This window comes from Nocardia ninae NBRC 108245, assembly GCF_007990755.1.
Classification (GTDB): Bacteria; Actinomycetota; Actinomycetes; order Mycobacteriales; family Mycobacteriaceae; genus Nocardia; species Nocardia ninae.
In genome coordinates, this window is sequence record NZ_BJXA01000019.1 from 1 (window position 1) to 115,343 (window position 115,343).

General features: G+C 66.6%; 70 protein-coding genes and 3 pseudogenes. 32 read left to right on the plus strand and 41 right to left on the minus strand.

Annotated features, from left to right (window positions below; genetic code table 11):
- The 4 genes from NN4_RS16185 to NN4_RS16200 all read right to left on the minus strand — a co-directional run.
- Window positions 1–514: beta-ketoacyl synthase N-terminal-like domain-containing protein (locus tag NN4_RS16185; RefSeq protein WP_222595081.1), on the minus strand; the 514-nt coding region annotated here is incomplete at its 3' end.
- A complete protein-coding gene (locus tag NN4_RS16190) occupies window positions 511–1,716 on the minus strand; it encodes a beta-ketoacyl-[acyl-carrier-protein] synthase family protein (protein ID WP_147131495.1) in 1,206 nt (401 codons plus the stop codon). The genes NN4_RS16190 and NN4_RS16185, both read right to left, overlap by 4 nt.
- Window positions 1,713–1,997, minus strand: a complete 285-nt coding sequence (locus NN4_RS16195; protein ID WP_147131498.1) for an acyl carrier protein — start codon at window positions 1,995–1,997, stop codon at window positions 1,713–1,715. The genes NN4_RS16190 and NN4_RS16195 overlap by 4 nt, the downstream gene beginning before the upstream one ends.
- Before the next feature lie 63 nt (window positions 1,998–2,060).
- Entirely contained in the window at window positions 2,061–2,831 is a 771-nt protein-coding gene (locus NN4_RS16200) for a 3-oxoacyl-ACP reductase family protein (protein ID WP_147131500.1), read from the minus strand.
- A gap of 224 nt (window positions 2,832–3,055) precedes the next feature.
- Between NN4_RS16200 and NN4_RS16205 the strand changes: the two genes are divergently transcribed.
- Complete coding sequence (locus NN4_RS16205) at window positions 3,056–3,652, plus strand: TetR/AcrR family transcriptional regulator (protein WP_147131503.1); 597 nt, start codon at window positions 3,056–3,058, stop codon at window positions 3,650–3,652.
- 50 nt (window positions 3,653–3,702) lie between these two features.
- Here the strand turns inward: NN4_RS16205 and NN4_RS16210 are convergent, their stop codons facing one another.
- Both NN4_RS16210 and NN4_RS16215 read right to left on the minus strand, forming a co-directional pair.
- Window positions 3,703–4,479, minus strand: coding sequence for a thioesterase II family protein (locus NN4_RS16210; RefSeq protein ID WP_147131507.1), 777 nt, complete (start codon window positions 4,477–4,479; stop codon window positions 3,703–3,705).
- A gap of 42 nt (window positions 4,480–4,521) precedes the next feature.
- Entirely contained in the window at window positions 4,522–5,823 is a 1,302-nt protein-coding gene (locus NN4_RS16215) for an FAD-dependent oxidoreductase (RefSeq protein WP_147131510.1), read from the minus strand.
- 244 nt (window positions 5,824–6,067) lie between these two features.
- On the opposite strand from NN4_RS16215, the gene NN4_RS16220 reads away from it, so the two are divergent.
- Window positions 6,068–7,645, plus strand: a complete 1,578-nt coding sequence (locus tag NN4_RS16220) for an aspartate aminotransferase family protein (RefSeq protein ID WP_222595082.1) — start codon at window positions 6,068–6,070, stop codon at window positions 7,643–7,645.
- 36 nt (window positions 7,646–7,681) lie between these two features.
- Window positions 7,682–9,070 carry an FAD-binding oxidoreductase gene (locus tag NN4_RS16225; RefSeq protein WP_222595083.1) on the plus strand — a complete coding sequence of 463 codons (1,389 nt, stop codon included), beginning with the start codon at window positions 7,682–7,684 and terminating at the stop codon, window positions 9,068–9,070.
- Between the two features lie 77 nt (window positions 9,071–9,147).
- On the opposite strand, the gene NN4_RS16230 is transcribed toward NN4_RS16225, so the two are convergent.
- Window positions 9,148–10,560: an MFS transporter gene (locus NN4_RS16230; RefSeq protein WP_147131514.1), complete on the minus strand. Its 1,413-nt coding sequence runs from the start codon at window positions 10,558–10,560 to the stop codon at window positions 9,148–9,150.
- Between the two features lie 89 nt (window positions 10,561–10,649).
- Between NN4_RS16230 and NN4_RS16235 the strand changes: the two genes are divergently transcribed.
- From NN4_RS16235 to NN4_RS16245, 3 genes are read left to right on the plus strand one after another with little or no spacing between them, the layout of a single operon-like run.
- Window positions 10,650–11,216 carry a TetR/AcrR family transcriptional regulator gene (locus NN4_RS16235; RefSeq protein ID WP_147131517.1) on the plus strand — a complete coding sequence of 189 codons (567 nt, stop codon included), beginning with the start codon at window positions 10,650–10,652 and terminating at the stop codon, window positions 11,214–11,216.
- Window positions 11,213–12,220, plus strand: a complete 1,008-nt coding sequence (locus NN4_RS16240) for an ABC transporter ATP-binding protein (protein ID WP_147131520.1) — start codon at window positions 11,213–11,215, stop codon at window positions 12,218–12,220. Before NN4_RS16235 ends, NN4_RS16240 begins: the two co-directional genes overlap by 4 nt.
- Window positions 12,217–13,110: an ABC transporter permease subunit gene (locus tag NN4_RS16245; RefSeq protein ID WP_222595084.1), complete on the plus strand. Its 894-nt coding sequence runs from the start codon at window positions 12,217–12,219 to the stop codon at window positions 13,108–13,110. Before NN4_RS16240 ends, NN4_RS16245 begins: the two co-directional genes overlap by 4 nt.
- 63 nt (window positions 13,111–13,173) lie before the next feature.
- Here NN4_RS16245 and NN4_RS16250 read toward each other — a convergent pair whose 3' ends face one another.
- The 9 genes and pseudogenes from NN4_RS16250 to NN4_RS16285 form a co-directional block, all read right to left on the minus strand.
- The gene (locus tag NN4_RS16250) at window positions 13,174–14,328 is read right to left on the minus strand and encodes an acyl-CoA dehydrogenase family protein (RefSeq protein ID WP_246180907.1); all 1,155 of its coding nucleotides are present in this window, start codon (window positions 14,326–14,328) and stop codon (window positions 13,174–13,176) included.
- A gap of 41 nt (window positions 14,329–14,369) precedes the next feature.
- The gene (locus NN4_RS16255) at window positions 14,370–14,582 is read right to left on the minus strand and encodes an acyl-CoA carboxylase subunit epsilon (RefSeq protein ID WP_147131526.1); all 213 of its coding nucleotides are present in this window, start codon (window positions 14,580–14,582) and stop codon (window positions 14,370–14,372) included.
- Window positions 14,579–16,159, minus strand: a complete 1,581-nt coding sequence (locus NN4_RS16260) for an acyl-CoA carboxylase subunit beta (protein ID WP_147131528.1) — start codon at window positions 16,157–16,159, stop codon at window positions 14,579–14,581. Before NN4_RS16260 ends, NN4_RS16255 begins: the two co-directional genes overlap by 4 nt.
- A 7-nt stretch (window positions 16,160–16,166) precedes the next feature.
- On the minus strand, window positions 16,167–22,418 hold the full coding sequence (locus NN4_RS16265) for a type I polyketide synthase (RefSeq protein WP_147131531.1): 6,252 nt from the start codon (window positions 22,416–22,418) through the stop codon (window positions 16,167–16,169).
- A 44-nt stretch (window positions 22,419–22,462) separates the two neighbouring features.
- Window positions 22,463–31,495, minus strand: a pseudogene (locus NN4_RS16270) (SDR family NAD(P)-dependent oxidoreductase); the annotation flags it as partial.
- A 33-nt stretch (window positions 31,496–31,528) separates the two neighbouring features.
- Window positions 31,529–35,305, minus strand: a complete 3,777-nt coding sequence (locus tag NN4_RS16275) for a type I polyketide synthase (protein WP_443093877.1) — start codon at window positions 35,303–35,305, stop codon at window positions 31,529–31,531.
- 138 nt (window positions 35,306–35,443) lie between these two features.
- A pseudogene (locus NN4_RS47140) lies at window positions 35,444–37,031 on the minus strand (type I polyketide synthase); the annotation flags it as partial.
- Between the two features lie 67 nt (window positions 37,032–37,098).
- Window positions 37,099–45,423: a type I polyketide synthase gene (locus NN4_RS16280; RefSeq protein WP_186818465.1), complete on the minus strand. Its 8,325-nt coding sequence runs from the start codon at window positions 45,421–45,423 to the stop codon at window positions 37,099–37,101.
- Between the two features lie 419 nt (window positions 45,424–45,842).
- Window positions 45,843–46,559: a TetR/AcrR family transcriptional regulator gene (locus NN4_RS16285; protein WP_147131539.1), complete on the minus strand. Its 717-nt coding sequence runs from the start codon at window positions 46,557–46,559 to the stop codon at window positions 45,843–45,845.
- A 100-nt stretch (window positions 46,560–46,659) separates the two neighbouring features.
- On the opposite strand from NN4_RS16285, the gene NN4_RS16290 reads away from it, so the two are divergent.
- Window positions 46,660–47,436, plus strand: coding sequence for a siderophore-interacting protein (locus tag NN4_RS16290; protein WP_147131542.1), 777 nt, complete (start codon window positions 46,660–46,662; stop codon window positions 47,434–47,436).
- Window positions 47,437–47,444: 8 nt separating this feature from the next.
- Here the strand turns inward: NN4_RS16290 and NN4_RS16295 are convergent, their stop codons facing one another.
- Both NN4_RS16295 and NN4_RS16300 read right to left on the minus strand, forming a co-directional pair.
- On the minus strand, window positions 47,445–49,613 hold the full coding sequence (locus NN4_RS16295; RefSeq protein ID WP_186818466.1) for an ATP-binding protein: 2,169 nt from the start codon (window positions 49,611–49,613) through the stop codon (window positions 47,445–47,447).
- A gap of 1,204 nt (window positions 49,614–50,817) precedes the next feature.
- Window positions 50,818–51,627, minus strand: coding sequence for an acyl-CoA thioesterase (locus NN4_RS16300; RefSeq protein ID WP_186818467.1), 810 nt, complete (start codon window positions 51,625–51,627; stop codon window positions 50,818–50,820).
- A 279-nt stretch (window positions 51,628–51,906) separates the two neighbouring features.
- Here NN4_RS16300 and NN4_RS16305 point away from each other — a divergent pair, with 279 nt between their 5' ends.
- The 7 genes from NN4_RS16305 to NN4_RS16335 all read left to right on the plus strand — a co-directional run bounded on the left by NN4_RS16305 (window position 51,907) and on the right by NN4_RS16335 (window position 66,883).
- On the plus strand, window positions 51,907–52,671 hold the full coding sequence (locus tag NN4_RS16305) for an SDR family oxidoreductase (RefSeq protein WP_147131550.1): 765 nt from the start codon (window positions 51,907–51,909) through the stop codon (window positions 52,669–52,671).
- Between the two features lie 45 nt (window positions 52,672–52,716).
- A complete protein-coding gene (asnB, locus tag NN4_RS16310; RefSeq protein WP_147131553.1) occupies window positions 52,717–54,576 on the plus strand; it encodes an asparagine synthase (glutamine-hydrolyzing) in 1,860 nt (619 codons plus the stop codon).
- A 99-nt stretch (window positions 54,577–54,675) separates the two neighbouring features.
- A complete protein-coding gene (locus NN4_RS16315) occupies window positions 54,676–56,172 on the plus strand; it encodes an acyltransferase domain-containing protein (RefSeq protein ID WP_147131556.1) in 1,497 nt (498 codons plus the stop codon).
- On the plus strand, window positions 56,165–62,026 hold the full coding sequence (locus tag NN4_RS16320; RefSeq protein ID WP_147131561.1) for an SDR family oxidoreductase: 5,862 nt from the start codon (window positions 56,165–56,167) through the stop codon (window positions 62,024–62,026). Before NN4_RS16315 ends, NN4_RS16320 begins: the two co-directional genes overlap by 8 nt.
- On the plus strand, window positions 62,019–63,365 hold the full coding sequence (locus NN4_RS16325; protein ID WP_186818468.1) for a cytochrome P450: 1,347 nt from the start codon (window positions 62,019–62,021) through the stop codon (window positions 63,363–63,365). Before NN4_RS16320 ends, NN4_RS16325 begins: the two co-directional genes overlap by 8 nt.
- Entirely contained in the window at window positions 63,362–65,638 is a 2,277-nt protein-coding gene (locus NN4_RS16330) for a KR domain-containing protein (RefSeq protein WP_147131568.1), read from the plus strand. The genes NN4_RS16325 and NN4_RS16330 overlap by 4 nt, the downstream gene beginning before the upstream one ends.
- Before the next feature lie 15 nt (window positions 65,639–65,653).
- A complete protein-coding gene (locus NN4_RS16335; RefSeq protein WP_147131571.1) occupies window positions 65,654–66,883 on the plus strand; it encodes a cytochrome P450 in 1,230 nt (409 codons plus the stop codon).
- Here the strand turns inward: NN4_RS16335 and NN4_RS16340 are convergent.
- Window positions 66,834–67,778 carry an oxygenase MpaB family protein gene (locus NN4_RS16340; protein ID WP_147131574.1) on the minus strand — a complete coding sequence of 315 codons (945 nt, stop codon included), beginning with the start codon at window positions 67,776–67,778 and terminating at the stop codon, window positions 66,834–66,836. The genes NN4_RS16335 and NN4_RS16340 overlap by 50 nt on opposite strands.
- A gap of 264 nt (window positions 67,779–68,042) precedes the next feature.
- On the opposite strand from NN4_RS16340, the gene NN4_RS16345 reads away from it, so the two are divergent.
- Complete coding sequence (locus NN4_RS16345) at window positions 68,043–68,432, plus strand: DUF2834 domain-containing protein (RefSeq protein ID WP_147131578.1); 390 nt, start codon at window positions 68,043–68,045, stop codon at window positions 68,430–68,432.
- Here the strand turns inward: NN4_RS16345 and NN4_RS16350 are convergent.
- The 4 genes and pseudogenes from NN4_RS16350 to NN4_RS16365 form a co-directional block, all read right to left on the minus strand.
- Entirely contained in the window at window positions 68,429–69,436 is a 1,008-nt protein-coding gene (locus NN4_RS16350) for an endonuclease/exonuclease/phosphatase family protein (RefSeq protein ID WP_186818469.1), read from the minus strand. The two genes, NN4_RS16345 and NN4_RS16350, sit on opposite strands and share 4 nt — an antisense overlap.
- Before the next feature lie 400 nt (window positions 69,437–69,836).
- The gene (locus NN4_RS16355) at window positions 69,837–70,676 is read right to left on the minus strand and encodes a hypothetical protein (protein ID WP_147131581.1); all 840 of its coding nucleotides are present in this window, start codon (window positions 70,674–70,676) and stop codon (window positions 69,837–69,839) included.
- A gap of 215 nt (window positions 70,677–70,891) precedes the next feature.
- Window positions 70,892–71,617: a hypothetical protein gene (locus NN4_RS16360; RefSeq protein WP_222595086.1), complete on the minus strand. Its 726-nt coding sequence runs from the start codon at window positions 71,615–71,617 to the stop codon at window positions 70,892–70,894.
- A gap of 348 nt (window positions 71,618–71,965) precedes the next feature.
- Window positions 71,966–72,331, minus strand: a pseudogene (locus NN4_RS16365) (transposase); the annotation flags it as partial.
- Between the two features lie 223 nt (window positions 72,332–72,554).
- On the opposite strand from NN4_RS16365, the gene NN4_RS16370 reads away from it, so the two are divergent.
- From NN4_RS16370 to NN4_RS16380, 3 genes are all read left to right on the plus strand, one after another.
- A complete protein-coding gene (locus NN4_RS16370; RefSeq protein WP_147131590.1) occupies window positions 72,555–73,298 on the plus strand; it encodes a class I SAM-dependent methyltransferase in 744 nt (247 codons plus the stop codon).
- Window positions 73,299–73,681: 383 nt separating this feature from the next.
- Window positions 73,682–74,233, plus strand: coding sequence for a cupin domain-containing protein (locus NN4_RS16375; RefSeq protein WP_147131593.1), 552 nt, complete (start codon window positions 73,682–73,684; stop codon window positions 74,231–74,233).
- A 13-nt stretch (window positions 74,234–74,246) separates the two neighbouring features.
- Window positions 74,247–75,413, plus strand: coding sequence for an amidohydrolase family protein (locus tag NN4_RS16380; RefSeq protein ID WP_186818470.1), 1,167 nt, complete (start codon window positions 74,247–74,249; stop codon window positions 75,411–75,413).
- 369 nt (window positions 75,414–75,782) lie between these two features.
- Here NN4_RS16380 and NN4_RS16385 read toward each other — a convergent pair whose 3' ends face one another.
- Window positions 75,783–76,460, minus strand: coding sequence for a TetR/AcrR family transcriptional regulator C-terminal domain-containing protein (locus NN4_RS16385; protein ID WP_147131600.1), 678 nt, complete (start codon window positions 76,458–76,460; stop codon window positions 75,783–75,785).
- Between the two features lie 98 nt (window positions 76,461–76,558).
- On the opposite strand from NN4_RS16385, the gene NN4_RS16390 reads away from it, so the two are divergent.
- Window positions 76,559–77,965: a flavin monoamine oxidase family protein gene (locus NN4_RS16390; RefSeq protein ID WP_147131603.1), complete on the plus strand. Its 1,407-nt coding sequence runs from the start codon at window positions 76,559–76,561 to the stop codon at window positions 77,963–77,965.
- A gap of 16 nt (window positions 77,966–77,981) precedes the next feature.
- Here NN4_RS16390 and NN4_RS45005 read toward each other — a convergent pair whose 3' ends face one another.
- The gene (locus NN4_RS45005) at window positions 77,982–78,131 is read right to left on the minus strand and encodes a hypothetical protein (RefSeq protein ID WP_186818471.1); all 150 of its coding nucleotides are present in this window, start codon (window positions 78,129–78,131) and stop codon (window positions 77,982–77,984) included.
- Between NN4_RS45005 and NN4_RS47175 the strand changes: the two genes are divergently transcribed.
- Window positions 78,130–79,113 carry a hypothetical protein gene (locus tag NN4_RS47175; RefSeq protein WP_246180908.1) on the plus strand — a complete coding sequence of 328 codons (984 nt, stop codon included), beginning with the start codon at window positions 78,130–78,132 and terminating at the stop codon, window positions 79,111–79,113. The two genes, NN4_RS45005 and NN4_RS47175, sit on opposite strands and share 2 nt — an antisense overlap.
- Here the strand turns inward: NN4_RS47175 and NN4_RS16400 are convergent.
- Complete coding sequence (locus NN4_RS16400) at window positions 79,073–79,441, minus strand: DUF6463 family protein (RefSeq protein ID WP_186818472.1); 369 nt, start codon at window positions 79,439–79,441, stop codon at window positions 79,073–79,075. The two genes, NN4_RS47175 and NN4_RS16400, sit on opposite strands and share 41 nt — an antisense overlap.
- A gap of 30 nt (window positions 79,442–79,471) precedes the next feature.
- Between NN4_RS16400 and NN4_RS16405 the strand changes: the two genes are divergently transcribed.
- The 3 genes from NN4_RS16405 (at window position 79,472) to NN4_RS16420 (ending at window position 82,643) form a co-directional block, all read left to right on the plus strand.
- Window positions 79,472–80,071, plus strand: coding sequence for a TetR/AcrR family transcriptional regulator (locus NN4_RS16405; RefSeq protein WP_147131606.1), 600 nt, complete (start codon window positions 79,472–79,474; stop codon window positions 80,069–80,071).
- Window positions 80,072–80,734: 663 nt separating this feature from the next.
- Complete coding sequence (locus NN4_RS45010) at window positions 80,735–80,899, plus strand: hypothetical protein (RefSeq protein WP_186818473.1); 165 nt, start codon at window positions 80,735–80,737, stop codon at window positions 80,897–80,899.
- 598 nt (window positions 80,900–81,497) lie between these two features.
- Window positions 81,498–82,643, plus strand: a complete 1,146-nt coding sequence (locus NN4_RS16420) for a pentapeptide repeat-containing protein (protein WP_147131612.1) — start codon at window positions 81,498–81,500, stop codon at window positions 82,641–82,643.
- A 298-nt stretch (window positions 82,644–82,941) separates the two neighbouring features.
- Here the strand turns inward: NN4_RS16420 and NN4_RS16425 are convergent, their stop codons facing one another.
- The gene (locus NN4_RS16425; protein WP_246180909.1) at window positions 82,942–83,232 is read right to left on the minus strand and encodes an Lsr2 family DNA-binding protein; all 291 of its coding nucleotides are present in this window, start codon (window positions 83,230–83,232) and stop codon (window positions 82,942–82,944) included.
- Between the two features lie 143 nt (window positions 83,233–83,375).
- Here NN4_RS16425 and NN4_RS16430 point away from each other — a divergent pair, with 143 nt between their 5' ends.
- Entirely contained in the window at window positions 83,376–85,496 is a 2,121-nt protein-coding gene (locus NN4_RS16430) for a TerD family protein (RefSeq protein WP_147131615.1), read from the plus strand.
- A gap of 864 nt (window positions 85,497–86,360) precedes the next feature.
- Here NN4_RS16430 and NN4_RS16435 read toward each other — a convergent pair.
- The 4 genes from NN4_RS16435 to NN4_RS16450 all read right to left on the minus strand — a co-directional run bounded on the left by NN4_RS16435 (window position 86,361) and on the right by NN4_RS16450 (window position 88,219).
- Window positions 86,361–86,765 carry a hypothetical protein gene (locus NN4_RS16435; protein WP_147131617.1) on the minus strand — a complete coding sequence of 135 codons (405 nt, stop codon included), beginning with the start codon at window positions 86,763–86,765 and terminating at the stop codon, window positions 86,361–86,363.
- A 220-nt stretch (window positions 86,766–86,985) separates the two neighbouring features.
- Window positions 86,986–87,432 carry a hypothetical protein gene (locus NN4_RS16440; protein WP_147131621.1) on the minus strand — a complete coding sequence of 149 codons (447 nt, stop codon included), beginning with the start codon at window positions 87,430–87,432 and terminating at the stop codon, window positions 86,986–86,988.
- Between the two features lie 44 nt (window positions 87,433–87,476).
- Window positions 87,477–87,758: a hypothetical protein gene (locus NN4_RS16445; RefSeq protein WP_147131624.1), complete on the minus strand. Its 282-nt coding sequence runs from the start codon at window positions 87,756–87,758 to the stop codon at window positions 87,477–87,479.
- Between the two features lie 125 nt (window positions 87,759–87,883).
- Entirely contained in the window at window positions 87,884–88,219 is a 336-nt protein-coding gene (locus NN4_RS16450) for a hypothetical protein (protein ID WP_147131627.1), read from the minus strand.
- A 1,019-nt stretch (window positions 88,220–89,238) separates the two neighbouring features.
- Here NN4_RS16450 and NN4_RS16455 point away from each other — a divergent pair.
- Entirely contained in the window at window positions 89,239–89,484 is a 246-nt protein-coding gene (locus NN4_RS16455) for a GreA/GreB family elongation factor (protein WP_147131630.1), read from the plus strand.
- Window positions 89,485–89,693: 209 nt separating this feature from the next.
- On the plus strand, window positions 89,694–90,071 hold the full coding sequence (locus NN4_RS16460) for a hypothetical protein (RefSeq protein WP_147131634.1): 378 nt from the start codon (window positions 89,694–89,696) through the stop codon (window positions 90,069–90,071).
- 213 nt (window positions 90,072–90,284) lie between these two features.
- Here NN4_RS16460 and NN4_RS16465 read toward each other — a convergent pair whose 3' ends face one another.
- Window positions 90,285–91,481 (minus strand): hypothetical protein, encoded by a 1,197-nt coding sequence (locus NN4_RS16465; protein ID WP_147131637.1) that lies wholly within the window; start codon window positions 91,479–91,481, stop codon window positions 90,285–90,287.
- Between the two features lie 761 nt (window positions 91,482–92,242).
- Complete coding sequence (locus tag NN4_RS46925) at window positions 92,243–92,464, minus strand: phospholipase D-like domain-containing protein (protein ID WP_371865662.1); 222 nt, start codon at window positions 92,462–92,464, stop codon at window positions 92,243–92,245.
- On the opposite strand from NN4_RS46925, the gene NN4_RS46140 reads away from it, so the two are divergent.
- Entirely contained in the window at window positions 92,399–93,004 is a 606-nt protein-coding gene (locus tag NN4_RS46140; protein ID WP_246180910.1) for a hypothetical protein, read from the plus strand. The genes NN4_RS46925 and NN4_RS46140 overlap by 66 nt on opposite strands.
- A 23-nt stretch (window positions 93,005–93,027) precedes the next feature.
- Here the strand turns inward: NN4_RS46140 and NN4_RS16475 are convergent, their stop codons facing one another.
- From NN4_RS16475 to NN4_RS16485, 3 genes are all read right to left on the minus strand, one after another.
- Window positions 93,028–94,848: a hypothetical protein gene (locus tag NN4_RS16475; protein WP_147131640.1), complete on the minus strand. Its 1,821-nt coding sequence runs from the start codon at window positions 94,846–94,848 to the stop codon at window positions 93,028–93,030.
- A 3-nt stretch (window positions 94,849–94,851) separates the two neighbouring features.
- The gene (locus NN4_RS16480) at window positions 94,852–98,346 is read right to left on the minus strand and encodes a helicase-related protein (RefSeq protein WP_147131643.1); all 3,495 of its coding nucleotides are present in this window, start codon (window positions 98,344–98,346) and stop codon (window positions 94,852–94,854) included.
- Between the two features lie 154 nt (window positions 98,347–98,500).
- Entirely contained in the window at window positions 98,501–100,879 is a 2,379-nt protein-coding gene (locus tag NN4_RS16485; protein ID WP_147131646.1) for a DISARM anti-phage system protein DrmE domain-containing protein, read from the minus strand.
- 506 nt (window positions 100,880–101,385) lie between these two features.
- Here NN4_RS16485 and mobF point away from each other — a divergent pair.
- Window positions 101,386–106,152 (plus strand): MobF family relaxase, encoded by a 4,767-nt coding sequence (gene mobF / locus NN4_RS16490; protein WP_246180911.1) that lies wholly within the window; start codon window positions 101,386–101,388, stop codon window positions 106,150–106,152.
- On the opposite strand, the gene NN4_RS16495 is transcribed toward mobF, so the two are convergent.
- Genes NN4_RS16495 through NN4_RS16510 form a run of 4 tightly spaced genes read right to left on the minus strand, consistent with a single transcriptional unit; the run spans window position 106,091 to window position 109,433 of the window.
- Window positions 106,091–106,399 carry a hypothetical protein gene (locus tag NN4_RS16495; protein WP_147131649.1) on the minus strand — a complete coding sequence of 103 codons (309 nt, stop codon included), beginning with the start codon at window positions 106,397–106,399 and terminating at the stop codon, window positions 106,091–106,093. The two genes, mobF and NN4_RS16495, sit on opposite strands and share 62 nt — an antisense overlap.
- Before the next feature lie 47 nt (window positions 106,400–106,446).
- A complete protein-coding gene (locus tag NN4_RS16500; RefSeq protein ID WP_147131651.1) occupies window positions 106,447–106,887 on the minus strand; it encodes an NUDIX hydrolase in 441 nt (146 codons plus the stop codon).
- Window positions 106,888–106,893: 6 nt separating this feature from the next.
- Window positions 106,894–108,147, minus strand: a complete 1,254-nt coding sequence (locus NN4_RS16505) for a DegT/DnrJ/EryC1/StrS family aminotransferase (protein ID WP_147131654.1) — start codon at window positions 108,145–108,147, stop codon at window positions 106,894–106,896.
- Entirely contained in the window at window positions 108,144–109,433 is a 1,290-nt protein-coding gene (locus NN4_RS16510; protein ID WP_308633326.1) for a Gfo/Idh/MocA family protein, read from the minus strand. The genes NN4_RS16505 and NN4_RS16510 overlap by 4 nt, the downstream gene beginning before the upstream one ends.
- Between NN4_RS16510 and NN4_RS16515 the strand changes: the two genes are divergently transcribed.
- Both NN4_RS16515 and NN4_RS16520 read left to right on the plus strand, forming a co-directional pair.
- Window positions 109,416–110,726, plus strand: coding sequence for an NsdA family TPR-like regulatory protein (locus NN4_RS16515; protein WP_246180913.1), 1,311 nt, complete (start codon window positions 109,416–109,418; stop codon window positions 110,724–110,726). The genes NN4_RS16510 and NN4_RS16515 overlap by 18 nt on opposite strands.
- Window positions 110,723–111,616, plus strand: a complete 894-nt coding sequence (locus NN4_RS16520) for a phosphotransferase enzyme family protein (protein ID WP_246180914.1) — start codon at window positions 110,723–110,725, stop codon at window positions 111,614–111,616. The genes NN4_RS16515 and NN4_RS16520 overlap by 4 nt, the downstream gene beginning before the upstream one ends.
- Before the next feature lie 103 nt (window positions 111,617–111,719).
- On the opposite strand, the gene NN4_RS16525 is transcribed toward NN4_RS16520, so the two are convergent.
- Entirely contained in the window at window positions 111,720–112,610 is an 891-nt protein-coding gene (locus NN4_RS16525) for a glycosyltransferase family 2 protein (protein ID WP_147131660.1), read from the minus strand.
- A 540-nt stretch (window positions 112,611–113,150) separates the two neighbouring features.
- Between NN4_RS16525 and NN4_RS16530 the strand changes: the two genes are divergently transcribed.
- Entirely contained in the window at window positions 113,151–113,687 is a 537-nt protein-coding gene (locus NN4_RS16530; RefSeq protein ID WP_147131663.1) for a hypothetical protein, read from the plus strand.
- Window positions 113,688–114,372: 685 nt separating this feature from the next.
- Window positions 114,373–114,951 (plus strand): hypothetical protein, encoded by a 579-nt coding sequence (locus tag NN4_RS16535; protein ID WP_147131665.1) that lies wholly within the window; start codon window positions 114,373–114,375, stop codon window positions 114,949–114,951.
- The last annotated feature ends 392 nt before the right edge of the window (window positions 114,952–115,343 follow it).

Consider the following 115,343-nt stretch of genomic DNA (forward strand, 5'->3'; position numbering starts at 1 on the left):
CGCAGAGGACGGTCCGCGCGTGGCCGCCGCGCTGCAGGCGGCGCGCGTAGTTGAGCGCCGACAGCATGCCCGCGTCGCTGCCGCAGACCGTGGTATTCGGCCCTTTCAGCTGATACCAGATGGCGCACTGCCCGGCGTGGAAGTTCATCAGGCCCGCAGGGATCTTGCCGGGGTCCACCTGGTACGGCTTCGCGTAACTCCACGTGTCGCCCGCGAAGTCGACGACCGCCTGCATGTTGTCGCTGACGCTGAGCACCAGGCCGATCTCCGGGTCCGAGAACGGTCCGTCCGGACCGAGTCCGAGCCTGCCGAGCAATTGCCCGACCACGGCCACGGCCAGCCCGGTGGCACGCTCCATCGACTGGGTCTTCTTGCGTCCCAGCGCTTCTCGGATGTCGAAGTCGGGCACCAAGCGCGGACCGCTCGCCGGTTCGCCGAGTGCCGCCCTGATGTGGGCATTGGTATCGCGGCCCAGCGGCGAGTGCGCGGCCCAGGCGGTGATGAGGGTTCTCATCGCGGCCTCCCCATGATGAGAACGGAATTGTTGCCGCCGAAGGCGAGCGCGTTGTTCTGGGCGATGCGCAGATCCGCGGTGCGCGCCGTGTTGGGGACGCAATCGATGTCGATCTCCGGGTCCGGCTCGGTGTGATTGATCGTCGGCGGGATGAAGCCGGTCGACAGCGCCAGCGCGCAAGCCGCCGCGGCCAGTGCGCTGGCGGCGCCCATCGCGTGCCCGAGCATCGATTTGATCGAGACCGTCGGTGGCGGCGCGGCGCCGAAAACCTGGCGAATGGCTGCCACCTCGGTGAGATCGTTCGCCTTGGTTCCCGTACCGTGCGCGGAGATGAAGTCCACCTGGTCCGGGGTGATGCCCGCCTGGGCATGGGCCCTGGTCATGCACCGGGCGACACTGTCGCGTTCGGGCGCCACCGGATGACTTGCGTCGCAGGACAATCCGTAGCCGAGGAGCTCGGCGTAGATGTGCGCGCCACGGGCCACCGCCGCCTCGAGGGTCTCCAGCACCAGGATCGCGCCGCCCTCGCCGGTGAGGATGCCCTTGCGGTTCCGGTCGAACGGCCGGCACAGCTCGGGCGCTATCGTGCCGAGCCGATAGAAACCGGCGAAGGTGTTGCGGCCGAGCGCATCCGCGCCGCCGCACAGCGCCAGGTCCGCCTCGCCCGCGGCGACGGCTTCGAATCCGTAACCGATGGCATAGTTGCCCGCCGCGCAGGCGGTAGGGATGGTCACCGCCTCGGTGCGCGTGCAACCCAGCTCCCTGGCGATATCCACCGACATCCGGCTGGACCGGTGCCGGCGGGCGGCCCCGGGGTCGATGGCCACGGTGCCGGTGGCGTACTGGTGCTCGACCTGGACCTCCACCTCCCGGCTCTCGCCGTTGGTGGTGCCGACGGCGATGATCGACCGCAGCAGGCGAGCCTCGGCCACCGGCATTCCGGCGTCCGCCAAGGCCATTCGGGCACAACCGACGGCGAACCGGGAGGCCCGGCCGAGGTCCGCCGGATCGAGCTCGCGAATCCATTGTCCGGCTGGATAATCCAGCACTTCACAGGCGTTGGTGTGCTCGAAACCCTCGGTCGAGAAGGCGGTGATCGGATGCGCGCCGGATCGACCGGCCCGCAGGGCTGCGGCGAACTCCGCCGCGCCGACACCGATGCTGCTGGCGATGCCGAGCCCGGTGACCACCACCCGTCTCACCGGGCACCGTTCCCGCCGCCCGCCTCCGCCAGCGCCTCCAGCACGAGCGCGTAGGTACTGGCGAGGGTCACCATCTCGGGCAGGCGCTCCGGGCTGATGATGATGCCGAACCGGCGTTCCAGCGCGGCCAGGATCTGGATGCCCTGCAACGAATCCGCGTCGTAGTCCTCGCGGAAGTCGCCGTTCCAGGAAATCTCCGCGGCGTCGAGTTCCAGGACTCCGGCGACGATATCGACCATCGCATCGCGGATATCGGCATCGATCTCGGTACTCTGCGTCATTGTCGTGCTCCTCTGTGTCCGCGCGGTCTCAGCGCAGGTCGAGTGGGAAAAACGTGCCGCCGCTCACCATTCGGGTCTGCCCAGACCCAATTGGGCCCCCGCGCCGCCGTCGACGGAGATGGTGGCGCCGGTGGTGTACGCGGCGTCGGGGCCTGCCAGATGGACGACCATGCCCGCGATGTCCTCGACGCGGGCGAACCCGCGCAGCGGAACCTGTTTCTTGATGCCTTTGGTCCCCTTGTCAACCAGCTCTGCTACCAGATCGGTCGGTGTGAAACCCGGCAGCACCGCGTTGACTCGGATACCGAATCGGGCGAATTCGATGGCGGCACAGCGGGTGAACGCGTTGATCGCGCCCTTGGACGCGGCGTAGTTGGCCTGGCCGACCCAGCCGCGCTCGCTCATCACCGAGGAGATGTTGACGATCGCGCCCTCCCCCTGGCGCATGAAGTGCTGCTGCACCGACTTGGTGCCGTTGAAGACGCCGCCGAAGTTCACCGCCATCACCGACTGCCAGTCGTCGGCGGTCATGTGGAAGATGAGTTTGTCGTTCGCGATGCCCGCGTTGTTGACCAGGATGTGCAGGCCGCCGAGTTCGGCGATCGCCCGCTGCGTGATCGCCTGCGCGGCTTCGGGATCGGAGACGTCGCCGGCCACGGCGATGGCGCGCCTGCCCCCGGACTCGAGCTCGGCGATCAGCTCTTTCGCCGCCGCGTCGCTGGTGCGATAGTTCACCGCCACATCGGCGCCCTCGGCGGCCAGCGCCAGGCAGATCGCGCGGCCGATACCGCGCGCGCCACCGGTGACCAGTGCGACCTTGCCGTCCAGTTTCATCGCGCACGCACCCTGGCGATCCGCTGTTGCCACCGGGCGAACAGCGCGAAAAACGCTGCCGCACCGGCCTGCTGGGCAATTCGAGCGTTCACGCCGCCCCCCTATATAACAATGGGCTATTATTATGTAACACTGTTCTACAACATTCGCCGTCTAACCGTCAACCAGAGGCGAACGGTTACTCTGACAAGTCCAGACGCCCCCGACCGAGGAGCCACACTGCTATGGCCGACCGCGCCCGCACCCCGAGCAAGGACGTCGAGCGTGCGCTCATCGAGGCCGCCGAGGTGGTGCTGATCCGCGACGGTCTGGCCGGCGTCACCGTGCGCGCGGTCGCCGCCGAGGCCAGCGTGGCGCCGATGGGCGTCTACAACCGATTCAGCGGAAAGGACGGCCTGGAATGCGAACTGCTCATCCGCGGCTTCCAGAGCCTGCGAGCCGAAGTCCGCGCGCCCGCCGATGCCGAACCGCTCACCAGGCTGCGCGAGTCGGCCATCGGATACCGCCGCTTCGCCATCGAGCACCCGCAGCACTACCAGATGATGTTCCACCACCCCTCGGCCGGTAAGCACTTCGCCAACAAGGCCGTTCAGGAAAGCGCCAGCGGCACGTTCGACGAACTGGTCGCCCATATCGGCTACGCCATCGCCCGCGGCGCGATCACCGAGGGCGACGCGGTGGAACGCGCCCAGCAGTTCTGGTCGGCACTGCACGGCGCCGTGTCGCTCGAACTCAACGGCGCCATTCGCACCCCCGACCCGGCGGCCACCTACGCCCAGCTGGTCGAGCTGCTCATCCACGGCCTGCGCAACGGCGGCTGACCGACGCGCCGTGCCCCCGCCCCGGCTTCGAGCGGGGGTTCGGCATGCGGTCACGGCAGAAACGCTGCGCTGCGGGCGATTTCGTGCCGCGGCTGGTCGCCGACCTTGTCCGCGATCAGGTCCGCCAGCTCGAGCGTTTTCGCGGAGTTGTAGAAGTGCCCGCCCTCGAAGACCCGCAGGTCGAATTCGGACGTCGTGTGCGCCGCCCAGGCGCGCGCTTCCGCCACGCTCACCTCGGGGTCGTCCCTGCCGATCAAGGCGGTGATCGGACTGGCGATGCTGCTGCCGGGACGCGGCCGATAGGTCTCGATGGCCTTGTAGTCGCCACGGAGTACCGGAAGTGCTGAACGCAGGATCTCTTCGTCGTCCAGCACCCGACCGGCGGTGCCGTTCAGTTTCCGGATCTCGTCGATGATGTCGCGGTCCCGGCCGAGATGGACAGTGCCACGCCGGAACGTCGACGGTGCGCGTCGCGCCGACGCGAACAACCGCGTGGCCTCGAAGTTTCCGGCTTGCGCGACCTCGTAGGCCACCACGGCGCCCATGCTGTGCCCGAACAGCGCCAAAGGCTTGTCGCGCAAGGATTCCATGACCGGTCCGAGCAAGTCGGCGAGCCGGTGGATCGAGTCGACCACCGGCTCGTTGCGGCGGTTCTGCCTGCCCGGATACTGGATCGCCACCACCTCGACGCGCGGGCTGAGGGCCTTGGCCAGCGTGAAGAACGAGCTCGCCGCCCCGCCCGCATGCGGAAAACACACCAATCGGACCGGCGCCTGCGGCATCGGCATGAATCGGACAGTCCATTGATCAATATCTGTCAGTGTCATAGCTCTTCCTTCTCGCGGCGGATGGCAGCCCGGGAGTGGGCACTACGTGGGCTGCAGATGGGCGAGCAGCGCGGGATCCATGAGCGCCGGCAGCGGGTCGACCAGGCCGAACACCCGCAGGCAGGCGATCGCGACCTCGGCGTTCTCGTGCGCGGCGTCCTGCAGGTGCCCGACGTGCTCGATGATCTGCATCAGCTCGGCGGGCCGCTCGCCGGGCACCCCGGGCAGGCTCAGATCGCTGGTGATCGCCATTTCCCAGACCCCGTCGACGACCTCGGCGGCCAACTCGGCGAAGAACGCCGCCGCGTCCGGTCGCCCGGCGCCGAGGTGCCTGCGCAACACCCGCGCGCCCATCGCGGCGACCGACATCCCATGCCCGTACACCGGATTGAAGCTGCACACGGCGTCGCCGAGCACCAGAAGTCCGGCGGGGAAGTCCGTCATCCGCTGGTAATGCCTGCGCAGGTTCGCCGGATACCGGTACCGCATCGGGCCGGAGATGGGTTCGGATACCTCGAGCACCTCGTACATGTCCGGTGCGGCGAACTTCTTGCAGAACTCGCGGAAGCCGTCGAAATCGGTGGGCGGGGCGCCGCCGAGCACGCCGTAGGCGGTGGCGATGACCCGCCCGCCGTCGACGCGCTGCAGGCTGCCCCCGGTCGGATTATCCGGCCCGGCAACGGTATTGATCACGATGTCGTCGCCGAGCGCGTCCTCGGGAGTACGGCAGTAGAAGGTCACGTAACCGACGTCGATGCGGTGCTTCTCCTCCGCCACCCGCGGATACCCCAGCTCGGCCAGCCAGGCGGGCGTGCGCGAACCGCGGCCGGTCGTGTCGAGCACCACGTCCGCGGCCAGTTCCTGTTCGACGCCGTCGCGCAGCACCCGGACACCGGTCACCTCGCGCTGATCAGCGCCCGTGGTCAGGCGCAGGATATTCGTGCCGGTCCACAGTTCGACCTGCGGTAACGCGCGCACTCTTTCCCGGATACGGAATTCGCGGAACGGCCGCGAACTGGCGACCACCGGTAACCCGGAATCACCCTTGGCGAATGGGCGTCCGCCGAATATCCACCGCACATTCCGGGACAGATCGCCGCGCGGCGCGCCGGCCGCGACGAGTTCGTCCATGATCCCGGGGAACAGCTCCTCGACGGCCTGCTGACCGCCCGCGAGCAGGTCGTGCGCGTGTTCGCCCTGTGGCACCCCGCGGCGCGGTTCGGCGGTCTCGGACAGCATGTCTCGATCCACCACCGTTACCCGGTCATAGTGTTCGGCGGCGACCCTGGCGGCACACAGGCCCCCGATCCCGGCGCCGAGTACCACCGCGTGCGCACTATTCATCGCGAATAACTCCTTGTGGAAATTCCGGGATCATTTCTGCTAAAACCAAATTAGCTCCCACTACCCAACGGGCCGCCCATTCACCGATAACCAGTCGGCAACCCGACCGTGCGAAATGGCGATTACCGGGCGATGACCGATTATTGACCAGCCTGATTACCGGCCGTCGTTACCGTCAGGAATTCATAGGGTAATTTCCGGCGCGCGCGATATTGCGGCCGCCGGCCGTACTGGAGGAGATGGCATGGATTCCGTTGTCGACGGCCTGGAACTCGCAGAACCTCAGATGCGTGAGGTCCTGTCGATGGCCAAGCTCGATGTCGAGTACGTTCGGGCCGAGGGAAACAGCCTCTACCACCTCGACGCACAGCAGGAGGAAGTCCGGGTCGTCGACTTCGTCGGTGGCTACGCCTCGCTGCTGCTCGGGCACAGCAACCCGGAGATCATCGCGCACGCCAAGGCGACCCTGGACGCGCAGACCCCCGTGTACGTGCCGATCGCCATCCACTCCGCGGCCAACCGGGTAGCGCACCAGCTCAACGCGATCATCCACCGCGAAACCGGCAGCACCGAGCCCTATTTCGCGATCTTCGCCAGTACCGGCGCCGAGGCAATCGAGTCCTCGCTCAAGCATGCCGAGTTCGTCCGCACCGCCCGGATCTCGGCGCTGACCGACGAGATCGGCTCGCACGTCGAGCAGGTGCGTGCGGCCATCAAGAACGGCGACGCGTCGGTGGCCGAGGCCGCCTACGCGCGGCTCGGCCTCAGCGGGACCGGGATCGAGGGTTTCGAGGAGGTCGCCGCCGAGGTGCAGCGCCGCAACGCCGAGACCAGCGCGACCCCGCCGCGTTTCCTCGCGGTCGAGGGCGCGTTCCACGGCAAGCTGGTCGGCAGCGTGCAGCTCACCCACAACGCGAGCTTCCGCGGCCCGTTCGAGGCGATGGCCGCGCGCGCCGACTTCGTCCCCTTCAACGATCCGGCGGCGGTGGCCGAGGTGGCCGCGCGCGGCCGGGCCCAGCTGCTCGACCTCGTGCTGACCGACGGCGTGGCCGCCCTCGTCGAGCGCGACTTCCCGACCTACTGCGCGTTCGTGCTCGAGCCCATTCAGGGTGAGGGCGGCATCAAGCCGGTGACGGCCGAGTTCGCCGCCGCGGTCCGGCAGGCCTGCGACACGCTGGACTGCCCGCTGATCCTCGATGAGATCCAGTGCGGCATGGGACGTTCCGGCAAGTTCTTCGCCAGCTCGCTGGTCGGGCTGCACGGCGACTACTACGTCTTGGCGAAGAGTCTCGGCGGCGGTATCGCCAAGAACTCGGTGATGCTGGTGCGCGGCGCGCACTATCGCAAGGAGTTCGAGCTGATCCACAGCTCCACCTTCGCCAAGGACGGGTTCTCCAGCGCCATCGCGCTGAAGGTGCTGGAACTGCTCGAGGCCGAGGACGGTAAGGCCTACCGGCTCGCCGAGGAGCGCGGCGGCGCGCTGCGGGACATGCTGAACCGGGTCGCCGCGGACAACCCGGACACGGTCAAAGAGGTCAGGGGCAAGGGGCTGATGCTCGGCCTCGAATTCCAGGACCTGACCGGTTCGAGCGCACCGATGATCTCGGGCTTCGCGCACGCGGGCGTGATCGGTTACGTCATCGCCGGATACCTGCTGCGCGGGCACCGAGTTCGGGTGCTGCCCACCGGTAGCGCACCGCACACGCTGCGGTTCACCCCGTCGATCCAGCTCTCCGACGCCGACATCGACCAACTGGAGACCGCGTTGCGCGATATCTGCGAGGTGCTGCGCACCGAGGACGAGCAGCGGCTCTTCGGCTGACGAGTATTCGTACCCAACGAGGAAAGGCTCGCTGACGTGAGTGATCTGGACTGGATCGAGCGGTTCGACGCCGAGGTCCGACCGCACCTGGAGGGGCCGGTCCACCGGCCGGGAGAAGAGGGCTTCGACGCCGAACGCGCGGTGTTCAATGTCGCGGCCGACCATCGGCCCGCGCTCGTGGTCGGGGTGACCGGCTCCGCCGATATCGCCGCCGTAGTGCGGTTCGCGGGCACCCACGGCATACCGCTGGCGGTGCTCGCCACCGGACATACCGCGTCGGTCCCCGCCGACGGCGGCATCCTGATCAACACCAGCCGGATGCAAGAGCTGCACATCGACCAGGAGCAGCGCACCTCCCGGGTCGAGGCCGGGGTGCGCTGGGGTTGCGTGATCAACGCTGCCGCGCAGTACGGCCTCGCGCCGCTCAATGGTTCCTCGCCGACGGTCGGCGTGGTCGGTTACACGCTCGGCGGCGGCGCCGGGCCGCTGGGCCGGGCCTTCGGCTTCGCCGCCGATCGGGTCCGCGAGCTCGAGGTGGTGACCGCGGATGGTTCGATCCGCCGGGTCACCCCGGACGACGATCCGGAGCTGTACTGGGGACTGCTCGGCGGTAAGAGCAATTTCGGTGTGGTCACCTCGCTGGAATTCGAACTGGTCGAGGTATCCCGGCTCTACGGCGGCGGCATCTTCTTCCCCGGCGCGCACGCCGCCGACGTGCTGCACGCCTACCGGCAGTGGGTGGCCGATATCCCGGACGAGATGTCGTCTTCGGTTGGGCTGCTGCGGATTCCGCCGGATCCGGCGATGCCGGAGCCGCTGCGCGGTCAGTTCGTCGTGCACTTGCGGGTCGCTTACCTCGGCTCGGCCGAGGAGGGCGCGCGGCTGCTCACCCCGCTGCGGGCGAGCGCGCCGCCGATCTTCGACATGGTCATGGAGATGCCCTACACCCAGGTGCACACGATCCACCAGGACCCGACCGATCCGCTGTATCTGCTGGACCGCGGAACGTACCTGCGAGAGCTGGACGAGGCCGCCGTCGACGCGATGGTGGAACTGGCCGGACCGGCGAGCAACAGCCCGCTGTTGCTGCTGGAACTCCGGCACCTCGGTGGCGCGTTGACCCGGCGGCTCGGCCCGCCGAACGCCGTCGGCAATCGGGAGTGGCCTTTCGTGCTGTCCGGCGTCGGGGTCGGTACCCCGGCGGGCACGGCGGCGATCGAGGAGAACCTGGAGCTGCTGCTGAAGCGGATGGCTCCGTGGAGTCCGGGGCGCAGTTTCCTGAACTTCCTCGGTCATCTGGACATCGGGCCGGACAGCGTCCGCGGGGCCTACGACGAGGGCGACTACGAGCGGCTCGTCGCGCTCAAGACCATTCATGACCCGAAGAACATCTTCCGGGTCAATCACAATATCCCGCCAAAGTAGTCGGGAAGTTCCCGCCGACGATGTCGGGAACGCGCGATGGGCCTGTCCCCCAAGGGAACAGGCCCATCGGCGTCGGATCAGTGCGGGTTGCGGCCCTTCGGCAGGAACAGGGCGAGCACGAAACCGACGGCCACCACGACAGCGCCGACCGCGACCGCGGGCACCAGGCCGGCCACGAACGAGGCGTAACCGCCGAAGCCGGCGAACACCGAAGCCAGCACGGCGACACCGAAGGCGACGCCGAACTCGCGGACGGTGTTATAGGAACCGGAGGCGATCCCCTGATCTCCCTCGGGCACGCTGGCCAGCGCCATCATGCTCATCGGCGAGAACGTCAAGCCGGTGCCCAAGCCGGCGAGGACGAACGGAATGACCATGGCCGAGTACGCGATATCCGCCTTGTTGGTCAGCGCGATCCAGCCGAGCCCGATCGCGAGCAGCGCCATGCCGGTCACGATCAGGATGCGCGAGCCGAACTTGCTCACCAGGAATCCGGACAGCGGCGCGACCACCATCGGCGCCGCCGTCCACGGCAGCGTCCGCAGCCCCGCGTCCAGCGGGCTGAGTCCCTGCACGATCTGGAAGAACTGGGCCAGCAGGAACACCGCGCCGAACGCGCCGAAGGAGAACACGAACGCGACGATGTTCACCACCGTGAAACCGCGCGATCGGAACAGCCGCAGCGGCAGCATCGGCGCCTCGGCCCGGCTCTCGGCCAGCACGAAGGCGATCAGCAGCAGCACGCCGAGGGCGAGCGAGACGAACACCGTGGTCTGGGTCCAGCCGTGGTCCGAACCGTGGATGATGCCCCAGATCAGGGCGAACACCGCGGCGGTCGCGAGTACCAGGCCGAGCGGGTCCAATTTGGCCGCGCCGCCGCGTGATTCGCGCAGCACGTACGCGGCCAGCGGCAGCGCGAGCAGGCCGACGGGCACGTTCAGCCAGAAGATCCAGGTCCAGTCCAGACCGTTCGCGACGGCGCCGCCGACGACGGGGCCGACCGCGATGCCGAGACCGCTCAGCCCGCCCCAGATGCCTACTGCGGCATCACGTTGCCTGGCCGGGATGGCGTCACTGAGCAGGGTCAGCGAGAGCGGCATCACGGCCGCTCCCGCCACGCCCTGTAGCGCTCTCGCGGTGATCAGCATCCACGGCTCGGTGGCCAGGCCGCAGGCGGCCGAGGCCACGGTGAAGACCGCGATGCCGAGCAGGAAGAGGCGCTTTCGGCCGAACCGGTCGCCCAGCGAGGACGCGGTGAGCAGCAGTGCGGCGAAGGGCAGGGTGTAGGCGTTGACGAACCATTGCAGGTCGCCGAGCGAGGCGTTCAGCTCGGTCTTGATCACCGGCAGGGCCGTCGTGACGACCAGATTGTCCAACGTGACCATGAACAGCGGGATGCTGACCGCGGCGAGGACGGCGGCGAGCGGGCGATGTCCGGTTTCGGGCGTGTCAGTTCGCGTCGTATTCGTGGGGGTTTCCAGCGCAGCCATGAAGCAACTTTCGTAGTTGTGATCCGCTGATAACTAAGTAAAGTAGCTATCGACTGATAACATGTCAACGGAGTCGATCAGGAGGCTCGATGACCAAACGGCTGACCGCCGCCGAGCGCACCGAACAGCTGGTGACCGCCGCCATCGGCGCGTTCTCGATCGCGGGCTACGCGGGCACGACGACCGACGACGTCGCGCGGCTGGCCAGCGTCTCGCAGCCCTATGTGATCCGGCTCTTCGGCTCCAAACAACGGCTTTTCATCGCGGGGGTGGAGCGGGCGGCGGACCGGGTCGAGCAGATCTTCCGCGACGCCGGTACCGAACTGAGCGATCTCGCGCCCGCCTACGACCGGATGATGCTGGCCGAGCGGGAACTGATGGCCATGCTGCTGCACGGCTTCGCGGCCAGTTCCGATCCGGAGATCGGCGCGGTGGTCCGGGACCGCTACGGCCGGATCTATCGACTAATCAGAGACCTCACCAACTCGTCACCGGCGGAGGTCCGCGCCTTCCTCGCCAACGGCATGCTGCTCACCGTCATGTCCTCGCTGCGCATCGTCGGCCCGAACCCGGTGCCCGCCGAACCCTGGATGACCGAACTCATCGACTCGATTCCCAATTTCACCAATGACTACGAGGCGCTGGAGGGGAAATGACGCTCGCGACCATCGCCGGCGACCGGCTGCCGAACGCAGGCCTCACCGGCCCGTTCGCGGCCCGTACCAACGGATTACGCAAGGTGTATCGCGGCACGGTCGCGGTGGACCAGGTGGACCTGCGGGTGCCGGAGGGCTCGGTGCTCGGCATGCTCGGGCCGAACGGGTCCGGTAAGACGACCACCCTGCGCATGCTGCTCGGACTGGGCAGGCCGACCTCGGGCGAGGTGGAACTGCTCGGGCACCGGATGCCCGAGGCCGCGTCCGCCGCGCTGCCCGAGGTCGGCGCGCTCATCGAGGGACCGGGCTTTCACCCGTTCCTGTCCGGGCGGGAGAACCTGCGCAGGCTGGGCGCCGCCGAACCGGGACTGACCACCGCGGAGATCCCGAGCGCGGTGACGGCCGCGCTGGCGCGGGTCGGCCTCGGTCAGGCCGCCGATCGGCGCTACCGCGGCTATTCACTCGGGATGAAGCAGCGACTCGGGCTCGCGGCCGCGCTGCTGGCGCCCCGGCGGCTGGTGATCCTCGACGAACCGACCAACGGCCTCGATCCGGCGGGCATCAGGGAGGTCCGCAAGATCATCGCGGAGCTGCACGCCGAGGGCGTGACGGTGGTGGTGTCCTCGCATCTGCTCGCCGAGGTGGAGGCCACCTGCACCCACGTCGCGGTGCTGCACAACGGCACCCTGGTGGCGCAGGGCGAGATGGGTGAGTTGCTGGAGGCGGGCGGCCCCTCGCTCATCGTCTCCACCACGGACGGCACGAAAGCCGTTGCGCTGCTGCGGGAGCACCGGATACCGAGCCTGCTCGTGCCGGAGGGTGTCCGAGTCGACCTGAGCGCGACCGACGCGCCCGCGGTGCTGCGCATCCTGGTCCGCGGTGAGGTGTCGATCTACGAGGCCACGCGCGCCCGCACCGGGCTCGACGCGATGTTCGCCAGGTTGACCGAGGGTGCGGAACCGACGGACCTGTGGTCCGCGATGGACGAGGGGCGATCGGCATGATCAACGCAGCGGCGATACAGAGCAGGAACGAGATGACGGCCGCGACCACGGCCGCAACGACCAGGGGCTCGGTGGCGTTCACCAGGCTGCTGCGCGCGGAGCTGCGCTGGATCTTCCGCAGGCCGCGCAACCTCATGATGCTCGGCGTGCTGCCGTTCATTCCGATCGCCGTCGGGATCAGCCTGTTGTTCGCCGAACCGTCCACGAGCCCGCACGCGGGGCCGGGTTCCGGTCTGCTGCCCGCCGCTGTCGGCAACGCGTTCGCACTCCCGATCGCCGTGATCGTCATCGCGCTGACCACCGGTATGCCGCTCACCGCCGCGATGGCGGGCGCGGACGCGCTGGCGGGCGAGGCGGCGCACGGCACGCTGCGCGGCTGGCTGCTCGCGCCGGTGAGCCGGGGCAGGCTGCTCGCGGTCAAAACGGCCGGCGTCGCCGCCGTCGTGCTGGCCGCGACACTGCCGATGGCGCTGTCCGGCTTCGCCGCCGGTCTGGTGATGAACGGTACGCACGCGACATACAGCCTGTCCGGCAGCAGTGTCACCTTCTGGGCCGCGCTCGGCAAGATCATGATCGCCGTCGTCTGGGTGACGTTGCAGCTGCTCGCGGTCGGGGCGGTGGCACTGGCGATCTCGGCGTGCACCGACCACCCGCTGATCGTGGTCATCGCGGTCCTCGGCGGCACCGCGCTGTCCACCCTGCTGACCATGCTGTCCCCGCTGGACTGGTTGCATCCGTTCCTGCTCACCGAGTCCTGGAACGCGATCGGTGATGTGCTACGGGATCCGATGCCGACCGACGCACTGGTGCAGAGCGTGCTGTGCGCGCTCTGCTACATCGGTGTCGGACTGTCGCTGGCCTATCTGCGGCTCAGGACGAAGGACAGCTGAGAAAACGTCGAACGTGCCGCCATCGGGGTGCGGCACGTTCGGCGCATAACAGGCAGGGAGTGCTCAAGACCGGCGCGACACCGGCACCACGTAGCGACTGAAGACCAGATCCCGCAGTACATCGTCGCCGCCTTCCACGATCGATACGTAGCGCATATCCCGCAGCAGCTTGCCGATCGGCGACTCGTGGGTGTAGCCGAGACCGCCGAACATCTCGGAGCCGACGCTCGCGATGTCCCAGCCCGCCTGGCCGCAGAACATCTTCGCGGTGACCGCGGACTTCAATGTGCCGATCCTGGCGAAGGTTTCGGCCGGATCCGGTCCGTTCATGATGGCGTCGTACTGCCCGGCCGCCGCGTGCAGATGACTCTTCATCACGTCGATCTGCATCTCCATCTGGCCGAGCTTGGCGGCGAACACCGGCGCGGCGAGCAACGTCGAATCCCGGAACGGCTTGGTCTTGGCGTAATCCATGCACAGGTCCCGGATCCGCCGCGCGATACCGAGTCCGGTGGTCGCGATGAGGATGCGGCTCGCGTTGAGGCCGACCTCCAGCAGGCGCAACCCGGAACCGCGCAGCTGGTTCGCCGCGGGCACCCGGCAGTTGTCCAGGCTGATCTGATAAGTGCCCGACGCGCGCAGGCCGAGCATGTCCCAGCGCTTCACCACCCGCACGCCGGGGGTGTCGGCCGGGACAAGCACGGCGGAGTAGTCGCTGGGGTCATCGGCCGAGCGCGCGATGACGACGAGGAAATCCGCGAAGCCGGAGTTGGTGGAGAAGTACTTCTCCCCCGTCAACACGAGCTCGTCACCGGAACGCGAGACCATGGTCTCGATCTTGGCGAGCTCGCTGCCCGCGTTGCGCTCGCTGCCGAGGGTGGCGCAGAAGCTGCCCTGCTTTGCCATCGGCGCGAGGTGGCGGTCCTTGAGTTCGTCCGAGCCGTACAGGGACACGATGCTGGTGCCGAGCACCGAGATGAACAAGGTGAAGGCCGCGCCCGCGTCGCCGTAGGCGAGTTCGTTCGTGATAGCCACGCTGTCGGTGAGACTCAGTCCGGCGCCGCCGTATTCGGTGGGCAGCCACCAGTTGGCGAGCCCGGTGTCGGCGAACTTCTCGTATATCGGCAGCGGCGCCTCGGCAAGGGAATCGAGGTATTCCCGCTTGCCTTCCAGTTCCGTGCCGACGAATTCGCGCACAGTTTCCAGTGTTTCCGGCATCATGACCACCCTTCCTCGGTTCTGCGTTAACGGTGTGAGACTCAGTGCTGCGCCTGCCAGGACGGCGGTTGCCGAGCAGACCAGGAACCCGCGGCGGGCGCGTCGCCCTCGGCCCGCCACCACGACGGTGCGGGATCCGAATTCCCCTCAGGGACAGTCGAAGTCTGTAGCGCGACGAGGATGACGGTCAGCGCCGCGATTTCCGCGTCGTCCGGACATCCTCGTTCGATACGGAGCACGGTGTGCTGCGTCATTGCGGCGGATTTCCATGTTTGCGGCTCGGCAGCGGCGCGTGTTTGGTGCGCAGCATCGCGAGCGCCCTGATGAGCACGATCCTGGTATCCGACGGATCGATCACGTCGTCCACCAGCCCGCGCTCGGCCGCGTAGTACGGATGCATCAGCTCGGATTTGTACTCCTTGACCAGCCGCGCCCTGGTGGCATCCGGATTGTCCGAGGCCGCGATCTGCCTGCGGAAGATGACGTTCGCCGCGCCCTCCGCGCCCATCACGGCGATTTCGTTGGTCGGCCAGGCCAGCGAGAGATCGGTGCCGATGGACCGGGAGTCCATGACGATGTAGGCGCCGCCATAAGCCTTGCGCAGCACCAGCGAAACCCTGGGCACGGTGGCATTGCAGTAGGCGTAGAGCAGTTTCGCGCCGTGCCGGATGATCCCGCCGTGCTCCTGGTCCACGCCGGGCAGGAAGCCGGGCACGTCGACCAAGGTGACGATGGGGATGTTGAACGCGTCGCAGAACTGGACGAACCGCGCCGCCTTCTCGCTGGCATGGATGTCCAGCGCGCCGACCATCGCGTTGGGCTGGTTGCCGACCACGCCGACGACCTGCCCGGCCAATCTGGTCAGCGCGCAGACGATGTTCGGCGCCCAGGCCGTATGCACCTCGAAGAACTCGCCGTCGTCGACGATCTGCTCGATGACGTGCCGAATGTCGTATGGCACCCGGGAATCCGCGGGCACCAGGTCGATGAGCTCCTCGGTGCGCCGATCCGGCGGATCAGCGACGGGAGCGCTCGGTGGCAGCTCGCGGTTGTTGGCGGGCAGCAGCGAGAGCAGATAGCGCACGTCCTCGAGACAGCTCTGTTCGTCGTCGTAGACGAACGTCGCCACCCCCGAGTTGGCGCCGTGCACGTCGCTGCCGCCGAGGCCGTCCTGGCTGATCTGCTCGCCGGTAACCGCCTGCACCACATCGGGTCCGGTGATGAACATCTGCGAGATGCCGCGCACCATGAACACGAAATCGGTGAGCGCAGGCGAGTAGGCGGCACCGCCCGCGCACGGCCCGAGCATCACGCTGATCTGTGGAATGACCCCGGACGCTTGGGTATTGCGCCGGAAGATGCCGCCGTAGCCGGCCAGCGCCGTGACGCCCTCCTGAATCCGCGCGCCCGCACCGTCATTGAGCGAGACCAGCGGTGCGCCCGCCTGGATCGCGAGATCCATCACCTTGTGGATCTTGGCGGCGTGCGCCTCGCCGAGCGCGCCGCCGAAGATCCGGAAGTCGTGCGCGTAGACGAACACCGGGCGGCCGTAGACCGTGCCCCAGCCGGTGATCACACCGTCGGAGAAGGGTCTGCGATCCTCCAGCCCGAAACCGGTGGCCCGATGCCTGCGTAGCGGCTCGATCTCCTGGAACGAACCCGCGTCCAGCAGCAGCTCGACGCGTTCGTGGGCGGTGAGCTTGCCCTTGGCGTGCTGGCGCTCGGTGGCCTTCGGATCGGGCCCCTGGCGGGCCTGGGCCCGGTATTCGTGCAATTCCGCGAGTCGGTCGGCCGCGCCGGTGCCGTGCGGGGTGTCGTCGAGGATGGTCACAGTGTCATCAGCTCCTGACTCCGTCGGTGCGCCCCGTCGGCGTCCCGGAAACCTGTGGGCCGTCGGTGACGCGCGGGAAATAGCCCGCCTGGACGAAGAAATCGACGTACTTCTCGAACAGGTCCTTCGTCACCGACGGGCACTCGATACCGGTGCCCGCGAGGGCGGACTCCGTTTCGCTGGTATCGAACAGCCGATCGGAATCGTCTTCGCCCGAGGCGATTACCGCGAAAGCGCCGAAGAGGGGCAGCATGGCGTTCTCCCGATCCTGCTTGATCAGTTCGCCCCACTCCGCCCACGGCAGTTCCGCGAAGGTGTAGCCGATCGAGCGCAGATAGTCGACGCAATCGGCGAAGCTCAGATCGTCCTGGTTGTACAGGTGGAAGTTCCGGTTGGCCGCGTCCGCCTTGGTGGACAGCGCGACGATGGCGGCGCTGACGTAGTCGACCGGCACGAAATGCAGGTGCCCGCCGAGCCGCTCGGGCACCGCGCCGGCCTGCAACAGGCCCTTGAGGCTGAGCCAGACGAAGTCGCTGGTCTGGCAGGCGCCGTTGCGTTGGTCGCCGGAGACCACGTCGACCCGGTACACCGAGACCGGCACGCCGCGATCTCTGGCCAATCCGATGATCTGTTCGGCCGCCCATTTGCTCTGCACGTAGCCGGTCGGCAAGATCTCCCCCGGCCCGGTCGCGTCGTCGGCGCGCTGCGGCCGGTCCCCCGCCGCTTCGGCGGAGAACACACCGGTGGTCGAGACGTAGTGGACGGGGACGGTGCGATGCCTGGCCGCCAGGCGCAGCACCTCGGCGGTACCGATCACGTTGGCCTGCTTGAGTTCCCGGTACGGGTAGAGCCAGTTGACGGTGGCGCCCGCGTGGTAGACGACGTCGACGGTCCGCGCCAGCTCATCGAACTCTGCTTCGGTGAGGCCGAATCCGGGCCGCGCGAGATCGCCGACCACGATCGTCAGTCGCTCGGGGTCCACCTCGTCCCACACCTGATACCAGCGCAGGCTCTCGCGCAGCCGGATCCGCGCGGCGGCCTCGTCCTCGGCTCGCACCAGGCAGTACACCTGAGCGTCGCCGGCGCGCAGGATGTCGCGCAGCAGGAAGGCGCCGACGAATCCCGTTGCGCCGGTGAGCAACACAGCATTCGGCGCAACGGCGACCCGGCTGACGGTCGCCGCGGCGCGGATGTCCTCGTCCAGGACGATCTCGGCGGCGAAGTCCACGACCTCCCGCGACTCGGCGTCGGTCAGCTTCGCCAGCAACGCGGTGCGCAGGAAGTCGGCGAGTTCGTTCGGGGTCGGCCGGTCGAAAACGACCGTGCCCGGCAGTCGGCAGCCCGTGCCGGTGCTGAGCCGGTTGCGCAGTTCGATGGAGGTCAGCGAGTCGAACCCGAGGTCGGTGAACGGCTGATCCGCGCCGATGCCGGAGCCATCGGCATGCCCGAGCACGGCCGCGACTTCGGTGCGCACCAGGTCGAGGACGAGCCGATGGCCGTCGCGCTGGTCCAGTCCGGTCAGGCGGGCGGTCAGCGAGTCGAGACCGCTGTCGGTATTGCCTGCCACCCGCCGGGTCGGCAGCCGCAGCAGTCGGCGCATCAGGACCGGGGCCTGGCTGGGGCGGGCCCGCAGCAGCGCGAGGTCGAACGGGGTGGCGACGAGTTCGGTGCGGCCGAGGCCGAGCGCGGTGTCGAGCAGCGCGGTGCCCTGGCCGGGTTCGATCGGCCGGAAGCCGCCCCTGGCGATGCGGTCGAGGTCGGCTTGGTCGAGATGGCCGGTGATGCCGCCGTCTTGGCGCCACAGACCCCAGGCGACCGAGGTCGCGGGCAACCCGGCCGCCACGCGGTAGCAGGCCAGTCCGTCGAGGAACGCGTTGGCCGCGGCGTAGTTCGACTGGCCGGGGCCGCCGAAAACGGCTGCGGTGGAGGAGAACAGGACGAACGCGGTGAGGTCGTGGTCCTTGGTGAGGTCGTGCAGTTGCCAGGCGGCATCGACCTTGGGCCGCAGCACGGAGTCGAGCCGGTCGGGGGTGAGATCGGTGAGCAGGCCGTCGTCGATGACACCCGCGGTGTGGATCACCCCGGTCAGCGGATGGTCGGCGGGGATGTCGGCCAACAGCGCGGCCAGTGCGGCACGGTCGGCGACATCGCAGGCGGCGATGGTCGCCTGCGCACCGAGTTCGCGGAGCTCGGCGCGGAGCTGCTCGGCACCGGGTGCGGCCGGGCCGCGCCTGCTGGTGAGCACGAGCCGGGTGACGCCGTGGGTGGCGGCGAGGTGGCGGGCGAACAGCGCGCCGAGCGAACCGGTGCCGCCGGTGATGAGAACAGTTCCGGTGGTACTCCAACGGTATTCGTCGAGCTCCGGCGGCACGCTCAATCGGCTGAGCCGGGGCACGAGCACGGCCGCGCCGCGGATCGCCGCCTGGGCTTCGCCGGAGACCACGATGGCGGCGAGGAGTTCCTCGGTCGGTTCGGCCGCGTCCAGATCGATGAGGACGATCCGGTCGGGGGCTTCGGACTGGGCGGACCGCAGCAGACCCCAGACCGCGGCGGCGCCGGGATCGGTGACCGCTTCGTCGCGACATTGCAGCGCGCCCCTGGTGGTCACCACGAGCCGGGCGGTGCGGTCCTCGTCGGCCAGCCACTCGCGCACCATTTGCAGGGCCCGCCGGCTGAGGTCGTGGGCCGCCTGCGCCGGATCCGCGTCCGCGGGTGCGAACAGGTCGACGCGCACGGCGTCCCCGTCGGGGCCCCAGCGCAGCACCGGTGGGCGGGTCGCGGGCTGGATCGGTGTCCAGTCCACCTTGAACAGGGCCTCGGTGGCCACGGTCGGGCGGTCCGGGTGCGGCCTGCGGACCACTGCATCGATGTCGAGGACAGGCTGTCCGGTGCGATCCTCGGCGCGCACCGAGAGGGCGGCACCGTCGGTCAACCGAACGCGCAGCGCGGTGGCGCCGGTGGCGTACAGCCGGAGCCCGTGCCATTCGGCGACATACTCCCCCGCGTCCAGTACGGGGCGCAGCGCGGCGTCGAGCAGGGCGGGATGCAGTGCGAGACGGGCGGTTTCGCTCTGCTCGGGCAACGTCGCCTCGGTCAGCAGGGTGTCACCGTCGTGCCAGAGCCCGGCCTCGATCTCCGCGGCGCCGGACGGGGGCCAGTCGGCGTCGCCGCCGGATCGGCCGTCGAGGCCGGTGAAGCTGAGCAGGCCGGTGGCGTGTTCGGTCCAGTCGGTGTCGATCTCGTCGACGCGGCTGGCGATGGTGATGGTCCTGCGGTTGGCCGCGTCCGGCGCGCCGACGTGCACCTGGAGTTGCCGTCCGCCCGCCTCGGTCAGCTGTAGCGGGATCGGCGTGTACAGGTGATCGATGGCGGTGCAACCGAGTTCGTCACCCGCCCGGATGGCGATCTCCACGAGTGCCGAGGTGCCGTCGGTGAGCCACGGGTGGCTGTATCGGGCGAGGTGCCCGGTGAACAGCATCGCCTCACTGCCCGCGATGGACAGCGCGGCACCGAGCAGTGGATGGTCGGCCTGGTCGAGGCCGAGTCCGGCGGCGTCGCTCGGCCGCGCCTGCCGGCCGAGCCAGAACCGCTTGCGCTGGAAGGGATAGGTGGGCAGCTCGACGTGGGCGGCGCCGGGCAGGATGGCGGACCAGTCGAGCGCGATGCCCCTGGTGTGCAGGCCCGCGACGGCGGTCGCGACCGTGTCGGTCTCGGATCTGTTCGCGCGCAGCATGTTCAGGAGGGCGCCGAAGTCACGTTCGACGCAGTCGGCGACGAGTGCGGTCAGCACGCCGTCCGGACCGAGTTCGAGGTAGTCGGTGACGCCCTCGTTTTCGAGGGTTCGCACGCCGTCGAGGAACCGCACGGCCTCACGGATGTGCCTGGCCCAATAGTCCGGCGAACGCAACTGCTCCTCGGTGGCCAAGGCGCCGGTCACGTTCGACACGATCGGGATTTCGGGTGCGCTGAACTTCACCGTGGCGGCTACGGCCTTGAACTCGGCGAGCACCTCGTCCATATGCGGCGAGTGGAACGCGTGGCTGACCGTGAGGCGCTTGGTCTTGCGGCCCTTGGCTTTCCAATCGGCGGCGAAACGCTCGACGGCGTGTTCGTCGCCCGAGATCACCACGGCCTGTGGGCCGTTGATGCCGGCGATCGCCACGTCCGAAGGCAGCGAACCCTGAATCTCGTCTTCGCCGGCCTGGATCGCGACCATCGCGCCACCCTCCCGAGCCGACTGCATCAACCGGCCACGAGCCGCCACCAGACGGCACGCATCCTCGAGGCCCAACACCCCGGACAGATGCGCCGCGGTCACCTCACCGATCGAATGACCCAACAGATAATCCGGTGTCACACCCCACGATTCGAGCAACCGGAACAACGCCGTCTCAACCGCGAACAACCCCGCCTGCGCATACGCCGTCTGATCCAGCAATGCCGAATCCGCCGAACCCTCCGGCGCGAACAACACCCCCTTCAACGAAAGTTCGAGCTCACCATCGAAATGCGCACACACCGCATCCAAAGCAGCAGCAAACACCGGCGAGCAACCATAAAGCTCACGACCCATACCCAGGCGTTGGGCACCCTGACCGGTCAACAAAACCGCCAACCGGCCGCGGGCACGGTTGCTCGCCGGTGCACCCTCCTCGGCCAGGTGCTGCAGACCGCTGACGAAGTCGGCGCGCTCTGTACCGACGACCACCGCACTGTGCTCCAGCACAGCGCGGCCGGTGGCGAGCGAGAGTGCCACGTCGGCCGGTGCGAACTCGGCCGCGTCCCCCGCGTAGTCCAACAGCTGATTCGCCTTGGCCCGCAGGCCGTCCGCGGTCTTCGCGGACAGCACCCACGGCACCGAGGGCAGCGCGACGCCCGCACTGGTTTCCACTACCGCTTCGGGCGCCTGCTCGAGGATGACGTGCGCGTTGGTGCCGCTGATCCCGAAGCCGGACACCCCGGCCCGGCGCGGCCGGTCGGCCACCGGCCAGTCCTGCGGCTGGGTCAGCAGTTCGACGGCGCCGGTGGACCAGTCGATATGCGGCGACGGCTCGTCCACGTGCAACGTGCGCGGCAGTCGGCCGTGCCGCATCGCCTGGACCATCTTGATCACGCCGCCGACACCGGCGGCCGGTCCGCTGTGCCCGATGTTGGACTTCATCGAGCCGAGCCACAGTGGCTGTTCCCGCTCCTGCCCGTAGGTGGCGAGCAGCGCGCCCGCCTCGATCGGATCGCCGAGCCTGGTGCCGGTGCCGTGCGCCTCGACCACATCCACGTCGGACGGTCGCAGTCCGGAGTCGGCGAGCGCATCCCGGATCACCCGCTCCTGCGCGGGACCGTTCGGCGCGGTCAGCCCGTTCGACGCACCGTCCTGGTTGACCGCGCTGCCGCGCACCACGGCCAGCACCCGGTGCCCGTTGCGGCGCGCGTCGGAAAGCCGTTCCAGCAGCACCATTCCGGCGCCCTCGGACCAGGATGTCCCGTCCGCGGCGGCGGCGAACGACTTGCAGCGGCCGTCCGCGGCGAGGCCGCCCTGTTTGGCGAAGTCGACGAGACCGCCCGCGTCGCCGTTGATGATCGCGCCGCCGGCCAGGGCGAGCGTGGACTCGCCGGAACGCAGTGAGCGCAGCGCGAGGTGCATCGCCACCAGCGAGGACGAGCACGCGGTGTCCAGCGAGATCGCGGGCCCCTCCAGGCCGAAGGTGTAGGCGATGCGTCCGGACGCGATGCTGCCGAGCTTGCTGGTCATCAGATAGCCTTCGAGCTCCTCCGGCGCGGCCAGCCCGAGGTAGCTCTCCTCCAGCACGCCGACGAAGACGCCGGTCTTGCTGCCGCGCAACGAGTTCGCGTCGATCCCGGCGTGCTCGAACAGTTCCCAGGAGATCTCCAGCAGCACCCGGTGCTGCGGGTCCATCGCCACCGCCTCGCGCGGGGAGATGCCGAAGAAGGCGGCGTCGAACTCGGTGGCGTCGGCGAGGAAGCCGCCCTCGGTGATCGCACACTTCTTGCGCAGCCGCTCGATGTCCCAGCCGCGATCGCCGGGCGGTTCGGCGATGGCGTCGATTCCGTCGTCCACCAGCCGCCACAGCTGCTCCGGGTTGGCGGCCCCGCCGGGATAGCGGCAGGCCATGCCGACAATGGCGACGGGTTCGGTCTCACTCGCCTCCAGTTCGGCGAGGCGCGCCCGGGTCTCCCGCAGGTCCGCCGTCACCCACTTGAGGTATTCGACCAGCTTCTCTTCGTTGGACTCGTTGGACATCGGATCGATATCTCCTTAGCAATGACCGGGCCGCGCGCTGTGGTTCAGCTGGCGGAGCGGCCGAGTTCGGTGTCGATCAGGTGGAAGATCTCGTCCACCGAGGCCGATTGGATCTCCGTGGCCGCGTCGGCGTGCTCGCTGTCGCGCTCGGGCCGGCCCACCCTGGCGAGCAGGGTGCGCAGCCTGCGCTGGACCGCGGCCTGGCCGTCGCCCTCGTTCGCCACCGTGGCCAGCAGCGCGTCGATCCGGTCGAGCTCGACCAGCACTCGGCCGAAGCCGCTCTGGTTGGCCGGATTCGCCAGTGCGAGTATGTGTTCGGTGAGCGCGCCGGGGGTCGGGTGGTCGAAGACCAGGGTGGTGGCCAAGGTCAGCCCGGTCCCGGCGTTCAGCCGGTTGCGCAGCTCGACCGCGGCCATGGAGTCGAAGCCGAGCTCCTGGAACTCGCGGTGGTCGCCGATGGCCGCCGGATCCGGGTGGCCGAGCACCGTCGCGACTTCGGCGCGCACCAGGTCGAGAACCAGCCGGCGCGCTGCCGCCTCGCTCAGCCCGGTGAGCCGCTGGGCCAGCGGTTCGGCCGCGGCCACCGAGGTGTGTGCCGTCCGGCGCGTCGTCCGGGTCGGCCGAGCGTCCGACGCGGTGTCGTCGCCGAGCCGGAAGCGGTCGGCCGGAATGTCCAGGTAGGTCAGGGAATCGACGGTGAGGACCGGCTCGCCCTGCTCGTCGGTCAGCGCCAGCCCGATGGTGTCCGCGTCGATTTCGGCGATCCGGCTGTGTACCGAGGTCGCGCCGGCGGCGTGCAGTCTTACCCCGCGCCAGACCGCAGGCACCCGAATGGTCTGCTCGCCCACCGTGATCGGCCGCGCGGCGAGCGCGAGGTCGAGCAGTGCGGGATGCAACCGGTAGCGGGCCGCGTCGGCGTGCAGCTCCTCGGCCAGCCGTGCGGTTCCGGGTGTGCCGTCGATCCGTTCGACCGCGACCTCGTGGTTGCTGAGCCTGCCGTCGGCGCATTCCAGCCAGGCGGTGTCGCCGTCCGGTCGCACGTGGACGGTCAGTGCCCGTTCGCCCGCCGGGTCCGGTTCGCCGATCCGGATCTGGAACCGCAGCACGCCCGCGTCGGGCAGCAGCAGCGGTGCCCGCATGGTGAGCTGTGCCAGTGTGGTGCAACCGAGTTCGTCGCCCGCACGGACGGCCAGTTCGACGAGGACGGTGCTGGACAGCACGGTGGTGCCGTGGATGATGTGCTCGGCGAGCCACGGGTGTTCGGCGAGCGAGATTCGGCCGCTGCACACCACCTCGTCGCGACCGGCGAGGGCGACCGCGGTGGACAGTATCGGGTGGTCGAGCCCTGACCCGGCGGTGTCGGCCGCCCGGCCGGTGTTCTCCAGCCAGTAGCGCCGGCGCTGGAATGCGTAGCGCGGCAGCTCGACTCGGGTGGCGCCGGGCAGTACCGCGGTCCAGTCCACGGCCCAGCCCCTGGCGTGCAGGGCACCGAGGGCGAGGGCGACGGTCTCGTTCTCCGGTTTGACCCCGCGGAGCATGGACGTCAGCAGGCCTGGGCTGTTGTCGGGCAGGCAGTCGGTGATCAAGGCGATCAGCACCGGGTCGGGGCCGAGTTCGATGTAATCGGTGACGCCTTCGGCGGCGAGGGTACGCACGCCGTCGAGGAAGCGCACCGCCGCCCGAATGTGCCGGGACCAGTAGGCGGGCGAACGCAGTTCGTCCTCGGTCGCCAGCGTCCCGGTGACATTCGAGACGATCGGGATGCGCGGGGCGTGGAAGTGCATCGTCTCGGCGACCGCCGCGAACTCGGCGAGCACGTCGTCCATGTGCGGCGAATGGAAAGCGTGGCTGACCGAGAGCCGTTTCGTCTTGCGGCCCTTGCCTTTCCACGCGGCGGCGACCCGCTCGACCGCGTCCTCGTCACCTGAGATCACCACGGCCCGCGGGCCGTTGATGCCCGCGATGGCCACGCCGGCGTGCAGCGAATCCCGGATCTCATCCTCGCCGGCCTGGATCGCGATCATCGCGCCACCTTCGCGGGCGGACTGCATCAAGCGGCCACGGGCCGCGACGAGACGGCAGGCGTCCGCCAGATCCAGTACCCCGGACAGATGCGCCGCGGTCACCTCGCCGATCGAATGACCGAGCAGGTAATCCGGTGTGATACCCCAGGATTCGAGCAACCGGAACAACGCGGTCTCGACCGCGAACAACGCCGCCTGCGCGTACGCCGTCTGATCCAGCAGTGCCGAGTCCGCCGAACCTTCCGGCGCGAACAGCACCTCCTGCAGCGGCTGCTCGAGCTCCTTGTCCAGCTGCACGCACACCGCGTTCAACGCGGCCGCGAAGACCGCGGACGAGCCATACAGCTCACGCCCCATACCGAGGCGCTGGGCACCCTGGCCGGTCAGGACCACGGCGAGCCTGCCCGCGCGGCCGTCCCGCTCGGTGCCGGTGACGGTGGCGAGCCGGGCGATCAGCTCGTCCCGGTCGGCGCCGACGACAACCGCGCTGTGCGGCAGCACGGTCCGGCCGGTCGCCAGCGACCACGCCACATCCGCGGGCGTGAGCTCGGGCCGTTCGGCCAGGTACGAGCCGAGCTGCTGAGCCTGCTCCTGAAGCCCCGCAGCGGTTTTGGCGGACAGCACCCAGGGAACCACCTGCTCGGACAGACCGGTCGCGGCGACCGTCGGCTCGGCGGGCGCCTGCTCGAGGATGACGTGGGCGTTGGTGCCGCTGATCCCGAAGCCGGACACGCCGGCCCGGCGCGGCGCACCGGTCTCCGGCCAGTCCTTCGGCTCGGTCAGCAGCTCGACCGCGCCGGACTCCCAATCCACATGCGGCGACGGCGTATCCACGTGCAAGGTGCGCGGCAGTTTGCCCCGGCGCATCGCCTCGACCATCTTGATCACGCCCGCGACCCCGGCGGCCAGCTGAGTATGTCCGATATTGGATTTGAGCGAGCCGAGCAGCAGCGGCCGATCCCGGTCCTGGCCGTAGGTGGCGAGCAGCGCGCCCGCCTCGATCGGATCGCCGAGCTGGGTGCCGGTGCCATGCGCCTCGACGGCATCCACCTCGGCGGGTTTCAGCCCCGCGTCGGCGAGTGCCCGGCGGATGACCCGCTCCTGGGATGGGCCGTTCGGCGCGGTCAGCCCGTTGGACGCGCCATCGGAGTTCACCGCTGAGCCGCGCAGCAAGGCGAGCACCTGGTGACCGTTGCGCCGAGCATCGGAGAGCCGCTCCAGCAACAGCATGCCGACACCCTCGGACCAGGCCGTGCCGTCGGCGGCCTCCGAGAAGGCCTTGACCCGGCCGTCCGGGGCGAGCACCCGCTGCCGAGAGAACCCGACGAAGGACAGCGGGGTGGCCAATACCGTTGCGCCACCGGCGAAGGCGAGATCGCATTCCCCCTGCCGCAACGCGTTCGCGGCGAGGTGCATGGTCACCAGGGACGACGAGCACGCGGTGTCGAGTGCGACCGTCGGTCCCTCGAAGCCGAAGGTGTAGGCGAGGCGGCCGGCCGCGACGCTGGTGGACACGCCCGTGGTGAGGTAGCCCTCGATGCCGTCCGGCGTGGTCGGCACCATGCCTGGTCCGTAACCGAGGTACATCAGGCCGGTGTAGATGCCGGTCCGGCTGCCGCGCAGGGTGGCGGGCAGGATGCCCGCGTGTTCCATTGCCTCCCAGGTGGTTTCCAGCAGCAGCCGCTGCTGCGGGTCGGCGGCGAGCGCCTCGCGCGGCGCCATGCCGAAGAAGTCCGGGTCGAATCCGGCGACGTCGTCGAGGAAACCGCCGTGCCGGACGTAGGACTTACCCGCCCTGTCCGGATCGGGGTCGAACAGCCCGTCCAGCGCCCAGCCGCGGTCGGTGGGGAATTCGGAGATCGCGTCGACGCCGTCGTCGACCAGTCGCCACAGGTCCTCGGCCGAGTTGACGCCGCCGGGGAATCGGCACGCCATGCCGACGATGGCGATCGGCTCGTCGGCATGGTTGCTTGTCCGAGTATCCGTTCGGGTCGCGCCCGCGGCCGCGCCGAGCCGCTCGCCGAGGTAGCGGGCGAGCACTTCGGCCGAGGGGTAGTCGAAGACCACGGTGCTGGTCAGTCGCAGCCCGGTCGCCGCGCTCAGGCGGTTGCGCAGCTCCACCGCGGTCAGCGAGTCGAAGCCGAGGTCGCCGAAGGCGCGGTCGGCCGCGATCTGAGTGGGGTCGGTGTGGCCGAGCACCGCGGCGACGTGCACGCAGACCAGGTCGAGCAGGGTGCGCCTGCGTTCGTCGGCGGACTGGCCGAGCAGCCGTCGGGCCAGCGGTGAGGTCGCGGTGCTCGTCGCGGCCCTGGCGCGGGTGCGCACCAGACCGCGCAGCAGGGCGGGGACGCCGTCGGGCCGGGACCGCAGCGCGGCACGGTCGAGCCGCACCGGGACGACGGTCGGCAGGCCACCGGCGAGGGCGGCGTCGAAGAGGGCGATGCCCTCGGCGGCGGCGAGCGCCGGAAAGCCTTGGCGCCGAAGGCGTTGCAGCTCGGCGTCGTTGAGCAGGCCACTGAGTCCGGCATCGATGTCCCACAGGCCGAACGCGATCGCGATCGCGGTCCGGCCCTCGGCGCGGCGCTGCTCGGCCAGCGCGTCCAGGAAGACATTGGCGGCGGCGTAGCCCGCCTGGCCCGCGGACAGCAGCAGTCCGCCGGCCGAGGAGATCAGCACGAACGCCGTCAGGTCGAGGTCGCGGGTGAGCTCGTGCAGGTGCCAGGCGGCGTCGGCCTTGGGCGCGAGGACGCGGTCCAGCCGATCTTCGGTCAGTGCGGTGACGAGTCCGTGGTCGGGTACGCCCGCGGCGTGCACTACGGCGGTGAGCGGGTGTTCGTCCGAAATAGATTGCAGCAGTTCGGCGACCGCGGCCCGGTCCGCGACATCGCAGGCGGTGACGGTGATCTCGGCGCCGAGCTCGGTCAATTCGGTGCGCAGCTGTTCGGCGCCGGGTGCGTCGAGGCCGCGCCGTGAGGTCAGTACCAGTCTGCGGGCTCCGTGCGCGGTGACCAGGTGCCTGGCCAGGAGCGCGCCGAGACCGCCGGTGCCGCCGGTGATCAGGGTGGTGCCGGTCCCCCAGTCGGATGTCGCGGCCTCGGTGGGTGCCTCGACCGCGGTCAGCCGGGGAACCAGCAGTGCCCCGTCGCGTACGGCGAGTTCGGGTTCGCCCGCGGCGACCACGGCGGCGACGACGGAGTCCAGGTCGGTGCCGTCCACGTCGGCCAGCACGATCCGGTCGGTGCTCTCGGCCTGGGCGGCCCGCACCAGGCCCCAGGACGGCGACTGGGTGAGGTCGACTTGCTCACCGTCGTTGGTGGCCATGGCGTTTCGGGTCACCACGATCAGGGTCGAATCCGCGAAGCGGTCCCCGGACTGCCAGACTCCGAGCACGGCGAGCACCCTGGCCGCGGTGGCGCGGACCCGCTCGGGCACGGTGCCGTCTGCGGTGGTCCCGCAGTCGAGCACGACGACCTCCGGTGCCGGTTCGGCTTCGGTGCACAGCTCCCACGATTTCCAGGACACGGCCAGGGGCTTGGCGACCGCACGCGGCCGCCAGCCGATGCGGAACAGCGAATCCCCTTGGCTCTCCGCGTGTTCGGCGTCTTCGGTCGGCAGCGGGTGGCCGGTGAGCGCGGCGACGGACAGCACGGGGAGTCCCGTGTCGTCGGCGGCGACCAGGGCGAGGGTATCCGCGGTGGACAGGGTGAGGCGCAGCCGGAGTGCGGTGGCGCCGATGGCGTACGACTCGACCGAGGACCAGTCGGCGGGGACCAGTTCCCGCCGACCGTCGAGGTTCAGTGCCGCGCGCAGGATCGGGTCGAGCAGCGTGGGGTGCACGCCGTATCGGTCGGCGTCGGTCACGCCGTCCGGCAGGGCCACCTCGGCGTAGAGTTCGTCGCCGCGTCGCCAGGCCGCGCGGGCGCCGTCCAATTCGATCGGCTCGGCGTCGCTCGGTGGCCAGTCGGTCAGGTCGACGGGGGCGGCGGAGGCCGAGGCGGTGAGGACGCCCTCGGCGTGCCGGGTCCAGCCCTCGTCGTCGCGACGGGAGCGGATCACGACGGAGCGGCGTCCCGCGGCGTCCGCCTCGCCGAGCCGGATCTGCAGATCGACGACGGCGTCGTCCGGAATCGCCAGTGGCGTCGGGGTTTCCAGCCGGTCCATGGTGCCGCAGCCGACCTCCTCGCCCGCGCGCAGCGCGAGTTCGACGAGGACGGCGGTGCCGTCGGCGAGCCAGGAATGGCCCGCGGCGCTGACGCGGCCGGTGAACAGCAGTTCGCCGGTGCCTGCGACCGGGACGACAGCGCCGAGCAGCGGGTGGTCGGTGGTGCGCAGCCCGAGGCCGCGGGCGTCGGTGGTCCGCGCGGTGCCGCCCAGCCAGTAGCGCTGACGCTGGAAGGCGTAGGTGGGCAGGTCGACTCGGGTGGCGCCGGGCAGGATCGCGGACCAGTCCACGGCCTTGCCCCTGGCGTACAGGGAGCCGAGAACCTGTGCCATGGTGTCGGATTCGGACCTGCCCGCACGCAGCGCGGGCAGTGCCAACCCGGGCTCGCGGGTCACACAGCCTGCGATGAGCGCGGTCAAGACCCCGTCCGGGCCGAGTTCGAGATAGTCGGTGACGCCTTCGTTTTCGAGAGTCCGGACGCCGTCGAGGAACCGCACGGCCGCGCGGATATGCCGGGCCCAGTATTCGGGCGAACTCAGCTGCTCTTCGGTGGCCAGGGTGCCGGTCACGTTCGATACGATCGGAATCCGCGGTGCGGCGAACGTCATCGTCGCGGCCACCGCCGTGAACTCGGCGAGTACCTCGTCCATGTGCGGCGAGTGGAACGCATGGCTGACCGTGAGGCGCTTGGTCTTGCGGCCCTTGGCTTTCCAGTCGGCGGCGATCTGCTCCACCGCTCGGTCATCACCCGAGATCACTACCGAGTCGGGACCATTCACTCCCGCGATGGCGACCTTGTCGGCGAAACCCGTCAGCGCGGGCTCGATTTCGGCCTCGCCGGCCTGGATCGCGACCATCGCGCCACCCTCACGAGCCGACTGCATCAACCGGCCACGAGCCGCCACCAGACGGCATGCATCCGCCAGATCCAGCACTCCGGACAGATGTGCCGCAGTTACCTCACCGATCGAATGACCCAACAGATAATCCGGTGTCACACCCCACGATTCGAGCAACCGGAACAACGCCGTCTCGACCGCGAACAACCCCGCCTGCGCGTACGCCGTCTGATCCAGCAGTGCCGAGTCCGCCGAACCCTCCGGCGCGAACAACACACCCTTCAACGGAAGTTCGAGCTCACCGTCGAAATGCGCACACACCGCATCCAGAGCAGCAGCAAACACCGGCGCGCAACCATAAAGCTCACGACCCATACCAAGACGCTGAGCACCCTGACCGGTCAACAACACCGCCAACCGGCCCGCCCGGGACCGATCGACCCGGCTCGCGTTCGCCAAGCCCGCCGACAGCGCATCCCGGTCCGCACCGACAACGACCGCGCTGTGCTCCAGCACGCTCCGGCCGGTCGCGAGCGTCCACGCAACATCCGCGGGCGCCAGCTCGGGCCGCTCCGCCAGATGACGACCGAGCCGCTCGAGCTGCTCGGCCAGCGCGGCCTCATCCCGTGCGGAGACCACCAACGGCACCACCGCGGGCTCGACCGAGGCGGCCGACTCCGCCTGCTCGGGAGCCTCTTCCAGAATGACGTGCGCGTTGGTACCGCTGATTCCGAACGCGGAGATACCCGCCCGCCGGGGACGAACCCCGGCGGGCCACGGCCGCGCCTCGGTGAGCAGCTCGACCGCGCCCGGCGTCCAATCCACGTGGGAGGTCGGCTTGTCGACGTGCAACGTACGCGGCATCCGGCCATTGCGCATGGCCTGGACCATCTTGATGACGCTGCCCACGCCCGCCGCGGCCTGGGTGTGCCCGATGTTGGATTTGAGCGAACCCAACCACAGCGGGTCCGTGCGGTCCTTGCCGTAGGCCCCGAGCAACGCCCGCGCCTCGATCGGATCGCCGAGCCGGGTGCCGGTGCCGTGGGCCTCGACGATGTCCACCTCGGACGGTTGCAGGCCGGCCGAGGCGAGTGCGTCCCGGATCACCCGCTCCTGCGCGGGACCGTTCGGCGCGGTCAGTCCGTTGGACGCGCCGTCTGCGTTCACCGCCGACCCGCGCAGCACCGCGAGGATCCGATGCCCGTTGCGCTCGGCATCCGAAAGTCGTTCCAGCAGCAGCATTCCCGCACCCTCGGACCAGGAGGTACCGTCGGCCGCGTCGGCGAAGGCCTTGACCCGGCCGTCTGCGGCGAGTCCGCGCTGACGGGAGAACTCGACGAAGGTCAGCGGGGTCGCCATCACGCTCGCGCCACCGGCGAACGCGAGATCGCATTCGCCGCGCCGCAGTGCCGCGGCGGCGAGGTGCATGGTCACCAGCGACGACGAGCACGCGGTGTCGAGCGCGACCGTCGGCCCCTCGAAGCCGAAGGTGTAGGCGATCCGGCCCGCCGCGACGCTGCTGGACAGCCCGCTGGTGAGATAGCCCTCGACCTCGTCGGGGATGTCGTGCAGCACCCCGGTGCCGTAGCCGAGGTACATCAGCCCGGCGAACACCCCGGTCCGGCTGCCGCGCAGCGTCGCAGGCAGCACGCCCGCGTCTTCCATTGCCTCCCAGGTGGTTTCCAGCAGCAGCCGCTGCTGCGGGTCCGCGGTCAACGCTTCGCGCGGTGACATGCCGAAGAACGCCGGATCGAAATCCGTTGCGCGATCGAGGAAACCGCCGTGCCGGACGTAGGACTTGCCGGTGTGGTCCGGGTCGGCGTCGAAGAGATCGTCCAGGTCCCACTCCCGGTCGGTGGGGAACTCGGAGATCGCGTCGACGCCGTCGTCGACCACTCGCCACAGGTCCGCGGCGGAGCCGACCCCGCCGGGGAACCGGCACGCCATGCCGACGATCGCGATCGGCTCACGTTCCTTCGCTGTCACTTCGTGCAGCCGCTTGCGCGCCTCCCGTGCGTCCGCGATCGCCCGCCTCAGGTACTCCCGAAGTTCCTTCTCGTCAGCCACGCGTTCCTCTATCCATGATCAGTCGGTGCCGTCGACGAAGGCAAAGAGCTCCTCGTCGCTCGCGGACGCCAGGTCCTCGTTCTCCTCGGCGTCCCGTCCGCTGCCCTTTCCGGACAGTTCCAAAAGTTCCTGTAGCCGCGCGGTGATCTGTTCCAGCGCGTTCTCGTCCCCGTCGATCGCGGTCAGCATCGACTTCAGCGAGTCGAGGCCGGCCAGGATCGGCTCGGCGGCCGAAACCTCCTCGACCACAATCTGTTCCCCGAGGTAGCCGGCCAGCGCGCCGGCCGACGGATAGTCGAAGACCACCGTGCTCGGCAGCCGTACCCCGCTGACGGCGCCGAGCTGATTGCGCAGCTCCACCGCGGTCAGTGAGTCGAAACCCAGCTCCTGGAAGGGGCGGTCGGGTTCAACGCTCGTCGCGTCGCTGTGCCCGAGCACGGACGCGATCTGGGCGCAGACGAGTTCGACGAGCGTCCGGCTCCGGTCGTCCTCGGACAGCCCGGCCAGCCGGGTCGCGAGGTCGGGTCCGCTTGCCTCGCTGGTGGTTTCAGCGGTGCGCTGCTTCGTCCGGATCAGGCCGCGCAGCAGGACCGGGGGCTGCTCGCCCCTGGTGCGCAGGGTGGCCGTGTCGAGTCTGGTCAGCGCCAGCACCGCGGCACCCGAGGCGGGCGCGGCGTCGAAGAGCGTCATCGCGTCGCGGACGGACAGCGCGAGAACACCGCTGCGCGCCAACCGTTTACGGTCGACCTCGCTGAGCGTCCCGCTGATCGCGCTGGTCTCCTCCCACAGGCCCCAGGCCAGCGACACCGCGGGCAGCCCATGCGCGCGGCGGTGCTGCGCGAGGGCGTCGAGGAAGGTGTTGCCCGCCGAGTAGTTGGCCTGACCCGCCGTGCCGAGCAGCCCGGCGAGCGAGGAGTACAGCACGAAGGCCGACAGGTCCAGTTCGCGGGTGAGTTCGTGCAGGTGCCAGGCCGCGTCGACCTTCGGCCGCAGCACTCGGTCGAGCTGATCCTCGGTGAGTGCGGTGAGCACGCTGTCGTCGAGCACCCCGGCGGTGTGCACAACGGCGGTCAGCGGCCGCTCGGCCGGGATCGCCGCGATCACGCCGGCGAGGGCGTCCCGGTCGGTGACATCGCAGGCGGCGATGGTCACGGTCGCGCCGAGTTCGGTGAGCTCGGCGCGCAGTTCGGCGGCACCGGGCGCGTCCGAGCCGCGGCGGGACAGCAGCAGCAGGTCCCGCGCGCCGTGCTCGGTGACCAGGTGGCGGGCCAGTACCGCGCCGAGTGCGCCGGTGGCGCCGGTGATCAACACCGTGCCGCGATCCCAGCTCGTGGTGTGTTCCTCGGTCGCCGTGACGCGGGCGAGCCGGGGCACCAGGAGGGCGTCGCCGCGCAGCGCGAGCTGCGGTTCGGCGCCGCTCGCCAGACCGGCGGGCAGGACGGTGTCGGCGGTATCGGCGTCTACCAGAATGATCCGGTCCGGGTGTTCGGCCTGCGCCGAGCGCAGCATGCCCCAGACGCCGGCGTGGCCGAGATCGGTGACGTCTTCCTCGCCCGCGGCGATCGCGCCGGTGGTCAGCACGACCAACCTGGTGTCGGCGAAACGGTCCTCGGCGAGGAAGGCCGCGGTCAGCCGCAGCGTCTCGCGCAATGCCTCGTGTACCGCGGCGGGCACCTCGTCGGTGTCGCTCGGATCGAGCGGAAGCAGCAGCGCGGGAGGCGCTTTCACGCCCCGGTCGAGCGCGGCGGCCAGCGCGGCGAGGTCGGCATAGGGGTAGACGACGGCGCCGTTGCTGAGCAGGCGCGGGTCCTCGCCGAGCACGGCCCAGTCGCCGGTCTCGGCCGCGTCGAAGCCGTCCAGCGGCGTCCAGTCCACCCGGAACCGGCCGTCGCGCAGGATGCCGTTGGCCTGGGACAGCGCGTCCCTGGCGAGTGGCCGCAGCGCGAGCGAATCCACCTCGGCCACCACGGTTCCCGCCTCATCGGCGGCGACCAGCGCGAGCGCGGAGTCGGTGACGGTGAGCCGGACCCGGAGCACCGTGGCGTTGCCTGCGCGCAGTCGCGCGCCGCTCCAGGCGAAGGGCAGTTTGGCGTCGCCGTCGTCACCGAGTACGCCGGGCAGCAACGGATGCAGTGCGGCGTCCAGCAGCGCCGGGTGGACCAGGAACCGGTCGGTGTCGGCGTGGATCGCCTCGGGCAGTGCGACTTCGGCGAAGATGTCGTCGCCGCGGCGCCAGGCGCGGCGCAACCCTTGGAACGCGGGGCCGTAGGCGTAGCCGCGCTCGGTCAGGCCCGGGTAGATGTCGTCGAGTTCGGCCTCGACGGCGTCGGCGGGCGGCCAGGTCAGGAACTCGGCCGCGGCCGCGGTGCTCGGCTCCGCCGCGGTGAGCAGGCCGCTCGCGTGCAGGCTCCACTCGGCGTCGGCGTCGTCCCAGCGCGAATGCACGGTGACCGGTCGAGCGCCGGTCTCGTCTTCAACGCCGACCCGCACCTGCAGCTGAACGCCGCCGGTTTCGGGCAGGACCAGCGGTGCGGCCAAGGTGAGTTCGTCGATCCGGGTGTGGCCGACCTCGGCGCCCGCACGGAGCGCGAGCTCGAGCAACGCGGTGCCGGGGACCAGCACCGAACCCCAGATGGCGTGATCGGCGAGCCACGGGTGGGTGTGCAGGGAGACGCGGCCGGTGCACAGCACGCCGTCCTCACCCGCGAGCCGCACGGCCGCGCCGAGCAGCGGATGACCGGCCTGGGTGAGGCCGAGGCCGACGGCGTCGGCGGGCCGATGCTGCTGTTCCAGCCAGTAGCGCTGACGCTGGAAGGCGTAGGTCGGCAGTTCGATCTGGGTGGCGCCGGGCAGCACCGCGGACCAGTCCACCACCTTGCCCCTGGCGTGCAGGGACCCGAGGACCGTCGCGATGGTGTCGTCCTCGGACCTGTTCGCCCGCAACATCGGCAGCGCCGACCCCGGCGCGCCGGTCAGGCAACCCGGGACGAGCGCGCTCAGCACGCCGTCCGGGCCGAGTTCCAGATAGTCGGTGACACCTTCGTTTTCGAGGGTCCGCACGCCGTCGAGGAACCGGACGCCCTCGCGGATGTGCCGAGCCCAGTACCCCGGCGAACGCAGCTGCTCCTCGGTCGCCAGCACGCCGGTCACATTGGACACGATCGGAATTCGCGGCGCACCGAAACGCACCGCCGCGGCGACCGCCTCGAATTCGGCGAGCACCTCGTCCATGTGCGGCGAATGGAACGCATGACTCACCGTGAGGCGTTTGGCCTTGCTCCCCCGGTTCCGCCATTCGCCCGCGATCCGCTCGACGACGTCCTCGTCGCCGGAGATCACCACCGAACGCGGGCCGTTGATGCCCGCGATCGACACCCGGTCCACCACGCCTGCCAGCGATGCCTTGATCTCGTCCTCGCTCGCCTGGATCGCGACCATGGCGCCGCCCTCGCGGGCCGCCTGCATCAACCGGCCGCGCGCCGCCACCAGACGGCAGGCGTCCGGCAGATCCAGCACACCGGCCAGATGCGCCGCGGTTACCTCACCGATCGAGTGACCCAGCAGGAAATCCGGTCGGACACCCCAGGATTCGACGAGACGGAACAGCGCCGTCTCCACCGCGAACAACGCGGCCTGGGCGTACGCGGTCTGATCCAACAGCGCCGAGTCCGCGGAACCCTCCGGCGCGAAAAGCACTGCCTGCAACGGACGTTCGAGCGTGCGGTCCAGCTGCGCGCTCACCGCGTCCAACGCGGCCGCGAACACCGGCGACGAACCGTAGAGCTCCCGGCCCATGCCGAGTCGCTGGGCGCCCTGACCGGTCAGCAGGAACGCCAGCCTGCCCGTGCGGGACCGCTCGACCCAGGCCACGCCGCGACCGGGTTGCCCGGCCTCCACGGTGCCGAGTGCGCGCCGGAAGTCGTCGCGGTCCTGCCCGGTCACCACGACCCGATGCGACAGCACCGCGCGTCCGGTCGCGAGGGTCCATGCCACATCGGCGGTGTCCGGCTCGTGCTCGTCGACGAAGGCCCGCAACTTGCGTGCCTGATCCCGCAGCCCGTCGGCGGTCCGCGCGGACAGCACCCACGGCACGGTGGCCGGGGCGGTGCGCTCGACCGGGACGGGCGCAGGCTCCGGCGCCTGCTCCAAGATCACGTGCGCGTTCGTGCCGCCGAGCCCGAACGAGGACACCCGCGGCCCGGCGCGGCGCACCGGTCTGCGGCCAGTCCCTCGGCTCGGTCAGCAGCTCGACCGCGCCGGACTCCCAATCCACGTGCGGCGACGGCTCGTCGACGTGCAGGGTGCGCGGCAGCTTGGCCTGACGGATCGCCTGGACCATCTTGATCACGCCACCGACGCCGGCGGCGGCTTGGGCGTGGCCGATATTGGATTTCATCGAACCGAGCCACAGCGGCAGGCCCTCGGCCCGGCCCTGACCGTAGGTCGACAGGATGGCCTGCGCCTCGATCGGGTCGCCGAGCTTGGTGCCGGTGCCGTGCGCCTCGACCGCGTCCACCTCGTTCGGTTGCAGCCCGGCGCTCGCCAGCGCCTGCCGGATCACGTTCTCCTGCGCGGGACCGTTCGGCGCGGTGAGACCGTTCGAGGCGCCGTCCTGGTTGACGGCCGAACCGCGCAGCACCGCGTAGATCCGATGCCCGTTGCGCTCGGCCTCGGACAGCCGCTCCAGCAGCAGGATGCCGACGCCCTCGGCCCAGGCCGTGCCGTCCGCGGCGGCCGCGAACGACTTGCAGCGACCGTCCGGGGACAGCGCCCGCTGCCTGCTGAACTCCTTGAACGGCAACGATGTCGAGATCACGGTCATGCCGCCGGCGAAGGCCAGCTCGCATTCGCCCCGGCGCAGCGCGTTCGCGGCGAGGTGCATGGCGACCAGCGAGGACGAGCACGCGGTGTCCACCGCGACCGTCGGACCCTCCAGGCCGAAGGTGTAGGCCACCCGGCCCGCGGCCATGCTGCCCATGCTGCCGCTGGTCATGTAGGCCTCGAAGCCCTCCTTGGGCAGGTCGGGCCGTGCGCCGTAGTCGTGGTACATCTGGCCGACGAACACGCCGGTCCGCGTGCCGCGCAGGCTCGCTGGCACGATCCCCGCGCTCTCCATCGCCTCCCAGGTGTTCTCCAGCAGCAGGCGCTGCTGCGGGTCGGCGGCGAGTGCCTCACGCGGCGACATGCCGAAGAACTCGGGGTCGAAGCCGGTCACGTCATCGATGAACCCGCCGTGCCGGACATAGGACTTGCCCGCCTTGTCCGGGTCGGTGTCGAACAGGTCGGCCAGGTCTTCCCAGCCGCGGTCGGTGGGGAACTCGGAGATGGCGTCGACGCCGTCGTCCACCAATCGCCAGAGGTCGTCGGGCGTGCGCACCCCGCCAGGGAAGCGGCATGCCATGCCGACGATGGCGATCGGCTCTCGATCCCGCTCCTCCACCTCACGCACGCGCTTGCGCGCGTCCCGCGCGTCGGCGATCGCCTTGCGTAGGTACTCCCGCAGTTCTTTCTCGTCAGCCACGTGCTTTCAACCTCCGGTGCTCAGTCATGTTGCGGTGCGAGCGCATAATCCGTTGCGGCACAGCGGTTCACCCGCGGCCGTCGTCGATCAAGGCGAACAGTTCCTCGTCGCTCGCCGACGCCAGATCTTCGTGTGATTCGGCGTCGCGGTCCGCGCCGCCGCCCGCCAGTTCCAGCAGTTCCTGTAGCCGCGCGACGATCTGTTCGTCCGGGCCGGCGGCCTGGATCATCGCCTTCACCGAGTCGAGGCCGGCCAGGATCGGATCGGCCGCGGGGGCCTGCTCGGCCGCGACGCGCTCACTCAGGAAAGCGGTGAGCGCTTGGGCCGAGGGGTAATCCAGTACCACCGTGCTCGGCAAACGCAGGCCGGTCAGTGCGCCGAGCTGGTTACGGAGTTCGACCGCGGCCAGCGAGTCGACGCCGAGTTCGGTGAACGCGCGATCGGGCTCGATGGCCTTGGGGTCGGTGTAGCCGAGCGCGGTCGCGACGGTCGCGCTGACCAGGCTCGCGATGGCCGCCGACCGGCTTTCCTCGGCCAGCTCCGCGATCTCACGCAGCCAGGTCCCGGTCGAATCGTCGGTCTTCGCGCCCGACCGGACCGCCCGCTGGCGGCGTTTGGGCACCACATCGCGGAAGATGACCGGCGGTTCGTCGCCGTCGCGCAGCACGGCCAGATTCAGCGCGGCGGGCACGACCAGCGGGGCGGTGCTGCCCAGTGCCGAGTCGAACAACGCAAGGCCCTGGTCCGGGGTCAGCGGGGTGACGCCGAAGCGCGCCCAGCGGGCGATGTCGCCGTCGCGCAGCGTGCCGCCGAGACCGACCGTCCCGTCCCACAGACCCCACGCCTGCGCCGTCGCGGGCAGTCCCGCGGCGACGCGGTGCGCGGCGAGCGCGTCGAGATAGGTGTTGGCGGCGGCGTAGTTGGCCTGGCCCGCCATGCCGACGAGCCCGGATACCGAGGAGAAGAGGATGAACGCGGCCAGGTCGCTGTCCTTGGTCAGCTCGTGCAGATGCCAGGCGGCATCGACCTTGGGCCGGAACACGGTGTCGATGCCGTCGTCGGTCAGCGCCGACATCGTGCTGTCGGCGAGCACGGCCGCGGTGTGCACGACCGCGGTCAGCGGATGCTCGGCCGGGATGCCCGCCAGTAGTTCGGCGAGGGCGGCGCGGTCCGCGACGTCGACGGCCGCAACGGTCACCTCGGCGCCGAGTCCGGTCAACTCCGTGACCAGGTCGTCCACCCCGGGGGTCCGGGCGCCGCGGCGGCTGCACAGCAGCAGCCTGCGCACGCCGTGTTTGCCGACCAGATGGCGGGCGAAAAGCCCACCGAGCCCGCTGGTTCCGCCGACGATGAGTACCGTGCCCACCGGGTCGAGCTGTGGTGCCGCGGCGAGTTCCGCCTCGGGTACCCGGGTCGCCCTCGGCACCCGTAGCTCACCGTTGCGCACGGCGATCTGCGGCTCGCCGCTGGCGAGCGCCGCGGACAACGCGTTGTCGGCGGTCGGATCGTCGAGATCCACCAGCACGAAGCGGCCGGGGTTCTCGGTCTGCGCGGACCGGATGAGTCCCCAGATCGGGGCGGCGGACAGCGCGGGCACGTCCTCGCCCGGCACGGCCGCGACCGCGCCGGAGGTCACGAAGACCAGCCGGGAGTCGGCGAAACGGTCGTCGCTGAGCCACGCGCGGGCCAGGCCGAGCGCGTGCCGGGTCGCGGCGTGCGCGGCCTCGATGCCGTGCGGTCCGACGGGGATGTCGACCACGGCGTATTCGGCGTCCGCCGCGGCCGCGAGATCGTCGCCGGCCACCCTGGTCCACGATGGACTCGGCGCGGTCGGCGTGGCAAGCGTCGGCCAGTGCACGGCGAGCAGCGGTTGGCCGCTCCGATGCGCGGTCTCGGCGAGCTGTTCCTTGGTCACCGCGCGCAGCGACAGCGATTCGATCGTCGCGACCGGGGCGCCGGTCCGATCGGCGATGGTGAGCGCGATCTGGTCCGGGCCGATGGCGGCGATCCTGGCCCGCACCTCGGTCGCCCCGACCGCGTGCGCCACGGCGCCCGCCCAGCCGAACGGCAGCCGGATGTGGCCTTCCTCGGCCGGGGCGGTCAGCACGTGGGCGTGCAGGACCGCGTCCAACAGCGCGGGATGGATGCCGAATCGCGTTGCGTCACTGTGTTGTTCCTCGGGCAGCCGGACCTCTACGAACAGATCCGCACCCTGCCGCCACACCGCGCGCAGCCCCTGGAACGCGGGCCCGTATTCGTAGCCGAGCTCGGCGAGCCGGGCATAGGCGTTGTCCAGATCGACCGCGGCCGCCCCGGCAGGTGGCCAGTCGGCCGACCCCGCCGGAGTCCCCTCCGCCTGCGTGGTCAGCACGCCGGTGGCGTGCCGGGTCCAGGACCCGAACTCGTCTTCGTCGAGTCGGGAGTGCACGGTGAAAGCCCTACCGCCGCCGGCGTCCACGTCGGTGAGCGCGACCTGAATCCAGACCGCGTCGGTGCCTGCGAGGAACAGCGGAGCGGTGAGGGTGAGGTCGTCGACCCGGTGCGCGCCGACCCGCTCCCCCGCGCTCAACGCCAAATCGAGGAACGCGGTGGCAGGCACCAGGACGTTGCCGTCGATCGCGTGATCGGCGAGCCACGGCATCGCCTCGAGGGAGAGCCTGCCGGTATACACCGCGCCACCCGCCTCGGCGAGGTCGACGGTCGTGGCGAGCAGCGGATGCTCGGCGGCCGCGAGCCCGAGGCCGCGCGCGTCGGTCTTCGGACGGGGTGCGAGCCAGAAACGTTCGCGGTGGAAGGCGTAGGTGGGCAGATCCACCTGCCCGGCGCCGGGCAGCACCGGCGCGAGATCGACCGGCAGGCCGCTGGCGTACGCGGTGGCGAGCCCGCCGAGGAACGACTCGGTTTCCGCGCGACCCGCCCGCAGCGGGGCGATGATCGCGGCGGCGGATTCGATCCCGCCGCGCACCATCGGCGCGAGCGTGGCGTCCGGGCCGACCTCGAGATAGTGGGTGACGCCCTGCCCCTCGAGGGTGCGCATCGCGTCGAGGAAGCGCACGGTCCCGCTGACTTGGCGGGCCCAGTAGTCCACCGAGCGCAGCTCGTCGACCGAGGCGAGCTTGCCGGTCAGCGTGGACACGATCGGCAGCGCCGGGGTGCGGAAGTCGACGTCCTCGGCGACCTCGCGGAACCCGGCGACGATCTCGTCCATGTGCGGCGAGTGGAACGCGTGGCTCACCCGCAGCCTGCGGGTCACCCGGCCCTGCGCGGCCCAGCCTGCCGCGATGAACTCGGCGATGCCTTCGTCGCCGGAGATGACCACCGACTCCGGGGCGTTGACCGCGGCGATCCGGATATCGAGCTCGTGCCCCAGCAACGAGCGGCTCATCTCCAGTTCTTCCGCGGCGACCGCGATCATCGCCCCGCCGGAGCGGACCGCCTGCATCAGCCTGCCGCGCGCGGCGATCAGTTTGGCGGCGTCGGCGAGCGAGAACAACCCGCTCACATAGCCCGCGGTGAGCTCGCCGACCGAATGACCGACCAGCAGGTCCGGGGTGAGGCCGAACTGTTCGAGCAGCCGGAACAGCGCGACCTCGAACGCGAACAACGCGGGCTGGGTGTACTCGGTGCGGTGCAGCGACGCGGCGTCCTCGGTGCCGTCCTCGGCGAAGAGGATCTCGCGCAGCGGCCGCGCCAGCCAGCGATCCAGTTCCAGGCAGGTCTCGTCCAATGCGTCGGCGAACGCACCGAACTCGGCGTAGAGCTCGCGGCCCATGCCGGTGTGCTGAGCGCCCTGGCCCGCGAACAGGAAGGCGGTCGAACCGACGCCTCGCGCGTTGCCCAGCACCAGGTTCGGCGCCTCGGCGCCTTGGATCAGCGCGTCCAAGCCGGCGAGCAGGTCGGCGTTGTCGCGGCCGGTGATCACCGCGCGCCGCTCGAAGGCGTGCCGGGCGTGCAGGGTTCGGGCGACATCGGCGGGGGCCGCCGTGGGGTGGTCGCCGAGGAACGCGCGCAACCGAGTGGCCTGGGCGTGCAGCGAATCCTCGTCGCGGGCCGAGAGCGACCACGGGATCGACGTGCTCGGCGGCTCGGCGGCCGCCTCCGCCGGTTCCTCGTCGAATTGTTCCAGGATGACGTGCGCGTTGGTGCCGCTGATCCCGAACGAGGACACCGCCGCCCGTGCGGGCGCGCCGGTGGCGGGCCACGGCCGCGCCTCGGTGAGCAGTTCGACCGTGCCCGTGCTCCAGTCCACATGCGGCGTCGGCTCGTCGACGTGCAGCGTCTTCGGCAGCACGCCGTGCCGGATGGCCTCGACCATCTTGATGATCCCGCCGACACCGGCCGCCGCCTGCGCGTGGCCGATGTTCGACTTGAGCGAACCGAGGTACAGCGGGCGCTCGGCGGTGCGCGCGCGGCCGTAGGTGGCCATGATCGCCTCGGCCTCGATCGGGTCGCCGAGGGTGGTGCCGGTGCCGTGTGCCTCGACCGCGTCCACGTCCGCGGCGGTCAGGCCGGCGTCGGCCAGCGCCGCGCGGATCACCCGCTGCTGGCTCGGCCCGTTCGGCGCGGTGAGCCCGTTGGACGCACCGTCGGAGTTCACCGCGGAGCCGCGGACGACGGCCAGTACCCGATGCCCGTTGCGCTGGGCGTCGGAGAGCCGCTCGACCAGGAGCAGGCCGACGCCTTCGGCCCAGGAGGTGCCGTCGGCCGCCGCCGCGAACGGCTTGCACCGGCCGTCGGTGGCCAGGCCGCGCTGCCGGGAGAACTCGACGAAGATGCCCGGCGTCGACATCACCGTCACGCCGCCGGCGAAGGCCATGGTGGACTCGCCCGAACGCAGCGACTGGATCGCCAGGTGCAAGGCGACCACCGAGGACGAGCACGCGGTGTCCACCGTGGTCGCGGGCCCGAGCAGGCCGAGCTGATAGGCGATGCGACCGGACATGACGCTGGCCGTGCCGCCGGTGAGCAGATGCCCCTCGACGTGCTCGGGCGCGTCGTGCATCCGGGGGCCGTAGTCCGAAGCCATCGCGCCGATGAAGACGCCGGTTCGGCTGCCGCGCAACGTTTCCGGATCGAGACCGGCGCCTTCCAGGGTCTGCCAGGCCGTCTCCAGCAGCAACCGCTGCTGCGGGTCCATGGCCAGCGCTTCGCGCGGGGAGATGCCGAAGAACGCCGCGTCGAAGGTGTCCGCCTCGTGCAGGAAACCGCCCTGGGACACATAGCTCTTGCCCGGACGCTCCGGATCGGGGTGGTGGATGTCGTCCCAGCCCCGGTTCACCGGGAATCCGGAGATGGCGTCGCTGCCCTCGGCGACCAGACGCCAAAGGTCCGAAGGCGATTCGACCCCGCCGGGGTAGCGGCAGGCCATCCCGACGATCGCGATCGGCTCGTCGGTGGTGTCCGCGATCGGGGCCGGGGTCTGCTCGATATCGGGCACCTCGACCAGTTCGGCGTCCAGGTATCGGACCAGCGCCTCGGGCGTCGGCTGATCGAAGAGCAGAGAGGTCGGTAGTCGCAGACCGGTGGCGTCGTGCAGCCGGTTGCGCAGCTCGACCGAGCTGCGCGAGTCGAAACCGATGTCCTTGAAGGTCTTTCGGTCCACCACCTGGGCGGTGTCCGCGTACTCCAGTACCGCGGCGGCGTGGGTGCGCACCAGCTCCGTCAGGGCCTGGCGGCGTTCGGCGGGATCGGCGCCCGCGAGCCGCTGGGCGAAGTCGGAACTGTTCGCGGTGACCGCGCGGGTCCGCTCGCCGACCCAGAAACGCCTGCGCTGGAACGCGTAGGACGGCAGGTCGACGTGGGGCACCCCGGTGTCCGGGAACGCCGGCGTCCAGTCGACGGCCACGCCGTGCACATAGGCGGTGGCCACCGAGGACAGGAAACGTGCGGGATCGTCCTCGCCGCGGCGCAGCGAGCCGACCACCACGGCCGCGGCGCCGCGCGCCTCGGCGGTCTGCGCGACACCGATCGCCAGCATCGGATGACCCGACACCTCGACGAACACCGCGCCGCGCTCGTCGCTCAGCAGGTTGTCGACGATGTCCTCGAAATGCACTGTCTGGCGCAGGTTTCGGTACCAGTACTCGGCGTCGAGATCGGTACCGGCCACGACCGCTCCGGTCACCGTCGAATGGAACGGTATCTCGGTCGGCTGTGGTTCGATGCCGTCCAGCACGCCGAGGAGCTCCTCGCGGATCTGCTCGACCTGAGCCGAATGCGAGGCGTAGTCGACCGCGATCCGGCGGGTCTGCACCTCGTCTGCCGTAGCCGCGGCCAGGAATTCCTCCAGTGCGGCAACCTCACCCGCGATCACGACGGAACCCGGACCGTTGAGCGCGGCCACCGACAACCGACCGGCCCACGGCGAAATCCGCTCGACCACTTCGTCTTTGCGCAGCCACACCGACGCCATGCCACCCTGTCCGGCGAGCTCGGTGAGCAGCTTGGCGCGGAGCGCGACCACGCGTGCGGCGTCGCGCAGCGACAGCGCGCCCGCCACACAGGCGGCGGCGATCTCACCTTGCGAGTGACCGACGACCGCGTCCGGCACCACCCCGTAGGAGCGCCACAGCCTGGCAAGCGAGACCATCACCGCGAACAGCACCGGCTGCACCACATCGACCCGCTCCAACGGGGCGGCGCCGTCCGTGGCGCGCAGCACTTCCTCGAGCTCCCAGTCCACGAATTCGCCGAGCGCCCTTGCGCATTCGGTCATCGACTCGGCGAAGACCGGCGTGCTCGCCCACAGCCGCAGCGCCATGCCGGCCCACTGATGGCCCTGGCCGGGGAACAGCAGCACCACCCTGGGGCGGGCCAGTGCGCCGGCCGAGGGGCTGCGCACCACGCCGGGCACCACATCGCCGCCCGCCAGCGCGGTCAGCCCGGACAGCAACTCGGCCCGGTCCGTCCCGATGACGGCGGCGCGATGCTCGAAGGTGGCCCGGTCACCGAGCAGGGACAAACTCACCCGGGTCGGATCCGCGTCGGCGCCGTCGAGCGCGGTCAGCAGCCGTTGGGCCTGTCCGCGCAGCGCGGCCGGGGACCGGCCGGACAGGATCCACGGCAGCGCGTCGGGTTGCGCGACCGCGGTGGGCGCTGCCGGTGTGGTGGCGTTCGGCGCGTCCTGCACGACCAGATGGCAGTTGGTGCCGCCCATTCCGAACGAACTGACGCCGGCGACCAGCGGGCGGTCCGGCCGGGGCCACGGCGTCAGTTCGGTCTGCACGGCCAGGTTCAGCTCGGCCAGCGGGATGCGCGGGTTCGGCGCGGCGAAGTTGCGGTTGGCGGGCAGCCTGCGGTGCCGCATGCTCAGCAACACCTTGAGCAGCCCGACGATGCCCGCGGCGCCTTCGAGGTGGCCGACATTGGTCTTCGCCGAGCCGACCGGCAGCGGCGTCCCCGTGGCTCGGCGGGTGCCGAGCGCGGCGCCGAGTGCCGCCGCCTCGATCGGGTCGCCGACCGGGGTGCCGGTGCCGTGCAGTTCGACGTACTGCACCGCGTCGGGCTCGATGCCCGCGTTCTCGTGCGCCGTGCGCACCACCAGCTCCTGGGCCTGCGCGCTCGGTACGGTGAGGCCGTCGGTGGCGCCGTCGTTGTTCACCGCGCTGCCGAGCAGCACGCCGTGGATCCGGTCGCCGTCGGCGAGCGCGGCCGTGAGCGGTTTGAGGACGAGCACCACGGCGCCTTCGCCACGGACGAACCCGTTGGCCCGTTCGTCGAAGGTGTAGCACTCGCCGTCGGGCGAGAGGCCGCCGAAGCGTTCTTCGGTCAGCGCGCTCTCCGCGAGGATGTTCAGGTTGACGCCGGCCGCGATGGCCAGGGTGGATTCGCCGGAGCGCAGGCTCTCGCACGCGAGGTGCACGGCGACCAGGGAGGAGGACTGTCCGGTGTCGACGGTCAGGCTCGGTCCGCGCAGCCCGAGCTGGTAGGAGACCCGGTTGGCGATGACGCCCCGGTTCACCCCCGTCATGGTGTGTTCGTTGATCGCCGCCGCACCGTGCTGGTTGACCAAACTGGCGTAGTCGTCGCGCAGCGAACCGACGAAGACGCCGGTGGCTTCCGCGCGCAGTCGGTCCGCGACGATCCGCGCGTCTTCGAGGGCGGTCCAGGCCAGTTCGAGGACGATGCGCTGCTGCGGGTCCATCGAGACGGCTTCGCGCGGGGAAATACCGAAGAACTCGGCGTCGAAGTGACCGATCTCGTCGAGGAAACCGCCGCGCCGCACGCCCGGCTCGGTCGACGTTCCTGTCCACCGGCCTTTCGGCGCCTCGTCCAACGCACTGGCGCCATCGCGCAGCAACGCCCAGAAGGCGTCGGGGCTCGCGGCCTTCGGCAGCCTGCAGGACATCCCGACCACCGCGATCCGATCGCAATCCATCGACTGTCGATTCATGAATGAACTCCCACTGAGGATAATGAGTTCTACCGTTATGCCTCGCATATTCCGAGCAAGAAAAAGCCTATGCAGGGCCAGTCATGGCGCAGTAATCGCGCTTTTGCGACAACGGTTAGAACCTATTACCCGACAGTGGTCGGCCGATGGGGGCGAAAGACGGTCTACCCCATGTTCCAGGGGCAAAAACGGGCCTGGGCTCGGACTATCCGGCTAGCCCGAGCCCAGGTACCCGGGTGCTCGTGAGCTACTCGAGCACGATGGGGGCGATTCCGCCGACCGCGTAGTCCCGAGCCTACACAGCGCCCAGAACACCGTCAATAGAGCATTTAACAATAGTTATAGGCACTAACGGAACGCAGTAGCTCCGCCGGCCGCAGGAATCGACCTGGTCGCCGGCCCGCGAAGTAGCGGTCGGGCTACTGCGGTTCGTACTCGAGGCCGAGCTGCCCGAACACCTCACGCAGGCAGTCCTCGAAGACCGGCTCGACGTCGGCGAAGGCGAACACCAGCTGGTTCAGCACCTCCATACACAACAGCCCGTACAGCCTGATCCAGATGGACAGAAAGACGTAGATCGCCTCGGCGGGCAGCCGCCTGCCCACTTTGGGCGCGTAGTCGAACAGCTGCTCGCGCAGCGACGGCGCCAGCTCGTCGATATCGGGTACCGGAAACCGCCGCTCCTCCCACAGCTCGACGAACTGCTCGAGGAAGCTCTGCTCGAGTGCGTGCTCGGCCCGCTGCCGTGGCGAGTCGGGGGCGCTACCCGAGGGCGGGGCCGGACTCGCGAACATCCAGCCGAATTCGGCGCGATGCGCGATGGCCCAGCCGCGCATGGCCCGGCTCATCGCGAGCAGCCTGCGCGACAGCGACTCGTCCACGGTGTCGTCGCGCGCCCCTTCGATGGTCGCGACCAGCTCCTGATAGAAGTCCGCGGTGACCGCTTCGACCAGCGCCTCATGACTGGGGTAATACCGGTACAGCGCAGGCCCGCTCATGCCCATCTCCCTGGCCACCGCGTTGACCGTGACCGCGGCGGAACCCTCCTCGATCAGGAGTTTTCTGGCGGTCGTGCGGATCTCCTCGAGGGTGGCCTGGCGGAACCGCTCCCTGCGGCTCATGGTCTGTGGGGGCATTGTTTGTTCCTGACCTCGAAGCGGTTGACACGATGGTTTTCGTCTGGTTAGTTAGATACTATAATTCAAGTTAGGGCCACTCGATGTGCGGGAGAACGACATGCGGGAAAATCTGGCAAAATCCCGGCGCGGCTCAGCACGGAATCCCCTGGAATATCTCTTCGCCAAGTACAAGGCCCAGGGGACCGTCACCCACGTCGAGTCCGTCACCCCGACGATGAAGTCCATCCGGATCCACAGCGAAGAACTCGACAAACTGCCCTACACCGCGGGCCAGCACGTCCGGGTCGAGATCAACGATCCGCTGTCCATCTACGGCATCTTCCGACCCGTCGAGACGCTGCGCAGCTACACCATCTGGGACTACGCGCCGACGGCGAAGACCTTCGAGCTGCGTGCGCACCTGTACGACGGCGAAGGCATCGGCCTGACCTGGGTCCGCGATGTGAAGCCCGGCGATGAGGTGACGTACTGGGGCCCGCAGGGCGACTTCGTCACCGGGGACGCCCCCTACCATCTGTTCATCGGCGAAGAAACCGCGACGGTCGCGTTCGGCGCCATGATCCGCGGGCTCGATGCACGGGAGCGGGTGTACGGGCTGCTGGAGAGCGAGTCGGCGGCGGACGAACTGCCCATCCCCGGCGAACATCGGTTGCATCGGGTGTACCGCGAGGGCGCCCCCGCGCTCTCCTCCCCCACCCTGCTGAGCGCACTGACCACGCTGAACCTACCCGACACGCCCGGTGCGGCATACATCGCCGGCGAGGCACGAACCTGCCAGGCGGTCCGGGACCACCTGGTACGGGAACGCGACTGGCCACGCGAGGCGATCACGGTGAAGCCGTTCTGGACTCCGGGAAAGCGGGGCTTGCATTGAGATACCTCCTATCTCGCACCGGCTCGCACACCGGCCACGAGCGAATCGCTCCGTCGGCCCGGCACCCGCTCATCGAGATAGCGGATCTTGGCGGCGGGCTCCTGGCCCGCCGCCAGCGGCCGATCCAAGGCGATCGTGCTGAACTGGCGCATCCCGCCACCCCAGCCCGGCCGCCTGCCGAGCAGATCGTCACGCGCAGTGAGGATTACCAGCACCGGCACCTCACCGAGGTCGGCACCGAGGCCCTCCACGAAATCCAGCAGATCGTCGTCGGCCCGATGCAGGTCCTCGATGACCAGTACCAGTGGACAATCCCGGGCGAGAGTGCGCAAGAAGCTGCGCAGACCATCGAACATCTCCACGGTGCTGAGCGGACGCGGCGAATCGACGAGAGGTCGTAACGCATGCGTCAGCCTGCGCGTGGCCTCCCCCGAACCCCGCAGCCTGCGCAGGAATCCGGCGAGCTTGTCACCCGCCATCGTGGCCGAATCGGTAGGCGTGATGCCGCAGCAGGCCGACACGATCGCCAAGGGCACCGCACAACCGTTCACCGCAGGCAGGCGCGGCGCATCGCAGACCACGAACCGGGTGTCGACATCCTGTTCGCGCACCCGTCGCTCGAACTCACGCAACAGCCGCGTCTTGCCGACCCCCGCCTCGCCGAGCACCGTGATCAGATGCGGCACAGCCCGGTGCCGCACCCGCTCGAGCGTGCCGTGCAGCACGTCCAATTCCAGTTCCCGATCCGGCGCGCCGATCGAGCTGGTCGCCCGCGACCGCTCCCGGACACAGGTGACCTGCCAGGTCCGCGAACCGTCACCGACCTGGTCGTAGCCGACCTGCGCCGCCGTCGCGTCCCTGGTGACACCGCACACCCGGATCGCACCGGAAGGCGCACCGGCCAAAAGCCATTGACATCGTTCCAGCACCGCCCCGTTGGGCGACTGCGGGACATCTATCTCCTCGGATCGGTACCGGATGGAGGCCTCGCCGGTGGACACGGCGACCCGCACGACCGGCACGTCACACAGCCGGCCGAGGATCGCGTCCGCCACCCGGACCGCGCGCTCCGCGTGATCCTGCTTCTGATCCACGGGCCCGAATACGGCCAGCGAGATGGAGCCCATGGAGGTGACGACGGCGCCGCCGAAATCCTCCACGAGTCCCCGAATGTCCAGCGCCACTTCGTCGCGCATCCGATCGATGTCCTCGGGCTCACCCGCGGCCTGGTCGAATCCGAGCTCGGTCTGCACCAGCAGCAGGCTGACCTGTTCCCGGCACACCGCCGAAAGTTCCCGAACGACAGGGGGTTGCAGCACCGGCCGAATCGGCTGCTCCTCGGCGTGCGGCAGCTCGACCGGTGCGACCGGCTCGTCCGGCTGCGCCCGGTCCTCCGGTCGCGGCCACTGCACGACGATCGATTCGTCGGACGCGGGCATATCGGCCAGGTGCAGCGAGGCGTCCTGGTTCAGGATCGCGTGCTGCAGCAGTTGCAGTTCCCGACCTGGCTCCACGCCTAGATCCGATACCAGGGTGGCCCGCACCCGGCTGTAGGTGTTCAACGCGGCGGCCTGCCGACCGCAGCGGTACAGCGCGAGCATCAGCTGGCCACACAGTCGCTCGCGCAACGGTTCCGACTCGACCATGCTCTCCAGCGCACCGAGCATCGTCTGATGTCGACCGCATGCCAGTTCCGCGGCGAAGTAGTCCTCCATCGCGTCGATCCTGGCGTTCTCCAGCGCGGTCAACTCCGGCCAATCCGTGCCGATCTCCACGAGATCGGCCAGCGCCGATCCGCGCCACAGCGACAGTGCCTCACTGAGAATCACCGAGGCCGCCTTGGGCGAGCCTGCCGCCAGCTCGGTCCGGCCCTCCTGTACCCGTTTGCGGAAACGAGACAGGTCTATCTGATCGTCGTCGACCCGCACCATGTATCCCGGCGGCTTGGTGACAAGGGTGCCGGCCCCGACGTGCACGGCATTCACCGACAGCGCGCCGCGCAGTCCCGACACCGCGTTCTGCAGAATCTTGCGGGCGGTGGCGGGCGGCTCGGATCCGGCCCACAGGGCGTCCAGCAGCTTGCTGGTCGGTACGACTCGATTGGCGTGCAGCAGCAGGAAAGCAAGCGTCGCACGTTGTTTGGCGCCACCGATGGCGACCTGTTGGTCGCGGTGCACGACCTCCAGAGGACCGAGTATTCGAAATAGCATGGCGAACCCCCACACGTGGAATCTGCTCTCCCGCAACAGGATTCACCGGTAACGGCGTCCTGCCGGATGTCCCGACCAGCGGCCTCCGTTCCGCATGGCCAGGACCGGGTGAGCCAGTCAGCGTTTGCTGATCAATCAGCCTTTCCGTTAATACCGCTCAGTCTTGTTAGTACCGGTCGGTATCGTTTAGTGCTCTCTAGAACGATGTTACACAGTTACAAATCGTCGTCAACCCGAACGGCGAACACTGTGCCGAGGTCGGCAGACGAATCCGAAAATCGTTCTGGGGCAACAGTTTCTACACATTTCCAGCACTGATGAACTCCCCTCACGGGTGTGCTCGCAGCTTCGAGCGACGACGTCGGCGCACTGAGCAGATCGGCGTCCGGGCAGGACTGCATGGCGATCTCGGCACCCGGTGGGTGGTGCGATCGCCGCCGCACCCACCGGGAGTTTTTCGGTGTCGGCGCCCAGAGCAAGGACTGTTGCTCAGCGATAGCTTTCGGGCGCGGACCACAAGCCGGACGTAGGCCGGGTTCGTTGTAGTGGGCATCGGGCGTCACCGGGGCGCGATGAGCTCGCATTCGGCCACGATCTAGCTGGTGGCCTCGGCCTCACAACATACGATCACCCAGATAACTTCATGGCAGAAATTATCAGGCAAATCAATCACCAGTCAACGGTTTTCACAGCTCGAGGATGCCCCCGATATTGGTGTGTTCCTTTTGGTGCGACATTGCGATACCAGCAATTCGGACGAACTCGCCCGCATCCCGGAGCACCATGCCAGGTCTCGCCGAAACCATTGCTGAACTGCGGAATCGGAGCCATTTCACGGGATCATCCCGCGCCCCTCGATAATTCATCGCACACGATGCAATGTCACAAAAGTACTGTCGGACCAGAGATTACGAGCCAACACAACACTAGCTTGATCCCCCCATATGGGGGGGACTTTATGACGTCCAGACGAATTCAACAAGAAATCCGTGTAAGGAGCAAGGCTCCACCTCGCTCAGCGGGACATTCGCCGCCGTGTCGGGCCGGGTCGCGGTGTGTCGCGCGGGTTCGGCGCGGGACGCACCGCGGGCGACAGCGGGTGCGATCGTCACCGGACGGAGGCAGGCCGGCACCCTTCAGAAGCGGGGCCCGGCCGCGTGCCGTGCACGAACTACTTTCCGCCGTCGAGGATCCGGCGCAACTGACGAGACGAGGCCACCAGGCCGCCCGCGCGATCCCACAGGCTCGCCTCGTCCACACACCATCCATCACCGCTCGTGATGTTGCGCTGCACCGCCAGCACGAAGTCGTCGATGGGATTGCGCACCAGATCGCCGTGCAGGTGGATGGACAGCTCGGTGGACACGATCGCGAGGGGTTCGGACAGCGTGGGATAGAGCCCGGGCGGCATGGCGTCCATGGCCACGATGGCTACCAGCGAATCCGCCGCGACCTCGGGCCGCATGCGCAGCCACGCACCCATTTCCGCGGTCGACGACCCGGTCATCGGAAAGGCGCCGCAGGCCTGCCGCAGCTCGAACTGCTGCCCGAACGGAACCAGCTCCGGCGGAAAGTGGATCTCCGGGCAATCCTCGGGCGCGGGTACCGAGGGCGCGGTGATCCGCTGCTGCCCGGCCGCGCCCGTGCGGTGCGCGAACACGATGGTCGAGATGAAGATGGTGTCCTCGCCCTGGGTCCCGCGTACCGTGACGAACTCCGCGGTCCGGCCGGCGCGCTCCACCGTAGCGATCAGCGAAATCGGTGCGTCCCAAGGGTTTCGCAGGAATTGGGTATGCGTGGCCTGCGGCACCGCCGCCGCGTCGACGAGGTCCGCACCCGCCTGGGCGGCGAGCGCGTTGAGCAGTCCGCCGAGCGGGCCGGACCACGACCACCACGTGCGCGGCACGTGCACAACCCATTCGCCCGGGCTCTTCCGGATGGCACCGCTGGACTCCAGCAAAGCATGCTTTTCGAATGTCACAGTAATTTCCGTCCCCTAGCGCCTCGATATCGACGCGACCAGTAGATCCTATTATCCGGCTAAAATCCAGACCGCCTGCAAACACAATTCAGCCCGCTCGGCCCCGGCCTACCGGTCGGCCGATAGCCGCAGCAAACTACCTGATAATGGGCCCGATGAGCGTCTCATTAACCGACAGTTCGCGACGAATGTGTGCGGCGGTCTAGGTTCGGGACAGGCCCCCGGTAATGGCTATTCGAATCCGGTTTGTGCGGGTCAACTACCAATTAGGAGAAGAGCATGGATCTGCAGCTCGCAGGCAAGACCGCAGTGGTCACGGCCGCCGGCGGTGGCATCGGCGGCGCTATCACTCAGACACTGATCGCCGAGGGCGCAACCGTGCTCGGTGCCGACCTCGCCGTCACATCGAAGCTGAAGGAAACCGGCGCGATCACCGTCCAGGCCGATCTGACCACCGAGGAGGGCGTCGAGCAGCTGCGCCAAGCGGTCGTCGCCGAATTCGACGGCGTCGATCTGCTGGTCAACGTCGTCGGCGGGCTGGCAGGCCTGCAGCTGGGCAACTTCGCCGATATCGACGACGCGACTTGGCAGAAAGCCTTCCAGCTCAACCTGTTTGCCAATCTGAACGTCACCCGCGCGCTGCGGCCCAACCTGCGCGCGGCGATCGTCAACGTCTCGACCGCGGTCGCCCGCTTCCCCTCGACCGGCCCGTACTGGTACGCCGCCTCGAAGGCCGCACTGGCCGCGTGGAGCAAGAGCCTCGCCAATGAACTCGGCCCGCAAGGCATTCGGGTGAACGCGGTCTCCCCCGGCCTGATCCGCACGCCGCTGTGGGACGAGTACGGCCCGCGGCTCAGCGCGACCTTCCACATGGAGGCCAAGGACTTCATGCCCAACCTGCCGATGCTCGCGCAGGTTCCGCTCAACCGCTGGGCCGAGCCGGAAGAGGTGGCCGCTCTGGTCGCGTTCCTCGGTTCTCCCGTCGCGGGCTTCATCACCGGCGCGGACTACATCATCGACGGCGGCGCCGAAAAGGTCATGTGATCGCAGCGGCAGCTGCCGCTGACGCCACATCAGAAAGGGATGGCCATGTGTGGAATCGTCGGTTGGGTCGACTTCGACCGGGATCTGCGGACGCAAACCCATATCGCACAACGGATGACGGACACCATGGCCCTCCGGGGACCCGATGACGAGGGTCTCTGGGTGCGCGAACACGTCGCGCTCGGCCATCGGCGGCTGGCGGTGATCGATATCGCCGGTGGCAGGCAGCCGATGCGCACCCCGGAGACGACGCACGACGGCGAGCCCTTCCTCGTCATCAGCTACAGCGGTGAGGTCTACAACTTCGCCGAGCTGCGCGAGGAACTACGCGGACTCGGCCACTGGTTCGCCACCCGCAGCGACACCGAGGTGGTGCAGCGCGCCTATCTGCAGTGGGGCACGGACTTCACGCATCGGCTCAATGGCATGTTCGCCTTTGCCATTTGGGACAGCCGGGTGGACGAACTGATCCTGGTGCGCGACCGGCTGGGCATCAAACCGCTCTACTACTACCCGCTGCCGGACGGGGTGCTGTTCGGCTCGGAGCCGAAGGCCATCCTGGCCAACCCGGCCGCCCGCGCCGAGATGGACGCCGACGGCCTCCGGGACGCGCTCGCGGTGGCCCGGGTGCCGGGACGCACGCCGCTGCGCAACCTCTTCGAGCTGCGACCCGGCCATATCCTGCGGGTCCGGCGCGGGCAGCTGCGCGAAGAACGGTACTGGCAGCTGGAGACCCGGCCGCACACCGACGATCTGGATACCACCGTCGGTCACGTCCGCGAACTGCTCGAGGACATCGTGACCAAGCAGATGGTCTCGGATGTGCCGCTGTGCACCCTGCTCTCCGGTGGGCTGGACTCCAGCGTGCTCACCGCACTGGCCCAGCGCACGGCGAGCGCACACGGGGAAGGCCGGGTGCGCAGCTATTCGGTCGATTTCGTCGGCCATACCGAGAACTTCCAGCCGGAGCTGCTGCGCGAGGCGCCGGACACTCCGTTCGCGTTGGAGCTGGCGCGCCACGTCGGCACCGACCACCGGGAGATCCTGCTCGACACCGCGACACTGGTCGAGCCGACGGTCCGGGACGCGGTGCTGCGGGCCTGGGATCTGCCCTACGGCATCGGCGATCAGGATCCCTCGATCTACCAGTTGTTCCGCGGGGTCCGCGAGGCCTCGACGGTGGCACTGTCCGGTGAGGGCGCCGACGAGATCTTCGGCGGCTACCTGTGGTTCCCGGCGGAGCAGCCGACGTTCCCCTGGCACACACCGAGTCCGGTGCCCGCGGCGAAACTCGGCGCGGCTTTCCTCGACCGCGACCTCGCGGCGGCGATCGACCTGGACACCTATGTCAAGGATCAGTACGCCGACGCCGTCCGTCAGGTGGTTCACCTGCCCGACGCCGACGCACTGGAACGGCGCACCCGGATATCCAGCCATCTGCACCTGACCCGATTCCTGGCGATGATGCTGGACCGCAAGGACCGGATGAGCATGGCGACCGGGCTGGAGGTCCGGGTGCCGTTCTGCGATCACCGCCTGGTCGAGTATGTGTACAACGCGCCGTGGTCGCTCAAGACGTTCGACGGCCGGGAGAAGAGTCTGCTCCGCGCCGCCACGAAAGACCTTCTTCCCCATTCCATTTCGCAGCGGAAGAAGGCGCCCTACCCGACCACCCAGGACATCGGCTACGACGTCGCGATCAACCAGGAACTCGGCAAGATCATGGCCGAGCCCGCCTCACCGATCCTGCCGCTGCTCGATGCCGAAGTGGTACGGACACATCTGGACAAACCGATCACCGAGCCGTACTCGATGATCGCCCGCTCGGCCTACACCGAGCCACCGGTGCGGTTGAACGCATGGCTGGCCCTGCACCAGGTGAACCTGGTCGGGATCAACACCTGAGCGCAGCCCGCCTATCTGCCCGTCATCCGACGGTAGCAACAGATTTCGTTTCGCAGTAAGTATCCGGACCGGGGTTCGGAGAATAGGGAGAACGTAGCGGTGGACAACCGTATTTCGACAAACGTTGCACTCTTTCCCGGACAGGGTGGATTCGACGGGGTGGCGCTGGCCAATGCCGCCAAGCGCCACCCCGAGGTGAGTGCCGTGCTGGCCGAGGTCGACACAGTGCCCCTGGCCGAGGTGGGCCGCTCGCTCTCCTCGGCCGTGCTGCGGGCGGAGCCGCCGACGCTCGGCCTGCTACTGGCCGACGAGCCGTGGGTTTCCCAGCTCGCGATCTACGCGACCTCGGTCGCCGTGTATCGCGTGCTGCACGCGGCCGGCCTGCGGCCGAGCATCCATATGGGACACAGCCTCGGCGAGATCGCCGCGCTGGTCAGCGCGGGCGTGTACTCGGTCGCCGACGGGGCGCGGATCATCTGGCACCGGGTGCAGGCGGTCGGCGAACTGGATCTGCCCGACAGCTACATGGCCGCCGTCGGCGCGGACCCGCGCAAGACCCGGACGCTGGTGGAGCTGGCGGAGAACGCCGATCTCGCGGTCGCCGTGGAGAATCACGCGCGGCAGACCGTGGTGTCCGGCCCGCGGGACGCGATGGACGCCCTGCGCGGCCTCACCACCGCGATCGGAATCTCCTTCGTCCGGCTCGATTCGCCCGCCCCGTTCCACAGCCCGCTGCTGCGGACGGCGTGCCTCGGCTTGGCCGCGCGAATCCGCGACATCCCGGCGAATCCGCCACAGACAGAGGTGTATTCGCCGATCCTGAATAGGTCCTACACCGCCGACGACGACATCGCCGAGCTGTTGGCGAGCCATCTCGTCGCACCGGTGCGTTTCGGGGACGGCGTCCGCGCGCTGTACGCGCGGGGGGTGCGCGGCTTCGTCGAATGCGGCGCGCTCGGCACGCTGTGCAAGTTCACCGCGAAGACCCTCGAGACCGATCCGCACACCGCCGTGCCCGCGCTGCCCGCCGGCGCGACCGAAGTGGCGCTGCCGCGGCTGCGCGCTGCGGGCCTGCTCGGTGCGGGCGCCGCCCACTCGGACTTCGACACGTTCTGGGACCTGCACGGCACCGAGATCATCGCGCACGTCCGGCGCACGTTCGAGAACGGGCACACCGTCGGCCTGCCGGACCGCGATCCGGTCAGTGTGCCGGAACCTGTTGCACCACAGCCTTTTGCGGCTACCAACGGTGCGCACGCCACCAATGGCGCGCATGCTGGGAACGGCGTGGCCGCCACCGACGGCGCGCGCGCCGACAACGGCGAACCCGCACGGGACGAAGTGGCGGGCACGCTGCGCACCATGTACGCCGAGGCGCTGGAATACCCGATCGAGGTGTTCACCGACGAAGTCGAACTGGAGGCCGAGCTCGGCATCGACTCGGTCAAGCAGATCGAGCTGCTGAACCGGGTGTCCGAGGAGTACGGCCTGCAACCGAGGACCGACGGTTTCCGGCTGGCCGACTACGACACGATGGGCAAGGTCATCGGGTACACGATGACCAGACTATCGGAGCGGGAATCCGTCGATGTCTGAGCTACGCGGCAAACTGGCATTGGTCACCGGTGGGGCGCACGGCGTCGGCAAGGCCATCACCACCGCGCTGCTCGAGCGCGGCGCGGACGTGGTCGTCAACTACTTCCACTCGCATGCGGCGGCCAAGGAGACCGCGCGCGAACTCGGCTCGCTCGGCCGGATCGAGTTGATCCGCGGCTCGGTGGCGCGCCCGGATCAGGTCACCCGAATGTTCGCCGAGATCGACGAGCGGTTCGGCCGCCTGGACATCCTGGTGAACAATGCCGCCTCCGGCGCCCTAGTGCCGGACGACGAGGTCACCGACGAACAGCTCGATCTGGGCTGGAACACGAATGTCAAAGGCGCACTGCGATGTTCGCAGCACGCCGCGGAGTTGATGCGGCGGCAGGGCCGAGGCGCGATCGTCAACATCTCCGCGCTGGGTGGTTCGCAGTTCGTGATGGCGAACTACCTCGCGTGCGCCCCGGCCAAGGCGGCGATGGAGACGATGACCCGATACCTGGCCGCGCGTTATGCCGCGGCGGGCATCCGGGTCAACACCGCCTCGGCCGCGATGTTGGTCAGCGACGTAGCCGACGCCTTCCCGGAGGCCGAGGCGATGCAGCGGGCGATCGCCGCGGCGACCCCACTCGGAAGGCTCGGCACCCCAGCGGAATTCGCGGATCTGGTGGCATTCCTGGCGAGCGAGCAGGCGCGGTGGATCACCGGACAGACCGTACTCGCCGACGGCGGCCTTTCGCTCGGTGTGCCGCTGCTGTCAGCGTCGGCCGAACTCGCCTCGGAGACACCGGTTCCCGGGCAAGCCGCTGCGGCCATGGGTACCGAACCGGTGCCGAGCGCTGCGGTCGCCGGCGCACGGCCCGTGGCCGAGACCTCGGTCACCGAACCACACGTTTCCGCCGACGGCGTCGACGCACGGTCCGAGGCCACGACCTCGGTCACCGAACCGGAGATCCCCGTCGAAGACGACGAGATCGCGATCGTCGGCATCGGTATGGCCGTGGCCGGCGCGAACAGTCCAGAAGAGTTCTGGGAGTTGCGCAATACCGGCGCCGACCTGTTCGTCCCCGTGCCGGTGGACCGCTGGGAACGGGATTCGTTCCACTCCACCGACGACAGCGCGGAGGACAAGGCGTATCAGGACCGGTGCGTGTTCATCACCGAATTCTCGCCCACCGAGGGCGGATTCGATCCCGCCGATCCCGTCGGCAACCACGAATTCACTACATCCTGGTTGCGGCACAGCGTGATTCAGGCCATGCGCGGAGTCGGCACCCGGCCGGCCGATCGATTCCGCGCCGTCATCGGCTACACCCCCGACGGCAACCAGCACCTGGAAGAGGCGGGCGTGCTCGCGGCCGCCGTGGACCGGGCGGACACCATTCTCGCCGAACTGGCGCCCGCATCCCGGGATTTCCTGCGCGCGGAGATCGCCGGCACCCTCAGCGAACGGTATCGGCGCGGCGCCGACGCCAACGTGGCCCGCTTCCTGCCGCATCGGGTGGGCAGGCTGGCCATCGATGGTGTGCTGCCGGCGGCGACCACGGTGCAGATGGTGGACACCGCGTGCTCGTCCTCGCTCTATGCCGTGGATATCGGGGCCAAGGCCCTGCTCGACGGCGCGGTAGACCTCGCGGTCTGCGGCGGCGCCTTCGCGCTCGGCCCGCGCGGCACGGTGTTGTTCTCCAAACTGCGTGGCCTGTCCAAGAAGGGCGAGGTGCGCTCGCTGGACCGCGACGCGGACGGGGTCATCTTCGCCGACGGCGCGGCCGTGGTCGTGCTCAAGCGACTGAGCCGGGCCCGCGCGGACGGCGACGACGTGCTCGGCGTGCTGCGCAGCACCGGTACCTCCTCCGACGGCAAGGGCAAGGCGATCTACGCGCCGAACCCCAAGGGCCAAGCCCGGGCGATCGCGCGGGCCCGCGAGACCGATCCGCCGATCCCGGTGGACTGGATCATCGCGCACGCCACCGGCACTCCGGCCGGCGACATGGCCGAGCTGAAGACCCTGCACGAAAGCTATGGCGCCGAGGCGATTCCGGTCACCTCGAACAAGTCGCTGATCGGGCACACCGGCTGGGCGGCTGGCGTGGTGTCGCTGATCGAGGCCACCCTCGGCCTGCGTTACGGCGTCGTGCCGCCCCAATTCCGTTTCACCGCACCGCCGGTCGACTTCCCGGCCGACCGATCCCGGTTGACCATCCCGACCGAGGCGCGGGCGCTGCCCGCGCAGCAGGATCGCCCGCGCACGGTCGCGGTGACCGGCTTCGGTTTCGGTGGCACCAACGCCCATCTGCTGCTGTCCGAGCAGCATCCGGCCGCGGTCCCGACGACAACCGCGTCGAAGCGGCGCGACGGCCGGATCGCGATCGTCGGCTGGGCGGCCCACCTGCCCGGCTTGGCCGATCGGACTGCGATCGAGGCCTGGCTGCGCGGCACCGGCCCCGGCCCGGCCGACAGCTTCGGCGCGAAGTACCCGACGCCGACCTTCGACAAGGTGCGGCTGCCGCCGCCGACCGTGCGGACCGTGGACCGCTGCCAGCTGATGATCCTGGAGTGCGGTCACCAACTGCGCAGGCAGCTCGGCGACTCCTGGCAGGACCACGCGGACCGGACCGGTGTGTTCGTCGGCAATCTCGGCCCGACCCGGGCGGGCATGCTGTACGCCAATCGCTGCTACTTGGACGATATCTCGGGCGCGCTCTACCGGAACCCCCGGCTGGCCGAGTCCGAGCTGCTGCCGAAGCTGCTCGACGGCCTGTACGAACACGCGCAGCACCTGGTCCCACCGTCCAACGAGGATTCGTTCTCCGGGATCATGCCGAACATCATCTCGGCCAGGCTGGCGAACTACTTCGACCTGCACGGGCCGAACCTCACTTTGGACGCGGGCCTGGCCTCCACGCTGTCCGCTTTCGATGTGGCCTGCCAGTATCTGCGCGCGGGCGATATCGATGTCGCGCTCGCGGGCGGTATCAACGGCAACGATCTGGCCGAATTGCGGCCGCTGCTCGCCGAGCTGCTGCCGGACACGGCCCCCGCCGACGGCGCGTTCTTGTTCGCGCTGGCCACCGAGGAGGTCGCGGTGGCATCCGGGATGCCGATCCTCGCCATCGTGGACGAGATCGGTGTCGTGGACAAGACGGCGAAATCCGCTGCGGCCGTTGCCGAATGCGGCGTTCCCGCGCCGGCGACCGCACGCTACCTCGGGGCCGCGGGCGGGCTGGAGGTCCTTCGCCTGCTGCTGACCGGGAGCGGCACGGCGGATGTGGTGTGCCACGGCGAGCCGGATACCCCGGCGACCCGGATCGGCCTCACCATCCCCGCTACCGAGACCCCGCCGCTGCCCGAGCGATTCCGCTCGCCCGATGCCTATGGCCCCGGTGCCGCATGCAGGGTAAAACGTCATGTCCCCGAGCTGGTTCCGGTACCGGCCGAGGCGATCCGCCCGGCCCTGCCGTTCCTCCCCGCCGGAGTCGTCCTGCTCACCGACGATCCGGAACTCGTTGCCGCGCTCGGCCCACTCCCCGACGACGCGATCGTGCTGTGCGGCACGCCGGCCACCGCGGACGCGGTAGACGCCGCGCTCGCCGGTCGGACGCCGAAAGATGTTCGGGTACTGGTCGATCTGGCCGCGTCGGCACCCGTGGCGAACTGCCTGACCGAGGGCGCGCCCGCGGTGGAGGCGTTGCACGATCTGTTGTTCCTGGTGCTGCGCCGGGCCGAACACGCCTCGGTGTTCGCACTGCTGCTCGGCGGTCTGCACCGCGAGGTGCCGCACCCCTACAGCGGACTGTTCACCGGGCTGATGAAGGCCGCCCATCTGGAAGCACCGGACACGGAGCGGTTCGCCCTGGTCACCACGACGCAGGACGTGACAGCAGGGGCACTGCTCGTCGAGGCGGAGACCCGCCGAAACCGGGTATTGCCGGTGGTCTTCGACCGTTCGGGCACCCGCTGCGCCTACACCCTCGTCGAACGCCCGCTCGACCTCGCCGAGACCGGCCCGCGGTTGTCCGCGTCCTCCGTGGTCGTCGCGGTCGGCGGCGCCAGGGGCATCACCGCGGAGTTGGTCAAGGCGCTGGCCGCGGACTTCGGCCCGAAGCTGTATCTGCTGGGCAGCAACCCGCTCGACGACTATCCGGCGGACACGTTCATCGGGACCGACGCCGAGTTCGCCGCAGGCCGCAAGCAGTGGCTGCGCGACCAGTTGACGACCCGGCCGGGCACTCCGGTCGCGACGCTGAACCGCGAGTTCAACCGCATGCTCGACGCGCGGGCGGCCCGCGGCAACATCGACGCGATGGCGCGGCTCTGCGGCGCCGCTCGGGTCCGGTACTCGACCTGCGATGTCACCGACGAGGCCTCGGTGCGCCGGGCGATCGGCGAGATCCTGGCCACCGAGTCCGGCATCGATCTGCTGATCAACGCGGCGGGCAAGAACAGCTCGGCGTTGTTGCCCCGCAAGGACTTCGCGGCGTTCCGCGGCGTGCGGGACCTGAAGCTGCGCTCGCATCGCAACCTGAAGAAGGCCCTCGCGGACACTCCCGTCGGCCTGTGGTGCAGCTTCGGTTCGCTGCTCGGCTTCTTCGGCCAGCGTGGCGAGAGCGACTACGCGGCAGGCAACGATTTCCTCGCCACGGCAGGCGAATTCGCGGCACGGGTGCAGGGCCGAGACGAGGTGACCATCGGGTGGACGCTGTGGAGCGGCACCGGGATGGGCGCGGGCGATCTCATCAGCAAGTACTACGAGCGCGCCGACTCCTATTCGAATATGGCGGTGGCCGAGGGCATTCACCATTTCGTCCGCGAACTGCACGCGGCCGAACGGGTGCCGCACATCGTGCATCTCGGTGCCGCGGAGCGGCGCACGGTGACTTCCTTCTACCCCGGGTTCTTCACCGGCACCACCCGAACAGGCGATCACCACCTGCGCCACACCGTGTCGCGCACCGAGGACAGCGCGGTCTACGAGTGTCCGATGACCGAGCAGGCCGACGGCTACCTGTACGGCCACACGGTCCGCGGGCACGCAACGCTGCCAGGCCTTTTCGTCACCGAGATCGCTGCGGAGGCCGCCCTGTCGCTGCGCCCCGAACTCGTCGTGATCGGCTTCGAGGACCTGGTGTTCGAGCGCTTCGTCCAGGTACGCCCGGATCTCGACGTCCCGCCGAAACGCATTCACGCGAGCGTCGGCACCGCGACCGCCGACCTGGTCACCGTCGACGTGCACATCACCTCGGACATCGTCGCACCGACCGGGTCGGTCATCGCGAAGGACAAGCCGCACTTCACCTGTCGCGTGCTGCTCGCCCCTGTGGCGAACACCGCGCTGCGCTGGCAGGACTGGACCACCGATCCGGCCGAACGCGCCGTACCGGACCCCTATCACCTGCCCGGCTCGCCGGTGCGCCTGTCCGGACCGTTCGTCTGCACCACCGACACCCGCACCCATCCGCGCGGCGCGCGAGCGAGGTTCCGGCCGGAGCTGACCGACGCGGATCCGGTCTGGTCGACGTTCCTCATGCCGAGCCTGCTGCTCGACGGCATGGCCAGGATGGGCGCGCTGCACCCGACGAGAGCCGGGCTGCTGCCGGTGGCGGTGCCCACCTCGGTGCGCCGCATCGACCTGTACCAGCAGGCGAACGATATCGAACTGGCCCAAGCGGGCCCGCTCGAGCTATACGCGACCCCCGCCGAGTTCACGTTGGACGGTCCGGCCTCGAACCGGTTCGTGGCCGCCCGACCGGACGGCGGCGTGGTCGCGCAGATCAAGGACATCGGGGCGAAAGTACTCGGTTATGTCGACCCCGCCGACGGAACGTTCCACACTTCGGGAGAAACGCATGGTTGACCGGCAAGCCCCAGGGCCAGAGGGTGACCACCTGATGGGCGCGCTGAGCAAGTTCAAGAGCAATTCGCTCGGCCTGATCACCGATCTGCAAGGCAAGTACGGCGGCATCGTCCGGGTGAAGCTCGGGCCGTATCTCGTGCACCAGCTCACCGAGCCGAGCGCGATCAAGCATGTGCTGCAAGACAATCCGGACAACTACCGGCGCGGCCGCTTCTACCAGGGCTTCAACCTGTTCATGGGCCGGGGGATGCTGACCACCGACGGCGCGGAATGGCGCAAGCGCAAGCAGCTCAGCCAGCCGTTCTTTCAGCGCGCCAGGATCGAAGCGGCCGCGCCGATCATCACCGACTGCGTCGAGGACCTGTTGGCGCGCTGGTCCGGCCCCGCCGAGCGGGGTGAGGTCATCGATATCACCGACGACCTGATGTGGCTGTCCATGGGTGTGCTCAGCCGCGCGCTGTTCGGTATCGACCTGCGCGAACGCGCCGAGGAACTGGTGCCCGCGGTGCGCTTCTCGCTCAAGGCGATGATCATCACCGGCAAGGTGGAGCAGATGCTGCCGCAGTGGGTGCCCACCCGCTATCAACGCGACCTCAAGCGCTATCAGGCCGTGCTGAACAATGTCATCGACGACGTCATCACCGCGCAGCAGGGCACCGACGACGACAACCTGGTCAACGCGTTGCTCGCGGCGCGCGACCCCGATACCGGCGAACCGTGGGACCGCCGGGCGATCCGGGCCGAGCTGAAGACCCACTTCATGGCCGGGCACGAGACCACCGGCTGCGGCCTGGCGTGGACGCTGTACTCGATCGCCCAGCACGTCGATGTCCGGCGCAAGCTGACCGACGAACTGGACACCGTGCTCGACGGCCGCACGCCGACCGTCGAAGACCTGGCGAACCTGCCGTACCTGCGGCAGGTCGTGGACGAGTCGCTGCGGCTCAACCCGCCGATCTGGCTGTTCCCCAGGGAGGCCATCGCGGACGACGAGATCGGCGGCTACCACGTGCCCGCCGGCACGAGCGTGCTGATCCCGCCGTACGCGGCCCACCACAATCCGGAGGTCTGGGACTCGCCGGAGGCGTTCGACCCGGAGCGGTTCTGCCCGGCCGGTCCCGGCCCGAAACGGTACTCGTACCTGCCCTTCGGCGGTGGCGGACGCCGGTGCATCGGCAGTCATCTGGCCACCTTGGAGTTGCAACTGACCGTCGCGATGGTCGCGCAGCGCTACCGGCTGAGCCTGGCGTCGGGTGAGCACGTGCTGCCCACCGGGCTGGTGTCGCTGCGGCCGCAGCCCGGCGTGCGGATGCGTCTGGAACCGGTCGTCCGGGCGTGACGCACGAGCTCGGTGCCGGGGCGACGGTCCGGCGCTTCCGCTGGGTGAATGTGCCTGTCCCGGTGCTCGAGTCGCCGTCCCGTCTCGCCGGGCGCCGGGTCGCCGTCTGCAACGGCACCGACGCGGCGGCCGAGGCGGTCTCGGTCGCCCTCGCCCGGGGCGGCGCCGTGTCCTGGCGGCCGGGCGAGCCCGGTGCGCCGGACGCGATCGTCGACCTGACGCTGCCCGACCGTTTCGACCCCGGCGATCTGCACGCGGCGGACAAGGCCGTGACGCGCACGCTCGCGCTGCTGCGGCACTGCTACCCGGACTGGACCGAGGAGGTCGACGCCCGCAGGCTCGCCTACCTCGCGGTGACCTACCTGGACGGCGAGTCCGGCTACCGCGGCGACCCGATCCACCAGCCGCTCGGCGGACTCTGGGCCGGTCTGGCCAAGACCCTCCCCCGGGAGATCCCGAACGTCAACGCGCGCGTAATCGACGTGGCGCGACCTGATCTCGCGGAACTTCCCGACCTCGTCGCCGCCGAACTATATGCGCGCGGCCCCGCCGAGATCGGCTATCGCGACGGTGTACGGCGGTCGCTGGTGCCGCGGCCCGAGCCGGTCGGGGCGCCGACGGTCACCCTCACCGAGGACGATGTCGTGCTCGTCTGCGGTGGCGGCACCGGGATCGGCTTCGAACTGGCGCGTGCGCTCGCCCGTGAGCACGGCTGCCGTGTCGTGGTGACCGGGCGGGCGCAACCGCCGGACGGCACCGAGGACTGGCTCGGCCTGGACGAAGCCGGATTCGAGGCGTATCGGCAGGAGCACCTCCGCGCCGCGGCGGGCACCGGGCGGGTTCGCGAGGTCCGCGGGCGGCTCGGCAAACTGGCGAACCTGCGCGCGTTGCAGGCGAATCTGCGTTCGGTCGCCGAATCCGGTCTGCCACTGCGCTATTCGCGTTGCGACCATGCCGATCCCGCCGATCTCGACCGGCTGTTGGACGAGATCGGGCCGCAACTGGCGGGCGTGGTCTACCTGGCCGGGGTCGACCGGCCCGCGCGGCTGCCGAAGAAGTCCGACAGCGACTTCCTGGCAGGCATCTCGGTCAAGGTCACCGGCTTTCTGCGACTGGTCACCGCGTTACGCGAGCGAAAGCCGAGGTTCCTCTGCGCCTCCGGTTCGCTGACCGGACGGCTCGGCGGCATGGTCGGCGAGCTGGACTACGCGGCGGCCAACGAGGCGCTGGCGCGAATCAGCTTGTGGGCCAAGGCAACCAGTGAGCTGGATGTCGTCACGGTCTGCTGGCCGCTCTGGCGCGACCTGAGCGTATCGGCCAACATGGACGCCGCGCTGAAGTACATGCCCGCCATGGACCCGGCCGAGGGTTTGGCGCGCTGGAACGCGGAGCTGCTCGCCCCGCACGCAGGCGAGGCCGCCTTCCTCGGACCCATCGGCCCGGGGGTAAGCCTCGCGCAGGCCGGTCAATTCACGGTCGAGCCCGGGCTGCCCGGCTTCGACGAGGTGTATCCGAAGATCTTCCACCGCGGCGAACCGGTGCGGTGGCGGCCAGGGGCCGAGCTGGTCGCCGAGATCGGCTTCACCGCCGACACCACGCCGATCGCCGCGGACTTCCTCGTCCACGGCGATCCCGCGCTGCCGGTGTCGATCCTGTTGGAGAACGTGCTGCGCAGCTGTGCCTGGCTGGTGCCGGAGCAACCACGCGAGCTCACCGGGGTAACAGTGGACCCGGCAGGACTGCGTCTCGTCGGCGGCACGCTCGCGCTCGAGCGCCGCGCCGAGGTCGACGCTGACGGCCGATCGATCGCGGTCTCGGTGCACGCGGGTGCTACCGCGGTCGCCCGGCTCACAGTGCGCTACGACGATCCACGCGAACCACCGCCGCTCGCGATCCCGGCCTCGGCGGGCGAACCGATCCCCGCGCCGTCGGGCCCGTTGCGCTGGCGGGGCTCGATAGTCCGCCTGGCGCAGTGGCGACGGCATCCCGGCGGCACGCTCACCGCCTCGGTCCAGCACACCGAGCCTGCCGATCTGTGGGCGGCCGAGCCCGCTCCCGAACCGCCGCTGCCGATTTCGGCACTGGAGAACATCCTGCGGATGGCACCTCTCGACCCCGATGGTGTCCTCCGCATCGACCGGCTCGTGCTCGGTCGACAGCCGGGACGGGCGGATCTCGTCCTCGGCGACCCATCCGCAGGCGCCTGGTGCGCGATCGACCGCCGGAGCGGGCGCGTCGCGCTGAATCTGCGCCGCTCGAATCACCGACCGTAAATCGAGGAGACAGCCATGGCCGAGCTGACCATGCACGAGATCTACAACGAGGAGTACCTGGACGACCCGTACCCGCTGTTCCAGCGGATACGCGAGGTCGACCCGGTGTACTGGGACGAGCGGATGGGCGACAGCGGTGGCTGGATGGTCACCGGTTACGAGCCCGCGATGACCGCGTTGATGGACCCGAGACTGACTGCGAAGCGGCCGAGTTGGGATCCGAGCAGGCTGCCCGAGGACAGCGAGCCGGCGCACACCGACGCGATGACCTCGCTCAACAAGCAGGTCGTGGTGTCCGAGCTGCCCGGCCACACCCGGATTCGCAAGCTGTTCAACCGGCCGTTCATGCCGAAACCGGTCGAGCGGATGCGGGAAGAGATCATGAAGACCGCGGATCGGTTGCTCGACCGCGCGCTCGTCGGTGGCAGCGGCCAGCTGGACGCGATGGGGGACTTCGGATTCGCCATGCCCGCAACGAGTCTCGGCGGAGTGCTCGGAATTCCGAAGAAGCAGAACTACCTACCGTGGATGTTCAGCCTCGGCATGCTCATCGACGACGGACCGGTCGCGCAGAAGACCCAGCCGAAACTGCTGCGCGGGGTACACGACTACCTGGAGTTCTTCCGCGGCCAGATCGATGAGCGCCGCGACGGCGCGGGCTACGACGACATGATGCAGATCCTCGCCGACGCCTACACCACCCGCGAGTTCAGCGACGAACGGGAACTGCACGCGAATCTGGCGTTTCTGCTCACCGCGGGCCAGATCAGCACCGCGCACCAGATCGGCAACACGATCATGCATCTGCTGCGGGCACCCGAGCTGTACGAGCGGCTGCGCGCCGAACCCGAACTGGTGCCCGCGTTCTCGCCGGAACTGATGCGTTTCGATGCCTCGATCCAGCTGACCAAGCGCCGCGTCATCGAGCCGATGGAACTCGGCGGGCACGAATTGCCCGCCGGCGCCGAGATCTTCATCTGGATCGGTGCCGCGCACCGGGATCCGGACCGGTTCATCGATCCCGACCGGCTCGACCTCGACCGCGAGGACGTCACCCATCTCACCTTCGGCCGTGGTATCCACTACTGCCTCGGCGCTCAACTCGGCAAGCTCGTGCACGACATCGCGGTGCAGGCCTTCCTCGAGCGGGTCCCTTGCCCTCGACTCGCGGTCGAGGGCAAGGTCAAACGCTCGATCATGCCGACATTTCGCGGTCCTTATCAGCTGCCGGTGGCGTTCGGTTAGCGCGGGTGATGGACAGCCCGCCGGTGGTCTTGAGTTTGCGCAAGGTCGGGCTGTCCTTTCGGCCGATTCGCCGCCGCTGAATCGGCGTGCGCGGATCCGGCAGTAGCCGCTGTACCAAGAAATAGGATCGCAGCCCTATTTTGACCGCGAGTTCGCCGAGTGGGTGCGGTTCGTCCAATTGCATCACGCGCCGGACATTCACCGGAACAACGCTCAGCATGATGGTCCGGCCGATCGGCTGCCAGCGTCCCGGAAACCAGCGGTCGCAGAATTGCTGAATGAACGCCTCGCTCACCAGGTGACCATTATCCGTACGCTCCCAGTCGCGGGCATCGTAGTCATCCGCGAAATCGGCGAGCGATTCGAAATCCGCCGGAAAGTCCACCACCGGAACGTCGCCCTCGGACGTCAGTTGCGCACAGATATCACGGGCCCAGAGGTGAAAGGCGATCCGCAGCCGCTCGTCGAAACCGGGCAGACCGATGTACCGCTGCAACCGGTGCGGCACGACCGCGAGCAGGCACATCCCCTGCACGTAGTCGTCGTTGTGCGCGAAAGCGCCTGGTAGACGCCTCGCGACTCCGGCATGGATCCGATTCAACCGGCGCACGGACTCGCGCACCTCTTCGCTGTCCGGCGAATAGAGGTACCAGGTCCAGAAGAAATACATACTGTCCTCGAACCGTCGCTGTGGCCGATCGATCGATTTCCGCCCGAATGCCAGCGCGTCCCCGCCGTGCGGCGGCATCGTCACGTCCATGAAGTTCAACGCATAACCGATGTTCAAGAACATTTCACCGAGTCGATACTCCCCGAAAAGCCGGACAATTTCATGGTACTCAGTGTGCGGATCCAGCTTCGCCATCTCCTTGTCCAACCATTTATACCCACGCATCACAACACCCTCAGATAGACAACCAAGACAGAAACAGCCTAATGGCAGCACCGGTTGAAAAGCGACGAACTCTTACGCCAAAAACTATGGGCTGGACAAACATCGAAATATGCGATTCCGCGTCGTACCGTCACCTACGCCGACAACAACTCGCCCGTCGATTCCGTGCATCGCCGGACTGCCAGAACTCAGGGTTGCCATAGACCTATCGGTCTACTACGGTCCGTATGGACCGATCGGTTCACCGGCGAAGGAGTTTGCTCCATGTCCGACCGCACCACGGGCCAGCCCTGGCGACGCCCCACCCTCATCGCGACGCTCATCGCCGCGTTCATCACGCAGAATTTGATCGCGGTGCCCTATGTGCAGCGCAATGGGCCGAAGTCGGTGCTCGATTTCTTCGTCGGCGACATCTACAAGACGGTGCCGGGCCGGTTCGCGATGGTGGACCTCGGCTTCGTCGTGCTCGGCTTCCACGCGTGGGCGTTCGCGGAAGCGCGGCGCCTCGGCATCCTGCGCTGGTGGGCCGCCTCGTTCGTGCTGACGTTCTCGGTCGGCATCGCCACCGCGATCCCGTTCTTCCTGCTGGTCCGCGACTTCACGGTCGATAAAGCAGCAGAGCGCGAAGGCGCGGTCCTACCCGCCGCGGCCTAGTCGGCGAGCCCGTATACCGCGAGTATGCCTTTGTGGTCGCTGCACCACCGCGGTGGCGACGCGGCGAAGTTGTCCTGAGTGGTTTCCTGCTGCCGGGTACCGCGCACGATGGATCCGCGGGGGCCGACGAGGCCGACGGAAGTCAGTGTCAGCGCGGCCCCGTTGGCGAAGACGAAGTCGACGCGGTCGCGCTCGTCGGCCTCCGGCGCCCAGGCGAGTTCGACGACGTCCACCTCCGCGTTGTCCGACGGCCAGGTGAGTCCGGGGTGGGTGTCCGGATCGGGGTACATCGATCGGTAGGCATCGATGAAACCAGCTTGGTGCAGACGCCGAGTGGACTCCCACGGCAGTACTACACCGTTGTGGTCGAACATGTGCGCGGTGGCAGGCGTCCAATCCAGCACCGACGGCTCGTTCAGGTCGCCACCCATGATGACCGAAGCCCCTTGGCCGATCTCGGTTTTCGCGTCCGCGAGAAACGCGCTGATGACGTCGGGGCGGCCGGAGGCAGCGTTCACGCGATGGATCACGGCCGGATCCGTCACCGGGCCGCCCGGCATCTTGTCGAAGTTGTACTCGGCGAACTCGTCCGGCGCCGGAACCCCGGGACCGTAGCCGCGGGGCAGGTTGGCGGCATACCAGCGAAACTCCAGATGCGACGAGTAGGCGGTCAGCCGTTTCCCGTCGATGTTCAACCGCGCCTTGACCATCCATTGCAGGTCGGCGCTGTCCTCGATAGGAAACACCGTCAGAATGCCCGTGTCATGCGAGCTGACGGCATTGAACTCGTACCCGCGCCCCGCCAGTTCGGCCGCGACATCCGTCGTGGCGTCGGTCGCCTCCGACAGCAGCGCGATCGAAGCCCGGGTCTCGATGATGAGATCGGCGATCAGCTGAGTGCCGTGCGCGACCTTGCTACCGCTGTGCCACGTATTGAAGGCAAGCACCCGAATCTCGCGTCCCGCGCCGGCCCCCGCCGCACGCTCGTCATCGTTTCGCGTCATCAACCCATCATGGCCTGCATCGGCACACTGGCGACCACCGACATCGTCACAAGAACGGCCCCGATCCCGCCGCCACCATCCGCCCCCAGATCTGCGGGTCCCAGCCGTTGGCGGTGATGAGGATGTCGGCGTAGGCATGAGGTAGTCATCGTCGTTGTCGGCGGCTACCTGCTGTATTGCGCCGGACCCGTCTTCGGAGTCACGAAACGTGTCGAGGACAGGACCCCCAGTTCCCGGTGAGCCGCCGGCACCTCGTGACGAAGTCGAACTGCACTACTTCTCCGCTGCGGTATTCGCCGTAGCGCTTACGGTCCTGCCGGGTGCGCTGTTCCTGTCGCAGGGTTGATCACCGGTCACGTGGCTCGTACTGGTGTCATGCAAACCGTCGGCTGCTTGCAGTTCAGCCGAGCGCATATTCGCGGGCCGCATGCAGCGTAGGGCGGACGACGCGGGTGATGTACGGCGTGGAATCGCTACGGCCCCAATTCAGATCACCCGTGCGTGCTGCGGGATGGGTGAACTTTGCCCACAGCATCGTGGCATTGCCGATCTGGACCAGGTCCAGGTGCTCGGTGATAGGTGTGTAGGCGTCCATCCGCGGCGCCAGCAGCCTGGCCAGCGGGGTGGACTGGACGATGCACAGCTGCGGCTGCAGGATCTGCATCGTCGCGGCAAGGTGTTCAAAGCAGTTGTGTGCCATCGCTTTCGTGCCAAGCGAGGCCACGCTGTGCGCCTGCTTCACCGTGCAAAGCCGAACGTTGACCAGTGCGTACGCCCACATCACATGCACCGGCGTCGGCGAGTTCTGTAGCTGCAGACACTCACCGGCCGGATCGCGACCGGTGTCACGTGCGAACGCCAGGCGCAGCGCTGTCGTCGTGCCACGCATGTGCGCATGTCGCGCTGTGAACGGCTTGTCGATCGCCTCGCGTTGCTGCTCACGCCGCCGGGTCAGTCCAATGTGCGGATCAGCGCGCCCCACATCCATGCCAAGACACATAACACGCCAAGGCTTCTCGCCGACGTGAATGTCGTAGTGCGGACCGATGTGTGAGAGCTGACCTTCGTAGAACTCGATCGAAGCGGGATCGGTGCTCTTGTTCTGATCCCGCACCGCCGAACGTCGACAGCTGGCCGCGTTGACACACGTGAACACCTCACCATCGAGCACGTTGTCCGACATATAGTCCTTCAAGGCAGCAACACGATTCGCCGTCGCAGGTGGATCCGAGCGGAACATCCGCCCATCGTCGCACTCGTAACTGGTCCACACAGTGGCTACGGCAGACAATCGGCTGGAGTCCTACGGTGTCGCACTCTCTGGATCCCTGAGCTCAGTGGCCAGTACGACCCGCACAATCCGTCGCACAGCATGCCTGGAGGGATGATCGACGGTCCTACCCCTACCCCGGCCCCGTTCTGGCTGCAGGTCGAACGGGGCCGAATCTTGTCGCGTCATGAGCAGTCGTAGCGGTAGGTGTACGGATAGTAGGGGCATGTGCGGCAGTCGAAGATGTAGATGCCGCCGCCGTCGCCGAGGGTGAGTCCGTGTGGGCTGATGAGGTGTGCGAGGTCGCGGTGAATCACGGTCGGGTCCGTGGCGGGTTGGTCTTCGCGAGGTAGCCAGATGCGCCAGTCGTCGCCGTTGAATTCCATGCTGTTGATGGTGAGCAGGTGGTTCATAGGTTCTTTACAGGTAGGGCAGTCGGGCCAGTCCGGTGATTGGGTCCAGGTCGGGTAGCCGCTAACCTTCACGCCGGGCGATACCGCCAGATCTGAGTCGAACAACCAGCCTGTCGCCTGCTCGAGCTGATCGAAACGATCCTCGAGTACGACGTAGAGTTCTCGGGGCAGGTCGGCGCCGGGGTAGTCGATGACCCGTTCGGGGTGCAGGATGCAGGGGGTTGGCAGGTATTCGGGCTGCGCGCCGTGTGGGTGGGGCGGTCGGTATTGGTGCTGATCGCATCGGGAGCTGTCGCGCCAGTGCAGTTGCGGTCGCGGCGCATAGCGGGGTAGGTGATCGTGCGGACACCAAAGCACCTGCAGAACATCGGTTTCCGTGGGGAACGGTAGGTCGGGGATGTCGTCGGCGTACAACTGCAGCACGGGTATAAGCGGTTCGCCATTCGGTGTAGCCTGCCTCGGGAAAAGAATTTTTCGGTTGAGCGGGTCCGCGTGCATGTCGAAGCATCGTGGCCACGGTTCTCCTTGTGGCCACAGCAGCGGTCCGCCCAGCGAACTGTTCCGCATCTCTGCTCGTCCCGGCCGGGGATGCAGGCGCACCGCTTCCCGTCGGTACTCGGCAAGCTCGGGAAACAGGGTTTCCACGTCGACTGGCCTCGGTGGAGTCGTTCGCGGCATGGACGAAGCCTAGGGATCTACCATCGTCATCGTCCAGCGACGGTGTCCACTGGGCTGTCCTCGGTTGTTGTCCGCTCGGTTGCGAGAATCAGGACACTGATTGTAGATGGCGGTTGGCCTTTCGAACTCCGATGGGGTGAGCCAGCCGAGGCTGGAGTGTCGTCGTTAGCGGTTGTGGAAGATCCCGATGTAGTCGAAGATCGCGTTGACCAACTCGGTGCGGGTCTTCCACTTCTTACGATCGAGAAGCTCGATTTGCATTCTGCTCCAATAAGACTCGATCATCGCGTTGTCGTAGCCGTCCCCGATGGTGCCCATCGAGCCGACCAAGCCGGCTTCGGTGATGCGACGGCTGAACGCCCAGGAGGTGAATTGGGAGCCATGGTCGCTATGGAGCACCGTCGCATCGGGTGAGCGAGAGGCAATGGCCATATCGAGTGCGCTGAGCACCAGCGATGCCGTCTGGCGGGAGTCGATGGCCCAGCCGACGATGCGGCGAGAGTAGACGTCGATTACCGCGCAGCAGTAGACCTTTCGTCGATGATCAAGGCTACGGCTCGCTCACGGAATTGCGGTGGGTACATCATCGGCACGGGCGGAGATCCTTCCACGGGTAGGAATCTCACAACCCAGCGGACAGGACATCAGGACAGCCCAGTCGAGCTGCACGTCGCAGTACCCCGAAGCCGGTGAGCTATGTTTTAGGCCGAGGCAGTTGCACCCAGTGACGCGCGTTCATGGCTGTTAGCGTCGAAGTATGGAAACTTCGGCACCTCCGGACGACTCTGGCCGTGCCGCGGCGTACGATCCGATCGCGGAAGCTTACGCTGCGGAGAACGCGACCAGTCTGCTCAACGAGTACTACAACAGGCCTGCGATCCGTGATCTGCTCGGTGACGTCTCCGGTAAGCACGTGCTCGACGCGGGGTGTGGCTCCGGTCCAACGCTTGTCGACTTGATCGAGGGCGGAGCGACGGCCGTCGGAATCGACGGTAGCAAGGCTCTGATCGACATCGCGCGCGACCGCGTCGGAAGCGCCGCAGAGCTATACGTCGCAGATCTAGCTGACCCGTTGCCATTCGACGACTCCACCTTCGACGACGTCGTGTGCTCTCTGACCCTCCACTACCTCGAGGACTGGCATTCTCCGCTAACGGAGATCCGACGGGTGCTAAAGCCCGGAGGCCGCCTGATCCTGTCTGTGGAGCATCCGCTTGTCATGTGGTTCACCGCCCTCCAGGCAGGCACCACGACGAACTACTTCGCCACGCGGCCCCGGCACGTGACGGACATGGCAGGCCAGGACGCCGACCTAACGTTTTGGGACCGGTCACTGTCGACGATGTTCAAGACATTCTTCGACACCGGATTTCGAGTGACCCACCTCGATGAACCTGGCCCCGCACCGGAGGCGCTGGAGCGGTTCCCAGAATTCTTCGAAGATAAGGATGACCCCCGCTTTCTGGCCTTCCTGTTCCTGGCCCTGGTCCCGGCAGCTTGATCTGTGCCCAGATCCGATCAGTCCTGTCGGTTAACTCCAGCCAGTTCCAGCGGCTGTTCAGGTTGCCAAGGCTGTCGATCCGCCAGGTTTATGACCCGGCGAAGGCTTTCGGAGGCCGGGCGTGACCGGAAGCATGCCTCGTGCAATGAATGCCTCGTGGATCATCTGTGCCATACGGTGCCGGTGGGGACGGGCGTCGGCGACGTCATTGCTGTGCTGGTATCGGCGTGCGCTAGCCACACTGCGAGAGCGCTACTGGACAGTGACCCTCACGGGGGGCAGCGGGGAACACCAAACCGGCCGTTCGGTTCGAGCGCGCAGCGGCGGGTAACCGCACGCATAAGACGACGTGCGCTCCACTTTCCGGGAACTAGGAGGTCGGTATGACCACGAACGACAACGGAGGCATAGAACACGCATTGGTGCCCGCTCTCACCAAGATGGCGATGCCGGTCGTGGACGCACGAAGACTGCTGGGTGCGATTTCCCCCTTTCGGGACGTCGAGGGCAATTCCCCTGGGCCGGGGACCACGATCGTCGACCTCCCCGACGACACGGCGTGGGAGGCGCCGCCGGGTCATCCGCCCGGGACCTTCGAAACAGTGCCGATCCTCGGTTCCTTCCTCAAGCCCGGCTTCTACGTTTGCTATGCCCGCTGGTTTCCCGGCTGGATGAGCACACCGCACTCGTACCTGACCGACCGGCAAGCGATCGTGGTGTCGGGAACCTGGTCCGTCGGCGCGGGCACCCGCATCGATCTCGCGTCCACCATACCGATGACCCAGGGACAGTACGCAATTCGGAAGGCAGGCACCTCACACTACGACGGGACTCTGCCGGATGCGACCGAACCGGCGGTGTTCATACTGTTCGGCTACGGACCCGCGATACCGATCCTCGTCGACCCGACCCGACCTCCATATGTCCAGCTCTGAAGATGTCGCATGCGTGGGGGTCCGCGCCCAGGATGCCGGTGGCTCGGTCACGATCGACGACGCCGACCATGCGGGCGCCATCTGCAGTCTCGAGGGAGTTGTCGATGGGATCGTCGATGCCCATATGCATGAGTGGGATCCGTTCCAGACCCCGAGGGAGGCCAGCGGTCTGGCGAAGATGTATCGACTGGCACCCGGCTTTGTCGAAAAGCACTTCCGGAGGCTGGCGGGGCAGCCGAACCAGGAACTTCTTCTCACCCCGAAAAATGCGGCGCTGCCGTACCTCCCCGACCAGTACACCGCGGATGCCGAGGGGGTGGCCGAGGCGGTGGGGGCGCCGATCCGCTCGGTCGTGCACTGCGAGGCGGGGTGGGCGGCCAAGGGGGCGCTGGCGGCGGCCGACGAGACGCGGTGGCTGATGTCCCTACCCTTCGGCAAGGACGGCCGTCCGAGCCTGGCCGCGATCATAGCCCGAGCGGACCCGAGGGATCCGGAGTGCAGAACTCTGCTCGATACTCACCTGGAGGTGAGTACGAAGGTCAAATGCATACGCCAGCTTGCCGCCTGGCACCCGGACCCGAAGGTCAAGAGCCTGTGCGATATGCCCGGACTACTGGCCAGCCGGGATTTCCTGGCAGGGTTCCCCGCCGTGGCGGAACGGGGCCTGTCCTTCGAGGCCACCGTCAATTCGAACCAACTCGCGGACGTCCCGATCCTGGCGCGTGAATTCCCGCAGACGACGATCGTGGTGAGCCACCTCGCCACCCCGATCGGACTCTTCGGGCCCATGGGGTCGCGGACCGGATGGACGATGGCCCAGCGCGCTGGCATCGCCGGCGAATGGCGGGACGGGATCTCGGCCGTGGCCGAATATCCGAACGTGGTCGCCAAGAGCTCGGGCTTCGCATTTCCCCAACTCGGGTACGGCCACGAACCGGAGGGCAATATCGGTCGCTACGAGGTACTCCGCGACCTCTGGCGTCCCCTGATGGACCATGTGATCGACGCCTTCGGAGTCGACCGTCTGATGTTCGGCTCGAACTTCCCCATGGACAGACCGAATACGACAGTGCCCACCGTAGCGGGCATGCTGGTCGACCTTCTCGGCCCCCGCGGCGACGATGCCCTCCGCAAAGTCTTCCGCGACAACGCCCAACGAATATACGAACTCGACAACTGAACAACAGGCGTGAGACACCAATCGACGGATCGTGCATTACGGCGTGTCAGAGCGGATTCCGGCGACACTTCGATAGCTTGCTCACAATCGCGGGTCGCCCGGTGTTGCCCGCCGATCGTGAGGGTCGTCCGATGATGGTTCCGGACACCTCGCCGAGCTGACTCACGCGGACTAGGGTCGGCAATGCTGATTCGGTGGTGATCGCGCTGCCTCCCAAAGGCACGACCCGCCCTGCTTCATCGAGGTGTAGCCCTGGGGCGAGATGGGCCGCACAGCATCGCTGTATTGCTGCTCGACCATTTCGAACACCTGCTCGAGCAGGAATGGATCATCGGGCACCATCAGCAACGTGTCGTTATCGGGGTCTGATCACGCCGGGCGCAGACCATCGAGCACCGTGCTCAGGCCGCGCCGGAAGCGTTCCCGCACATCGGTGTTCGCATAACGGGCGAGGAAAGCGGCCGCGAGCGGGGCGCCGTCGCCCTCGGCGGCCCGCAGGTTCGAAACTTCCACGGCGGGGGCCTGGATAGCGGAACCTCCTCGCGCCCAAGCGGATTCGGCGAGCGCGGCGCCGAGCACGTAATAGTAGAAGCCGGTCGTCGCCGCCTCCAGGCGCTCGTCATAGAATCCGGCCGAGTCGAGAACCTCGAGTATCGTGCCGAACTGCGTAACGGCCGCCGGGCCCATCGGGGGCGCGGTACCCACCAGCGCCGCCGCCCAGTGGTGCCGCAGCAAGGCCTCGAACGTCCGAATTCCGATGCCCTCCAGGGTTGTTCGCCATCCCGCGGCAGGGTCGACTGCCTTCAATGTCTCCGCGAAGACCGCGTCCAACGCGTACTCGAGCAGGTCGTCCTTGTTTGCGACATAGCCGTACAGCGTCATGGGCGGTACTCCGAGCCGATCGGCCAGCTTGCGCATGGTCAGCCCCGACACCGAGTCCTCGTCGAGCAGCGTCAGCGCGGCGGACACTATCCGGTCGCGGTCCAACGCCGGTCTGCCACGGGACGACTTCTCCGGGCGCAGCCACACCGACTTCCTTTCAGGCATTGACCGATCATACGTAGGTCGTACAATGAACGATATACGTACAACGTACGAGATCCGTTACGCGTACGGTTGGGACTCTTCCGAGAACAGAGGTCAGGATGTCGAAAAATCACCTGCGCAGGGTGGACACCGTAATCGTCGGCGGAGGCGTGTCCGGTCTGGCCGCCGCACGGCGGCTCGTCGACCACGGTCGCTCCGTCGTTGTCCTCGAAGCCCTTCCGCGTGTCGGCGGTCGAACACTGACCAAGCGGGAAGGCGAGACCGTGCTGGACGAAGGCGCGACACTGATTTACCGGGCGCACGACAACGCGTTCCGGCTCGCGCGTGCACACGGCGTTGAGCTGTTCGAGAGCAACGCCGAGGGGCGCTTTCTGCTCCACACCGCCCGTACCACCCGCGGTTTCCGTTACGGCAACTCCCGCGCGATGACGTTGTTCGGCGCACCGGCCCTGCGGCCACTGCTCCGACCGATCCTTCGTCTCACCTCGCGGTGGACAGCGCTGCCTGCCGAAACCATGCTGCAGGTACTGGGAGCCGTGTCGGCCTTGGACAAACTGGCCGCGACCATTCCCGCTTCGGCGCCATGGACCGCCCCCGACGCCAACCTTCTCGACAGCCGCACCTTCGGTTCGTGGCTGGACGAACAGCTACCCGACCCCGGGGCCCGCCAGCTGTTCGAGGCCAATTTCGCCGGGTATCTGCCAGAGACCACCTCGCTGCTCTTTGCCCTGCATTTCCTGGGCACCTGGGGAAGTATCGGCAGCCTGCTGGCCGGGCCCGCACAGGTATACCGATTCCGTGGTGGCGCACAGGAACTGGCGCTAGCGCTGTCGCGGTCGTTGAGTGACCGTGTCGTCGTCGCCAGTCCCGTTCACTCCATCACCCGCCACTCGGCCGGAGTCGTCGTGCATTGTGCGGAAACCGAATTCGAGGCGGATCGGGTCATCGTCGCGATCAGCCCGGCCGGCGTGCAACACCTGCGTTTCGATCCAGAGCTGCCGCAAGACCGCGTCACGCTGCAACACGCATGGCAGCCGGTACACGGCCGCAAGGTCAACATCGTTTACGACGAGCCGTTCTGGCGACAGGCCGGACTTTCGGGCTCGGCCCTGACCGATCTCGACGCGGTCCCTGGACTGCTCGACGCCTCTCCCGCGGACGGAAACGCCGGCGTCCTGTCGGGCTATCTCCCCGGTGACCGGGGCTCCGCCGACCCTGGGGAGCGGCGGCGCACAGTGCTCTCGGTGTCCACCACACTGTTCGGGCCACGCGCAGCCGAACCGCTGCACTATCACGAGAAGAACTGGGAGGACGAGCCTTTCGCCTATGGCTGTGAAGGAGGCCTCGCAGTCGGCGCCCTCACCTCCGCCCGCCGGTTACCGAAAACCCCTGTTGGCCGGGTGCACTTCGCCGGAGTCGAGACCGCCGATGCCTGGATGGGTTTCTTGGGCGGCGCCATCCAGGCCGGCGAACGTGCCGCCGACGAAGTCCTCGCCGCCGGATGAACGGAGCGCGCGGGGCCTAGTCGGTGCTGCCGCCGCTGTCCGGCGGCGGCGAGGTCGCATGCCATTGCGCTGCGGAACGCAGGATGTCGGTGCTGATTTGTTCGAGGAACCGGCCCGCCGCGGCGAGCCTGGCCCCGGCCGCGCTGGCGCCTGCTGTTCTCGTCATGACCGCGCAGAAGCATGCCCTGCTCCTCCATCAAGGTGACCGCGTGCGAGACGGTGGTCGCGCCGACCTGAAGCTGCTGGGCCAGTTCGGCTGCGGGGTGCGGCTGCCGGTCTCGGAGGTCTGGTTCTCGCCATTCCCGTGCGAACTGTCCGCCGCACAGCTGTTGCCGTACTTCGCCGACTGCGCGGACCGTGCCGACGCGGTGGGGGCCGAGGTATTCGTCGCCGACTGCGAACTGAGTCTGTTCGGTGCCGGCTTCCTGCCCGGCGCGGATACCTTGGCCAGGATCGAGACGTTCAACAGTGGCGACCTAGCAGCGCTGGCAAGCATGGCCGATGCCAACGCTCGGATCAACGCCACCCTCGCCGACGTCACGACCATCGTGCGAAAACGCTTCCGCGGCAGGCTCACCTACGCCGCCGGAACCTGGGAAGACATCAACTGGGGCCCTTCGACATCATCGGTACCGATGCCTCCGGCGATCCCGGTCACCCCCTACCGTCAAGGCCTGGCAGTCCTGCACGCACAGGGTAAACCGATCGCGGTGACCGAGGGGCTGCTGCACTTACCGAGGTGCCGCCGAACACGGCGGAATGGGCTGGGACATCATCGATTACGACGCCGACCCACCACACGTCAACGGCGACTACATCCGCGACGAAGACGAACCGGTCCGCTACATGCGCGAACTCTTAGACTTCTTCGAGGCGGAGTCGGTCGACACCGCGTTCTGGCACACCTTCGCCAGCATCAACCTCCCCACCACCGTGACCCACACTTCGACACCGACCTGGCCTCCTTCGGCGTCTGCAAGGTCATGCCCGACCACACCCTCGCTCCCAAGCGCTTGCCGATATTTGTGATCGACGCACACCACTGGGTCGACACGCTGATGCGCCGTCTGGTCAGTGATGGTGCGATCAGCCGACAGCTGACCCCGCCTAGCCGCTCGCTGTGCCGGCGGCAGCCGGGACTGCGGTGACGCGGCGATGGCGCGTCCATTTGCCGACGCCGACGGCCAGCGGCACCAGGACGGTGAGAAACCCGGACACGGGCTCGAAGATGAGTCCGAATGCGGTGAGCACAGCAATCGCGCCGAGGATCGGCGCAGGCACGTAGCCGCGGATTCGCTCCACATCGGTCACAGCGAGCCCGAAGCAGACGGCGGCGACTCCGAACGCGGTGAACCAGAACGCGAGCTCGGACTGCTCGACACCGTCCACCCAGATGGCTACGCCGAGCGCGGTATGGGCCGTTCCGATGAAGACGAGCAGGGCGCCCACGACCGGAAACCTAGTTTTTGAATCCATATTCCGAAACCTTGCCCTAAGCTTTGCCGCGTGGCAAGACCCCGGCGTTTCACCGATGACCAGGTCCTCGACGCGGCGCGCGATGTGCTCGCCGATCCGGCGACGACCCGGCCGAGCATCGCCGCGATCAGCGCCGCCTCCGGCATCCACGCCGGGTCGATCTACGTGCGCTTCGCCTCCCGCGAAGAGTTGCTCGCCCGCCTGTGGCTGCGCTCGATCCGGCGGTTCCATATCGGGTTCATCGCCGCGCTCTCCGGGCCGGATCCCCTGCTCGCCGCTGCGGCGTACCTGCCGCGGTACTGCCGTGAGCACCCCACCGAAGCCCGCGCGATGAAGATGTTCCGACGCGACGACTTGCTCGAGGTGGGCCCCGAGGAATTGCGCGCCGAGATCGCCGCGGTCAACGAGCACATGAACGAGACCCTGCGCGCCGCCGTCGTCAGGGAGTTCGGCGACGCCGATGGGCACCGCATGGCGATCGCGGTGGCCGCCGTCAAGGCGATTCCCTACGGGCTCGTCCGCGAGTACATTGCGGCGGCGGAGCCCATTCCGGATTGGGTCGACGAAGTCACCGCCACCGCGACGGCCGCCGTTGTCCACAAGTTACGCCCGACGCGCGTTCGAAGTTAGATCCGCCAGGACCGAATGCAGTTGCCGATCCGGTACCGACCAAGGCGTAACCGCTCGACGAACTGCGCGAGTGGCCGAACGCGCGAAGCCGCCAGCGGCCGGCCGCTACCCGTTGATGCCCCACCGCAGCCGACGGTCCGGGTCTGTGGTCTGACGGAGGAACTGCAATCGGGGGAAGTTGTGTGCGATACTCACCAACCCCCGATACACCGGCTACGAGTCTGGAACAAGCAGCGCAAACACGAATCCCTCATCGATGTCAACGATGTCGCCCTGGGTCATCAAACCCGGCTCAGATGGAACCCCACCGACGACTGGGTCCCCTCCGACCAACCAGCACACGAAGCACTCGTCAGCAAAAGAGACCTTCCAGCAAACTCAACTGCTGCTCGCATCCCGCGGCCCACAATCCAAAGGTCGGGGCGCGGGTCGGCAGCAGCACCCCTACGCCTCCAAAGAGCTATTAGTCCACGAGACCTGTGGCCGGCGAATGCAGGGAACCTGGAACCACATGGCCCACTACAGGTGCCGCTTCCCGTCTGAATACGCCATCGCCAACCACATCGAGCTGGCACCGACCCACAACTTATCGCAACCTGGACCAGACAGGTCCAATCCGAACGGGAAGTCGCTGTCGCACAACTCGCCTCCGCACAGACCGCAATGGAAGTACGCCCTACGTTGAGCCGCAACGAGATTCGCCACCTCGTCGAGTCCCTGGACGGCCTTGTGAAGATCTTGCAGCGCGCCGACGGCACAGCCAAGCTCGAGATCTATCGCCAACTCGGACTCAAGATGACCTACAACCATGAAAACGGGTTGTGCTAGCTGAAGTTCAGCCAACACAACCCGTGGACGTATTGTATGTGTCCGGAGGGGGACACACGCGCTAAACACACAAATCGACCTGCGGAGATGACGACCTTGCCGGAGGCTCGAGTGACCGGTGCGGATCCGGCGAATGCCTCAACCCGCGAGCGGTGGTGAAGCGGTGGCGATCGTCGCCGACCTCGGCGAACATCCTGGCCCCTTCAGATCGGCCAGGCCGGGGAAAACTGCTTCAATGACTAGCTGGCCACGACGAACCTGCTGGTCGGATGGTCTCCATCCGGAGGATCCCCGCCGAGGAGATGGACCTCCGACCGCAAATCGAATCCTGTTTGCACTCAACACATTTGCCAGGACACAGAACGCCGCTCTGCCCCGCCACGACCTCGTGGCGGCGACGGAGCGTTCCCTACGACCACCGTCGCGCCGACCTGCAGGGGTCTGTGGATTCCATTACGGCCAACACTCGGCACCGGGGTGATTCTTTGGGCCGTTGACGGACGGCCTTGACACGGAAGGGCTTTGGTGACAGGCCGCACCTCGCGGCACCGGTGCCATATTCAACTCGCTACGCCATCAACTCGGTCACAATCAAGGAATGTTCGGGTGGATACGCACCGTCGGCGCCCTGCTCGCCACTTCATCGAGATACATGGGTGCCAAAGTGGCGAGGAGCACGAACACCGCCATCCACCTCCTCAGGCGTCTGCTCCTATTCCCCACCGTCTCCCTGGCGGTCGTCGTTGGTGTGCTCGTTGCTGCAGGCGCACAGTGGGTCCTGCGTCGAATCATCGACACCAACCCATACGCTGCGGCCGCACCGATCGACATCACCAAGGTCGCGCTGACAATCGTTGCAGGAGTCGGCGGCGTCGTAGCGTTGGTCGTTGCCTATCGACGCCAGCGGGACCTCGAACAAGGCCGATTTGTCGAACGGTTCGGTGCCGCGGCCTCACAACTCGGTGATCGCGACGTTGCGATCCGAATAGCGGGGGTGTACGCAATGGCTGGCGTTGCCGACGAATCCGATGGACTCCGACGCCAACAATGTATCGACGTCCTGTGCGGCTACCTACGTCTCCCTTACGACGCAGGTCACGGCAGCAGCGGCCGCACCAAGCTGGTAACCACGGTTCCCCGAGTCGAACTCGGTCGCGACCGCGGTGAGGTAGAGGAGCACATCGAGTACCGCCAGAACGACAAGGAAGTCCGCGACACCATCGTCCGGGTCATCGTTGACCGCCTCCGGCCCGAGACCGATTGTAGCTGGTCAAACAGCTACTTCGACTTCCGCACCGCCTACCTCGAAGAAACAGATTTCAGCCGCGCAACCTTTGCAGGTCTTGCTCGGTTCGGCAGGGCGACTTTTGCTTCCGACGCTTGGTTCACAGACACGCACTTCGCCGGCGATGCCTGGTTCACGCGCGCGAAGTTCTTGGCCGACGCCCGGTTCGAGCGGTCGGTATTCCGCAAGGACGCCTGGTTCGCACATGTCGAATTCGTCGGGACCGCCTGGTTCAAGGATGCGAGGTTCTGGGGCAAAACCCGCTTCACAGACGTTACGTTCCGACGAGGCGGCGAATTTCGGGGCGTTGACTTCGGCACACGGCTCGCATCGTTCGCAGATCCCAGACAGTGGGGCCCACCGGAACCTCTGTTCAGCTGGCACCAAAGTCTGGAGGAGAAGCCCACGAACGTCGAGCCTCAGGACTGGCCACCTGCTGTTGCTGATGACCACCCCTGAGCTCCCTGTCGCTGACGGCGGACCGGCGCGGCTCGCGCGATGCCTTCCGATGCGGGCCCGTTCGCGTTGGCATAACGAGGCAATGCTGAGCGTTCAAGCGTGCGAACATGCCCCATAGGCATCGGTACATCGTGTCGACACCAGAAGTTGCTGCGCAGCAGATGTCTTCACCTGGAAGGCCCGCACAGAACAACGGTGACCGAGCTAGATGAGTCTGCTTTGTCCGGACAGCGAGCAGGCCCTCTAGGAGCGCGTCTTGGCGTCCTTCTTTGCCTCCTTCGCGCGCTTCGTAGTGGGTTCAACGAACGCTGGAGCAGCTGCTTGCTCCGAGATGTCGACACCCCTTGCGGATCCGAATGCGCTGCTCGGTACGCGACACAACGTCGGCAGAGATCCGGCCACGGCTCGACACACTGTGGCCGTTCTCGTTCGCCCATGCGCGGATGGCAGCGACCTGGCCTACGCCTGATGTAGCCCGTGGTTGAGCGCTACCGCTCGGGACCCCAGCCCGGCCTACTTCCGCACCTTGTCGCGTACAGAGACACTGAAATCGAGATCCAAATCCCGCCCAAACCGACTGATGCCGCACCCCAGCATCACCGGAATCGCCGCACAACTCGCCGGTTTGGCAGTTGCTAGTGCAATACCTTCTCCTCGCGCACCGATATGACAGATATCAGTGATCTCAACCGGCACTGACGGTGCATACCGAATCAAAGAAGGTTGGACGCAATGTCCGCTCCGAGACTCTCCAAGGGACAGAATCTGACGCTGCCCCCTCATGTTCGCCGCATATATGCCGCTATCGGGTGGACGGACCCGCAGATCGACGTCGACGCCGCCGCGTTGCTGCTCGGGAACAACGGAAAGGTGAGCTCGGACAGCGATTTCGTCTACTACAACCAGCCCGCGGCACCGGGTGGCTCCGTCCGAGTCCTGGGCCTCAGGGTCACTGATGACGGTGTGCAGGCTCGAATCGAGATCGACCTGTCGAAGCTGCCAAGCACTACCCGCACTGTCGCTGTGGTTGGCAGCCTCGATCGTCACTGCTTCGGAGAACTCGGCGACCTCACCCTCACCTTCGCTGACGAGAACGAGCACGTGCTGGCGGAGTACGTCATAGCCGATGCCACCACAGAGTCAGCGCTTCAATTCGGCGAGATATATCGTCGCGGCGATGAATGGAAAATCAGGGCGGTGGGACAGGGCTGGACATCCGGGCTCGCCAGCCTGGCAACAGATTTCGGTGTAGACATAGACCGAGAAGCTGAGCTCGGGCCCAAGGAGGCACCCGTCGACAACGCAACTTCTGGGAAGGCGATGGCGACGGGCGCGCGCGCTGCCACTGCCAGCCTCTCGACCATCGAGAGGCTCGCGAACCCACGGATGAACGTCCGACCAGGCGCAGCAGCGGCCAATCGAGCTGCCGCCAAGGCGGCGGCTCAGACCGACATCAATTCGACAACGCCGGGACCATCCCAACCGGAAATGCCCCTCATGCACAGCGCTCAGCACGCTGCCGGTTCGCCGTACCGGTTGTGGACTCAGGCGAGGCATTACTGCGACTACGAACTCACCGTCGACCAACAGAATCTGCCAGCAATCCGCAGCTTGTACCCGCAGGATTTCCCCGAGAAGGACAGGGTGCTGAGGCCGGTCGTCGAGCTTGTTCCCGAACCAGATGGGTCATTGGGACAGTGGGCGATATCGGTTCGAACGGCTGACCGGACCATCGGCTATATCGGGTCCGAGGATACCAAGCGCTGGGCGGGAGCTCTCAGGCGTATCGTCGCATCGGGTTTCGTGCCGACGACCTCCAGCCGTATCTCGGCCAGCGAATACGATGGATTCGACGAAATCGAATTCAACGCATACGTGCAGATCGCTCTCGGAGAGCCCGATGATGCAATCCCAGTAAACGATCCACCCACGGTTCCGTACACGATGCTGCCGCGATCGTCGATCATTCAAGTGACGAAAGACCATGAGCACTTCGACGTGCTCCGGAAGTTCGTCTCCCACAAGGGATATGGACTGCTGTTCGTCACCTTGCACGAAAACACGCCGGGTGCGGCCCGCGCCAAACCGCATGTGGAGGTACGCATCGACGATCAGCGGGTTGGACAACTGACCCCGCAGATGAGCCAACGCTTCCTTCCGATGATCCAGCATTTGCGCGGACGTGGGCTTGCCACCGCATGCTGGGCCGACATCACCGGGTCAGCAGTTTCCGCCAAAGTCCGCATTGACGCGGTCAAGGCCAACGAAGCAGCCCCGGAGGTGTTGCACGGATCACCGATCACCATCCCGAAGCTGGGACCCGCATCGCCGGACCCACTCAGCTACGACCTCACCCCGCTGCGACTGAAACTCGAACCGCTCCCACTGATCCGCCCCCTACCGCCACCACCCGCCCCCATGGAACCGCCGGATGGATCGCTGGTGCGCTTCGACAAGATCGGCGGCCGCTACAACTTCGTCGCGGTCCGCCGCGGCAGCCGATGGGAGACCACGGCAACCGGAGACGGGAGGTCGATAAACGAAGTAATGTCCTGGACCCATCTGGCGTCACGAGTCCGCAAGTTCGACATCGCAACAGCATGGGACCCGGTCGACCCGCACGGCGACGCACGCGTCCGCGAATATCTGGCGGTGATACGGTTCACGATCGGCAACGCATACATCGCAGCCATCAACATCCGTACAGACGCGCGGGAGGACGGCGACTGGTACACAACAACTACAGAGCAGGCTGAGGAGCAGTTGCCGATCAGTCGCCGCCCCGAATGGTCCGAGATAGCGACCACCGCGCGACACATTCAAATGGCTACCGCCTGGGCCCCCCTAAGCTAGGGAATGGCCCCTATATGTACAGCGCCGACAGCAAACTGCGCGAAGGAGATCCGACCGCACTGGGCTGGCGTTTGCCGAGCTTGTCAGTTCCGCGAGCCTGCCTCGGGCGCGGCGGACCAACGGCCAGCGGCGGCTGCGATAGTGGAGCCGGAGAATACTTTCACTCGTCGGGGGCCAGAGCAGCGCGCCCCGGGCGTGACCACCGTCTGCTGAGAAACCTGACTCGCTCCTGCCAGAAAGTTCTGAATTAGATCGGCCGTGCGGTGGACATACCCATGGACACACGCAACGAGATCGCCATCCAGGTGAGCCGGATCATGACCGACACGCAACAACCTCGAGCGCACTGGACGAAGACCGCGGGATCAACGTCAACGACCACATGCTCGCAGCCGCGACCTATATGGAAGCTCTCGCAGCGCAGCTGAGGGCAAGCGGGATGCGTGGCATCGCAGGCGTCGATGGCGTGAGCGTTGGAATCGCCGATGAGGCGCGGCGGTTGACCGCGGCCGTCGGCGGATTCACGGGGAGTTCCAGTGACAGCAGGTGAACGACGACTGCCGAGTCCGGCCCGATCGTGGCAGATCGGTGACCGCATCGTCGACACCTAAGTTATCCGTGCCGTCTTGGGTGAAGGCGGCATGGGAGCGGTCTACCGAGCGAGGCATCTCGGTTGGTGCACCGATCTGGCGGTCAAGTCCCCTCTCAGGTTGGGGATGCGGGGCGGCGCCGGTCGGGTCGGCATCAAGGCTCGGCCCGTCGTTAGTGCCTATGCCGGTGCAACGGCGCCGCCGAAGGCGAGGTCGGAACCGGAAACCGACGTGCCCTCGATATGAAAAGCAACTGGATGACCTAGCGGGCCCGCTACCTCCGTTGGAGTTCGCCCTCCAAGAACGACACGAACGATCGGCGGATCAGCCTTTCGTCAGGCGTCGTGTCATAGATCCAATAGCGATCGTGAAAGCCGTCCCGAAGATGAAGATCCCACGAACCGTCAACCCAGATTCGAATGTCCACGGACGAGGTGTCTTTGTCGCCCGAGTAGTGGCTGATACGAGCGGTCCAATACCCCATCTTCCGGGATCGCGTCTTCTTACCTTGCTGGTCAGGCTGGCATCTGTTCTGAAGCAATGCCGTGAACGTTTCTGGGAGGAATTTGGCTACCAAGCGTTTGAACTCAGCCTCCGACGCGGCCCGCCGTTCGGACTCGGCCTGCTGAGCATGCGCGGCGACCGAAATCCGCCTTCTCGCATCATCTGCGATCCCCATTGCTGCATCCTTTCAACCAGTTCTCCTCCGCGCGCCATGGTTTGAACAGCCCGGCGGGCGCTGGACGTCGGCAGGTCAAACCGATGAACCGACTACGACGGAAGGTAGATACTCGCCGAGGTTCTCGGGTTTCCCCAGTAGCTGGCGCAGGACGAGCGTTCGCGGCTCGCCGACGAATCTGCCACCAACACAGTCGTTGTCGTTTCGCCGACTCACGTTACTAGATTGTAGTCTTGTCCATGTCGCCAGTTTGCACCTCCGAAAGGAGTTTTCCGGTGATTTCATTCGTCAGATACTTGATCAGCAAGTTGTTCATTGCACACCCAGTTGCCTCGCCTGTACTTAGAAACTTGGAGAGAAGGTCAGTGGAATAGTCCGATCTTGCCATCACAATTTCAATATTCACCCACTTAATCCGAGGATGGCGTCCTTTCATGACACCGGCTGCGTTGCGTAGCCACAACGCAGCCAGCAATTCTATTTTGGCGGCCACCAGCTCTTCATCCACCAGCGCCCTCGGCCTGTTAGATGCATCGATGATCCGGTTTGCAATATCACCATATCGCGGAATAGTTCCCATGTGACGGAGCCAATGGCCAGACGTAATCGGTCTTGTGGCGAGCTCTTGTTGCAGTTTATCTTGCCGAGCTCGATCAAAAATTGCCATCGTCTATAGCCTTATCAGTAGGTGATTCGGACGCATGAATTCGATCATGCGGCTAGCCCTGTTTCGCGCCGCAGACTCGAATCGGTGATCGCGGACTGCATGCCCTCGGAAGTGTCCAGAATGGTCAAGGCGAACACCGCTACCGCCAATTTGTGGAAGATCACCACTTCCCAGATCGCTGGAACCCGACGCGGCCGGTAGGCGAGCATCGCCCACAGCAACCAGCCGGGAGGCGGGGGTGGCCACTCCGGGTTTGGCGCGCAGTCGGCCGACGACGTCCAGCCTTCTGGCGGCGCCAGCCAACTATGTGGCGGGTTGACCTTCACCTGCTGCCCGATCTTTTGTGCCGCGACAAGTCATGGACTCCCGCCGGACGATCGAGATGCCGATCCACTTTATGGTCCAGTTCCGGGCACGGAAGCCGATGCCTCATTCTGTCCGCTCCTGGTGCTTAGCGGTGTCGGCTGAACACAGGACAGCCGAGCATGGTGAACAGCTCCTCGTAACGGTGTGTTCGCTGGCAAGTCGGTACGACCCCGTGCAGTGCCGCCGACGCCCGGTCGCCTGCGGCAATTTCCGTCTTCTGCAACGGGCCCAACTGAAACCTCTTCAACCACAAGCTGTCCATCGAGAAATTGCTGGTCGGGATGGTCTCCAGCTTAAATGGATCCCCGCCGAGGAAACGAGCTTGCGAAAGCGCAGGTCCGCTCAACAAGATCACCCAGTCGGCAGACAGGACAAACAGCTCCGCAGAGGCATCCAATACTGATAACTGAAAAGTTGCCACCGAGATCAACACATCGGCGTGTCGCAAATCGACACACCGATGAAGTCAGACGGACGTTCTCCATCTGTCCGCCACGGACCCGAGGACGTCTCTACCGCGACGACGTTGCCCGACGGCTCTGGCCCACTTGCCGACCGTCCCAGTCGAGGAGCCAGTGGTACCCGATCGATCTCACGAAAATCTCACATTTTGGCGAGCGTTGTCCGGAATCAATAAGATTCGGCAAGCGTCGCATTGACCGAAAGCACGGGTTAACCAGCATCATTGGGTTCTGATGAGGACTGCGAGGGGACACTTGAACCTGGGTCAGGTGGTCGGGGGGATCTGGGCAGTCCAGATCGCCTCGTTGGTGGCGTACAAGCCGAGGCCATCGGTCAGAACCGAGAGGCCGAGGCTGGTCGCGGTCCAGATCACCAGTGCGGTAGTGCCGCGCGTCGTGCTGGTCGCGCACGGGCACCTACCCCACGCGGTGGGAGTATGCAGACCCGGATGCACGCTTCCGATGACCACGCGGTGCGGAGCGACCAAATGCAGGTGCTCGCAGCTTCGATTGCGAGCTGAACCCGGACCGAGCGCACGGCAGCACGGCGCGCTCCGAACTCTTACCACGGTGGCTGCTCCTCCGCTGTGTGCTTTGTGCCGCGGGGGCGGGACCGATGAATTAGTTGCTGGCGGCTTCGGTCCAGAAGGCGAGTGCTGCGCGTACCTTTGCCGTGCCTGGATGGTCAGGGTGGCTTCGAGATCTGCCGGTATGCCCGACTAGGTGTCTGGGCCAGCAACCATGGTGGCGACCGCTGGCCGGCCACCAGAGGGCGCACGTATGGGAGGGTGGTAGACGCTCACACCGTCAAGCTGCCCGGCCCATGCGGCTCATGCACCCTGCAGGCGGGAACGCAATAACGCCGACTCCGGTACCAATGCGGCATCCGAAACCGATGTAGATACATAGGACGAGCGCAATTATCGACGGCGCCTGTCCTGGTTAAGCATGCATTCCGACACGACAAGGAGGCTCCGCAATGGCCGCATCCGATGAATACCATCGAAGGTTCATTCTCAAGGATCTCAGCAACGGCACGACGTTCACTTACCACATCGTCGCGAACGGCCGGGCCGACCATGCTCACGGTCAATACGAGGAGTCCGCTCCGCTGAGCCAAGCTCTGCTGGAGGTCAACCAACACGCAATAGTCGAGTCCCTTCACAACGGTAAGCCCATCCGAGTGCAAGTGATGGGCTTCGGGCCCTACACGTCTGCCGGGTAGCCGGACCCGGTCCAGCAGCTGGTGTCAGCGTGCCCCGTAGTGTGACGGCGCTGCCCAAACCTAGTTAACCACAACGCAATACGACGAGAGGGCTGACCTTGACTACATACACTGAACAGGAAAATTGCTGGAATACACGGGTTAAGTCGAACGGCTACGCTCACGAGGATATCCCGCTGGTATTGCAGTGGGAGGCGGAGCTAGCGGCCATGTCGGACGACTACAGTCCCGACGACTCTAACGTTTTCGAGCTTTTCAAGGCTTGGGCGGTGCGCGCTGAGAAGGCATACGGCGATGCCGTGCCGATCCGTTGGGATGTGACGGGCAGCGGAATCTTCGAGAAGGCTCCCGAGTTCGGGCCCACCCCGGATTTGGACCCGCCGTCCGAATTCATCCGGGACTACACACTTCCGGTTTCCACAACGACCGGTGCGCCGGTGAACTGGGCGCGAGTCCCGCTGACATATGCGAAGAGCTGGTTCATCGTGCAGTCGACCGGGTGGACTCCATCGCCGTTGCAGAGTTCGGTGTCGTTGGCGTTCTTGATCAACTGTGCCAACGCGGAGCGCTCCGGTACGGATGACTGAGCGACCGCCCTCGCTCCGAAGCCGTACTCCTGCAGATAGATCCATCGGCGTAGCCATCCTGCTGCAGCGTGGTCGCCGATACCGGCCCCTCTCTCACTCACGTGAGAGAGGGGCCGGTTGCGACACACGGGCCCGCCATTGAACTCGCCGGTGGGCGCCCACATGGTCGTAGCCTGCTGAGGCCGCTGTTCCCACCAAAGGATGTGGGGTCAGTCATCTGCGTACTTGTTTACCCACGAACGGATGCGTTGTCACGGCGCGTTCAAGTTCAGCACGCCAACCTCCGCTTAGGCTTCCGACTCCCAGCGCGGTCGTCCCAAGCATGCGGCAGAAATCCTCCTCGTCCGAGTTCCTCTGCACCGCAGGTGGTTCAAACTGGTCGAGCGGGCGGCCGTCCGCAACCACGAGGTCGAGAATTAAGTCGAGATTGCAAGCACGCCGGTTCGCTTTCGCGTGATCGGCGTCGTTCTCGGCATGGACGACCTGGTATCCAGCGGTAACGAACCCGGCTGTCTGAAGGGCACCAAACAACGCTGCCCACGCCGCTGGCTCCCGATTCGCGTAGGACAAGACCAGGTGGCCATCGGGCTTCAGCGCACGTCGCATCTCACGAAACGCCTGTTCAAGGGTCGCCTCGTAGTCGGCCGTGCTGACAACGCCTTTGGAAACGACCGCCTCACCGTCAATACGTGATAGATCAAGCCTCGCCCATGCGCGGAAGATCTCGGAGAGCTCGCCGTACTTCACATCATCGTGGTAAGGCGGGTCGGTGCACACAAGGTCGATCGAGCTGTTGGGGGCAAGTAACCTCGTGCTGGAACCCACGACGACCCGGACGTCTTCCGTGCGGGACCCAGCCGAACGTCGCTGTCCGACCGCGAGAGGCCCAATGATTTTGGGACTGCGGCCAAGGCGTTCGACATACCAATTTCCTGCTTTAGCTAAGTGGTCGAGCCGCCGTCCGACTGTGCCTCGTCCCGACTGCGGGGCGCCCCATACGTTGGGCTCTGCGGACAGTGTCGTGACGTTGTAGCGGTGGTTGGCCACCGCCTCGTATGGTTTGAGGTATCGCGGATCCCACCGGGACAGGTAACCGGCCATTTCGACGGAGCCGAGCACTGCTGCGGAGAGTACGGAAGCCAAATCCTCGTCCCCAGCAGCAGCGACTTCAACTGCACCGATAAGCGCATTGAGCACCGCCTGTTGGCGACGTGGCATGACGTGATCCCAGCGTGTCATGCCGTAGCGCCGCAGCACGCCGGTCTCACTGCCGTTGGAGATTGCCGCCAGACGCGGTTGGGTCGGCCACGACGTGTCTGCGGCGGAAACGAGCTCTGCCTCCGATGGCGGAACTATCTCGCGACGCCCGACGGCGGTTCTTTCGACAAGCACGGGCTCCCAGCGGATCACGCTGGCCTCCCAAATTCGAGCGGAGTGGCCACACGGGCATCGAAACCGTCTCCCAGATGTATACCGTGCTGTCGGGTCTATGAGTCGGTTGCAAGTCCGGCAACGCGTGCGCCGATTTGCGGGGCCGTGTTGAAGGTGCCCCCACGGGCAGGCAAGCCATCCGGCGGTCCCACCGCTGTCGACACGTTCTGTTTGGCTGACGATTCCCGAGGGGAATAGCCGGACAGGGTCAGAGCATTGCGGGCATGCGACTACAGCTACCCGAAGAGTGTGCGCGAGTATCGCTGGAGTTCCGTCCTCGAAGGACGTGGCGTACGCAGCATTGAGAAGAGCCGAAACATGTCCCCGCAGTCGATCAGCCGCAGGCTCCAGACGGTCTGCCGGCAGGAGCGACAGCATCGTCACGAGGTTCTGGGCAGCCCAGGCGTTGATGTCCTGGGCATAGACCCGATGGCCACGAAGTAAGGCGGCGAGAGCGATCACGCCTCCGCCCGTGAAAGGGTCCGCCACAACGAGTTTGCCCGGGTGATCGATGTTGACGGCATCGATCAGAGCTCCGGTCACGGCCTCTGTGCGCCGAGCCCACCATCGGTAAGCAGTGATCGGTGGAAGGACCGTCTGCCGGGACCGGGCTTCAGCACGGGCTTCGGCACTTACCTTGACCACGTCGAGGTGGCGAAGCGCGCTACGACGGGCGCGAGCTGCAGCAGTCATCGACAGTTACTATGCACGACAACGGCTCTCCGGCACGGCAAGATCGGCTACGTGTGTGGCACGTCCGTGAATAAACCCGCAGCCTCAAGCTCCTCAAGGAAGATGACGAACCGCTCCGCCTGAGCTGAACTCAACTCAATCCCTGCTTCGATGTGGCCTTGGAGTCCCCAGGATGTGAGGTTCGCTGTTCCGAGGTAGCCAAATTGGCGATCGGCTATCACGAACTTCGCGTGAAGCATCGTGGGCCGACGACCTCTGAACCAACGCAATGCGACTGGGCCGGCGGCGACGAGCCGGTCAAGACGTTCTATGAGCGAATCTCGGTGGCGTTTCTCAGGCGGGTTGTTTGCATAGATCACCGCATTCGTTGTGCGAACCGTGAGCGCTGGAAGCAGCACCTCTTCGAGTCGCTCGAAGCCCTCGTCATTCCAGAAGGCACCCCCGATGTGCAGCGTATGGGTCGCTCGGCGGATAACGTCGAGCACCAGGCCATCGAGGCGTTCGATATCCGCGATCGGCGCCGTACCTGCGGGCGCGGAGAAGACCAGCCGCGGCTCGGCTGCGGGCGCAGGAATGGGCAACTTGCTCGCAGCCAGTACCTCGCAGACGATCGTCAGCTCTGCTGCCCGGTGCAGTATCGGCGCGCCGCTGTTGGTAACTACCCCGACAGCAGCAAGTTGCGCCCGGACGGCATATGCCACGTTGTTGTTGGCCCGGGGCAGGCCACTCGCTCCTCGGTGAAAGATCTCGGCCGCGAAACGAACTGCGCCCTCGCGGCTGCCAGCTGCTTCGGCGAGCAATTCCGCTAGCGGTACGAGCCCGACAAGCCCTGTCACGGTGCCACGACCTGCCGACGTGTCCAAAGCCAGAAGCGACGTAGCAGTTTACGGTCGAGGTCTGCGTTCCAAATTTTGCAGCCGAAGGAAAGATGCAGGCAGCGGTCGCAGGCCGCATGGGGTCGGTGCGTCGAGGTCTGCGAGCACAGCGGATCGTTATCGCAGTGGTCAATCTCGTCGGCAGCTCGGTTTAGCCAAGGTCCGATGCGTCGCCGTTGAACCGTGTCGAACGCCCCGAGGGTGAACTCGCCGTATGACGCGACGTAGATCGCAGAGGTCAGCGCGTTGGGCACGATCCACTCCGCGAGGCTGGATTCGCCGAAACCGCTCTGGCCGTCGTCCAAAGCGCGTAGAAGAGCATGCGAGGCCGAGTGCACTAGGCGACGGACGACTCCGGCCGCTTCCCCTCCGCCGAGGCCGAGGTCGGCGGCGAGGATCTCCGCGACCGCGACCTTGGCGTCGCGGGCAGTGGCGGCTGTCGGCCCTGACCAGAGGCCTTCGTGTTGGAGAAAACCGAGTATCACCTCCGCATCGAAGGTGACCAGCAACGCCTCGGTCTTGGCATCGACGGCGAAGATCGGGGTTTTGCCGCCATATCGACCGGGGGTCGCGTACGTCCTTAGATGCGCTTGCCCAGGCTCTCTAAGCACTCGTGTGTAACCGTAGCTGGCGACCACGATCGGAAAGCGCTGTGTGACAGAGACGTCCGCAATGCCGAGAGCCACCTGGGTTGAGAAGGCAGCGGACACGGCAGCGAGGGCCGCAGTCCCGGATTCAGCTGCTTGGACGTCGGCGAAACTGCGGCGGTCGTCAATCACGGTGCGATCGAACAGCCCGGCGCGCTCAACCATAGGGAGTGTTGAGGCCATCTCGATTACGTCTGGGCAGACGCCGTTCACGATCGCTGCCGATCCGGCAGCGGCCGGGCACTGAATCGAGCGGACTCTATCGATGACATCCTCACCGAGTCCGCTCGCGCGCAGCTTCGCTTCCGTCTCCGCCCAATTCTCTGTCGACATGGTCGAGCTTGTTGTGGGTCGGTCCAGCTCAGCGAGAGAAACCGCGAGACTTGGTTGGTCTCCGAGCCAGGACTGCAGAGCGGCGATACCACGGTCTTCGTGGCGCTGGAAGTTATCGTATGTCTGGTTGGAGATGTTCAAGATGGTCAGGGTCTGCGGAAACCAGAGGCGTTGATCCCGAGCAGTGAACCCCTGCCGGTAGGGCTGTCCGCCGGTTCGGGCGTACTGGCCGCATTCGCAGGGCGTGAATCGGGTGCTGAGGGCGGCGTTGCAGACACGGCACCGCCAGGAAGATGAACGGAAAGAGCCAAGGTCCTCCAGGTACATTTCCGAGGTGTTGTTGCATGTCGGACAGCGCGGCGTGTGGAGGGGCTCCATCGCGCCACAGTTATGTGCGGTCAGGTATCGGAGCTGCCGAAGCTTCGCGGAACATTTCGAGCAGCTGAGCTGTCCAGTGCGGTTCGTGTCATTGACAAGGGTGTCCTGGCTCCACCACCGCGAGATACGGGCGCAACTGGAATTGGTGCATTCGAAGGTCAGAGGGAAAACGTCCCACACAATCTCTTCGGGCTTGAGGATTATGTATTCGTCAGGGTTTGTTCGCGGGTCTGGAATTCCGATCTGTTCAGGCAGCCAGCGGTGGGCCTCCACGGCGACCTCGTCGAGCAGAACCTTCTGGTTGAGGTCGCTGACGCGGGATCCGCCGATGTGATGGACGCGAGCGTAAAAGCCGTCGTCATGGGCGAATACGGCGTTAGGGAGGTAGCGGTAGAGAACCTGTGTGGTAGAACGCTGCATCTTTCACTCTCCCAGGTGCAGGAGCCGGGAGATGATCCGCTCGGCACGTTCGCCGCCCCTGAACTCGGCTGGGGGGTCCACATCGCGAAGGCTAGTCATGGCGGGGCTGGTGAACAGCTCGGTGAGCCAGTCGGACTGCCACTGCTGGACCCGGGGCCGTTCGATCTGCTCCCAACGCCGGACAGCATCGTCGACAAGCCGCTGCTCGTCGGCTTTCATTGCGGGGTCTGGAACTGGGCATCGATACGCCCGTTCGATACGTTCGGTGAGCCGGGGCAGGAAATTTGCGGCCCGTGCGTTCCACCAGTTTCGAAACCGCCGGGTTATGCCGATATTCTCGGATGTACCCCAAATAGCGTCACGAGTCTCGTCCCACAGGAGGGCGCAGACTATGCCGGGTAGCGTGCGCTCGACAGCACGGGTCGCGAAGCGATTCACCGGCACGGGCTCGACCATTCTCTCAAGCGCGGCATGCGTTGTGAGAAAGCTCTGATACATCGACGTCTCGCGACGGTTGGCGCGGTCGAAGACATCGACGACAAGCCCAACATGACTGCGGCCAGCCCTGGCGGTCGCTTGGATGTAATGAGCGTAGGAGGGCGGCATACCGGCGAGGATCTCGAAATTAAGGCGGTCCAGGTCCACGCCGTGGGATACGACCGCAGTGCCAACGATTCCGCGGATTCGGTCCGCTCGGGCGGTGGTCGGGTTGGAGTCCTGAATCGCAGCGATCACCGCAGCGAGATCCCCCAGCGACCTCTCACCGGTGAGATATTCAGACTTCACCCGATCGGCGCCAGAATTGAGAAAGTGCTCCGACAACCGGTTTAGATCGTCGAGGATGGCAACACCATGCGCCTTGGAATTGACGTAGGCGAGGGCCAGCTCATAATCGAACAGTTTCGACCGGGACTCATCTGTTGTCAGTGTAATGCCGACGGCTGCCATCGCGCTGACTAGCCGCGCTGGGTCGTCGGTGAGGCGGTGGATGCGCTCGATGATGTGCGCCGTAATTTGGCCGGCGAGGTCGACTTTAACGGTGCCGCCGCCTGCCGGAAGCACACCAAGATAGATACGGCGGACGTCGTCGGTAACGGCGGTGTAAAAGGAGCGATCCAGTGTGCCCCCACCTGTCGGGAACATGCGAGGGCGGCGGCCATAGACCTGGGAGAGCTGGTCTTCAAACTGCTCTATGGTGGCGGTGGCCGCAATGACTTTGGACGGCTCGTTGCCCGCGCCGCGGGCCAGCTCGGCGAGGAGGGTGTGATACTGGGCGGCGAACACACCGAGCTCTTCCCTGACCAGGTGCAGCTCATCCTGGACCCACAGCGAGGGCGTTGGATCCTTGAATCCTATCGCCGCTGTGTGCGTCGCCGCCGCCGTCGAGCAATCCTTGGCAATGCAACCTCCGTGGGTATACCAACCGTGTTGAGGGCATCTCGTTCGGGGGCCGCGGTTAATAGCGGTGAGCTGGCCGTTGCGAGCGAAGGCACAAACTTTGTCTACGGTCGAGACGATGACAGAGGACTGGTAACGAGTGACTTCATCATCGCTGGCATGAATCGGCAGTATCTGCCCGCATGCCCGACATCGGTGCAGAAGGCGCTGGTCATCCAGATCGCAGTCGAGGCCGATACTGTTTTGGTCGCCGCAGGCAGGGCAAGCACCGACAAGGCGCTTAGTGTCACGGTCGGACTCCGACCATTTGGCGAACGTCGTGAGACCGGGCCACCAGCCGTGTCTGTCGGGGAAGGCAAGGCGGTTCGGGGTGTTGCCTGAGCCGACGAAGTAACCGAGAGTGAACGGGTCTCCAGGAAGATTCTCTGCGGCGCGGGCCGCTTCCGCGTGATGGAGGATCTCGCTGAATCGCGAAAGTTGCTGCACTGAGAGCATCCGAAGCGGAAACAGAAGCCATGCGCTTGCGCCCCGCTCCTTCCCACGCATTCGGTCGTAGAAAAGGGCGACGACAATGAGTCCTAGATAGGCCTCCGTTTTGCCGCCACCGGTCGGGAACCAGAGCACATCGACCGCGTCAAGCTCATCCCGCAGGCGCGGGTCGGTCGGGTGTTCTCGGCCAGCGAGAGCTCCGAGCTCGGAGATGATGAAGACAAGTTGGAATAGCCGCCATCGTTTGGTCGGACCGCGCGAACCGGCAAAAGTGTCGTTGGCGAGCTCGAAAGCGCGTGCCAAATTGGTCTCGGCACCGAGCAAGTCTAGGCCGAGCTCGAAGCGTTTGACCTCCGCTTCGAACCGATTGCGGAGCTGTTCAATCTGGAGTCGGTCGTCTGAGGTCCGGGCTGCGCTGAAGTCCCACGCCCTGTGGAATGCCCGCATTTCCACAGCTAGGCGAGGGAGCGTCGCCGCCCAATTCTTGCAAAGGCCTCCGAAAGAGATGTCGATGGAGGCGGGCTCAGCGGAGACTGCGTTGTATTGAGTATGAATCGGAAGCGTCTCGGCGACGACAGTGTTCGGAGTATCTCCTGTACGGGCAACACAGCCGCGGCCCCGGCCTGGGACAGTGGCGACATCGGCGTAACGGCAGTCGTTCTTCATGAAGCCGAGCTGTCGCGGAAGCAGCTGAGGTGCGTTGACGCTCACTGACATCCGAGTGTCGTAGAGCGACAGATCCTGCAGGCCACGAGCCTGCAGGACGAGGGCGTTGACAATCGAGACGGACACGGCGGTGTTCCCGTCGACGGTCGGTAACGTCGAGATGGTGAGACGCGGCATTGGTGCCAGTGGCCTCCACTCGGGGTCTCGGCGGGCAGCAACTGCGCGATGGAAGGCATCCTCGCTGCCTGTTGCATCAGCCGCCGGCAGCGTCTGATTGTTGGTGAGCTTCCAGAGCGCGGAGGAATTGGCGTAGTGATCGGCCACCGCTGTCGCTGCGTCTGCTGCAAGAGGACAGCCACCGGCCAGCTCACTACTGATAACGGTGTGCTCGTCACCGGTGACTGGGACCGACAGGGTTAAGGTGACGCGGCGCTCGTCGCGCCGCCAGGTCGGGTTGAGCGGAACAGTGGGCCGTCGCTGCGGGTTTTTCGCGCCCCCTGATGTACGGCGTGCGGCCTCCGCAGATATGTCATCAAACACGGGGAGCAACTGGTGATAGATGGCGTAGCCGATGTCGATGGCCAGGTCGACGGTCGCTGGCGTGCCTTTCACCACAAAGTCCAAGCCGATCACACCGCGGTTCTCGATCGGCGGCGCAGTAACAGTCGGCGCGGCGGCGCCACCATTGCCTTCCTCCCGAGGGACGCTGACGGCAGGCTGTCTCGGCTGTGGAGGCACGATGGTGATGCCCAGTACGCCAACGCGGACGTGCTGCTCGGGCGACCAGGGAAAGGAGTGGCTGCCACCGGTCCGGTCAGTCAACGCCTCCACCACACCCTCAAGAACATCGCGGACGAAGACCTCTTCAGTCCGGTTGGCTGGGTCCTGCTGGGCATTAACAGCGTGGATGGGGCGACCAACAGTCCCGGGGGTGGTTGCCGTCATTTCGGGCTCCTTGGAAGAGCGCGACCCGGTTGGGCATCAGTGCGCCGACTGTCAGCCACACCCAAAAGGTCGACGGGGATTCTGATTTCTCTGAGGTGCAGCAGCTCTGGGTACGGTCGACGCCGGTTTCCTGCTCGGCGGGCACATGTATCGATCATTGCAGCCGACCTGCAAGGTTGGCTGGCGTCGCTGTGAGCGAGCCGATTTCGGTGACCGTAGCTGGAACAAACTCGTCGAGGAGCTCCTCGGCGCTATCACCGATCAGGCGGCGGAGCTCCTCGACTGCATCGTCTGCACGGTCGGAAGCGAGCGCTGCAACGAAGCGGCCCAACGAGCGGTGCAGTGTGCGCAGTGTCCCTGCGACGCTGTTCAGCAGCTGCAGATCGGGGATCGGTTGCTGCGCAGCCCGAAAGACCGCCGCAATATCGCTCGGCGACTGCGGGGCGATCGTCCGGCCACTGGCCCAGTGCACGAGTTGTCCGGGGGCCTGTGCTCCGGCATCGCGGACCGCACTAATCGCCGCCTGTCGTGTGGGCTTATCGTGCAGCACGCTGCGCGCTGCACGGCGGAACTGATCGAGAATTACATCGAGCGAAGCGACCTCGTCGTTGGTATGAGTGACTGCGACAAGACGGGCGTGTATGGACTCCGTGCCGTCGCCTGCAGCAACGATGATCACTTCGCCTGAGGAAAGCTCGCGCAAGGGCCGATAGCTCTGGCCGCCAGCGGTTACGACGAGCACTGGCGTCGCGAGATCTCCGTCATCGTCCTTCTCGTTCGGAATCCACCAGGTGCGGCCGTCGTCGAGCCGGACGGGAACGCAGTCGCAATTGGTTCCAGAGCCGCGCCAACCGCTCGGTGCAGTACCAGTCGATGGAGAGTCCATGGTGGCGGTCGCCCGATCAAGCACTTCAACGAGCGACAGCCCAGGCAAGCACAGCTCCGGTGGATCGTCGACGTCGTCGGCAGCCTCGAACGCCGGGCCGACCACTGGTGCCGGCATAGCGGCGCCCATTGCACGGAACGTGCCACGCCGGGATTCGTCGGTGTCCGTATGCCAGCGACTCATCTGTCGTCGGAATGCTGCGTTTTCGGCGTCATAGGCGAGGAGCCAGTTCGCGGATGCCTCAGCGCCCAGCAGGAGCGAGAAGTGCCACGGAGGCGGGTTACCGGTAAGGATTTGCAGATCGGCATGACCAGGGGGATACCTCGTCGCGAAGGTAGTAACTTCCACCCCGGCGCTGATCTTGTCCCACAGTGCGCGTTGGGGGATAGAGCGTCCCTCACCCTCCAATGATGCCCTGGTGGCTGCCGCCGCAGCCTTGCTATGACATCGAATAAGGATCTGGCCAGCACCAGTGCGGTCGGCATGGTCGAGGGCATCCCAGAGCCGAGTTACTTTCGGGTTGCACTCGTCGAGTTGCCGCCAGAGCGTCTCAACTGCGATCTTGAGCTCGCCCCAGCGGGCGACTCCCCAAGCGTGCCACGGTCCAGACTCTCTGAACTCCAGGCGCCTTAGTCGAGCTCTCAGAGGTGCGGGTCCCTCCCCAGGTTGGTCTGCTAGAGCACATGCTGTGCGGTAGTCGTACACCGTGGCCGCGAGACGGGTGCCAGCGCGGAGCAACTTGGTCGGATAGTCAAGCACCATCGGCATTGGCCCGTCGGGGCGCGATGCTAGACACGCGAATGCCCGTGCGATCGCGGCGTTGAGCTCCGCGTCACCCGCCTGCTGGATACTGAGTGGTGCGGTCTCCTGCCGCCAGAGCATCCACATACTCGACAACGGACTCAGTGCAGGCTGCTCGCGGTTCAGCTCGTAGACAAGTGCGGTGACTTCCTCCTCAGTCACGGGAAGGACGATTGGTCGATGGCCAGCTGTCCTTACCGTTTGAGCGAGGTATTCGTCGCCGATGTCGCCGACGATTATCGTCGTGACGGCCGAGTGGTCTGAGGCCCAGGCCAACACGCGGGCGCGGCTGTTGGGGTTTGTAATCGACGTTGCATCAACTACAACGAGCGGCGGGCCACATCGCAATCGAGGGCTGCCAACTCGGGTATTGAAGTAGACGAGCGAGCTGTTGGTCGATGCAGGCGTCGAGCCCACCAGGGGCGCTAGATCCCCTACACGCGTAAGGCGTTGAGCGGACAGCGGGTTGCCCCGGCCCAAATTGATACGGCCGTAGTTACGCATGCTGAGCTTCCGGAGCTGCTCAGGCATGTCGACGTCGAGCGCCGCGAGCACGACCGGTCCGCTGTGCAGCCGTTCTTTCATGCGGAGCAGATGTAAGCAGATAGAGAGCGTCAGCGCGATGCGGTGACGTGCCCGTGGGAGCTGAACAACGGGCACAACACCCTGCGGAAGCTCACGAACCGCACGACGACAGAACGCCACCAACAGCTGGTCCACCGGAGAGACGGGCACAGACACCCCGCCGTCAACGAAGGTGCTGAACGACAGGTCATCCAGCCCAGGGGTGCCCGTTCCAGGAAGCAACAAGCTAGTAAGCGGCTCGCCAATGGACAACTGGGCCATTCACCCCACACCCCCTGCTAAAAGACATGCGTCCAACTACCCAAGGCTTACGTGCGTCTGACTACCTAAGGCTAGGCGCTATCGACAGGCTAAGCGGCGGCATTGCAAGAATTCCGACCTGCATGTCCTCTACGTGAATGACACTCCCTGTTGATCGCCCTCACGCCACCCGCACCGTACGAGTTCCGTCCGTACCCTGTGCTGGGGACCAGTCTTGGCTCGGATGAGCAACACTTCACCCCAAGCTCTTGTTCAGCCGTCCCTCCAAACAGGCGCTCACCGACCACTCCTCAACCTAATCTGCTTCTCTGACCTCAATTCCTCCATGCTTTTACACCAGCACCGCCCTACGCTCCTTCACTCTCTACTGAACTGCCCACTCCAAAGCAGACCTCTTGCATCCAGGAGTAACAATCTGGTAACGACCAGGGGTTTTGCCGAATTTGCCACTAAAGAGATGGGTCTGACGTCTGGACTAATTCAAGACCGAGGCGCTTCCTGAAGGTATGACCGCGACGATCCATAAAGTCGTGGCAGGCAATGGGTATCAATATTATCTCCGCAATGTCGCCGCGAACGATGTCACCGCCCGAGGCCGTTCCAGCCTCGCCGCCTACTACTCCGCACAAGGGGAAGCGCACGGTCGCTGGCATGGCTCCGGCCTGGCAAGCTTAGGCATCCGCACAGGTGACCGAGTCACCGAAGAACAGATGAACTCCCTGTTCGGACTGGGTCGCCATCCGAACGCCGAGGTGATCGAAGACCGCGTCTACGACGAGCAGATGCGACTCGGCGCGAAGGTTAAGGACGCCACCCGAGCCGCTGACAAGGCGAGTCGTTTGGGGCATCCGTTCCGGCTTTTTGCCGAGGGTTCCGAGTTCCGGAAACGGTGCAGAAGCGCGTTCGAGCAGCACAATATCGCGCGCGATTTACCTGTCGACGATGCTATTTCTGATGCGGAGCGGGCACAGATTCGAACCGATGTCGCGTTCGAGATGTTCACCGAAATCTACGACCGGCCACCGGTTGATGCCCGCGAATTGTCGGGATGGGTGGCCAAGAACTCGCGCCCGCCCTCCACCGCGGTGGCCGGTTTCGACATCACCTTTTCACCGGTCAAGTCCGTGTCAGTGCTGTGGGCGGTCGCACCGCGCGCGGTGTCCGAGCAGATCGAGTCCGCACACCATGCCGCCATCACCGACGCACTGCGATGGCTCGAGCGGCACGCGACCTTCACGAGATTGGGCCGCAACGGGATTCGACAGGTCGACGTGGAAGGCATAGTCGCGGCCGTCTTTTCCCACCGCGACAGCCGCGCAGGTGATCCGGACCTGCACACCCACGTGCTCATCGCGAACCGCGTGCGCACGCTGGACGGCAAGTGGCGCACCCTCGACGGGACCGCAATCTACCGCGCACTGGTGACGGTCTCGGAGATCTACAACACCCGCCTCGAGCATCACCTCGAGCGAATGGTCGGCGTGGAGTTCGCTGAGCGTCCCGATCAGGACCCGTCCAAGCGTCAGATTCGGGAAATCGTCCGCATATCAACACGATTGGTCGCCGCCTGGTCGCGCCGCGACTCCGCCATCACCACCCGCATCGGCGAGCTTGCCGCGCAGTTTCAAACCCGGCACGGGCGCGAACCCACACCAGGAGAAATGTTCGACCTAGCCGAGCGGGCCACCCTCGACACCCGCCCCGCCAAGCACCTCCTGCGGTCATTGGCCGAGCAGCGCAGCACCTGGCGCACCGAAGCCATCCACCTACTCGGAGGCCGAGAAGCACTGTCACGCATGGTGAGCTCGACGCTGAATCCGCACCGCGCGCCCCGCCCGCAAATCACCAAGCAGTGGATAACCCGCACCGCCGAACACGTCATCGAGGTCGTATCGGAACACCGCGCAACCTGGCGGACCACCAACCTTCGTGCCGAAATCGAACGCCAACTCCGCGGAAAGGTCCGCAGCGAGGACTGGGAACGCCTCGCCGAGGCAGTACTCGCCGAGACCATCTCCCCCAGCACAGCTGTCGCCCAACAGGACCCGGATCTGACCGACGAGCCCGAACTCCGCACGGTCCCGATCGTGTTGCAGCGCAAAGACGGCACCAGCGTCTATACCTCGGCGGACAGCCAGGTCTACACCTCAGCGCACACCCTGTCGGTCGAGCAGCAGCTGATCGACCTGTCGATCCAACCCGGAGCCCGCCAGCTCCCCGTCGAAACCGTCGCCGCCGCGGTCGATGACTACAACGCCACCCACCCTGATCAGCCGCTCAATGCCGGGCAGATCAGCGTGATCGAAGGCTTCGCCGCGTCGAATCTACGACTCCGAACGACCAACGCGCCAGCGGGTTCGGGCAAGACCACAGCGATGGCCGTGCTCGCCGACGCGTGGAACGCCAGCGGCGGTCAAGTCCTCGGGCTCGCCCCCACCGCAGCAGCGGCAGCGGTCCTGAGTGAGTCGATCCACCACCGAGTCGAGACCGTCGACAAGCTCCTCGACGTCCTGCACCGGCACACACCCGCACCGGACAACCCGCATCTCGACCGCGGATCTCCGCCGTCACTGCCGCAATGGGTCCTCGATATCGGCCCCGACACGTTGGTGATCATCGACGAGCACACCAAAATCGGCACCCTCAAACGCCTCCGCATGCTGCGGTATCTGATCGATCGCGGCGCGACGATCCGCTGCATCGGCGACCCCAACCAGCTCGCATCGATCGAGGCCGGCGGCGCCGACATCGACATGGCCGCCACAGCTCCCGACGCCACACAGACCCTGACCCACGTCGTCCGGTTCCACTCCACCGGCGAAGCGACCGCAAGTTTGCAGCTGCGCGAAGGCGATCCGACTGCGCTGGGCTGGTACCTGGACAACGGCCGCATCCACGCCGGACACCAAGGCGCCGTCCACGACGACGCGTTCATCGCATGGACCGCCGATCATCTCGCAGGCCGCGACACCATTATGCTGGCCGCCACCCATGACGTGGTGACCGAACTCAACGCGCGCGCTCGCGCCGATCGCCTCGCCCGTGTTGGCAGCCCGGTGGGCGAGCAATCGGTGCTCTGCGATGGCCTGATGGCGTCGGCCGGTGACGTCATCCGCACTCGCCGCAACGATCCGCGACTGCGTCTCGGCGAACGGGACTGGGTCCGCAACGGCTATACCTGGACCGTCACCGCAGTCCATGACGACGGCAGTCTCACCGCCATCCGCCGAATCCCCGGCCGAAAACCAGGCCACAGGGTGCGGCTACCCGCCGACTATGTCAGCGAACACGTGCGCCTCGGGTACGCGACGACCATCGATTCCGCACAAGGAATCACCGCCGAAACCTGCCACGTCGCACTCACCGGAGCTGAATCACTGCCACAACTTTACGTCGCACTCACCCGCGGAATCTTCGCCAACCACGTCTACGTCCCAACCGCGCTCGACGGGTCGGAAGGCTCGTTCTGGTCCGAACCCGCGGCCAATCCACGCACCGCCGTAGAGATTCTGTTGCGCATCTTCGCCCGCGATGGCGCGCAAAAATCAGCACACACCACACTGCGAGACACACTCGACCCGCACCGGCGCATCGGCCGCGCACTCGACATCTACCTCGACTCGATCGGCCTCGCCGCCGAAAACGCGCTCGGTCCCATAGGACTGGAGCGTCTCGACGCCGACGCTGAGACGATGCTCGCGCACCTCACCGACTGCCCTGCCTACCCGATCCTGCGCCAGCATCTCGCCATCATCGCGCTGTCCGGACGCGACCCGATCGCTGTCTTGCACACCGCCAAGAACGCACGCGAACTCGACACCGCCGACGATGCCGCCGCCGTGCTCGACTGGCGCCTGGACCCCACCGGCGCCCACTCGACCGGACACGGACCCCTCCCGTGGGCCGCCGGAATCCCCCACGGCCTCGACGCCGAACACGACACCACCCAACTCGCCGCCCGCGCCCGCATCATCACCGACCTCGCCCACCAGATCCGAACCGACGCCGCAACGTGGACACCCGCATCCGCGCCACCATGGGCGCGTCCCCTTCTCGGCACCGATCGACGACTCGTCCAAGACCTCGCTGTGTGGCGCGCCTCGCTGCATATCGACGACCGCGCCCTGCACCCCACCGGGCCGCCACGACACGCAACACTCGAACGAGAACACCAACAACTGCTCGATATTCGCGTCGCCGACGCGCTCGGCGACGCGCACCTTTCCGCTAACAAATGGGCACCTGTCGTGCAGCCGATCGCGCCACGAGTCGTAACCGACCCGTGGTGGCCCACCATCGCCGCCGAGATCGAGACCGCTCACCACACTGGAATCGACATCGAAACCCGTCTCGCCGACGCCGCCCGCACCCGGCCGCTACCCGATGAGATGCCCGCCGCCGCACTGTGGTCCCGGCTGGAGATTGACCCCTCAGCCCTCGATACACACAACGGCGAGCACACCAGCGACGCCTCGTCTGCGACCCAAACGCCCCATGACACCACCATCACGCCAGCCGAGCAGGTCGCACAGAACCCATTGATCGTTCTCACCGACGCCCGAGTCCGACAACACATCACAGACCTAGAACTGCGTATCGCCCTGGCAGACACCGACGAAATCGTCTACGGCCCAGCTTCCGAACTCCAGAACACCATCACCGGCAACGACGACTCCTTCCACGGCGGCGCAGCATGGAGTGGATTCGCTCCCGCCGCCGACACATCAGCACTCGTCGCCGACTACGAGCGGCAGATCGATGACCTACGCACAGAGCAACAGCGCCGCGCCACTCTCTCCGAGGCGCAACGAACCATCGAGCGACGGTTGCAATTTGGTTTGAGCACCGACGAAGACAACACATTCGATATCGATGACGATTTGATTGCCGGCCAACCCGACATCGACCTAGAGCTTTTGACCCCCTGGGCCGGGCAGGGACGGCCTGATCGAGAGCTTTCATCGCTGCCGGTTTCTAACCATCGTGACCTGCTCAGGTGGAAAGTCGGCGCGGTCATCGACCACCCGAGTACCGATCCAGGGACAAGTTCCCGGAATCAACCCGTCATGGACGGTGATCTTTCCGTCGACCAACCGAACCAATCCCGAACAGAACCGGGAGGGGCAGGCGACCGATACCAAGGCCTCCGTCGTCGGATCGAATGCTCCAACCCCGCAATGCGACAACTTGATCCATGGACCACACGCGCAATCAGGCTTCGACATCGGGCACACCCTCCGCTCGTTCGTCGAGAACCATCCGACCGTTGTTGACCAACGTGTTGCGGGCACGTCGGCGCACCCGGCATCGATCCACCGAACATTCGAGGTGCACCTGCATCGCCTTATACGCCTGCACGGTGGTCATCGGCCCCGGATCTGCGCTGCACAACCACACCGGCGCATGTAGGTAGTCGACGACGGGCAGTTCGCTAGTCGGGCATCCAACATCACGGGCGACGCGTCGTTCGCGTTCGAGCCGCTCCCTGATCCGATCCACCGTGAGCTTGCTGTCGGGCATCTCTCTCCCTTTCGTGGCGGCCGATGTCAGATTTCCCCGCTGATTAATCAGATCGCCCGATGCCTGTGCAGTACTTCTCTCACGGCGTCGGTGACCGGCGGATCTTCGGACAAGCTGGTCCAGGTGTAAGCGTCGTGTTCGGTCAGCTCGACCGGCTCGGGATCGATCACATCGACGGTGAAGTTGAACTGCCTGCTTTTCTTGCCGCTGCCCGATTGATAGTCGAACTCGCCCAAGTACTTTCGGATGCCTGCGATGTCGAGTCCGGTTTCCTCCTTCACTTCCCGGATGAGGGCTTGGTCGAGGGTTTCACCCGGATCGACCTTTCCGCTGGGCAGTTCCCAGATACCGCCCATAAAATCGTCTGCCGGTCGTTGCAGCAACAAGACTTTGCCGTCGTGCGCGACGACCGCGCCGACGACGAGCTGTTGCACCTGGTCGCGTTCGGCGTCGCTGGCCAGCGCCTCCAGCAGCGTGGTTTCGATCATCAATCTTTATCCTTTCAACTCGGTGTGGTGCTCGGTGACTTTGCGGATGCCTTCGATATAGCGATCAACGATTGCCAGGTCTTGTTCCCTGTGCCAGACAGGCAGTTTGAGCGTGGCGTGGTGGAGCTGCTCGGCACGCGTGTAATCGCCGGGCGCGTAGGCCAGTTTGCCGGTGAACGCCGGGAACAACGGTCCTGGCTCCTGAAACAGCGGCAGCAGGTTCAGCGGACAGGTGGAACCTGGACGATCGACCTCGGTGCAGCCTTCGGCCAGCAGTGCCGCATGGAAACGTTCGACCGGCACCTCATCGAAGGCGCCGGCGTCGTATTGCATGGCGAGCCCGTACCAGGACGATCGAACACCTGGTTCGGCCTGCGGCGGCGTCAGGCCAGGCAACTCGCGGAGTTTGTCGGTGATGTATCCGGCGATACGCTGACGTCCATCGACATAGTCATCCAGGTGTGAAAGTTGTTCCAGGGCAATCGCTGCGGCCAATGGATGGATGCGGAGTTTGAGGCCCGTGCCGGTGACGGCGTAGCGGTGCAGTGCGCTGTCGGAGGGGATCTCGCTGCGGCAGCGCTTGTTGTATTGCCCGTGCAGCAGGACTCGGTGATACACCTCGGCGTCATCGGTCAGCACGAAGCCACCTTCGCCCGCGGACAACGGCTTGGGTCCATTCATGCTGAAGGCGGCTGCGCGTCCGAAGGTACCGACTTTCTTGCCGTCGACGCTTGCCCCGTGAGCGTGGGATGCGTCTTCGAGCAATTGCAGGCCGTAGGACTCGGCGAGCTGTTTCAGGCTTTGAACTTGGGCTGGCATGCCCCACATGTGCGTCACCACAATGGCTTTGGTGCGGTCGGTAATCCGCCGTGAAACGTCGTGCGGATCGAGATTGCCCCTGGCGTCGCAGTCTGCCAACACCGGTGTCGCACCGAGATGCAGCAGCGGGGTTGCCGTGGCGAAGAAGGTGTAGGCAGGCACGATGACTTCGTCACCCGGCCCGATCCCGCACGCGGCGTACATCGAGTACAGGGCGGCGGTGCCCGAGCTGGTGAGGACGGCATACTGCACGCCGAAGTAGCTCTGTAGGGCGTCTTCTAACTCAGCGATGACGCCGGATCGGTTGTAGATGGAGATGCCATCATGCAGTTGGTCGAGGACCACGCTGGCGGTGGCGTCAGACAGTGGAGGCCACGAAAAGTGTGGTGCCGCTTCATTGATGACTGGTGTGCCGCCGAGAAGGGCCAAGGAAGAAGTCACAGTAACTCCTTTGGGTTGATGGAACTGCGGGTACGTGCGGCCTCGTAGCAGGCCGCGACGAAAGCCATATGGGCCAGGTTGTCTGTAGGACTGCTGAGGTTCGGTCGGGTGCCATCGATGACGCGGCGGAAGTAGTCGATCTGACACGCCGCAGCTGATGGCCAGGCTTGCTCGCGCCGAAGCGACTCGATGACCTCACCGCCGTTGGTCAGCCGGCGAATGCAACCACGCTCCAGGTGAACGATGCCGTCTGAACCGATCAGCCGGATTTCCTCGGCCTTGGGGCCGACGAAACGCGATAACAGCAGCGAGCCGTACATGCCCGTGTCATAGGAGAAATGAATGAGCGCAGTGTCTTCGGCGTCATAGCTACGATCCGGCCGAGCACCGATCGATAGGTGGGCTGTGATGCTGTCCGGTAGGCCGAAGTACCACAAAATCAGGTCGATCAGGTGGTAGCCCATATCGATGACGCAGCCGCCTCCAGCCTTGGCCGTGACGCCACGCCAGCCATCGGAAGGGTCTTCCACGTACACGGTGTAGCGAGCGTCCACCAGAAACGGCGTCCCGATCTGATCAGCGAGCTGGGTAAAGCTGCCGTAGATGGGGTTGAACCGGCGCTGCAGCGTGACCATCAACTGGATGCCGGACTGTTCACACAGGTCAGCCAGCTCAACGGCCTCGACCAAACCGGTGGCGAACGGCTTCTCCTTGAGCACGTGAACCCGATGTTCCGCGGCGGCCTCGATCACACTTCGCCCGACATCGTGCGGCACGCAGACGATGACAAAGTCGAGCTGCTCGACGTTCAACATCTCCCGGAAATCGGTGTAGCCCGACACCTGATACCGCTGCCTCTGTTCGGCCACGATCCCCGGATTCTCATCACAGACGGCGACAAGCTCAGCCGTACTGGAAGCGAGCAACCCCGGCAGATGGTCATCCACTGCCTGGCGGCCGAGACCAACGACGCCAGCTCGTAGCACCGATCGGCACCGGGCAGCGAGTCTGCTTGTGCGCCAGGATAGTTCGACCTCCGGTCTACTGGCACAGGGCGCTATCGCACTGCCGATGGTGGCTCGAAGCGATTCGCACGATCTCATTTGAATCCCCCAGATTGGTGAGGCGGTGCTCGTGATGGTCAGCTTCCAGCCTCGGGGCTGACGAGGCCCGGGAAGAGGGCAAGTTACGGGGCAGAAAGCCGTCCTTCCGCGTCGTGTGAGCGCGGCTGGATAAACTGAGCCAGACCGATACTCGGCGAGGGGCACATGCCACCAAACGTGCATCTGCAACGGCGACGCGAGGCGACACCGTCACGCGTCGAATCTGGGCGTGCGATGGGCCGCGCCGAACTGGCGGAAGCGGCCAACCACTACCTGTGGCGGACACACCAGCAGCGCTGCGACCTCGATGCCCGCACCATCGCCCGCTACGAGCGCGGCGTCGTCCGATGGCCGAACGAGCGCTACCGCGAAGCGTTCCGCGCCGTTCTCGGCGCAACCGACAGCGAACTCGGTTTCCTCCCCTGCCGTCAACGACGGGAGGCCACCGAGTCTCCCGATGACACGCTGGCGGTCAATTTGTTCAGCCCGTTCGATCCTGGCGTCGGCCCCACCATCTATCTCGGGCTGAATACAACAGACGACAAGCCAGTCAGCCGGGTTGGCCGGACGGAAGTGGAGCAGGTGCAGACCGCCACGCGAGCGGCTGCCCAGGCCGAGAATCTGCATGGTGGCGGCTCGGCCAGCCTTGCCGCAGGCGCACACCTCACCCGGTTCGTCCGGCTGCTCGACGGGCATTCCGCACCGCCGACCCGGCGTGCGCTGCTCGAAGCAATCGGGAACCTCAGCAGCGTCGCCGGTTACGCCGCCTTCGACATCGGCGACTACCCGGTAGCCGAACGCAGGTTCCGACTAGCGCTGTGGTGTGCCGACAACGCCGGATCATGGGAACTACGCGCCAGCACCTTGGCGGATATGGCCCGAAAGATGGCCTACATCGGGAACACCGACGGTGCACTGTCGTTGATCGAACTCGCTCAGGTCCGCTCAGATCGACTGTCCGCCACCGCCCGCGCGATGCTCAGCGCACTGCGTGGTCAATTCCTGGCCGTAGCAGGGCGGACCCAAGAGGCACTAACTGAAGTCGCCACGTCTGACGAGCATTTCGCTGACCGCACGCCGGCCACCGACGCCCCGTGGCTGTGCTACTACGACACCGCCGAACACCTCGGCAGCACCGGGAAGGCATTGATTCCTGTCGCGAAAGCACGGCGGCGTATCGACCTGGCAGCACCGAGGATTCGCGAAGCCGTTGCGCTACAAGGAACACAATATCCGCGGTCGCGGACCTTCTCGCTTACTCGATTAGCCACACTGACAATGCAATTGGATGACCCGAGGGAAGCCGCCGCCATCGGCCTAGAAGCTACCCAGCAAGCCACCGCCTTTCGCTCACAACGCATCCAGAACGAACTCCGCACCCTGGCAGCGGCCGCCGCACCTCGGCGACGGATGACCGAAGTCGCAGAACTGCGGTATGCCATCGCCAACAGCGCACCAACAGGTTCGGATCAATGAGGTCGCCCGGCTCGCGCACCTCGGCCGACGAGGTGCTGGCCAAAGCTGCGGAAGTCAGTGGTGTCGATCTGCGTGGTGCCGAACTCATTCGCGACGGCTCACACGCAATCTACCGATTGGCCGATGACATCGTCGCCCGGATCGGACAACCAGCCAGCATCGATGACGCCCAACGCGAACTCCGGATTTCCCACTGGCTCAACGCTTCTGGCATTCCAACGGTCGAGGCCGAAACCTCGCTGACGCAACCTGTCATCGTCGCCGACCGTCCCGTCACATGGTGGCGTTTGATCCCTGACCACCGCCCATCGACACCAAGCGAACTGGGCGCAATGCTGCGGATGCTGCACGCTCTGTCGCCGCCGACCGAATTCGAACTTCCCGCCTACGACCCCTTCACCGGACTCGAGGAACGCATCGACACCGCAGTCATGCTCGACCAGGACGATAGAACGTGGCTACTCCAGCACTACTCACGACTACGCGCCCAATACGAGACGTTGCCAAACCCCCTCGCTCCCTGCGTAATTCACGGCGATGCGTGGCAAGGCAACCTGGTAGTGCCGCCCTCAGGCATCCCGACAGTGCTCGACCTCGACAAGATGTCGATCGGCCGACCCGAGTGGGACCTCATTCAGCTAGGTGTGGACTACACCGATTTCAGCCGTGTGCCCTACGACAACTATCTGTCTTTTGTTGAGGCTTACGGCGGCCGTGACGTCACCGAGTGGCCTGGATTCCGAATCTTAGCCGACATACAAGAGCTGCGATGGGTCGCGTTTGCCGTCGCCCAATCGGCGGACAACGGCAATGCAGCTCGACAAGCGAAGCACCGGATCGCGTGTCTACGCGGGCAGGTTCCGCGGCCATGGCGATGGGAGGCGTTGTAATAACGCCTGCCACAAGGACACAGGCCGGGAAGTCCATGGCCGCTCGCAAACAGGAACCGCATGCTGCACAAGCTATTTACGGTGATCCTCGTCGGGACTCTGACTATCCGGCAGGCGTTTGCCCAGCAACCGAGCGTTGAGTAATCGCGGTTCGCAGTACCGATATCGCACCGCGCACCACTAGCCCACCTGCTACCACCGGCGCGAACACCAGCCATGGAGAGCGCCGGTGGTAGTCGCAGTAGAACCGCAGCGCACTGCGGTGGTGGCTGCGAACCTTGCGGAACGGCGCAAACCTCATGCTGCCGCCTTCACGGTGGCGGATCTCGACGCTCGGGTCCAGCACCACTCGCCAGCCGGCGCGGTGCATGTCCAGCGCCACTTTGGTCTCCTCGAAGTACAGGAAATACCGCGCGTCGAACCCGCCGATCGAATCGAATGCGCTGCGGCGGAACAACATACAACAGCCCGAGATCCAGTCGACATCGCTGACCGTGGTGACGGGTTCGCCGAAATACCTACGGGTCGCGGAATTCCCTGGCCATACTCCGCCGAGCAGTGCGTGCACGATCCCGACCGCCAGCGACGGGAACCTGCGCCCGGTCGGGTACGGCGTCCCATCGAGCCGGACCACCCTCGGCCCGATCATGCCGATTCGGTCGTCGGTCATCGCTGTCTCGACGAGCGAAGCTATCGACCCAGGCGCCAGCCTCGTATCCGGATTAGCGACCAAGATCCATCCGGCGTTGGTGGCCGCGGCACCCTGATTAATGGCTGCGGCAAGTCCCACGTTCTCGCTGTTGCGGATCACCCGGCCGCCGAATTCCTCGACAAGCTCGACGCTCCGATCAGAGGAGACGTTGTCGACGCCGACCACGTCGAGCGCGAGCGGATCCACCGCAGCCGGTAGCGATTCCAAGAACGGCGGCAGATCTTCAGCGCTTTGGTACGTCACCAGAATGAGGCCGACGGTCTTGTCGTCGCGGCGAGACATGCGCGCGAACCTATCAGGTGTCGTACTTTGGCGAAGACTGGGCCATCGCCCCGGCGCTTGTTGTGACACCCTGCTGGCACAGAGGCCCAGGGAGCATCTTCTCTCTGGACGCCCACCTAAGAGATTCGAATCCCGAACCTTCTGTTCTAGGGAGGGTGATTCCCGGACCTTCCCTTTGATGCTGAAATCGTCTCCAGCGCAACCGATTTAGCGTCTATGAGGTTTCCCAGAGTATCCCGCTGGTTACGGCGGAATCCATCGCGAACTGCGGGACAAATGCGGGAGTGATTCGAGTAGCACGGCAGTGATGGTGAGCTTGACTCCCCGAGCGGCTCGGTCCCTGTTTTCGCAGCTCAAGGTGTATTTCCGCATGTTCACCGATCGACACCGACATGGCGATTGTTCAGGATCGGGCGCAGCGTGTGGTCCCGTTCCATCGAGGCCGGTCAAGTTTGAATGCGCGTCCGATCGATTGGGTGTGGTCGCGGATCTGCACTAATTTGGGTGCAGCCGTAGCACTTCGTGAGGCATCTTGTCCTCATGGCTGATACTCGGGACGGTGGAGCGGCGAGCTTCGATGAGCTGTATCCTGCCCTCGGCAAGATGCTCGTCGCCAGTAGCCGAATGGAATGGCGCCTGCGCTATCTCGTGTGTTGGTTGGCAGGTGAGGACCAGGGCGGGTGGATCGTTTTTGAAGGGCAATCTGTCGACTGGCTTGTTGCCTCCGGTAGGGCGATCCTTGGCGAGTTGAGGTACTCAAGGCGATGGCCAGATGAGAACTCCGACCGGATAGAAAATGCGCTTGCCGAGGTCCAGGCAATTGCGGCGCAGCGGAACTTCCTCGTTCACGGGGACTGGGACACCAAGTGCTACTCCGAGAACTGCAAGCCTCGCTTGCGCAACCTCCCTTCGGACGACCGAGTTTTTCATGTGGCGCGAAGTCGCTATCGCAAAGGATTTGAGGAACGCGAAGTAGCTGTCACGGATGTGGAAAAGTTGGCGAAGCGGATGGTCGATCTTGCGGCTGAGATGGATCGCGCGAAGGTAGCTGCCAGAATCGCATGGATCGGGCGCTGAGTACCAGCTTTGGGAGCGGAGGGTCGCAGGTTAAAATCCTGTCACCCCGACCATCATTGGCGGAGTTATGCCCTGGTCAGGGCTCGTGTGGCTCGTTGGCCGTGCTCGGTGGTGATGACCGGATCGGGCCGGGAGTGACCGGGTTTCACCGGCCGTAATCGCACGTAGGTTGCACGGCGGATCGGGTGGGCTGATCCGCCGCTTCGTCGTATCCGGACCACGGCTGGCCCTGCTGGGTGGTGGGTTGCACCGGACGCGGGCTGGCTACCGCCTGCCCTATAGGGCCTGCCCTTCTCGCGTAGAGGCTCCGGGGTCAAGAGTGGGCGAAGCCCATACCGAAGGGACGCCATCGGCGCTCTTGAGGCTGGAGGGGCGCGGGAACACAATGCAGGCCAACACACGGCAGGGCCACGCGGCCGAAGGTCGCGCAGTAGTTCGGATGCGTTCGGCTACGGTTTGGTCGACGGTTTTGGGAGTTGACCGACGTAAGGGAAGGTTCGCAATGCCGAGGCTGCTTGCCCAGCTGCCGCCGACTGCGCCACCGACATCACCGACGACTGTGCGGATCGAGCTGCCTCAGGATGTAGTCGACAAGCTAGGGCCAGTCGATCCCAGTTGGCCCAGTCAACCAGTCGCGACACTGATCGCGGCTGGTGTGGCGCTTGTGGCCGCTGCTATAGCTTGGTTGAGTGTGCATAAGCAGGTAAAAGCGAACGCGAGCAACCTGGAGAAGCAACTCGCGGTTCAGGCCGAGCAGTTCGCGAAGTCCGAGGAACTGCGACAGCAAAGCATTCGACGTGAGCAGGTGAGTGAAGTGCTGACGCGTCTGAACGCCAGTGTTCAGCGGACCTCCCGTGCTGTCATCGACTTGAGCAACATCCGTCGGGCCTCTCTCGAGGAAGCTTCCGGCGCAGGGGAACCTGTGCCTGACTGGAGGACCGGCTACCTGGAGGCCGAATCGGAGCTTGCTACGGTCGCGATCTCCATCTGGATGCTTGAGCTGGGCAATGTTGCTGCCGCGCAGGCCAGGTATCTGGAGGCTGCAGATGCCTACGTGAAGCTAAGTGAACAGACGAGCGAAGCGGAATCGGCTGCCTTCGAGGAGTACTTGCAGAAGGCGTCCGAGCTTATTGCGGCGATCCTGGCGGCTGTGACGAGCGACGACGACGAGGTCCGAGCTTGGCGGGAGAGGCACAAGAATCCCCCGCCCGTCAGACGGCCACGGCCAGTCGACTCTGCTGGCACCGGGGTGGCCGAGGATTGAGTCCGGGAGGTAGGTCGGGTACGGCTCACGTCGTGCCCAGCACTGCCTCGGTCGTTGAAGAAGCGACCAGAGAACAGAGGCCGGCGTCCTGTCATGTCGCCAGAGCGGTGCCGACCCGCCCAACGCGTCACGGCCTGCCGGAGTTTGCGGAGGCCGGCCGTGCTGCGCGGTGCCGCGTGGCAGCATCGCTGGGCGGCGCGCAGCGCCGCCCCTTGATCCTCAATGGCGAGATTCGGCAGCAACCTGCGTACGTGCGATGTCGTGTTTCAACCGATGCTTGACGCCCTGGCTTCACGAGGTCTAGGGACGGGGGGGTGTGCGCCTCCAGCTGTAGCGCGAATGCTGAAGATCGGGTTTCATGGTGGAGGGAGAATCGGTGGACGGGTGAGGAG

Excerpts from the sequence above, each read along its gene's own strand:
- NN4_RS16195 (WP_147131498.1), bottom strand. The coding sequence starts at position 1,997 with ATGACGCAGAGTACCGAGATCGATGCCGATATCCGCGATGCGATGGTC.
- NN4_RS16200 (WP_147131500.1), bottom strand. The coding sequence starts at position 2,831 with ATGAAACTGGACGGCAAGGTCGCACTGGTCACCGGTGGCGCGCGCGGT.
- NN4_RS16205 (WP_147131503.1), top strand. The coding sequence starts at position 3,056 with ATGGCCGACCGCGCCCGCACCCCGAGCAAGGACGTCGAGCGTGCGCTC.
- NN4_RS16210 (WP_147131507.1), bottom strand. The coding sequence starts at position 4,479 with ATGACACTGACAGATATTGATCAATGGACTGTCCGATTCATGCCGATG.
- NN4_RS16215 (WP_147131510.1), bottom strand. The coding sequence starts at position 5,823 with ATGAATAGTGCGCACGCGGTGGTACTCGGCGCCGGGATCGGGGGCCTG.
- NN4_RS16220 (WP_222595082.1), top strand. The coding sequence starts at position 6,068 with ATGGATTCCGTTGTCGACGGCCTGGAACTCGCAGAACCTCAGATGCGT.
- NN4_RS16230 (WP_147131514.1), bottom strand. The coding sequence starts at position 10,560 with ATGGCTGCGCTGGAAACCCCCACGAATACGACGCGAACTGACACGCCC.
- NN4_RS16235 (WP_147131517.1), top strand. The coding sequence starts at position 10,650 with ATGACCAAACGGCTGACCGCCGCCGAGCGCACCGAACAGCTGGTGACC.
- NN4_RS16240 (WP_147131520.1), top strand. The coding sequence starts at position 11,213 with ATGACGCTCGCGACCATCGCCGGCGACCGGCTGCCGAACGCAGGCCTC.
- NN4_RS16245 (WP_222595084.1), top strand. The coding sequence starts at position 12,217 with ATGATCAACGCAGCGGCGATACAGAGCAGGAACGAGATGACGGCCGCG.
- NN4_RS16250 (WP_246180907.1), bottom strand. The coding sequence starts at position 14,328 with ATGCCGGAAACACTGGAAACTGTGCGCGAATTCGTCGGCACGGAACTG.
- NN4_RS16255 (WP_147131526.1), bottom strand. The coding sequence starts at position 14,582 with ATGACGCAGCACACCGTGCTCCGTATCGAACGAGGATGTCCGGACGAC.
- NN4_RS16265 (WP_147131531.1), bottom strand. The coding sequence starts at position 22,418 with ATGTCCAACGAGTCCAACGAAGAGAAGCTGGTCGAATACCTCAAGTGG.
- NN4_RS16275 (WP_443093877.1), bottom strand. The coding sequence starts at position 35,305 with ATGGGCCGGGAGCTCTACGGTTCGTCGCCGGTGTTCGCGGCCGCGTTG.
- NN4_RS16280 (WP_186818465.1), bottom strand. The coding sequence starts at position 45,423 with ATGAATCGACAGTCGATGGATTGCGATCGGATCGCGGTGGTCGGGATG.
- NN4_RS16285 (WP_147131539.1), bottom strand. The coding sequence starts at position 46,559 with ATGCCCCCACAGACCATGAGCCGCAGGGAGCGGTTCCGCCAGGCCACC.
- NN4_RS16290 (WP_147131542.1), top strand. The coding sequence starts at position 46,660 with ATGCGGGAAAATCTGGCAAAATCCCGGCGCGGCTCAGCACGGAATCCC.
- NN4_RS16305 (WP_147131550.1), top strand. The coding sequence starts at position 51,907 with ATGGATCTGCAGCTCGCAGGCAAGACCGCAGTGGTCACGGCCGCCGGC.
- asnB (WP_147131553.1), top strand. The coding sequence starts at position 52,717 with ATGTGTGGAATCGTCGGTTGGGTCGACTTCGACCGGGATCTGCGGACG.
- NN4_RS16320 (WP_147131561.1), top strand. The coding sequence starts at position 56,165 with ATGTCTGAGCTACGCGGCAAACTGGCATTGGTCACCGGTGGGGCGCAC.
- NN4_RS16325 (WP_186818468.1), top strand. The coding sequence starts at position 62,019 with ATGGTTGACCGGCAAGCCCCAGGGCCAGAGGGTGACCACCTGATGGGC.
- NN4_RS16335 (WP_147131571.1), top strand. The coding sequence starts at position 65,654 with ATGGCCGAGCTGACCATGCACGAGATCTACAACGAGGAGTACCTGGAC.
- NN4_RS16340 (WP_147131574.1), bottom strand. The coding sequence starts at position 67,778 with ATGCGTGGGTATAAATGGTTGGACAAGGAGATGGCGAAGCTGGATCCG.
- NN4_RS16345 (WP_147131578.1), top strand. The coding sequence starts at position 68,043 with ATGTCCGACCGCACCACGGGCCAGCCCTGGCGACGCCCCACCCTCATC.
- NN4_RS16350 (WP_186818469.1), bottom strand. The coding sequence starts at position 69,436 with ATGACGCGAAACGATGACGAGCGTGCGGCGGGGGCCGGCGCGGGACGC.
- NN4_RS16355 (WP_147131581.1), bottom strand. The coding sequence starts at position 70,676 with ATGTTCCGCTCGGATCCACCTGCGACGGCGAATCGTGTTGCTGCCTTG.
- NN4_RS16360 (WP_222595086.1), bottom strand. The coding sequence starts at position 71,617 with ATGCACGCGGACCCGCTCAACCGAAAAATTCTTTTCCCGAGGCAGGCT.
- NN4_RS16370 (WP_147131590.1), top strand. The coding sequence starts at position 72,555 with ATGGAAACTTCGGCACCTCCGGACGACTCTGGCCGTGCCGCGGCGTAC.
- NN4_RS16375 (WP_147131593.1), top strand. The coding sequence starts at position 73,682 with ATGACCACGAACGACAACGGAGGCATAGAACACGCATTGGTGCCCGCT.
- NN4_RS16385 (WP_147131600.1), bottom strand. The coding sequence starts at position 76,460 with ATGCCTGAAAGGAAGTCGGTGTGGCTGCGCCCGGAGAAGTCGTCCCGT.
- NN4_RS16390 (WP_147131603.1), top strand. The coding sequence starts at position 76,559 with ATGTCGAAAAATCACCTGCGCAGGGTGGACACCGTAATCGTCGGCGGA.
- NN4_RS47175 (WP_246180908.1), top strand. The coding sequence starts at position 78,130 with ATGACCGCGCAGAAGCATGCCCTGCTCCTCCATCAAGGTGACCGCGTG.
- NN4_RS45005 (WP_186818471.1), bottom strand. The coding sequence starts at position 78,131 with ATGACGAGAACAGCAGGCGCCAGCGCGGCCGGGGCCAGGCTCGCCGCG.
- NN4_RS16400 (WP_186818472.1), bottom strand. The coding sequence starts at position 79,441 with ATGGATTCAAAAACTAGGTTTCCGGTCGTGGGCGCCCTGCTCGTCTTC.
- NN4_RS45010 (WP_186818473.1), top strand. The coding sequence starts at position 80,735 with ATGGAAGTACGCCCTACGTTGAGCCGCAACGAGATTCGCCACCTCGTC.
- NN4_RS16420 (WP_147131612.1), top strand. The coding sequence starts at position 81,498 with ATGTTCGGGTGGATACGCACCGTCGGCGCCCTGCTCGCCACTTCATCG.
- NN4_RS16430 (WP_147131615.1), top strand. The coding sequence starts at position 83,376 with ATGTCCGCTCCGAGACTCTCCAAGGGACAGAATCTGACGCTGCCCCCT.
- NN4_RS16435 (WP_147131617.1), bottom strand. The coding sequence starts at position 86,765 with ATGGGGATCGCAGATGATGCGAGAAGGCGGATTTCGGTCGCCGCGCAT.
- NN4_RS16440 (WP_147131621.1), bottom strand. The coding sequence starts at position 87,432 with ATGGCAATTTTTGATCGAGCTCGGCAAGATAAACTGCAACAAGAGCTC.
- NN4_RS16455 (WP_147131630.1), top strand. The coding sequence starts at position 89,239 with ATGGCCGCATCCGATGAATACCATCGAAGGTTCATTCTCAAGGATCTC.
- NN4_RS16460 (WP_147131634.1), top strand. The coding sequence starts at position 89,694 with ATGTCGGACGACTACAGTCCCGACGACTCTAACGTTTTCGAGCTTTTC.
- NN4_RS16475 (WP_147131640.1), bottom strand. The coding sequence starts at position 94,848 with ATGCAGCGTTCTACCACACAGGTTCTCTACCGCTACCTCCCTAACGCC.
- NN4_RS16480 (WP_147131643.1), bottom strand. The coding sequence starts at position 98,346 with ATGACGGCAACCACCCCCGGGACTGTTGGTCGCCCCATCCACGCTGTT.
- NN4_RS16485 (WP_147131646.1), bottom strand. The coding sequence starts at position 100,879 with ATGGCCCAGTTGTCCATTGGCGAGCCGCTTACTAGCTTGTTGCTTCCT.
- mobF (WP_246180911.1), top strand. The coding sequence starts at position 101,386 with ATGACCGCGACGATCCATAAAGTCGTGGCAGGCAATGGGTATCAATAT.
- NN4_RS16495 (WP_147131649.1), bottom strand. The coding sequence starts at position 106,399 with ATGCCCGACAGCAAGCTCACGGTGGATCGGATCAGGGAGCGGCTCGAA.
- NN4_RS16500 (WP_147131651.1), bottom strand. The coding sequence starts at position 106,887 with ATGATCGAAACCACGCTGCTGGAGGCGCTGGCCAGCGACGCCGAACGC.
- NN4_RS16515 (WP_246180913.1), top strand. The coding sequence starts at position 109,416 with ATGCCACCAAACGTGCATCTGCAACGGCGACGCGAGGCGACACCGTCA.
- NN4_RS16510 (WP_308633326.1), bottom strand. The coding sequence starts at position 109,433 with ATGCACGTTTGGTGGCATGTGCCCCTCGCCGAGTATCGGTCTGGCTCA.
- NN4_RS16520 (WP_246180914.1), top strand. The coding sequence starts at position 110,723 with ATGAGGTCGCCCGGCTCGCGCACCTCGGCCGACGAGGTGCTGGCCAAA.
- NN4_RS16525 (WP_147131660.1), bottom strand. The coding sequence starts at position 112,610 with ATGTCTCGCCGCGACGACAAGACCGTCGGCCTCATTCTGGTGACGTAC.
- NN4_RS16530 (WP_147131663.1), top strand. The coding sequence starts at position 113,151 with ATGGCTGATACTCGGGACGGTGGAGCGGCGAGCTTCGATGAGCTGTAT.